We start from the raw sequence: 111961 nt of genomic DNA, 5'->3' as shown, positions 1-111961 counted from the left end.
TGCGCTCGTGCGGGCCATAGCTGATGTCGCGGGTGACCCTGGTGGCGGCGGCCATGCCCCGGCTCATCCCGGCCATCAGGCGGATGGTGCCCTGGATCATGTCCGGGTTCAGGTTGTTGCCCAGCGCTGCCAGCACTTCGCGGGTTTCGGGGGTCATTCGGCATTCTCCATCAGCAGGACCGGCTTGATCGCCGCACCCGAATGGGCATCGGCAAAGGCGCGGTCGATTTCGGCAAAGGGATAGAAGGTCAGCATCCGGTCGAACGGCAGGCGGCCCTGCTGCCAGTATTCGGCCAGCAAGGGCAGGAAGGTCTGCGGGTTGGCATCGCCGCCAAGGATGCCGCGCAATTGCTTGCCGCCCGCCAGCATGGGGAACATCGGCGCGTTGAACGGCCCCAGCGGGGCGGCGACGAAACCGGCGGTGCCGTTCATCGCCAGCACCTCCAATGCCAGGCTGTGCACGGCGGGCACGTTGGTGGTGTTGAAGGTGAAGTTGACGCCGCGCCCGGTCACGGCCCTGATTTTGGCCGCCAGGTCATCCTCGTCGCCCCGCAAGGTATCGGTCGCGCCGAATTCGCGGGCCAGTTCCAGCCGCTGTGGCGAAAGGTCCACCGCCACGATGCGCTTCGCACCCACCAGTTTTGCCGCCATCACGGCGGACAGGCCCACGCCGCCGGTGCCGAAAATGGCCACGGTATCGCCAAAGCCCACCTTCAGCGCCTCGATAATGCCGCCTGCCCCGGTGACAACGCCGCAGCCCAATGGCCCGAGCTTTTCCAGCGGTAGGCGCTTGTCCATCTTCACCGCCGTACGCACCGGCACGATCGCGTGGCTGGCAAAGCTGGACTGGCCGAAGAAGTGCGAATGCACCTTCTCGCCGCCGCAGGTGAGTGCGGTGCTCCTGTCCAGCCGCTGGCCGCCGAAGCACAGCGGCATGGCGAGGTCGCAATAGGTCGGCCTGCCCGCCAGGCACGATGGGCAGCGCCCGCACGAATTGCCCGACAGGATCACGTGGTCGCCCACGGCAAAAGTGGTCACGCCTTCGCCCAGCGCTTCCACCACGCCGGCGCCCTCGTGGCCCAGCACGATCGGCTGCGGGCTGTGGCGGCCGGGGTGTTCATGCAGGTCGGTATGGCAGATGCCGGTGGCGACCAGGCGGATGCGCATTTCGCCGGGGCGCGGGTCTTCCTGCTCCATTTCGACCAGTTCGGGCGCGGCTCCTCCCCGGCCGGAAAGCGCGGCGGTAATCTTCACTTCGCGCCTCCCAGATGGTGATCGTTGCGGATGTCGGCCACGGGGCCGGTCTGGGTCAGCAGACTCTTGCGCCTGAGGAAACGGCGCAGGCTTTCGGGCCCGATGCGCGGCGCGCCATAGCCCGACCAGCCGAAGCTGTCCGAGCCGAAGGTACGCAGCTTGGCAAACGTAAGGAAGGTATCCTGCATGAAGATGCCGCCTGCGTTCAGCCGCTTGCCGATGGCCTTTGCCTCCTCCGCCGTCCCGGCAATCACGCTGGCGGTGAGGCCGAAATGGGTATCGTTGGCGAGGCGGATCGCCTCCTCGGTATCGCGGTAGGCCATCACCGGAATGCATGGTCCGAACGTCTCGTCCTGCATGATCTCCATGCTGTGGTCCACGCCGGTCAGGATCGTGGGGCGCAGGTAAAGGCCGCCGTCGATTGCCTCCACCGTGCCGCCGCTGCGGATTACTGCGCCCTTGGCCACGGCATCGGCCAGATGGCGCTGCACGATCTCTGCCTGCGGGGCAAAGGTAAACGGCCCGATATGCCCGGCGCGCGGGTTGTCGTGGTTGAGGCGCACCTCGGCCGCCTTTGCCACCAGCAGTTCAACGAAATCGTCGTGCACGCTTTCGTGCACGTAGACCCGCTCCACCGAATAGCAGACCTGCCCCGTGGCATAGACCGCGCCCCGCAGCACCGCCGTGGCCGCCCGGTCGAGGTCGGCCGTTGCGGTAACGATGCAGGGATCCTTACCGCCCAGTTCCAGGTTGCAGGGGATCAGCCGCTCGGCACAGGCGACCGCCACCTTGCGCCCCGTGGGGACCGACCCGGTGAAGCAGATCGTATCGGCCTGGCCGATCACCCACTGGCCCACCTCGCCAGCGCCAGCCACATAGTCGAACACGGCGGCCAGTTCGGGCACGAGGGCCACGGTTTTGAACAAGGCCTCGATCACGCGCGGGGTGACCTCGCTGGGCTTCAGCAACACGGCAGAGCCGGCAAACAGCGCAGGGATGGCATCGAGCAGGGCCAGCATCAGCGGCGCGTTCCACGGGGAAATCACGCCCACCAGCGGATAGGCGACCACCTGGCTTTCCACCTCCACCGTGGGCATCGACGTGCTCATGGCCTTGAACTCGAGGTCGGCGAAGGCGCGCGGCGCATCCTCCAGCCAGCCGCCGATGTTGCCCATGGTGATAAAGCCCTGGAGATAGCTGGTGTGGCACCCGCCGGTGTCCACCGCGTCAGCCTCGCCGATGGCCATGGCCTGCGCCTTCACCGCGCCCAGCCAGCGGGCCATCACGGCGCAGCGCCCGCCAATACCCAGCGCTTCCCACGCGGGCTGGTTGGCCCTGAGGCGCGCGGCCCTGGCAGCAACGTCGGCCTCGCTTGCCACGGCAATGCGGTGATCGACCTTGCCCGTGCGCGGATTGCGCACATCGAGCATGGCGGCGGTTTCAGGCATCGATCTCTCCCATCGAATATGGCCGCTATCGGTAGCGGCTGGCGGATGGCTGGCAAGCGCGATTTGAGGGCAGGGGAAATGCGACGGGCCGTGCACCTGCACTTATCCTCAACCCGTCGCATTTGCGACCTTCTCGCGGATCGAAAAATCCCACGGTTCATTGGTTTGGTAGTCGTCTCCCCCCGAAGAACCGACGACACCAAGGAGAGTGTGATGAACAACGACCAGAACAGCAAGCAGGACCGCAATCGTCAGGGCCAGCAGGAGCAGCAGGACCAGAGCGGCCAGAACCAGCGCCGCGACGAGGGCCAGCAGGGCTATAGCCAGGGCCAGCAGGAACAGCAGCAGGACGACCCCAGCACCAGCGGCACGCGCGGCACCGGCATCCACGGCGGCCTTGGCAATGGCCAGGCTGGCGGTTCGGGTCAGCAGGAGCAGCAGAATAGCCGCCGCAGCGAGCAGGACGATGCCCGCGGCGGCCAGCGCCAGCCCGGCGAGGCCAACCGCGACGAAAGCCAGAACCGCTAGACGGGGCTGACTGGTTGCAGGAAGGGGCCGCGCGCGAGTGCGGCCCCTTTCGCTTGCCTAGAAGCCGTAGCGCAGGCCCACCCACAAGGTTTGCGGGGTGCCCAGATCGACCGATCCGGCCTGGTTGCGGGTGACGATCTCCTCGTCCAGCAGGTTCTCCACCCGCGCCTCTGCGGTCAGGCGGCTGAACAGCGGCATCGAGGCGAACAGGTCCACCGTGGTCGCCGCCTTAAGGAAATCGGTTTCCAGATCGTCCTCGAACTGGCGCGAGACGTGGCGCAGGCTGGCCCCCACCTGTGGCCCGCCGGTCAACCGGTAGGATACCGATGTGCTGGCCGAGAAGCGCGGGGTCTGCGCCGGGGTCAGCCCGGCAAGCGCCGCGCCCACGCCATTGTCACGCACCCGGGCCCGGGTGATCGCCAGGCTGGCATCGAGGCTGAACGGTCCCGAATTGATCGAGCCGGTTGCCTCCACGCCCCTGGCGTCGATGGCATCGACGTTGAAGCGCTTGCGCAGGTTGGTGCCCACGGTGACGTTGGCAATGGCATCGCGCACCCGGTTGTCGAACACGGTGATGCCCAGCCGCAGTTCGTCATTGGCGGTGATGTCGATGCCCGCCTCGTAGCCGCGCAGCCGTTCGGGGGTGAGGTCCTGGTTGGCCTGGGTGGTGACGGGGAACACCGCGAAGGGGCGGTACAGCTCGTTGAGGGTGGGCAGGCGAATGCCGGTATAGGCGGCCGCGCGCAGCGTTATCACCTCGCCCGCGCGGTACAGTGCGCCCGCCCGCCAGGTGGCTTCCCAGCCGCTGCGATCGGCAAACTGGTCGTTGCGGGTGATCGTGCCGGCGGCGTTGTTGGCGCGGTAATAGCCGTTGTTGATGGTGTAGCGATCGGCGCGCACGCCGCCGGTCAGCGTCAGGCGGCCCAGTTCCACGTCACCATCGGCAAACACGCCGGTGTTGGTGTTGGTGCCGCCGGCAAAGCGGTTCTCGGTCAGCGCCAGGGTGACGGCGTTGTAGGCATCCTCGAACAGGTTGCCGCGCCCGCGCCGCCAGTCGGCCCCCAGCCGCAGCGTCACGTCATCACCCAGCGGCGGGCGCACCTCGAACTTGGCGCCCTGCCCCTGCGCGGGGGTATCCTTCTGGTCCAGCGTGCGGGTGAACCGGGTGGAGGAGATGACCACGTTGGTGAAGTTGCGCCACTGGGCATAGGCCAGCGCATCCACCTGCCACGGCCCGCGGCTGACCACGCGGAGCGAGAGGTCCTGCCCCTCCATGGAATTGTCTGCCCCGGCAAAGCGCAGCGTGCGGTGATCCTCGAAAGCGAGGCCGCGCACCTGCACTTCCAGCCCGCCCAAGCGCTGGACAAGGCGTGCGCCGGTGGACCAGCTATCGTAACTGGCGCGGACCGATGCGGGCACGCGCTGGCTTTGCGGCGTGGTCCAGAAACCCTGGCCCCGCTCCCACCGGCCGGAGATGGTGGCAAAGCCGTTGCCGATCTCTGGCGAGAGGCTTGCGGAAAGCTGCGTTTCCTCGCGATCGTTGACCATGGCGCTGGCCTGCACCAGCCCCAGGGTGGCGGCATTGGCGCTCTCCAGCTCGATCGTGCCTGCCAGCGCGCCCGCGCCGAACGGGCCGGAGCCGCCGCCCCGCGTCACGCGGATCGCGCCCAGCCGCTCGGGTGCGATGGCGCTGTAGGGCACGTGGCCGAAGAACGGATCCACCATCGGCACCCCGTCCAGCAGCACCAGTGCGCGGCTGGCGGCATTGCCGCCCAGAGCCCGCAGCGTGGCCCCTTGCGCCGTGGGGTTGGAACTGCGGCTGTCCGACCGGCGGAACTGCTGGAAGCCCGCGACGTTGCCAAGCACTTCCTCCAGCCGCCCGGTGGTGCTGTTCTCGATCTGCTCGCGGTCGATCACCACGGTGGAATAGGCCGGGGTGCCGGCAGTGGTGCCAAGGCCGCTGCCCAGAACCACGATGGTGTCGGCGGCATCGTCTGCGGTGGCCTCGGTGCTTCCCTCGGGAAAGACGACCGGGTCCATGTAAAACCCGTCATTCTGCGCTATCGCAGGCACGGCAGACAGCAGGGCGGCGGAGGCCAGCAGAACGCTTTTCATGCAGGAAAACTCGCTGAAATTGATTTTGTCCGGCCGCGCCTTAGCTCCTCCGTCTTGCCGCGCCAAGCGCCGAGTGGCAGGAAGGGGACGAGAGGGAGAGTTCATGCGACATACCGCCTATTTTGCAGCCCTGCTGCTGACTGCCTGCGCCACTATCGCAGCCCCTGCCTCCGCGCAAACCCAAGGAGCTGAGCCAGTGACCGCAACGCCGCCGACCGTACCCACCGACCATGAAGCCCTGCTGGCCAGCGACGATCCGCAGCTGGCCGCCAACAAGCGGCTGGTCTACGACATGTATCGCATCGTGCTGCAGGCGGGCCTGGCGGGCCGCGCGGGCGAGTTCATCCGCGAGGACTATATCCAGCACAACCCGATGGCGGCGCAGGGGCTGGCGGGCGTGCAGGAATACATCCGCAACACCCGGCCCGAGCGCGACATTCTCGACCGGCTGGAACTGCCGATGATCAACATCATGGCGGAACGCAACTTCGTCACCATCGCCTTCGTGCGGCCGGAGACCGACAGCACCGGCGCGCGCTATTATTCCACCTGGTTCGACATGTTCCGCATCCAGGATGGCAAGATCGCCGAGCACTGGGACCCGATGCTGCGGACCGATACGCCGATCGACCCCAACGACAAGCGGATCGACAACTGAGATGGCCGCCGGGGGGAAACTGGCGCTGGGCTGTGCCCTGGCCGTGCTCGCCGCAAGCCATTTGGCCGCGCAGGCAGGCGGCGGCCAAGGCAGCGTGGGCCAGGGCAGCGTGGGGCAGGCGGTTGCGCCCCGGCCAGCCGCGAGTGCTCCCCCCGTCGAAGTGCTGGTGCCGGACTTCGAGCCCGTCACCGATGCCGAGATCCAGCAGCCCGATCCGGCCGACTGGCTGAGCTGGCGGCGCACGCTGGATAGCTGGGGCCATTCCCCGCTGGCGCAGATCAACCGCGAGAACGTGGGCACCTTGCGCATGGTGTGGGTGCGCCCGCTCAGCCCCGGGCACCAGGAAGGCACCCCGCTGGTGCATGACGGGATCATGTATTTCCCCGGCCCCAGTGATGTGATCGAGGCGATCGATGCCGCCAGCGGCCGGATGCTGTGGCAGTACCGCCGCCCGTTGCCCGAGGATATCGGCCAGTTCCTGCCGGTGTACGACACCACCCGCAACCTGGCGATCTATGGCCAGTTGATCATCGGCCAGGCGGCGGACAACTATCTCTACGCGCTCAATGCCCGCACCGGGCAACTGGTGTGGGAAACGCAGATCGACGACTATCGCAACGGGGCCAAGATCAGCTCCGGCCCGATCATCGCCGATGGCCTGGCGATCACCGGCCGGTCGTGCGAGCCGGAAGGCGGGGCGGAGGCCTGCGTGATCGTGGCCCACGATGCCACCACAGGCGCAGAGGTATGGCGCAGGCCGCTGATCGCGCAAGGCGACGATCCGAATGACGCATCATGGGGCGGCTTGCCGCTGGACCGCCGCCAGCAGGTGGGTGCGTGGATGATCGCCAGCTATGATCCGGAACTGAAGCTGATCTACATGGGCACCAGCGTTACCGCGCCCGCGCCCAAGATCAGCCTGGCCGGGCCTGACCATGATTACCTCTACCACAACTCCACCCTGGCGCTGGACGTGCGGACGGGGCGGATCGTGTGGCATTACCAGCACATGGTCGACCACTGGGACCTGGACCATACCTTCGCCCGCATCCTGGTGGACCAGGAAGTGGCCCCCGATCCCGCCGCCGTGGCGTGGATGGCCCCCGATATCGAGCCGGGGCGCACCTATCGCACGCTCACCGGCATTCCCGGCAAGCCCGGCATCGTCACCACGCTGGACCGCGAGACGGGCCGCTTCCTGTGGGCGCGGCCCACGGTGCACCAGACGGTGATCGAACGGATTGACGGGGCCACCGGCCGCGCGCACCTGAACCCGGCCAGCGTGCCGCACGACTACACCACTGCGCACGAGGTATGCCCCGGCCCTACCGGCGGGGCCAATTACATGACCGGCAGCTACAGCCCGGATACGCGCACGCTGTTCATGCCCTTGCTGAACCTGTGCGCGCAGATGACGGCGGTGGACCCGGCCAGCAATCCGGGCATTTACGGCATGAGCCAGCGCATCGCCATTGCCGAGCAGGCGCAGGGGATGCTGGGCAGCCTGTTCGCGGTGGATGCGGTAACCGGGCGCACCCGGTGGGAACTGCGCCAGCGGGCCGGGCTGCAAAGCCTGATCACCACCGGCGGCGGGCTGGTGTTCGCGGGTGACGCGGGGGGGCGCTTCATGGCGCTGGACCAGGAGACGGGGGCGGAACTGTGGGCGATGAACCTGGGCTCATCGGTCACCGGCTATCCGGCCACCTTTGCGGTGGGCGGGCGGCAGTATGTCGCGGTGTCCACCGGGCGCTGGCTGTCCGATGCCTTCACGCCAGAACTGACGCATGGCACGCAGAACACGCTGTTCGTCTTCGCCCTGCCCGAGGCGGGCATCGGCGCGACAGGTCCGCAGCGGGCCTTCCGCACGGCGGGCGGCGCCGGGTTTGATGATCCCGCGCTGGCGCAGAGCTTCTCGATCCAGGCAAGCGCCGGGGTGTTCACGCCGACGCAGGTAGAGGAAGGGCGCGCCGCCTATGCGCGCGCCTGTGCGGTGTGCCACGGGGCGGATTTCCAGGGCGGGCCGGGGGTGCCGACGCTGAAGGGCAGTGCCTTCGTGGCCAACTGGCGCGGCAAGTCCGTGGCGGACCTCTATACCTACACCCGCACCAGCATGCCGGTGGGGATGGGCAATTCGCTGCCGGCCGCGCAATACCTGGCGCTGGTGGCCCTGATGCTGAGTGAAAACGGGTATCCGGCGGGGCAGACCCCGCTTGATCCCGATGAGGCAATCCTGCGCTCGATCGGGATCGATTGAGGGACGTTTAGTCGATCATCGCCGCGACGATGCGGCGCAGGTCGGCCGCGCTGAGCGGCTGGGCGGGATGCGCGGCGGCACCGTGGGGTGCGGCAGGCAGCGCATGCCAGGGCGTGTTGCGCAGATACGCGCGGGATAGAATCTGGGTATGCATTGGGTAATCCTGAATAGTCGGGTGGCGTCTGGCGCCTGCCCGTTACGTGGTTATGACAAACGGGAAATGGCGCAGGCCTGATGGTCCGGTGGAACTTTACGGTCCGGGGGACTGGGGGGCCGCGAAATCCGTAGCAGCAGGCCCTCTCAAGCCGTGGCTGCTTTCGCGTGTTGAGAGGCCATATAGGCCAGGCATCTCGGAATTACAATGCTGCTTGGGTAAGAAATAAAATTACCCATCTCCCCTCCCGCTTAGGGGAGGGGCAAGGGGTGGGCCTGTCAGGAGGCAGCGCTTGCCCGCGCCCACCCCTAACCCCTCCCGCAAGCGGGAGGGGAAGGTTCCGGTTCAGGCAGGTGCGCCATCCAGCAGGATGGTTTTGGTCTCGACATAGCCCCACAGGCCCTCGTCGCCACCCTCGCGGCCGATGCCGGACTTCTTGAAGCCGCCGAACGGCGCGGTCCATTCCATGCGCATGCCGTTCTGCCCCACCACGCCTGTGCGGACCTTGCGGGCAATGTCGTAAGCCGCCTGGTGGTCGTTGGTGAACACGCTGCCGTTGAGGCCGAAGTCGCTCTCGTTGGCGATGCGGATCATATCCTCCTCGTCCTCGGCCGGGATCAGGCTGAGCACGGGGCCGAAGAGCTCCTCCTGCGCGATGCGGCTGGTGTTGTCGACGTTGGCGAACAGCGTGGGCTCGATGAAATAGCCCTTGTTGAGGTGCGCCGGACGTTGCCCGCCGGTGACGAGGTCGGCGGTCTTCCTGCCTTCCTCGATGTACATTTCCACCCGGTCGCGCTGGCGGCGCATGGCCAGGGGGCCAAGCTGGGTGGCGGGATCGTTGGGGTCGCCGATTTTGACCTGCTTCATCACGGCGGCGATCTTCTCGGCCAGCTCGTCATGGCGCGAGCGCGGGACGATGGCGCGGCTGAGCATGGCGCAGACCTGGCCGCTCATCACGGTGATGGTGTTGCCCAGGATCTGCGCGGCCACATCGGTGCTGAAATCGTCACGGATGATCGCCGCGCTCTTGCCGCCCAGTTCCAGCGTGCAGCGGGTCATGTTGGCGCCGCAGACGCTGGCGATGTGCATGCCGGCAGCGCTGGAGCCGGTGAAGGTGACCTTGTCGAGCCCCTTGTTGTGAACCAGGTGATCGGCCGCCTCCCGGTCGGACGGCACCAGGTTGACCGTGCCGGCCGGCAGTCCGGCAGCTTCGGCCGCCTCGGCGATGATATAGGCTTCCAGCGGCGTTTCGGGCGAAGGCTTCATGATCACGGTGCAGCCCGCGATCAGGGCATAGAACACCTTGTTGGCCATGATGGCGAAGGGGCCGTTCCACGGGGCGATGGCCGCCACCACGCCCACGGGTTCGCGCACCACGCACACGGTGTTGACCGCCATGCCGGGGCGGCGTTCTTCCCACTGGAAGCGCTCGCCCAGCGATGCGATGCCGCGCAGGCCCATCACCGCGCCGCCGTGCATCGGGCCACTGGCGCTGGCCAGGCCGCCGATCTGCGCTGTCCAGGCGGCAGCCAGCTCGGGCACGCGCTTGTCCAGCTCGTCACACAGCTGCATCAGCTTGGCCATGCGCTCCATGGGCGGAGTGGTGGGCCAGGGGCCATGGTCGAAGGCGGCGCGGGCGGCGGCCACGGCCTTGTCCATGTCCACCGTGTCGGCATGGGCCACGCGGGCGACCACTTCCTCGCTGACGGGGTTTTCCACCTCGATCACGGCGGTGCCGTGCGGGGCCACCCATTCGCCGCCGATGAACAGCTTGTCCGGGTGCTTGATGTTGACGCCTTCGGGGGTCATGACTCGTCTCTCCTCAGTAACTCGATAGAATGGTCAGGGCCTGGGTATCCAGCGGCAGGCCGCGGCGTTGCAGGTCCAGCTCGCGGGTGCGCAGCTTGCCCTGCAGGTCGATCAGGTAGGCATGGATCGCCCGCACCTGCTCGGGCGTCAACCGGTCATCCCATTTGGGCATACCGCGCGGGACCAGCAGGCCGCCCAGCACGATCTGCTCGAACCCGGCGTGAACGCCCGGCTGCATCCGCCGCAGGTCCGGCAGGGGGGCGCGCGGCTGGTTGGAATGGCACATGGTGCAGTTGGTGGTGAACAGCACGCCGCCCTCGGCAATCATCTGCGGCGTCACGCCGGGGGCCTGTGCGGGCGGGACGGGCGCAGGTTCCAGCGCGGGCAGGTCATCCGGCACGCGCACCGCGCCGCCGCCCAGCCTGAACACCAGCAGGCGGTTGGCGTTGCCCTTGCTGTAGGCGGCTGCATAGGGGGGCACGAAGCCCCAGCCACCGCCGCCCCAGCCGGTCTGCACGGCCACGTATTGCATGCCGTCCACCTCGTAGGTCATCGGGGCGGCCATGATGGTGGAGCCGGTATCCACGTGCCACAGCTCCTCGCCCGTCTCGGCATCGCGGGCGAACAGGCGGCCGGCCAGGTTGCCGTGGAAGATCACGCCAGTCTGCGTGGCCAGCACGCCTTGCCGGTCCTGCCAGCCCATGCTGTCGACCGACCATTTGGTCTCGCCGGTCATCGGGTCGATGGCGCGCAACTGGCTGGAATAGGGCTGGTCCTTCACCCACTGCCAGGCGGGATGCGCTTCCACCGCCGCACGCACCGGCGGGGGCAGGGTGGCGGCGGCGGCCTCAAGATCGGGTGTGAAGATGATCGCCGCGCCGGCGTTCATGAAATTCTTTTCATGCGGCACATTGTCGACCGGGCCGGGCAGGAACATCAGGTTGCCCATGTCCAGCACGTGCGCGAAATAGAGGTTGCGACCGGGATCGTAGGCCGCCGGATACCAGTTGCGCGCACCGGGCGATCCGGGGAACACGATCTGCGGCTTGCTGGTGTAGTCGGACACCTCCGGCGTCAGCACCGGACGCTGGGTCTCCAGGTTCCAGCCGCTGGCCCAGGTTGTTCGCACGATGGGGTTGGCGGCCAGCGCGCGGCCGGTTTCGCGGTCGATCACGAAGAAGAAGCCGTTCTTGGGCGTGTGCAGCACCACGGGGCGCTTTTCGCCACCGCCCACATCGATCTCGGCCAGCGTCATCGGCTGGGTGGCGGTCAGGTCCCAGTTGTCCTGCGGGGTTTCCTGGAAGTGCCACTTCATCTCGCCCGTGGCACGATCGAGCGCGACCACGGAGTTCAGGTAGAGGTTGTCACCCCCGCCGGGGCTGCGGATCGCCTGTGGATAGGGTCCGCCATTGCCCACGCCGATCAGCACCTGGTCGAAAACGGGATCGTAGTTGATCGCATCCCACACGGTGCCGCCGCCGCCGATATCCCAGCGGCTGTCCTCGCTCCAGGTGGACAGCGCCGCGTCCAGCGCCTCGCTCTCCTGCTCGCCCAGCGCGGGATCGCGCGGGACGGTCCAGAAACGCCAGGCTTCACTGCCATCGGCCAGGTTGTAGGCGGTGACATAGCCGCGCGTGTCGTATTCGCCGCCGGCATTGCCGATCACCACCACATCGCCCGCCACTTCGGGCGCGCCGGTAACGGTATAGCCCCGTTCCTTGTCGACGATGGTATCGGCCTGCCATTCGATCCCGCCGGTCTGCCGGTTGAGGGCGTAGAGCGTGCCGTCCAGCGCGGCGACCAGCACCTTGTCGCCCGATACGGCCAGGCCGCGGTTGGCCCAGTCGCAACAGGCGCTGCGGACCACCTGCATGTCCATCTCGGGCACGAAGGTCCACAGCTCCTCGCCGGTCACGGCGTTCAGGGCATAGACGCGGCCCAGGTTGCCGCTGGCATACATGATCCCGTCGATTACCACGGGGGTGCTTTCCTGCACCCGCGCGGTGCCCAGGTCATACTCCCAGGCCAGCCCCAGCTCGCCCACGTTGTCCTTGGTAATGCCGCCCAGGCGGCTGAAGTGGCTGCCCGCCCAGTCGCCGCCGGTGGTTTCCCAGTTGGCGCCCGCGCCGTATTGGCTGGTGTCGACCTGGGGCGGGGCATCCCCTTGCGAACAGGCCGCCATCAGCAGGGACGCGGCAAAAGCGAGGCGGCGGATCATAGCGGCCATTCGCCCTTGTGCTGGTCCATCACGCTGGACAGCGATCGCGGCTTGCGGCCGGTCACCCGCTCCACATCGTCCGACAGCACCGCGAAATAGCCCTCGCGGATCGACTGGCCGAACGTGACCATGCCCTCGCTCGCCCAGGGGATCGGGCCATCGGGCACCACGTCCGATGCCTTGCGCGCCACGCCCAGCGAATCGAAGTAGAGGTACATCTCCTCGTCGCTCACTTGTTGCAGCTCGATCGGCTTGCCCGCCTTCTCGGACACCATGGCCATGGCCTGCGGGATGGTCAGCAGTTCCGGCCCGGTCACGTCATAGGCGGTGTTCTCGTGCCCTTCGCCAGACAGGACCTCCACCGCCATGGCTACGCAGTCATCGCGGCTGACCATGGCCACCTGCCCGTGGCCGGCATTGTCCGGCTTGCTGCCCGCCAGCAGCGCGGGGATCGCCATCGCGGTGCTGACAGCTTCGGAATAGAGGCTGTTGCGCAGGAAGGTGAAGGGGATGCCGCTTTCGCGGATGATCTGCTCGGTGGCATAGTGATCGTGCTGTTCCACGCCCGGATGCTCGGCCAGGCCGCCGCCGACCACCGAAGTATAGACGATGTGCTTCACCCCGTTGGCCTTGGCCGCCTCCACCGCATTGCGGTGCTGCTCCACGCGGGTGCCCACGCGCAGGGTGGAGATCAGCAGCAATTTCTCGCCGCCCTTCATGGCTTCCATCAGGCCCGCCGGATCGTCGAAGTCCGCCGCGCGCACATCGGCCCCGCGCGCCTTCAGGTCAGCCAGCTTGTCGACATTGCGCGACAGGGCGATAACCTCTGCCCCCCGGTCCAGCAGCCCGCTGGCGGTGGCATGGCCGAAATGCCCGGACGCGCCGGATACGATGATCTTGCCCAAGAATCCTCTCCTCTTCTTGGCAGCAATACTAACGACTGTTACGGTTGTGGCAACAGCAAGAGGGAGAGTTTCGCGTGACCACATTGAGCATCGAAGACCGCCTGGGCCTGCAGGACCTGATCGCCGACTATAGCTGGGCGCTGGATACCGGCGACGCCGAGGGGCTGGTGGCCTGTTTCACCGAAGATTGCGAGATGCGCGAGGAGGTGTTCGAGGATCCGGACATCTGGCTGGGCCACGATGGCATTCGCGGCCTGATGGCGCATTATGCCAATGCCCCCGGCTTCCCCGGCCGCCAGCACCATGTGACGCAGGTGAAGTATTTCCCGCAGGATGACGGCACGGTGCGGATCAAGGCTTTCGCCTTCGTCACCGAATGCCACGGCGAGCCGCCGTACGAGCTGCGCTTCTGCGGCTATTACGATGACCACGCGGTCAAGGGCGCGGACGGCAAGTGGCGCTTCCGGACACGGGTAGTGCGCCTGTGGGACGGCGAAGTCCTCAAGCGCTTCCCCGGGCGCGGCGAATGGGTGGCGCGCAAGCGCCCGGACAGCCTGATCATCCGCCGCTGAGCGATCAGCCGCCCAGGGAGTTGTCCAGCCGGCCGCCCTGCGGCGGGCCGCCGTCGCCCGTCAGCAGGGCCTCGATGTCGGGCACGGGGCGGTCGGTCATTTCCTTGGGGTATTCGGCCAGCAGCAGCGCCTGCACCGCCTTGTGGTAGTGCTGGCGCAGCACGCCCAGCGTCTTTGGCGGGGCGACCACCACCAGCGCGGGGAAATCGTTCGACAGGGCACGGCGCTGCAGGTCTTCCGCCGCAGCCTTGGCCCAGCGGTCCTCGGCCTGCTGATGATAGTCGGTCTCGCCCATCGTGCCGCCGGGAAGGCCGGTGTTGCCGGGGGCGGGGGACTGGCCTGCCAGATCGGTCTTGCGCTCGTGATCGGAGGCGCTGCCCTGCTCGTCATGGTCCTCGATGCGCAGGTCGATGCGGGCCTCGTCGCCGTGGTTGCGCAGCAGCAGCATCTTCCTGCCATCGGCAACAAGAACAAGGGTTTGGTGGGGCAGTTTCATGGTTAACTCCTGCTCGAGTGGGATGCAGACCAAAGGGCCGACGGCGGGCATGGTTCCGCTCGGTTTATCGCATTGGCGGCGCTTGCTCCGGCCCGCGCCGCAGGGCATGACGCTTACACCACGGCTTCCGGGAGAGATATGATGCCGATCAAAACGATGCTTGGCGCCGCCTGCTCGCTGGCCGCGCTCGCCTTTGCCACGCCGGCGCTGGCTGGCCCGTGCGAGGACCTGGCGCGGATTCAACTGGATGGCGGGCGGGTGACCGCAGCCGAGGTTGTCAGCGCAGGCAGCTTCACCGCGCCGCGCGGCGCAGGTGCCCCTCCCGGCGTGGCGGCCAGCCCGTTCGGGGACGTGCCCGCCTTCTGCCGCGTGCAGATGACCCTGACCCCCACCAGTGACAGCGACATCAAGAGCGAGGTGTGGCTGCCGCTTGACGGCTGGAACGGCAAGTACGTGGGCGTGGGCAACGGCATCTGGGCGGGATCGCTCTCCTATGCCGAACTGGGCCGCAACGTGGCGCGCAACTATGCCACTGCTGCCACTGACACCGGCCACGTGGGCAACGGCCTCACCGCCGAATGGGCCGTGGGCCATCCCGAAAAGCTGGTCGATTTCGGCCATCGCGCGGTCCACGTGACCACCGTGGCGGCCAAAGCGGTGACTCGGGCGTTCTATGGCCGCGCGCCGTCGCTCAGCCTGTGGAACTCGTGCTCCACCGGTGGGCGGCAGGGGCTGATGGCGGCCTATCGCTATCCCGACGATTTCGACGCGATCAGCGCCATGGCCCCCGCCAACCCGATGACCGACCTGATGACACAGTCGATGTGGCAGGGCTGGCAGCCGCAGCGCTTTGGCGCACAGATCACCCCGCAGGTGCTGGGCGCGGTGCGGGCCGAGGTGCTGCGCCAGTGCGACGCGGTGGACGGGCTGGCCGATGGCCTGGTCGGCAACCCGCTGCGCTGCACGGTGGACATCACCCGCACCCCCGGCCTGACGCCCGAACAGGTGCAGGCCGTGGGCAACATCTATGGCGGCGTGCGCGACAATGCGGGGAACGTGCTGCTGCCCGGCTGGCCCTATGGCAGCGAGATGCAGCTCGCCATGCTGGTGATGGGGCAGGAACCGTTCCCTGTGGCGATGAGCTATTTCCGCGACCTGGCCTATGCCGGTCGCACCGACTGGAACTGGCGCACTACCGACTATGCCGAATACACCCGCGTGGGGCGCGAGTTTGGCGCGGATATCCTGAACGTGCCGCACGATGGCCTGGGCGCCTTCTTCGCGCGCGGCGGCAAGCTGCTGCTCAGCCACGGTTGGAGCGACGGGCTGATCCCCGCCACCAACACCATCGGCTTCCACTACAACCTGTTCAACGCGCTCCCCGCAGCGCAGCGCGATGCGCAGTTGCGGCTGTTCATGGCCCCGGGGATGGATCACTGTTCGGGCGGCGACGGGCCGAGCGAGTTCGACACGCTGGGCACCATCGATGCCTGGGCCACCACCGGGATTGCGCCGGAACGGCTGATCGCTACCCGGCCCACTATGGCCCCCGTGTTCCCCGGCCAGCCGCCCCAGCCGCCGCGCGCGCCGATGTCGCGCCCGCTGTGCGCCTGGCCGGCCGAGGCTGTCTATACCGGCAGCGGCGACCAGAACGTGGCCGCCAGCTTCACCTGCCGGGTACCGGGGCGGAGCTGACGACACCCGCCCCAGCCCCCTCCCGCAAACGGGAGGGGAGCGTGGGCGCAAAGCTGGCTGCAGAGCAGGCTGGGCGGCCCGGCCTTTAGCGGTTGGGGCGGATGCGCGGCTGGAGGGTCCAGGTTAGCACATCGCCATCCACCTCCAGCGCGGTGCGCTCGTAGCCCGCTTCCTCGGCCACGTCCTGCACCAGCACGGCATCGGCCTGGCGGCTGATACCGCGCACCAGCGCCGGGCGGTGGGCGAACACGCCTTGCGCGAAGCGGATGCGGTCCCCCTCCAGCGCCAGCGCCGCGCGGTTCCACGCCTGCGCCCCCTCGGCCTGCAGGCGGGCCTGCGGCAGGTCCGGGTCATAGAGCAGCACCGTGCCGTGGCCGTGCCGCCACTGCCACTGGGCCATGCTGGCGGCAGCGGGCGCGGCGGCAAGGCCGGCCAGCAGGCTGCCGCCCAACATCTTGCGACGGGTCAGCGTCATTGCACGGCCTCCGGATGCGGACCGGCGGCGAGGTATTCGGCAATGGCCTGCAACTGTTCGTCGCTCACCTCGCCGCGCGGGATCGCGGGCATGTTGCCGATGCCATTGCGGGCAGCCGAGACATAGAAGGCGGCGGGCAGGCCGGGCCGCAGTTCCAGCGGCTGGGGCCGTCCCACGCGCCCCAGCAGGCTGGTGCCCATGCCGTTGGCGCCGTGGCACATGATGCACATTTCCACGAACAGCGCCTCGCCGCCCGTGGCGTTGGGGCGCTTCGCCAGGGTGACGGGTTGCGGCGGTCCGGCGGGCCCTGCCACGGCAGTATCAGGCGGCGGGGCGGAGCCGCTTTGCGCCACGGCCACGCCGGCACAGCCGGCCAGCAGCACCGCACCTGCGGCAAGGATCAGCTTCTTGCTCATTGTCCGCCCTCCGTTCCCGAACCGGGCCTGGGCGCGTTGCCCCAGATGCCGCTCTTGCCCGGCGCGATGATGCCGTTGGGGTCCAGCGCCGCCTTCACCTTGTCGTTCAGCCGCCGCAGGGCATGGTTGTTGAAGTCATAGCTGTCGGCCACCAGGTCCATGTAATCCAGGTGCGTGCGGTATTCGCCATAGCCCTGCGCCTTGGCATCGGCCACCAGCTGGCGGAAGAAGGTGTCGATCCGCCCCATCATGGCGGGATCGTCCTTGTTGAACACCATCGCGTTGACGTTGGTCATGTGCCGTTCGCCAAAGGCAAAGCTGCCCTGGTAGTCCATCCCGTATTCCTGGTAGCGGGCATAGGTGCGGCGGAACTGGGCCAGCGCCAGGTCGCCGTCCTGCGGGATGATGGGCGAAAAGCCGATATGGCCGCCACGCCCGCCGTACCAGTTGATGTTGCTCATCGGGAAGGTCAGCGGGGTGCCGGTCCAGCCGGAATATTCCAGCGGCTGGCCGCGCTTCCATTCGGTGGGCTTGATCGACAGCGGCCCGGCATTGCCGATGGCGGTTTCCAGGATGCGATAGGCGGCGCGGTTCACGTCCTCGCGCCCGTACAGCCGCAGCGAAACGCCCCACCAGCCGATGTTGAAGCGGCGGCGGATGGCATCGATCACGCTGTCGGGCAGGGCGCCGGGCTGGTCGGTCCAGTCGGTCCGCCGGGTCAGCACCGATGCCGCGCGCATCCAGTTACCGATGGAGGGGCTCTGCGTCAGCACCCGCTCGCGCCGCAAGGGAGCGATGGTGTCGATCATCACCTTCAGGTCTTCGGGCCGGTCGAACTCCACGTCCATGCCCATCAGGCTTTCGGGCTCGGGCATCAGCCACATGCCCATCTTTGTCACGATGCCGAAGTTCGATTGCACGAACATCTGGTCCCACCCCGGGCCGAAGCCGAAGGGATAGGCCTGCCAGGTCGGCGCGCCGGAGAATGCGCCCATGCCGGTGCGCACCACGTCACCATCGGGCAGCACCACTTCCATGCCGCAGATGTTCTTGGTGTGCTCGCCATAGGGGGTATAGCCCACGCCGCGATCGAGCGCGTTGCCCAGCACGCTGCCCCACGAATTGCCGGGGGTGGACAGCCAGAACGGCAGCCGGTGGCGCTGAATGTAGTCATAGAGATCGTAGAAGCCTACGCCCGGCTCCAGGATCACCGTGCCCAGCTTCTCGTCGAACTCGATCTTCTTCATCCGGCTCATGTCGAGCACCACGCTGCCCGCCAGCACCGGCGCGTTGCCGCCATAGCCAAGGTTCTTGCCGCGGCTGATTGGGAACAGCGGCAGGCGGTACTGGTTGGCCACGCGGACCACGGCCTGCACCTCTTCCACGCTTTCCACCGCCACGGCCCCTGCCGGGTGGTGGGCGGCATCGTTCACCGCGAACTTGTCCTGATAGGTCAGCCGGTCCAGGTCTTCGAAGAACACCTTGCTGGCACCCAGCACGGCTTCCAGCGCGCGGCGCGCCTGGTCCATCTTCTGGGCGGTGAAGCCGGGGGGCAGGGGAATATCAGCCATCGTTGTTGGTCCTTACTGGCCAGAAGCCTGGTTGGCGGCCCATTGGGTGCGTGCCGGGGGCCTTGCCCCGCCATCAAGCCGCAGCACCTCGCCGTTGACCAGCGGAGTGCGGATCAGGAAATCGACGGCGGCGGCAAAGTCTTCGCCGGTGCCGGCGCGCTTGGGAAACTCCACGTCGCGCAGCAGCTCGGCCACGAAATCGGGCGGCAGCATGGCCACCAGGGGTGTGGCCATGAAGCCGGGGGCCACGCCGTTGACGCGGATGGCATAGCGCGACAGGTCGCGCGCCCAGACCAGTGTCAGCTCCTTCAGCGCAGCCTTGGCGGCGGTGTAGGCACCCATGCCTTCCTGTCCTTCGAAGCTGGCGATGGAGCAAGTGTTGATAATCACCCCGCGCTCGCCCTCAGGCCCCACGGGATCGTTGCCGATCATGCGGTGGGCTACCTCCGCCGCCACGGTGACCGCGCCCAGCAGGTTGATGCCGATGACCTTGCGGAAAGCGACCAGGTCGCCCGGCCCCTCGGGCGTGGCGATGGGGCCAAGCCCGCCGATCCCGGCATTGTTGACCAGGATGTGGATCGCGCCGCAGCGGTCGATCACCTGCTGCACCGCGCCCTTCACGCTTGCCGGGTCGGCCACGTCGCAAGGGATGAAATCGGCCCCGGCCACCGGCTCTCCCGCGACGTCCAGCGAGACGACGCGCGCGCCATCGGCCAGCAGCCGCGTGGCTGCCCCGGCCCCCAGGCCCGAATTGCCGCCGGTGACGACGGCCACAAGTCCGCGTGGATCCAAATTCCCTCTCCCCAGCCGCGTTCACTTGGTGCGATTCAAACTCGCGACTTTAACGGTCGTTACTTTTGCTGTAGCACCGGCCTAAGTCAAGCAAAGGGAGAGGGACTTGGCAAACCGGGATGAGCTTTACGCGCTGGCCGAGCGCTATCTGGCGGCCCTTGCCGCGCGTGACGCGGGCAGCCTGCCGTGGGCGGACGGGGCCTTCATCACCGAAAACAACGTGATTCTTGAGCGCGGTGACGGCTACTGGAACACGGTGACGGCTGTCCACCCCTACCGCCTGTTCATGGCCGAACCGGAAGCCGGGCAGGTGGCCGTGTTCACCGCCATCGAGGAGAGCGATGCGCTCAATCCCGCCTGCGTGCGGCTGGAAGTGTCCGGCGGACAGATCACCGGGGTGGAAACCGTTGTGGCGCGCAACAAGGACGAAGGCTTCCCCTTTGGCCCGCAGTATTACGTGGACAAGCCGGAGATGGCGCTGCCCGTGCAGCCCGCCCCGCGTAATGAGCTGGTCCGGATCGCCAACGGCTACTTCGAGACGATCGAGCGCAACGACGGCACCATCCGCACCCGCTTCCACCCCGATTGCAACCGGGTGGAAAACGGCGTGCAGACCACCAACAATGCCGATTTCCCGCTGCCCATCGCCCGGCTCGGCTGCGAACAGCAGTTCGCGCTGGGCTGGTATCGCTATGACGACGATCTGCGCGCCCGCCGCTTTCCGCTGGTGGACGTGGAACAGGGCATCGTGCTGGCCTATGGCTTCATCGACCACTCGGGCCGGCTGGGCGACTATCACCTGACCGACGGCACGCCCGCCCGCAGCCCGGTGCGGCGACCGCACTCCTATTACCTGGCGGAAGCGTTCAAGATCGTGGACGGCGCGATCCGCCAGGTGGAGGCCGATTTCCTGACCGTGCCCTATCGCATGCCCAGTCCTTGGGATATGCGATAGGTAAGGCCCGGGAGGGGAGACAAATACCAGTGAACATGCGCCACATCCTCGCCCTGGTCCTGCTGGGCGGCGTCTTCGTGATGGAAGGCTTCGACATTGCCGCGATGGGCATTGCCGTGCCCCGGCTGGAGGAGGCGCTGGGCCTGTCACCCGCCAGCTTCGGCTGGGTGTTCACCGGCATCCTGGTGGGCCTGGGCGTGGGCGGGGCGACCGTGGCCCCGCTGGGTGACCGCTTCGGCCGCCGCGCGCTGATCGTCACCGGGTGCCTGGCCACCGGCCTGTTCACGCTGGCGACCAGCACGGCGACGACCACCACCGGCTTCCTGCTGTGGCGCTTCCTCACCGGCTTTGCCCTGGGCGCCTGCCTGCCCAACGTGTCCGCCCTGTCGAGCGAAATCGCGCCCGACCGGCTGCGCGCTACCGTGATGGCAGTGGTCTCCGCCGGCATCCCGCTGGGCCTGTTCATCGCCGGCATGGTTGCCCCCGCGGTGATCGGGGCCTGGGGCTGGCACGGGCTGTTCTATGTGCCCGGCGTGTTCGCCGTGCTGCTGGCGTTGGTGCTGTGGCCGGTGCTGGACGGCGGCACCCCGGCCAGCGCGACACCGAAGGCCGAGCGCGAGGCCCAGCGCGCGGCGGGCGCGAAACTGCCGCAACTGATGCTGTTCGCGCGGCCCTGGCTGCTGCCCTTTGCGGTGTTCGCCACCATGCTGGGGCTGAACGCGCTCAACCTCTACCTGCTCAATTCATGGTTGCCCACGGTGCTGCCGCAGGCGGGCCTGACGCTGGACGATGCCGCGCGGGTGGCGGGTGTCGCCAACCTGGCGGGGCTGGTGATCGGCATTGCCGCCAGCTTTGTGCTCGACAACTGGAAGAAGGGCCCGGCGCTGATGCTGCTGTTCGGGGCGATGACCGCCAGCTTCCTGGCGATCGCCCTGACCGCGCCTGACCAGACGCGCTGGACCATGCTGCTGATGGTGGGCGTGGGCGGGGCCAACGCGGGCGGCATGGTGCTGCCGGGGCTGGCCGCGCACCTGTTCCCCGCGCGCCTGCTGTCCAGCGCGGTGGGCATGGGCGTGCTGGTGGCCCGCCTCGGGGCCTTTGCCGGCCCGCCGCTGGGTGCGGCCATGCTGGCAGGGCAGGTGCCCCCGGCTATCTTCCTGGGCGTGGCGGCGATTCCCGCTGCCGCCTGCGTGCTGGTAGCCCTGCTGGTGGGGCCTGCGCTGAAGGTGAAGGGCCGGGTGGAGGCGGAAGCGGCGGCGGCCGCCTAGGGCCGGAAGTCCAACCCGCCCACCCGCTCGGCAAACCGCCAGCCATCGGCAGTCAGCACGCAGCGGTCGGCAAAGGTGCCGATCAGCGGGCTGCTGGCATCCTGCACGGGGAGTTGCGTTTCCTGGCCGCCATCTTCCGCCGCATCGCCCATGTAGAGCACGATCACGCTTTTCGCCGTGGCGGTCTGTTCGTCCACCACGTCAACCAGCACGTTGGCGATGGCATGGCGCTGGGCGCGGGGTTTGCGGGCAAGGAAACTGGCGAGGATTGCCTGCCGCCCCACGATGGCCTCACCGCCGCTGGGACGGCGGAACACCGCGTCTTCGGTGTAGAGCGCGGCGCACTGCGTCCAGTCAGCCACATCGTTGGCCCAGGTGTACTGGTGGATCAGGCGGGTGACATCGGCCTCGATGGCGCGGCGCTGGTCTGGCGTAAGCATGGCGGCAGCGTTAGCCGCCCTGGCTTTCCGCGTCCATCATCGCCTGGATCATGCGGCGGCCTTCGACCGCGTTGGTATCGCTTTTCACCATCAGTTCGGGCGGCGGATCGCCATCGTAGAGGGCGATGATCTTCTCGATCTCCTCGCTGGCGAACACGTCCTCGTCGATCACCGGATCGAGCGCCACTTTCAGCGCGGCGGTATCGACCCCGGGCGCCACGGCCACGGCAAAATGGTACAGCGTGGTGCGCGGGGTGCACGGGGTGATGCAATGGTACACGCGGTTCCACATCAGCCGCTCCCCGCCCCTGGTGGGATGGCTGGCGGGTATGGCAATCTCGGTTGTCCCGGCATGGAAGCCCGGCAGATAGCTGTGCATCCCCATGGCCCGGTCGATGCGATCGTATCCGTCCATCGCCTGCCACATCGTGGCGGGCACCGGGGCATCCCTGATCCGGCGGATGGAGGACACGAAGCCCGGCCGCTTCACCAGTTCCTCGGGCGTGGAGGCATTCTCGCGCGTGCCGATGCTGCTGCCGTGGAGGAAGGCCAGGTGCGACAGGTCGAACAGGTTGTCGTTGAGGAGCTGGTAGCGGCAAGCTGCCTCGCGCCGGATCAGCGGTGTGCCGGTCAGCCCTTCGCCCTCCAGCCCGATTTCGGAAAGAGGGGGCAGCAGGGCAGGATCGGCCTTGTCCTCGTCCCCCACCCAGACCCACAGCCACAGGCCGTGTTCCAGTGCCGGATACCGGCGCACGCGGCAGGCGCGCGGGGCATGGTCCTGGCTGGGCACCTCGACACACTGGCCCGAGGCATCGAACACGAAGCCGTGATAGCCGCAGCGCACGGTGTCGCCTTCAAGCTGCGATTTCGCCAGCGGGAAGTGCCGGTGCGGGCAGCGGCCATCCAGCACCACCGCCTCGCCGCCTTGCGTGCGCCAGATCACCAGCGGGGTGTTGACGACCGTGCGCCCCAGCAGTTCGCGCCCCACATCCTGCCGGTTGGCCACCACGTACCAGCAGTTCTTCGGCGCAAAGCTGCCTTGCCTGAAGGGGTACATGGGCGGTCGGCCTAGTCCTCGATCTTCGTCGCTTCCAGGAAAGCGCTGCGACCGCCGGCATCGGTGGCTTCCAGCCGCCCGATCAGCCGCTCCACGATATCGGTCATCCCGTCCAGTTCGGTGGGGGACAGGCCATCGAACAGGTAATCGGCCACCTTGTCGCTCTGCGGGCGCATCAGTTCATACAGGCGGCGGCCCTCGTCGGTCAGGGTCAGCCACTTGCGGCGGCGGTTGCCCTCATCGCGCACCACGGCCACGCGCCCGTGGCGCTGCAGGGTGGCAACCGCGCGGCTGACGCTCATCACGTTCACGCCGGTGATCTCGGCCACCTCGTGGCTGGCGGTGCGGCCCAGGTCACCGATGGTCATCAGCAGGCGGAATTCGTTCAGGCTAATGCGATAGCGGTGCGCCAGGTGGGTACTGAACGGGGCCATCAGCCGGTTGGTCAGCTTCAGCAGGTCATGCAGCAGGGCTGCCCGCTGCGATCGCTTGCCCGCAATTTTCCCTGTCACTGCGTCCACCCCGTGCTCCCTTCCCCGGGTCATATTCATGCCCGATCTGCGGCCCAGTGCAAGCCATTCGCTGTTGGCCCTAACACTAACACCTGTTAGCATCGCGGGCGAGGAATCAAACGGGAGAATCCACTGGCCATGACTGCCTTTCCGCAGACCATCCACTTTATCGGCACCAACACCCCGCGGCGAATGGAGCTTTCGCTGCGCAACCTGCCGGTGGAAGGCCAGATCCCGGCGGATGTGGAAGGCGCCTTCTTCCGCGCCGTGCCGGACAACGCCCATGCGCCGATGTTCGACGATGACATTGCCCTCAACCACGATGGCATGATCGCCCGCTTCAATTTCGACAAGGGTGCAGTGGATTTCGACATCCGCTATGTCGAGACGGAGCGCTACCTGGCCGAGAAGCAGGCGCGCCGCGCGCTGTTCGGCCGCTATCGCAATCCGTTCACCGATGATCCCAGTGTCGAAGGCGTTGACCGCACCGTGGCCAATACCACGCCGGTGTGGCACGCCGGCCGCCTGTTCATGACCAAGGAGGATGGCCGCGGCTATGAGGTAAACCCGCACACGCTGGCCACAGTGGGCAAGTGGGATTACGAAGGAAAGCTGCGCAGTCAGACGTTTACCGCGCACCCAAGGGTCGATGCGCAGACCGGGGAGCTGTTCTTCTTCGGTTACGAGGCGGGCGGCCTGTGCGACCCCAACGTGGCCTATTGCATCGCCGACAAGGACGGCAACCTGGTGAAGGAGCAATGGTTCGAGCAGCCCTACCTTTCCACCATCCACGATTTCGTGATTACCGAGAAGTACGCCATCTTCCCGATCTTCCCCACGCTGGCCGATCTTGACCGGTTGAAGGCGGGCGGGGCGCACTGGGCGCACCACCAGGACAAGCCCAGCTACATCGGCATCATGCCGCGTTATGGCGACGTGTCCGAGATGAAGTGGATCGAAGGGCCGGTGGGCGTCTCCTGCTTCCACGAGGTCAACGCCTATGAAGATGGCGACCTGGTCCACATCGACCTGTGCCTGACCAATTCCAACGCCTTTGCCTTCATGCGCGAGGCGGGCGGGGTGCACATCGACCAGCGCGAGCTGCAGGGTGCGCTCACCCGCTGGACGCTGGACATGAGCAAGGCTGATCCGCAGATCGCGGAGCGCCCGCTGGGCCCTCCGGGTGACTTGTGCCGCCTGGCCGATGCCGACCAGGGCCGACCCTACAACCGCGCGTGGTATCTTTCCATGAACCCGCAGGCCAAGGGTCCGCCGATGCTGGGCGGCCCGGTGGGGGCCAACTTCAACGCCCTGCTGCGGATCGAGCCGGGCAACGGTCGCCTGACCATGATGGAAGTGCCCCCCGGCGCAGGCATCAGTGAACCGGCGCACATCCCCTCGGCCACCCCCGGCCACGGCGGTTGGCTGGTCATGGTGATCGACGTGCCCAACAGCCCCAATCCGGCGGACTATTCCAGCGAAGTGTGGGTGGTGGAGGCCGACGCGGTGGAAAACGGCCCGGTGGCCAGGGTGAAGACCGGCCTGCCCCTGCGAAGCCAGGTCCACGGCGCCTGGGTCAGCCGCGAACGGCTGGATGCCAGCGTCCACCACTGAGCGCGCTTGTCAGTGGGCGGGATACGGGACTAGTCTTGCCCCCAAGGGAGAGTGAGCGATGGGCAAGCGGGCAGTGATGGCCGCGCTGTGGCTGGCGCTGGCGGCAACGCCGGTGCTGGCGCAGGACGCGGGGGAACAGCAACCTGATTTCGAGGCGCAGCTGGCCTCGCGGTTCGCCCCGCCGCCCGCCGGCTGGCAGGTGCCGCGCACCGAGTGGGGCGATCCGGACCTGCGCGGCACCTGGCCGGTCGACTACCTGGGCCAGACCCCGCGCGAACGGCCCGTCCAGTTCGGCACCCGCGCCTTCCTGACCCCGGAGGAATATGCCGCCCAGTTCGAGGAAGCGCAGTTCCAGCTCGACCGCTATGACGAGGAAGTGGAACTCGGCGTCATGTCGATGGGCCACTGGGCCGAACGCGGCCACCCGCTGCGGCAGACTTCGATGGTGGTGGAACCCGCCAACGGCCGCTATCCGCCGCTGACCGCGCTGGGCCAGCAGCTCCGCGCCAATGAACGCACCAGCTGGAACACCGAGGTGTTCGACAGCCTTGACGATTTCGGCATCTTCGACCGCTGCCTGACGCGCGGGATGCCAAGCTCCATGCTGCCGGGTGCCTACAACGCCGGGATCGAGGTGTTCCAGAGCCCCGGCCTGGTGGCGATCAGCCTGGAGATGATCCACGAGACGCGGCTGGTGCACATCGGCGGCACCCCGCCGCCGCCTGCGGTGCAGTTTGACCTGGGCTATTCGGTAGGCCGCTGGGAGGGCGACACGCTGGTGATCGAGACCACCAACTTCCGCCCCGGCATGTCGATGGGGCCAGCCCCCAATTCCGACCGGCTGAAGGTGACCGAGCGGCTGACCCTGATGAACCCGGACCAGATCCGCTATGAAGCGCGGGTGGAAGACCCGCTGGTGATGGAAGGCCACTACAAGCTCGACATCCCGTGGCAGCGGCACCCGGATTATGGCATGTTCGAATATGCCTGCCATGAAGGGAACGTACAGGTGCGCGGCTATATTCTCTCCACTTCTCCGCGCTTTGCTGCGCAGCGCGAGGCGGCCTGGGCCGCGCGGGAAGCCGCCGCCGGGGGGAGCGCCAGCCAGTGACCGACACGGTGCCTGACGAACTGCCCGGGCCCTCGATCAAGTGGATCTACCACCTCAGCCGGATTATCTTCGGCGGCTGGTGGCTGTTCTCCGGCCTCATGCATTTCCTGTGGCCGCACTTGCAGCCGCTGGGGAACGAGCAGCCGGCGATCGACTTCACCCGCGCGCTGATGGTCAGCGGCCTGTTCGACTGGATCAAGGCGATCGAGGTGGTGCTGGGCCTGACCATGCTTGCCAACCGTGCCATGCCGCTGACCGTGCTGGCGCTCATCCCGATCAACGTGGTGATCGTGTACTGGAACTTCGTGCTGGATGAAGGGCTGGTGGAATGGACCTTCGGCGCCATGACCGTGCTGTTCAACGCGATCCTGGCCTGGCCCTTCCGTCGCTATTTCTGGCGGCTGTTCACCTGGCGTGCGCGGCCGGACTTCTCGCTGCAACCCGGCATCCAGGACTGAAGTCCGCACAGTGAAAGGGGCGGGGCGGCACGTGCCACCCCGCCCCTTTCGCTTGCGACGCCGGTTTGGGCCCGGTTCTTGTCGTTAAGCGGATTTCTTGGTCAGCGCGTTGGCCAGCAGTTCGGAGACATAGCCGAACACCGCGCCGATGACGACCGAGGCGACCATCGGCCCCAGCGCGGCCTGCGGCTCAAGGTTCGCCAGCAGGATCGGCCCGGCGATGGAGGCAAAGCCATAGACGCTGGCCGGAATGGTCGCCAGCAGCGGCACCTTGGCGGCAAGGCAGATCACGAAGGCGCCCAGGCCCACGGCTACCGGCGCGGCCATGATGCCCAGGCCCGCCAGCGGCCCGCCCGCCAGCATGACCGCCACCATGCCGACTATGCCGCCGAAGGTCATACCCACGATCGCGGTGGTCAGCCCCTTGGTGCCGGCGCCCGACTGGAAGAAACAGCCCCAGGCGACGAACGAGATCCACACCAGCCCCGGCAGCAGCGCCGCCAGCGGCCCGACATAGAGCCAGGTATCGAGCACGGCCAGCAGGCCAACGGAAACGGCAAGCGCCAGGTATGCGGACATCGGTTTCTCCCCCCCAGGGTTTTTCTGTTCTTGTGTGCGCCGCTCTTGGTGCGACGGGCAAAGTCAACGTAACCGAGGAGCGGGTGCGCGTAAATGGCGGATCGAGGCCATGTGGATAAGTGCGAAGGTGCGCGGTAAACTGTTGTTATGCTGATAAAAAGAGGATTCTACCCCTCCCTCAGGTAGGGGGTCGGGGGGCGGGTGAGAAGCTTCAAACGCCGCTTGCGTTGGCACACCCTCACCCAACCCTCTCCCTCAAGGGAGAGGGCTTTTGCGCAGAAAACACTTTCCTACAGCACCCGGAATAGTGCAGCCCGATTCGCGTCCGATGCGTCTGGCCAGAGCAGCGGATGGGCCGTCTCCTGATCGCTTGCGATGCAGGAGAAATGACCGGCGCGGGCGTCCCGGCTTTATGTCGAACGTTCGCACCAGGCATGGCCGCCACGCGAGTGCTGGCTCCCGTCGCATCATGACTAGCTGGGGGTTGGCCGCGGGCCGGCGGCAACAAATCTCGACGCGAATGCAGTAAGTTCTACCTACAACAAGCGTCGTCGAGTCCGGGCACAGAATGCGGCAACCCCGCGCCGGTCATTTGCTCCCCCGCCTCCCCCGGCAGCCCATCGGCTGGCCGGGCTACAGCCGCATCAACTAGACCAACGCGTAATACCGCAGGCAGTTGCCGTCCGCCTTGCGCTCACCCACGCCGATGAACACGTGCTTGGTCAGCCAGTCATGCTTGCCGATTGCGCATTCGAACGTGGGATTGCCGCGCAGGTAGTATTCCTCGTGCGGCACGGGCTGGCCGTTGTTGAATGCCCAGTCGCGGATGCGGGCCATCGTGTCGGGCTTGCGGCCCCACAGGAAGCCCTTGTTGTGCAGCAGGATCACGGTGCCGTCGTCCTCCTCCAGCAGGTAGCGGGCATCGAACACGGCCACGTCATCTGGTCGGAAATAGGCATAGTCGCCGCCCGAACCGGGGATGGCGCGGCCCTTCAGGTGCGGGCCTTCGAAGGTGCCGCTCTTTACCAGCACGGCGCTGCGCATCCCGCCGAAGGGGTGCGGGGCCATCGAATAGACCTCGGGGAACTGCAGGCGCACTTCCATCACGAATTCCATGCGCGGGTTGTCCAGCGTGGAGAACGGGCCGGCGAAGGGGGTGGTGTCGTTGAATTCGGTCATGGCTCAGCTCAACTCGATCAGGCCGCCATCGACCAGCAGGTCGGTGCCGGTAATGAAACTGGCATCGTCACTGGCGAGGAACAGGACGGCCTTCGCCACCTCGTCGCTCTCGCCCATGCGATGCATTGGGATATTGGCGATCATCATGTCCTTCAGCCGCGCCACATCGTCCGGGCCCATGCCGGGGTTGCGGTGGAGCAGCGGGGTATCGATCGGGCCGGGGCTGACCATGTTGAGGCGGATGCTGCGCGGCAGCAGCTCCTTGGCGAAGACCTTCATGGCCATGGCCAGGCCCGCCTTGGCGGCGGCATAGGTGCCATTGCCCTCCAGTGCCCCGTGCGCGCCGATGGAGCCGGTGACGACGATCGCCCCGCCTTCACCCATGGCCCGCACCGCCTTCTGCAGGGCGAAGACGCAGCCTTTCAGGTTGACGCCGTGGACATGGTCCCAATCACTCTCGGTAATGCCTTCCAGCGGGGCAAAGCCGCCCACGCCGGCGTTGATGAACAGCACGTCGATCCGCCCGTCCACCGCTTCCACGGCGCTGACCACCCGCTCGCTGCTGGCAATGTCGGCAATGTCGGCGGCATAGCCCACGCTGCCGGGGATGGAGGCCACGGCGGCATCGATGGTCTTCTGGTTGCGGCCGGTCAGGTGGACCTTGCCCCCTTCGGCAGCAAAGGCCTGCGCGGCGGCCAGGCCAATGCCCGAATTGCCGCCCAGCACCAGCACCACCTTATCGGTGAAACGCATGTTCTCTCCCTTCCTGTCAGAACGGTGAATTGGGGTTGGGCCCGCCTTCCACCACGTCCTGCATCACGTCCCAGTGTTCGGCGATTCTGCCGTCTTCCACCCGGAATATGTCGATCACCGCCCAGCCCAGGTCCCCCGGAAAGCGGCGCACGTGGTAGTGGACGGTCACGTGGTCGCCATCCACTAACATGCGCTTCACATCGTGCACGGCCTGCGGCGTTTCCGCGCGGATCATGTCGAGGAAGGCCTTCAGCGCATCGCGCCCGGGCGGTGCAAGCTGGCTGTGCTGCACGTAATCGGGCGAGACGTAGCGATCGACCGCGCCCGAATCCATCGGGTTCAGGACGTCGGCAAACAACCCGCGCACCAGCGCCAGGTTGGCCTCCTCCTGCGCCGTGCGGCTCATGCCGTTTCGGTTTCGCGCGCCGGCAGCTCGGCGGCAGGCAGCTTGCGCCCGCGCATGGCATCGGCGGCTTTCTCCGCCACCATGGTCACGGGAATGGCGGTGTTGCCGCCGGGCACGGTGGGCATCACGCTGGCGTCGACCACCCGCAGCCCTTCCACGCCGATCACGCGGCAGTCCTCGTCCACCACGCTGCGCTCGCCCATGCCCATCGCGCAAGTGCTGGTGGGGTGCATGCCCACATAGCAGGTGGCGCGGATCATGGCGTTCAGTTCCTCGTCGCTGTCGACCCCGGCAAAGGGCGGGCGCTCGGCCCCCACCAGGCTGCCCATCGGCTCGCTGCGGTAGATCCTGCGCGCGGTGCGGATGGCGCGGCGCATCTGCGCCAGGTCCGCTTCCTCGGCCATGATGTTGAGGGTAACGGCGGGCACATCGCGAGGGCTCGTGCTCTTCAGTTCCACCCAGCCGCGGCTCTCGGGGTGCAATTGCACGATGCCGGCCCAGAACACGTGGTCCTGTTCGGGCTTGATGCCGGGGAACCAGGTCTGTGCGTCGAACCGGATCGGGTTGACCATGATCTGCATGTCGGGCCGGTCCAGCCGGTCATCGGTGCGGATCACCACGTTGCAGCTGTTCAGCTGGCTGGCCATCGTGCCCTTGCCGGTCAGCGCCCAGCGGGCGGCGTTCCAGGCCAGGCGATCCCAGCGCAACTGGCGGATAAAGGTGACCCGCTCCTTCGCCTCGAACTCCAGGCTGGCGGTGGGGTGTTCCTGCAGGTTGCGGCCCACACCGGGGCTGTCATGCAGCACGGTGATGCCGTGGTCCTTCAGGTGCGCCGCCGGGCCGATGCCGGACAGCATCAGCAGGTGGGGCGAATTGTAGGTGCCGCCGCACAGGATCACTTCCTTGCGGGCGCGCAGCACGCGCGGGCCGGCGGGCGTGTCCAGTTCCACCCCCACGGCGCGCTTGCCCTCGAACACCACGCGGGTGACGAGCTGGTTCTGCCGCACGTCCAGGTTGCGGCGGCCCAGCGCCGGCTTGATATAGGCACTGGCCGAGCTGACGCGGTGGCCCTTGTCGTCCACGCTTTGCTCGCCCCGGGCAAAACCTTCGGGATTGGCACCGCCTAGGTCGTCGGTGGTGGCAAAGCCGGCGTTGGCGGCGCTGGCCATCATCTCTTCATGCAGCAGGTGGGGGCTGTCGATCGGGCCGATGCGCACCGGGCCGCCCTTGCCATGATAGGTGCTCTCGCCCCGCCAGCTATCCTCCAGCTTGCGAAAATAGGGCAGGCAATCGGCATAGGACCAGCCGCGAGCACCCATCTGCGCCCACTGGTCATAGTCCGCCGGGTGGCCGCGCATGGCGAACATGCCGTTGATGGAGCCCGACCCGCCCATCACCTTGCCGCGGGGCAGGGGAAGCTGGCGGCCGTTGAGGTTGGGCTCCGGCTCGGTCAGGTAGGGCCAGTTGAACTGCGGCTTGGTCATCGCGCGCAGGAAGCCCAGCGGCATCTGGATATAGGGATGCTCGTCCCCGCCGCCCGCTTCCAGCAGGGCCACGGTATGTTGCCCGTCCTCGCTCAGCCGCGCGGCCATCACGCAGCCTGCGGTGCCGCCGCCAACGACGATGTAATCGAATTCGCTCATACCATCCTCTGCCCCGCTCATCCTGAGCTTGTCGAAGGGTCCTTGCCACCATGCTAACGATCGTTAGGATTATCCGCAAGGGAGGGCCGCAGCAAATGACCCGCGAAGATTATGACCGCTATGTCGCCGCTTTCAACGCGCGCGATTACGATACCGTGTTCGATTTCTATGCCGACAATCCGCGCATGGCCTTCTTCGGGATCGAGATCACCACGCGCGAGCAGTTGAAGGCGTTCTATGGCTTCCTCCATTCCTACGTGACCGAGACGGTGACCGTGGAGCGCTTTGCCGGGTCTGACGAGCTGACGGCGGTGGAAGGGATCGTGCGGATCGAGGCCTTTGCCGACCTGACGCGCGAGGTGCTGGACGCCAACGGGATGGAGCAGTTCTTCCCCATCGCCAAAGGCCAGGTGCAACAGATGCGGCAGTACATCCACTATCACCTGGAGAACGGCAAGATCGCCAGCGTGGGCTGCGCGCTGGTGCCCTGACAGAACGTCCCGTTTTTTCATGCTTGCGCTAGTTTCGCATACATGAAAGATGGCCGAGACCATTTCAGAGGGGCGTATTTCCAGTGATCCATACCACCCACGTCGGCAGCCTTCCGCGCGGTCCCGAGCTGGTGCCGCTGCTGCTGGCCCGCGATAAGGGCGAGGCGTACGACGAGGCCGAGTTCGACCGCGTGGTGCAGGAAGCGGTGGACGAAGGCGTGCGCCGGCAGGTGGAGAACGGCGTCTCGATCATCTCCGATGGCGAACTGGGCAAGGTCGGCTATTCCACCTACATCATCGAGCGGCTCTCCGGCTTTGGCGGGCACACCCCGCGCAAGCCCGCGCAGGACCTGGCCGCCGTGCCGGACCTGGCAAAGAAGCTGGCCCACATCATGGGCGCGCAGGAATTCACCCGCGCCAGCGCCATCGGCAAGGTGGAACTGGTCAACCTGCAACCGCTGCATGACGATGTGCGCCGGTTCAAGCTGGCGCTGGAGCGGCACGGTGGCGGGGTGGATGCCTTCCTCAACACCGCTTCGCCCGGCCTGATCACCGCTTTCCAGCCCAACCAGTACTACCGCAGCCACGAGGCCTACCTGGCCGACCTCGTCACCGCCATGCGCCCCGAATACGAGGCGATTGCCGCGGCCGGGTTCGCCGTGCAGTTCGACTGCCCGGACCTGGCGATGAGCCGCCACACCGGCTACCAGGACATGACCGAGGACCAGTTCCTCGCCACCATCCGCGCCAACGTGGATGCGCTGAATGAAGCGACACAGGGCATCGCCCCCGAACAGATGCGGATGCACGTGTGCTGGGGCAATTACGAAGGCCCGCACGATTTCGACATTCCGCTGGAGAAGATCATCGACATCGTGCTCGCCGCCCGGCCCGCCACGATCCTGTTCGAGCACGCCAACCCGCGCCACGAACACGAATGGATCGTGTGGCGCGATGCGGCCGAGGCCGGCAAGCTGGATGGCAAGGTGCTGGCTCCCGGCTTCATCGACAGCTGCTCGAACTATCTGGAAACGCCCGAACTGATTGCCCAGCGGATCGAGCGGTTTGCCGCCATTGTCGGCAAGGGCCGGGTGATCGCCAGCAGCGACTGCGGCTTCGGCACCTTTGCCGGCTATGGCAAGATCGATCCCGCCGTGGCGTGGAAGAAGCTGGCCGCCCTGCGTGCCGGGGCCGACATCGCCGATGCGCGGATAGGGTAGCGGGATGAACGAGGGGGTCCAGCAGGCGCAGGGCGCGAACCAGTCCAGCCCAAGCCAGTCGAGCCAGGTCAAGTCGGCCACCCGCACGCTCGACATCATCGAGTATGTGGTGGCTTCGGGCCGGGCGCTGGTGGCGCAGGAGATTGCCACCGCGCTGGGCATCCCCGTCTCCAGCCTGTCCTACCTCCTTTCCACCCTGGTGGAGCGTGAATACCTGGTGCGTGACGGGCGGCGCTATTCCGCCGGGCCGGGCCTTGCCCGCCTGCAGGCCAGCGACCGCGGCTTCACCCTGGCCGACCGCGCCGCGCCGCTGGTGCGGACCTTGCGGGTGCAGTTAAACGAGACCACCAGCTTCTTCATCCGCGACGGGTGGGAAGTGGAAGCCATCGTCACCGAATCGAGCGAGCAGGCGCTGCGCTATTCGGTGCCGCAGGGCCGCCGCCTGCCGATGCATGCGCTCGCTTCGGGCAAGGCCCTGCTGGGCGCGCTGGATGATGCCGAGCTGGACCGCTATTTCCGCGAAAGCGAGCGCGGCAAGTTCACCCCCAGCACGGTGACCGACGAGAAGACCCTGCGCCGCCAGATCCGCGAGGCGCGCAAGACCGGCTATGCCATGACGGACGAGGAGTTCTCGCTGGGCATCGTGGGCATCGCCCGGCTGGTGCTGATGAACGGCGAGCCGGTCGGCTCGCTATCGGTGGCGGTGCCCAAGGTACGCTTCACAGATGACCTGCACGCCCGCGTGGCCGACCTGCTGGACCGCACGGCGGGCCTGCTGGAAGCCAGCTAGGGGCTAGAGCCCTTCGAGGAAATCCTCGCCGATTCGGGACGCCGGTTCCGGGGCCTCGGTTGCCGGAGCGGGCGGGCTGGCGGGTGCTTCGTCCGGTGCTTGCGTTGGTGCTTCCTCCGGGGGCGCGGGCCTGCGGCTGAGGTCAAGGAAAGGCACCTGCCGCCCCAGGATGATGCGCCCATCGGGCGTGGGCTGGGCCGCGCGCGGAGCGGATGGGGCCGGGGCCGGTTCGCCTGCCGCAGGGCGGCCACCGGTCGGCCCGGTGCCGGGCACCGGGCGGCGATAGATACGCGTGGCATCCCAGTTGCCCAGGGCTTCGCCCGCCCCGGCACGCACCAGGCGATAGGGGGCAAGCTGGGTGCCGACATAGGTCATGTCCACCTGGTCCGGCCCCACCAGCCGGAAGCGGAAGATATCGGGCACGGCCCCCGGACGCGGGTCGTCGAAGGCCAGTTCCACCAGTTCGAACACGGCATTGCCCCCCATGCTGGCGCTGGACTTCACGCCCCCGCGCATGTTGGCAAAGGCATTGCCGTTGGAATTGAAGCTGTCGGGCCGCTGCCAGCGCCCGCGCCATTCGCCGGTGGCGGTCTTCTCGATGGCGAAGCGGAAGATCGTGGTGCCGTCGATCCGCAGGTCCCAGTTGCCGGCAAGCTCCGCCGGGGGCGAGGCCACGGCGCTGGCTGCTTCGGCAGGAGCCGGGGTGGGGGTATCCTGCGCCAGGGCAGGGGCGGCCAGCAGGGTGGCGCCAAGAAGCAGGGGCAGGATGGCGCGCGGCATGGGCGGGGTATCTGCGCAAACCATTCTGAACGCAAGCCGAAGGCCCCCGGCAAGCGGCACGAAAAAGGGGTGACCGGTTGCCCGGCCACCCCTTCCTCTCTCCCCCGCGGGGTAACTGTGTGCCGCTTAGCGGTTGGCACCGACGCCGGTGGCGCGCCAGCTATCGGCATAGGCGGTGCGGGCCACGTTGCTGTACGGGACCGGGCTGATGACAGCCTTGATCTCGGTCTGCACGTGCGGCTCCACGGTCGGCTTGGTGGTGCCGCCGTTGGGTTCGCCCCACACCAGCTTCACTTCCTTGCCCATTTCCACTTCGGCCGGATCGATCATGGCCAGGGTCAGCATCTTGCCTTCGTTCGAGCTGTAGCCGACCCAGGTCGATACGCCGATCACCTTGCCGTCAGCATTCCGCACCTCGTCGAAGGGGTGCATGGCGTAAACGGCGCTGGGGAATTCGAAGTACTTGGCGCGGTCGCCCTCGGCGTACATCGAGGAGAGCACGCGCAGCATGTCCTCGTTGTCGAGCGCCAGGGTCACCTTCTGCTTGTGGGTTTCGCCGGCCATCTTTTCCAGGGCTTCGCGGCCCACGAAGTCATGGTCGAACTTGACGATGTGGCCATAGCCGATGTCCCACGGGGTCAGGTAGTAGCCCTCGATGCTGTCGGGCACGTAGCTGCCGCCGATCGAGCAGGTGCCGGCATAGCTGTCGGCCCCGGCCCAGGCGCGGAAGTCCTTCATCATCTGGCTGTCGCCGGTGAAGAAGGCGGGCAGCGGCGAGGGCAGCCAGCCCGATTCCAGGGTGTTGGACGAATAGGCGCGGCCACCCACCAGGGTCAGGCCGTCGTTCTTGCCGGCTTCCACCAGCGCGGCGTGGACCTTCTGGTAATCGGCCCAGGGGCCGAACAGCTCATAGCCCGGCTGGCCGGCCATGCCGTGGCGCAGCGCGATCACGTCGGCACCGTTGATGTCGATGTGGGCCATGTTGAAGAACTTCAGGTCCGGGGCATCGGTGCCCATGGCCTGCGACAGGATCTTCATCGCGTTCGGGCCCTGGAGCTGGAAGCGATAGTTCTTGCGCACGCCGTCAGTCCGCTTGGCGGTGCGCTCGTCGCGCTCCACGGTCACGTTCCACTTGCTGCCGTCGGGCTTGGGATACTGGGCGTGGAATTCCACCCACTCGATCGCGGGGGCGCGGCCGACTAGGCTGAACTCGTTCTCGGCCAGGTAGAACAGGATCACGTCACCGATCACGTAGCCGTCCGGGGTGACCGGCACGTACTGCTTGGCCTTGTTGACGGTGAAGTTCTTGAAGCTGTTGATGGCGGTGTATTCCAGCAGCTGGAAGGCTTCCGGACCACGCACGTACAGTTCCACCATGTGGTAGGACTGGTTGAACAGCACCGCGCTCTTGGCCCAGGCGCGCTGTTCGTTGCGCCAGTTGGAGTATTCAGCCGGAACGCCCGGATAGACATTGGGGCCGACCTGCTGGTTGCGCAGGAAATCGACGACGTCGGACTGGCTGTCCAGCTTCTGTTGCAGGGTGGTCATGGGTACTTCCTCTCCTTGAAAGGGGTTGGGGCAAGTGCGGTTGATGGGATCAGTCGGCAGGCCGGGCACGCCAGCGGGCGATGGCGGCGTTGACGGCCTGGGGGGCTTCAAGCTGGATCATGTGTCCGGCGCCGGGCACGATCACCAGTTCGGCATCGGGTATCAGCTCGGCGATGGCGCGGTGCTGGTCGGGGTTGGCCCAGGTGTCGAGCTCGCCCGTCATCACCAGTGTGGGGCAGGTGATCGTGGCCACCAGACCGGCCACTTCGGGCCGGCCCAGCAGCGCCCTGATCTGCGCGTCGAACATGGCCTGGCCCTGGGCAAGGCACATGGCTTCCATCGGCGGATAGATGGCCGGATCCTCGCGGTTGGCGGGGGCCACCATCGGCTTCAGCCAGTGATCGACCAGCGCCGCGAAACCCTGTTCATGGCCCACGGCCTGCAATGCGGCGCGGCTGGCGGGTTCGTTGGGGCCCACCGGATGTACGCCCGTGGAAACCAGCGCCAGGCGGCGCACCCGCTGCGGGGCCAGGCGATAGACTTCCAGCGCCACGCGCCCGCCCATCGAATGGCCGAAGAGGTCGAACCTGTCGGCCCCGGCGACATCGGCCCGGGCCAGCGCGATTCGCGCCATGTCGACCAGCGAATCGGCCATTCCATAGCCATCCACCGCCACCGCATCCGCAAACGCGGCCGTCTGCGGCGCATAAATGCGCGCATCGCAGATCAGGCCTGGCAGCAGCATCAGCATGGAAAGGGAGGGACTCTCGCCGTTGTTCGCTCTTGTGAAAATTTCGTCTATACGAATTGAGGGCCTTGCGCTAGGGGCTTTGTGAAGCCCGCGCATCGGCCTAAAGGCCGCAGCGGAAAGCCTGCCTCCACGGGCACCGGGCGAGAGGAGATTTGACGATGAGCTACGCCGCAATCCACCCCAACTGGGAACAGGCCCCGGCCAACATGGTCGATGGCTATTCGCTGGAGATGACCGCCAAGGAAATCGAGGGCCTGAAGGAAGCGGCGCACCTGATCCGCCCGGGCACCCAGGTGGCCGTCACCTTCCTGCCGGGTGAAGAACTGAGCCAGCGGATCGAAGCCGCCGTGCTGGTGCGCGAGCTGGGCTTCGAGCCGATCGTCCACCTCTCGGCCCGCCGCATCGAGTCGCAGGAACAGCTTGACTGGTACCTGGGCGAGATCACCACCAAGGCGCAGGTGAAGCGCGTCTTCATCATCGCCGGCGACCCGCCGGAGCCGGAAGGCCCCTATTCCGATTCGCTGCAAATCATCGAGACGGGCCTGCTCGAAAAGCACGGGATCGAGATCGTCGGCGTGGGCGGCCACCCGGAAGGCCACCCCAACAATACCCCCGCCGAACTGTGGGTGTGGATGGAAAAGAAGCTGGCCGCGATCCGCGCCCACGGCATGGTGCCGCTGGTCGTAACCCAGTTCGCCTTTGACGATGACGCCATCGTCCAGTGGCTGTCCGAAATGCGCGCCCGCGGCATCGACGTGCCGGTGCGCCTGGGCGTGCCCGGCCCGGCCGGTATCAAGCGCCTGCTGGGCTTTGCCAAGCGCTGCGGCGTGGGTGCTTCGGCCAGCGTGATGAAGAAGTACGGCATCTCGCTCACCAACCTCATCGGCAGCGCCGGCCCGGACAAGCTGGTCAACAGCCTGGACAAGAAGCTGGGTGCCGAACACGGCCGCGTGCGCCTGCACCTCTACCCGTTCGGCGCGCTGACTGCCTCGGCCGAGTGGATCAACGACTACGACAAGAAGCACTCGTAAGATGGCCCAGCTGATCGACGGCAAGGCGGTTGCCAACGCGCTTGACGAGAAGACCAAGGCGCAGGTGGACGAGATGATCGAGGCGGGCATGGTCCGCCCCGGTCTGACCGTGATCCTGGTGGGTGAGGACGGGGCCAGCCAGGTCTATGTCCGCCGCAAGATCAAGGCGTGCCAGAAGGTCGGCATCAGCAGCAGCGAACACCGCCTGCCGGCCGATACCAGCCAGGCCGACCTGCTGGCGCTGATCGAGAAGCTCAACAACGATCCCACGGTCCACGGCATCCTGTGCCAGGTACCGCTGCCCGCGCACATAGACACGCGGCTGGTGCTGCGCTCGATCAGCCCGGACAAGGACGTGGACGGGTTTCACCCTGTGAACGTCGGCCGCCTCAGCACCGGCACCGGCGGCATCGTTCCGTGCACCCCGCTGGGCGTGATGATCCTGCTGCAGAGCGTGATCGACGATTTCAAGGGCAAGGACGCAGTCGTCATTGGCAAGTCGAACATCGTCGGCAAGCCGGTGGCCAATCTGCTGCTGGATGCCGAATGCACGGTGACTGTGACCCACATCTACACGCAGGGCCTGCCGGACATCTGCCGCAAGGCCGATATCATCGTCGCCGCCGCCGGTGCGCCGCGGCTGGTCAAGGGTGACTGGGTGAAGCCCGGCGCCGTCATCATCGACGTGGGCATCACCCGCGTGCTGGACGAGGCGACCGGCAAGGAGCAGCTGCTGGGCGATGTCGATTTCGACAACTGCCAGCACGCCGGGGCGATCACTCCGGTGCCGGGCGGCGTGGGTCCGATGACCATCGCCTGCCTGATGGCCAACACCGTGCAGGCAGCCAAGGCGTTGCAGGCCAGGCCCGCTACGGCGGACGACCTTTACGAAGACGCACCCGACCGCAGCATGTTTGCCTGATTGGCCCACCCTCGACCCCTTCCGCAAGCGGGAGGGGAGAGGTGGCTATAGCCACCCGATCCGGCGGAAGCGCACGAACAGCCCCGCGCAAGCCAGCGCGATCGCCCCCAGCACCACGAAATAGCCATAGCGCCAGTCGGTCTCCGGCATGAATTCGAAGTTCATGCCATAAATGCCGGCAATCGCCGTGGGCACGGCCAGGATCGCCGCCCAGGCCGCGAGTTGCCGCGTGATCGCGCCCTGGCGGCTCTGTTCCAGCAGGCTGGCGACCTCCAGGATATTGGCCAGGCCGTCCAGGTTGACCCGCACCCGGCTGACCACGCGCCGGGCATGGTCGTAGACATCGCGGAAATAGGGGCGCGCGCGGGCATCGATGGCGGGCTGTTCCACCTCGGCCAGCTTGCGCGTCATTTCCTCCATCCGGCCCGCCGTGCCGTCAAGCTGACGCAGCACGCGGCGCAGGCGGAAGATGCGGCGGATGCGCGCCTGGTCGGGGAACTTTTCGACTGCGCCATCCTCCATCTGCCCCACCGTTTCCTCCAGCCGGTCGAGCAGCGGATCATAGCCTGCCACGATGAAATCGAGCAGCGCGTGGAGCACGAAGTCCGGCCCTTCCGCCAACCGGTCGGGCTGGGCTTCAAGCTGGGTGCGCAGGTCCACATGCGTCCGCGCGCTGCCCTGGCGCACGGTAATCAGGAACCGCTCGCCCACGAACATCGCGGTCTGCCCGAAGGCAACCGTATCGCCCGGGCCTTGCGCCGCCGTGCGGGCAACCACGAAGCTTTGCGCGGTATAGGCTTCGGCCTTGGGCGGGTGGCGCGCCATCAGCGCGTCCTCCACCGCCAGCGGGTGCAGGTGATAGCGCGCGGCCAGCTCGGCCATTTCCTCCACCGTGGGATCGACCAGGCCGATCCAGTCGAACTCGCCCCGCCCTGCCTCGTCGGCGCTGGCAAGGACATCGGCTTCGACCAGATGGCCCTGGCGGTAACGGCGTGCGGCGACGATGGTCATAGGCGAAGCTTGGTGACATGCGGCGCGGCTGCTGGCAACCTGCGGGCATGGGAGAACATACCGACACCATCATCATCGGCGCAGGGCTGTCCGGCCTGTCGATGGCAGCGCACATGGGCATGATCTGCCCCGGCCGGGATTACCTGATCCTGGAACGGCGGCACCAGATCGGCGGCACCTGGGACCTGTTCCGCTATCCCGGCGTGCGATCGGACAGCGACATGCACACGCTGGGCTTCGTGTTCGAGCCGTGGAAGCACGAGGATGCGATTGCCGACGGGCCGGCGATCCTGGAATACCTGAACCGCGTGGCCGACGAACGCGGCATCCGCCAGCGCATCCGGTTTGGCCAGGAGGTGACCAGCGCCGACTGGGACGAAGGCGCCGCGCTGTGGACGGTGACTACGTGCGATGGCGGCACTTACACCTGCAACTGGCTCTACTTCGCCAGCGGCTACTATGACTACGACAACCCGCACGATGCCGCGCTGCCATCGCTGGACGCTTTCGGCGGACAGGTAATCCACCCGCAGTTCTGGCCCGAAGGGTTCGACTGGACCGGCAAGCGCGTAGTGGTGGTGGGATCGGGGGCCACCGCAGTCACCATCGTGCCCGCGATGGCGGAGCAGGCCGCCCACGTCACCATGCTCCAGCGCACCCCCACGTGGATGGCGGCGGGGCCACGGCGCGACCGGTGGGGCAAGCTGTTCGAGCGCTGGCTGCCGGAAAAATGGGCCTACTGGCTCACCCGCCAGAAGAACATCGCCCTGCGCACCTACTTCTTCCGCCTGTCGCGAACCAATCCCGGCAAGCTGGCCGAGATGCTGCGCGGGATGCTGAAGGACCACCTGGGAGATCGCTACACCGCCGATTTCGAACCGCCCTACAACCCGTGGCAGCAGCGCCTCTGCCTGGTGCCCGATGGCGACCTGTTTGCCGCCGTCACCAGCGGCAAGGCGGACCTCGTCACCGATACCGTGGCGGGCTTCGATGCGGGTGGGGTGAAGCTGGGTTCGGGCGGCTACCTGCCGGCAGACGTGGTGATCACCGCCACCGGCCTCAGGCTGGTGCTGGCGGGCAAGGTGGCGATCAGCCTGGGCGGGGTGCCGGTCGATTTCACGCAGCACTTCTTCTATCGCGGGACCATGTTCTCGAACGTGCCCAACCTGTCGGTGGTGTTCGGCTACCTCAACGCCAGCTGGACCCTGCGGGCCGATTGCAACGCGCGCTATGCCGCCGAGGTGCAGGCGCACATGGACGCGGTGGGCGCGCGCATCGCCGTGCCGGTGCTGGCCCCCGAGGACGAGCCGCAAGCGGTGGAGCCGTGGGACTACACCAGCGGCTACCTGCAGCGCGCGCGCGGCATGATGCCCAAGACCGCCGCAACCCGCCCCTGGGCGCTGCTGCACGATTACCTGGCCGACAAGCGCGACTTCCGCACCCGTCCCGTGGCTGACGGGGTGCTGTGCTTTACCAACCCGGCTGCCGCGCAGGGGGACCAAAGTCCCGTGGCGCAGACTGTCGAATTGGCCTAACCGGCAGCCATGACCGCCCCCCGCATCTATCGCGCCGCCCTGCTTGTGATCGGGGACGAGATCCTCTCCGGCCGCACGCATGACAGGAATATCGCCCAGGTGGCCAGCTGGCTGCAGGTGCAGGGCATCCGCCTGACCGAGGTGCGCGTGGTGGCCGACGACATGGATGCCATCGTCGAGGCGGTGAACGCCCTGCGCACCCGCTATGACTACCTGTTCACCACCGGCGGCATCGGCCCCACGCACGATGACATCAGCGTGGATGCCGTGGCCGCCGCGCTGAGCGTGCCGGTGATCGTCCACCCGCAGGCGCGGGCGATCCTGGAGCACTATTACAAGGACAAGGACGGCGGCCTGACCGATGCCCGCCTGCGCATGGCCCGCACGCCCGAAGGCGCGGACCTGATCGAGAACCCCATGTCAGGCGCACCCGGCATCCGCCACGGCAACGTGTTCATGATGGCCGGCGTGCCCAGCATCACCGCGCAGATGCTGGCCAGCCTTACCGGCAAGCTGGAAGGCGGGCTGCCCGTGCTCAGCGAAACCGTGGGCGGGTGGATCAAGGAGAGCGAGGTGGCCGACCTGTTGCGCCAGACCGAGAAGGCGCACGAAAGCTGCCAGATCGGCAGCTACCCGTTCTTCCGCGAAGGTCGCACGGGGGCCAACTTCGTGGTCCGCTCCACCGACCGGGCGGAGCTGGAGGCCTGCATGGCGGCGCTGTGCGCCGGACTTGACGGGCTGGGGCTGGAATACACCCCCGGCGGCATCTAGCCCCGGGCAGTCTCGCCCGAAGCGGCCGCGCGCTCCTCGTCGCGGCGGGTGACCACATAGGCGTAGATCACCGCCACCAGCAGCACCAGGCCGCTGCCCCCGGCGATGAAGGTGTTGTTCACCAGCAGCGCCGCCATCAGCAAGGCGATAGCGGCCAGGAAGATGCCAAAGGTGGTTTTCGACACGCGTCTCTGCCTCCGGTTGCCCGATGGAGAGAATGTGTCGGATCGGGGTTAACATCCGGTTATGCCCGCCCTGCCTTCCGCCGCGCGCGCTGCCGGGCGGGGGCGGGCAGCTCCACCACCTGCGCCGCTTGCGCCTGCAGCCGGTTCCACACGTCCAGCGCGGCGATCTTGTAGCCTTCGGCCAGGGTGGGATAGTTGAAGCTGTTGTCCACGAAGTAGTCCACCGTGCCGGAGAGGTTGATCACCGCCTGGCCGATGTGGATCAGCTCGCTGGCCCCTTCGCCCACGATGTGCACGCCCAGCACGCGGCGGCTGCCCACCTCGCAGATCAGCTTCAGCACGCCATAGTCCATGCCCATGATATGCCCCCGGCTGGTTTCGCGGAAGCGCGCCACGCCGCATTCATAGGCGATCCCGGCCTCGCGCACCTTCTGCTCGGTCATACCGACCGAGCTGAGTTCGGGCACCGAGTAGACGCCGTAGGGGTTGCTGGCGCCTTCCCCCACCACCGGGGCGCCGAAGGCATGGCAGGCCGCCGCCCGCCCCTGCTCCATCGACACGCTGGCCAGGCACGGGAAGCCCACCACGTCACCTGCGGCATAAATGCCCGGCACGCTGGTCTGGAAGCTGGTGCGGTCCACCTCCAGATAGCCGCGCCGGTCCACCTCCAGCCCCACCGAGGCGAGGTCGAGCGATGCGGTCGCCCCGCAGCGCCCGCTGGTCAGCAACACCATCTCGGAGGATACCTGCCGCCCGTCCTCCAGCATGCACACCGGGTTGCCATTGGCGGCAAAGCGGATGCGATCGACCATGCCGCCCAGCCGCAGGGCCACGCCGTTGTCGCGCATCAGGTGGACCAGGTGAGCCACGATCTCGTCATCAATGAAGTCCAGCAGTTTCGGGCGCGGGTCGATCAGCGTCACCGGCACGTCCAGCGCGGCGAAGATGGTGGCATATTCCACCCCGATCACGCCGCCGCCCACCACGGTCAGGCTGCGCGGCAGGCGCGGTTTGGCGATGAAGCTGTCGGAGTCGAACACGTTCACATCATTGAACGGGATGTGCGGCGGGCGGAAGGGTGCGGTGCCCACCGCGATCAGCACCTTGTCCGCTGCCACCACCTGCTCGAAGCAGCGGCCGTCCTCCTCGCGCTCCACCACCACGCGGCCGGGGCCATCGAAGCGGCCACGCCCCACCATCACGTGCACGCCGTTGCGGGCGAACTGGTGTTCCAGCACGGCCACTTCGTGCTCGAAGGTGCGGCGCATCCGCATCTGCAGGTCGTCGCTGCACAGGTCGGCCTTGGCGCGATAGCTCCGGCCGTAGAAGCCCCGCTCGCGCCAGCCGCTGAGGTTGAGCGCGGTCTCGCGCAGTGTCTTGCTGGGGATCGTGCCGGTGTGGACCGAGACGCCGCCCACCTTGCTGCGATCGTCCACCACCAGCACGCTGCGGCCCAGCTTGGCCGCCTGGATCGCCGCCCGCCGCCCGGCAGGGCCGGAACCCAGAACCACGAAGTCATACTGTGCCATTTGCAACGCCTCCCTTTCACGGGAAGGACGGGTGCAGGCAGGCTACCATAAGCCTGCGTAGACTTGCGGAGGGGCGGGGCAGGGGTCACCGGACCGATCCACCTGGAACACGAAACACGGTTTTTGCCGGCTGTGACCTTAGCGCCCGACGCAGCTCGGCCCGCCCCTCGCGCGCGGCGCGGTCAATCTGCCTGAGGTGGGCCAGAACGGCGGAATTGTGCGCTTCCTGCACGCTGCCGCAATAGCGACCGCTGCGGATCACCACACGCCAGCGGGTGCCGATCATGGCTCGCCACGGCTCTGCCTGTGTGACCTTTCGCGGGCGTGCTGTTCCGGGTGGCGCGCGGCGTACGCCCGCCACCCGCAAGGCGGCATCCCAAGCAGCGATGAAGCTGTCAGCGCCGGGCTTGGCCCGCAGTCGATAAGCCGTCTCCCGCGCCATGCCGACAAAGGCGGCGGCTTTGGAAACCGATCCGGTCTGGGCCAGCATTCCGATAAACTCGGCCTGGCGGAGTGGCGTCCAGCCATCGGCGCGGGGGCGGGTAGGCACAGGCGTGAAGGGCGGCACGCGGGCGTAGGGCAAGGGTGCGGGGCGGGTCATGCCGATGGGTATGGACGGGGGATTGGGGTGTAGGAAAGGGCCTTGTCCGCGTGTCGGCGGCGGTTTCAGACCGCGTCGATCAGCGGCATCTGCTCCGCTTCGGTACCGTCGGCCCCAGCGTGATGGATGGTGACCAGTGTGCCGGGACCGGCATCAGCCATGGTGATCCTGGCCTGAAGCTGGCGGGCAATGGCTTCGACTATGCTGGTGCCAAGCCCGGCAACGGCCGCCGGCATGCTGACTTTCGGCATTCCCAGGCCGTCGTCCCGTACCTCCAGCGTCCACTTGGTCCCGTCCTGCGAATAGCGGACCACGATCGTTCCGCCCCGATCGACAGGATAGGCGTGCTTGAGCGAATTGATCACCAGTTCGGTCACGATCAGCCCCAGGCTGACGGACGTTGCCGAACTGACGCTGACGTCGGCAGCTTCTACCCGGATGGACAGGATGGAGTGATCGGCAATCATGGAAATGCCGATGCTCTGGCACAGCTGTTCCAGGTAGGGGCGCAGGTGGACATCCTGCGACCCGGACAGGGCAAGCTGCTTCTGGATCGAGGCGATCGACAGCACACGGTTCTGGGCCATTTGCAGGTGTGAGCGGGTCTCGTCATTGCTGACCCGGCGGGCCGATTGCATCAGCACCGAGGCAATGATCTGCAGGCTGTTGGCAACCCGGTGCTGCAGCTCCTGCATCAGCATCACGTTGTGCGCGATCAACTGCTCCTTTTCCTTGCGGAAAGCGAAGGCCTCGGTGGCGTCCACCACGGTCAGCAGCAGGAAGATGCTGGGCGAGCCCGGGTAATCCAGCCGGTGCGCCGAAAGCTGGAGATGCCGGTCTTGGCCGCGGGGATCGGGCAGCGTCAGCTCGTATTTTTCGATCTTCGCCCCGCCCCGGCCGGTGGCGTAAAGCAGGGATTTCAGCCGCTGGATGTCCCATTCGCCGTGTCCCATCTTCAGGATGGGCGTGCCCGGCAGCACCGCACAATCAAGCCCGAAGGCGCGGCAGAAGGAGATGCTGGCGGCGATGATCAGCAGGTTTTCGTCCAGCATGATCAGTGGCGTATCGGAATTCACCACCATCGCCTTGGCGAGGTTGCTGATCGGATCGCTCACCGGTGAGGGAGTGGTCATAGTTGCCCCTTTTCGGGCAGGCCGGCCATGCACGCGCTGCGCATGATCCAGGCTTTCCGGGCTTGGTGCTGTCTCGCGGTGAAGCGATTCGCCAGCAAGCCCTGCCAGTTGGCCTACCACAGGTTGCTACCAGGGGCCCAATTCCTTCGGTCAGCGGGTCCATAAGAAAAAGGCCGGCAGGGTCACCCCCGCCGGCCTCCTTGTCTCTAGTCCCGAAGGAAGGTGCGCTTAGGCGCCTTCCACCTCGGCCAGGTCCAGCTTCAGGCCCGGGCCCATCGAGGAGGTGAGGGTCACTTTCTTGACGTACTTGCCCTTGGCGCCCGAGGGCTTGGACTTCACCACGGCGCTGGTCAGCGCCTTGAAGTTGGCGGCCAGCGCCGCGTCGTCGAAGCTCAGCTTGCCGATGCCGGAGTGGATGATGCCCATCTTCTCCACGCGGAATTCCACCTGGCCGCTCTTGGCGTCCTTCACGGCCTGGGCCACGTTGGGGGTGACGGTGCCCAGCTTGGGGTTCGGCATCAGGCCCTTGGGGCCCAGCACCTTGCCCAGGCGACCGACCACGCCCATCATGTCCGGGCTGGCGATCACGCGGTCATAGTTGAGGTTGCCGTTCTGCATGTCTTCCAGCAGGTCTTCGGCGCCAACCTTGTCGGCCCCGGCGTCCAGCGCCTTCTGGGCGTTGTCGCCGCGGGCGAACACGGCCACGCGCACGTCCTTGCCGGTGCCGCTGGGCAGCGACACCATGCCGCGCACCATCTGGTCGGCGTGACGCGGATCGACGCCCAGGTTCATCGCGACCTCAACGGTTTCGTCGAACTTGGATGCGTACTGGCGCAGCGTAGCCAGGGCCTCGCTCACGGTGTACAGCTTCTCGCGGTCGAGGTTGGCGAGGGTCTTCTGCTTCTTGGTCTGCTTGGCCATGATCTCAGCCCTCCACCACGTCGAGGCCCATCGAACGGGCGGTGCCCTCGATGATCTTCATGGCCTGGTCGATATCGTTCGCGTTCAGGTTCGCCATCTTGGTTTCGGCGATCTCGCGCACCTGGGCGCGGGTCACCTTGCCGGCGACAACCTTGCTCGGCTCCTTCGAACCGCTCTTCAGGCCGGCGGCCTTCTTCAGCAGGTAGCTGGCGGGCGGGGTCTTGGTGATGAAGGTGAAGCTGCGGTCCGCATAAACGGTGATCTTCACCGGAATCGGCATGCCCTTTTCCATCTCGCTGGTGGCAGCGTTGAAGGCCTTGCAGAATTCCATGATGTTCACGCCGCGCTGGCCCAGGGCCGGGCCGATCGGCGGGGAGGGGGTTGCAGAGCCCGCGGGCACCTGCAGGTTGATGTAACCTTCGATCTTCTTGGCCATGGGGCCAACTCCTTTTTCTCAACGGGCCGGCTGCTTCCAGACAGGCCCCCGGTAAGCGGTGATGACGGGGCTCAACGCCCCTCCCGCAGGGATTCCCCGTGAAGGGAAGGCGCGCGCCTAGTCGAAAGGGGCGGCAAAGGCAAGCTTGCAAACGCGCCGCGCACGGGCATGGTAGCGCAAACATTGCGGCGAGGGGATGGGTGATGGGCAGGATTCTGGCTTGCTGGCTGGCCCTGGTCCTGCTGCTGGCCGGCCCTGCTGCCCCGGCGCAGGTGCCCCCACTCACGCCATTGCCGCGAATCGTCGATGGCCCGCAGCGGCCCATGCTGCTGGTGGACGGGCAGCCGTTCATTGCCCTGGCGGTGCAGGCGCACAACTCTTCCGGCTATCCCGCCGTGCTGCCGCAGGTCTGGCCGGTGGCGCGTCAGCTTGGCGCGAATACCGTGATGCTGCCGGTGGGCTGGGAACAGGTGGAGCCGGTGGAGGGGCGGTTCGACTTCGGCGCTGTCGATGCCATGCTGGCCGGCGCGCGCGAGAACGACCTGCGGCTGGTGCTGCTGTGGTACGGCACCTGGAAGAACACCGGGCTCAGCTATACCCCTGCATGGGTCAAGCGCGATGGCCTGCGCTTCCCCCGCATGCGCCATCCGGACGGGCGGGCGCACGAAACGCTCAGCCCGCACGGGGAGCAGACGCTGGCGGCCGATGCCCGCGCCTTTGCCGCGCTGATGCGGCATCTGCGGCAGGCCGATCCGCAACGCACCGTGATCATGGTGCAGGTGGAGAACGAGGCGGGTAGCTGGGGCCTGGCGCGCGACCATTCGGCTCACGCGCAGGCGCTGTTCGCCGACCTGATCCCGCAGGAGCTGGCGCGCGCCCTGGCCGTTCCGCGCCGCACGTGGGAGCAGGCTTTCGGCCCGCGCGCCGAGCAGTTTTTCATGTCCTGGCATGTCGCCCGCTATATCGAGCATGTCGCCCGCGCCGGGCAGGCCGAGCTGGACCTGCCGATGATCGCCAATGCCGCGCTGGGCAATGCCTTCACCGACGAGGGCGGTGAGGTGGGGCCATCGGGCGGGCCCAACTGGAACGTGCTGCCGGTGTGGCGCGCCGCCGCGCCCTCGCTCGGGGCCATCGGCCCGGACATCTACACCCGCGATGCCGCAGCCGTGGAACGCTTCCTGGACCGCTATGCCGCGCACGGCCCGCTGGTGGTGCCAGAGATCGGCAATGCGGCGGAATACGCGCGCTTCGCGTGGTCAGCCTTCGGGCGCGGGGCGCTGCTCTATGCGCCCTTCGGCATGGATGGCACTGCTTACGTCAACTACCCGCTGGGGGCCAAGGCGCTGGATGAGGGCGTGCTGGGCGCCTTCGCCGCCCCCTATCGCCTGCTGGGCAGTGCCATGAGTGGCTGGCCCCTGATCGCGGGGGAGCGCCCGCTGTGGGGCACGGCGCGGGGCAACGACGGCTCCGACCAGTCAACCACGATGGGCCGCTGGAGGCTGACCGCCGCCTATGGTCGCTGGGCCTTCGGCGAGGACGACTGGACCTGGATCCCGCGTGACCCGCACCCGCTGGCGGACGTGCCCACCGGCGGGCTGGTGGCCGCGCAACTGGATGCCGACACCTTCCTGGTCGGCGGCCAGAACGTGCGCCTGCGCCTGTCGCTGGCCAACCCCGCACCCGGAGAAAGCCCGCAGGTGATCGAGGCGCAGGAAGGCACCTTCATCGATGGCCAATGGGTGATGCGCCGCCGCTGGAACGGCGACCAGATCGATTACGGCTTCAGCTTCGGGCCGGAGCCGGTCTGGCTGCGGATCACGATGGACAGCTACCGCTGAGTGGCCGCTGCGCCCCAGCAGCGAGGCGGTAGCGCGAGATAAGGCGCCTTACTTGACCAGCTCGACCTCGTCGAAGCCCAGTTCCACCGGGGTGGCGCGGCCGAAGATGGACACGGCCACCTTCACGCGGCTCTTCTCGAAGTCCAGCTCTTCCACGGTGCCGTTGAAGCTGGCGAAGGGACCGGCGTTGACCTTGACGCTGTCGCCGATCTCGTAATCGATGTTGATTTCGCGCTTCGGGGCAGCCTGCGCCTCGGCCACGCCGCCGAAATAGCGCGCGGCTTCCTTCTCGGAAATCGGCTGCGGCTTGCTGCCGGACCCCAGGAAGCCGGTGACCTTGGGGGTGTTCTTGACCAGGTGATAGACATCGTCGGTCAGGTTCAGCTTGGCCAGCACGTAGCCGGGCATGAACTTGCGTTCCACCTGGACCTTCTTGCCACGCTTGATCTCGGTCACCGTCTCGGTGGGCACTTCCACCGCTTCCACGCCATCGGACAGGCCCAGGCGCTCGGCCTCCGAAAGGATCGAATCGCGTACCTTGTTCTCGAAGCCGGAGTAAGCGTGGATGATGTACCAGCGGGCCATGAGTGGTCTCTTTCCAGGAATTTGTCTGAAGCGTGTGGGATCAGGCGAGCGACAGCAGCCACTGCACCACGGCACCGAAAAGCGAATCGATGCCCAGGAAGAAGAACGACAGGATCAGCATCAGGATGAACACGAAGATGGCGGTGCGCACCGTCTCGTTCCAGCTTGGCCAGACGATCTTCTTGCCCTCGGCCTGCACCTGCTTGAGGAACTGGTTGGGGCTGGTGCGCGGGGTCTTGCCTTCTTCGGCCATGATCTGCTGCCTCTGTGTGCGGTATGCGCGAAAACTGTCGTTATGCCTTTCGCCATAGGACCATCGCCGCCCCGGTCGAAGGACCGGGAGGGGCTGTGATGTTTCCGATGTCGGAAAGACGGTCGGCTATTTAGGCCCGCTCTCCCGCCTTGGCAAGAGAGGGCAGGCATGGCCCGCCCTGTGCCCCCCTGCGCCATACCAGCCACACCAGCAGCGCGCTGGCCAGCGGCATCAGGTTCACATGCAGCGGCAGCGCCGCCGCGCGGGTGGCATAAGGCGCCAGGTAGAGGACCACCAGCAGCAGCTTCTCGTAGGGGAAGAAGCCGCGGGCCAGCCCCTGCTGCACCAGCCACAATAGCGGCAGGATCAGGAACGGCAGGTCGTAATTGAACAGGTAGGGGCTGGCGAGCGCCGTTGCCGCCAGCGCCAGCGCGCCCGTGGCCATGCCATCTTGTCCAAAATTGCGCCACGAGCGGGCCACCAGCCAGACCATGCCCAGCGCCACCAGGGCGTTGATCGCCAGCGCCGGATTGGCGGGCATCACCAGCCGCAACTGCCCATAGACAGTGGCCAGCCGCAGGTGGAAGGCATCGTCACCCACATCCATGATGTGCGCGCTGGCGGCCCAGCTTGTGGTATAGGCGAGCATGGTGGCCGGGCCGAACGCGGCCCAGCTTGCCAGCAGCAGCGCGGCCACGCTGGCCCCGGCGGCCAGGAAAGCTTTCCAGCGCCCGCCCGCCGCCAGCCAGAACGGCAGCAGCAGCGCCAAGTGCGGCTTGAAGACCAGCGCCCCGATCAGCGCGCCGCACAGGACCGGCCGGCGGTCCAGCGTGGCCACGGCCCCCACCAGCAACGCGCCGGTGAGAAGCCCGGTCTGCGCGTGCCCGGCGGCGATCAGCGCACCGGGGAAGGCCAGGACGATTGGCCACAGCCGGGGAAAGGCGCGAATCGCGGCCCAGGCCCACAAGGCATAGCCGACCGCCACCCAGGCAATCCACGCCAGCGGGAAGGGCAGCGCGCCGAAGGGCGCGGTGGCAAACAGGAAGGGCGGCGGATTGACGAAGGCGAAGAAGCCTTCCGCATCGATCCCGGCGGCAGGGCCGGTCTGCACCCGCTCCTGCACCGCCAGGTCATAGGCGGCGGCCGGATCGCCCGCCACGGTCACGTGTCCCGCGCCCCAGAAGGCCAGGAAATCGCTGCCCGTGGGGGTCATCGCCTTGATGTAGGAGTTGGCCAGCAGCGCCAGGCTGGCGATCCCCAGCAGCACCGCATAGCCACGCACGCGGCTGCGATCGAGCCAGCGGGCATCGCGGAGATGGGAGAGCAGGTCCATGCTCAGGCGATAGCGGAAGATGGTTAATGCGGGGTTTGGGACAAGGCAGGAAGCTGGACCCCGGATCAAGCCCGGGGTGAGGAAAAGGGGGGTGAGAGGGAAGCTCTCCTTTGAGCCACCAATGGCGCGCAGCGCCGCAAGGCCGAACGGCCGCCCGCAGCGGGGGCAGCTTGCTGCCCGCTTAGCGAGGACGAAGGGCCGGATGGCCCTTCGCAAAGACAAATCCAAGGAAATGGCAGGGGCGATAGGATTCGAACCTACGACCCTCGGTTTTGGAGACCGATGCTCTACCAGCTGAGCTACACCCCTGCAGGGAAGCGCGCCACTAAACCGCCTTTGGCCGGATGGCAAGCGCAGCGTGGGCGACGAGCGCAGCTGCCTGTGCTAATTGCCGCCCATGCACGCGCCCACGACACCCGCCAGCCAGCCTGAGCTGACCGTGGACCTGCTGCTGCTGGCCTATCGCAGCGGCATTTTTCCGATGTCCGATTCGCGCGATGACCAGGATGTGTTCTGGGTGGAACCGCGCCAGCGGGCGATCATCCCGCTGGATGGGTTCCACCTCAGCCGCAGCCTTGCCAGGGTGGTGAAGCAGGACCGCTTCCGCGTCACCTGCAACGCCGCCTTTGCCCGCGTGATCCGCGAATGCGCCGCGCCGCGTGCCGACCATCCCGATACCTGGATCAACCCGCTGATCGAGGACAGCTACAACGCGCTGCACCGCGCGGGCCATGCCCACTCGATCGAATGCTGGCTGGATGGCGAACTGGCGGGCGGACTCTACGGCGTCAGCTTCGAGCGGGTGTTCTGTGGCGAATCGATGTTCAGCCGGGCAGACAATGCCAGCAAGGTGGCGCTGGCCTGGCTGGTGGCGCTGATGCGCCATGCGGGCTACCGCCTGCTCGATTGCCAGTTCATCACCGATCACCTGGCCAGCCTGGGGGCGGTGACCGTGCCGCGCAAGCGCTATCTGCAACTGCTGGCCGATGCACGGGCGGATGGCTTCCAGGCCAGCCTGCCACAAGCGTGGGCTCAGTTCTCTGCGGGGGCTTCCTCTGCCGGAGCGGGCGCCGGCTCTTCCGCTGCCGGGGCCGCCGCGGCGGCAGGCGCCGCATTGGCCGCGCCTGTAGAGCGGGCCACGGGCGCGTCCTCGCCCGGGAAGCTCATCGCGCAGTCCTTGACCCATACGTCGTAGATCGGGTGTTCGACCACGTTGACGGCGGGCGCTTCCTTGTAGAGCCAGCCGGAGAACACGCGCAGCCATTGCGGATCGCCGCCGCCCTGGCCGCGCGTCAGCACGCTGACCTGCACGAAGGCGCCGGTCAGCGGCGGGTCTTCCCACGGGGCGGTGCGCTCGCAGGCGGCCAGGCGAATCACCACGTCACCGATGCGGCGGGCCTCGCCCGGCTTCATCTCGATGTCCTGGCTGATGTTGTTGCGCTTGTTGATCAGGCCGATCGTGGCCACGCGTTCAGCCATCGGCGTGCCGGGGCCATCGCCCTGCCCAGGGGCGGGCTGGCCGGGTGCGGCCAGTTCCTCGGGCACTTCAGTTTCCTGCGGGGCGGGGGCGGGGGCCTCACCCTGGCAGGCGGCCAGCAGCGCGCACGCCATTGCAGCCCCCACCCCGTACTTGGCCAAAGCGAGGCCGCGCAAGGTCACGCCTCGGGCGTCCACGCTTCGTAATCGCCGCCGGCGCGGGCGCGCTTGCCGCCGCGCTCCAGCGCACCCATCGGGCGATAGGCTGCGGGCGTGCCGGTGGCATTGGGAGTGAAATCCGCTTCCCAGATCTTGGGCGCGGGCAGGTGGCTTTCGGGCAGCTCGTCATACGAATGGTGCAACCAGCCGTGCCATTCGGCGGGCACGCGGCTGGCATCGTTCAGGCCTTCGTAGATCACCCAGCGCCGCTCGCGCTGGCCATCGCGCACCTTCTTGCTGCGATAGTACTTATTGCCCTGGGCATCGGTGCCGACGTGGGTGCCGTTGGCGGACGACCACAGCAGGGTGCCGATGGTGGCGCCGTCCCACCAGGTGAAGATCTTGCCGAGAATGCTCATGGCCGCGCCGTTACCCGTTTTTGCCCCTTCTGCGCAAGCGCGCAAGGCGGGGGTTTTCGCCTTACCATTCGACCAGTGCGCCCGGCCCTATGCCCAGTTGTGCCGCGCGGCCGCCGTTCAGCTCCAGCACGGCGGCGGCGGGGGCGGTGGAGGGGCGCGATTCCTCCGAATAGGGGACCGCGTTGGCGGCAATGTTGATCACCCTGTTGTCCGGCCCGATGAAGATGATGTCGAGCGGGATCACCGTGTTGCGCATCCAGAAGCTGGCCATGCGGACCTGGCTGAAGGGGAAGATCATCCCTTCGTCCGGCCCCATTTCGGTGCGGAACATCAGGCCGCGCTGCTGTTCGGCACCCGTGGCCGCCACTTCCACGCGGAAGGCATGGCGCTGGCCGGTGGTGGTGGTGACGGTGAGGGGAATTACGCGCAGGCCCGAAACGGGGTGGACCGAAGGCTCGGCGCTGGCCGTGGCGGTTGCCGCATCGGCCGACCCTTGCGTGGAGCAGGCCGCCAGCGCCAGCGCCACACCGGCCCCCAGAAGTTTCAGCCGGTTACCACGCGCCATCGTTGCCGTCTCCGTCAAGCGCCGCGGCCCATTCCTCGGCTGCGGCAATGCTGGGTGCATTGACCATTTCGCGCGCCATGTCGAGATCGTGGCCCGCGCGCAGCATGGCGGCGAGCTGCTTTTCGCGCACCTCGCGCTCGGGCGGAAGGGGGGCGAAGGGTCCGAAGCGGCGCTTGCGGGCCATTGTCAGCGCGGCGTGGCGGCGGGCGGCGTGGTCGGCGGTCACCTCGTCGCGCAGGGCCTGGTCCACCCCGGCCTCGGCCAGCGTCTGCTGCACCCGCCTGGCGCCATACCCGCGCCCCTGCAGGCCGCTGGCCTTCATCCGAGCGTAGGCGGCATCGTCGATATAGCCGGCCTCGACATAGCGGGCGACCAGGGCGGCGATGTCCGGCCGCTCCTCGCCTTCCGCCCAGCCGCGCTCGGCCAGCTTGCGCGCGAGGTAGCGTTCCAGCTTGCCGGCAGAGGTGGCGTAACGGGCGACGTAGGACAGCGCCAGGTCGCGCAATTGCACGGCATCGAGCGGGCGCCTGCCCCTCTTGCCTTGCTGACACTCTTGTCTATAGGCGCGCATTCCCATCATCGCCCTGGATCTGGTTGGCCATATTCGTGCCACACTTCCTATCAAATGGGAAAGATTGTCATCCGGCCAAATGTGCTATTGGCCACGTGTCGCACTGGGATAACGCCCGGACGGGGCGGATAAAGAGGGTAGCCACAGCGCCATGACCGAACTCGTGCCCACACCCAACGATTGCGCCCTGCCGCGCATCCGTGCCGAATTCGCGACCTTCAACGAAGCGATCGACTATGCCGCCCGGAGCGCCAAGGGCTTGAATTTTCATGACATGCGTGGCGAACTGGAACGGGTCTATCCGTTCAGCGAAATGCGCGCCGATGCCGTGCAGATGGCCTATCGCCTGATCGCGGCGGGCGCGAAGAAGGGTGATCGGGTGGCCCTGATCGCCGAGACCGGCCCCGATTTCGCCGCCCTGTTCTGCGCCTGCACCCTGGCCGGCATCTGGCCGGTGCCGCTGCCGCTGCCCACCACCTTCGGCGGCAAGGACAGCTATATCGACCAGCTTTCGGTGCAGCTTTCCAGCGCTGATCCGCTGATGCTGATCTATCCGCCGGAGATCGCCGAGATGGCCCAGGCCGCGGCCGACCGGCAGGGTTGCCAGGGCATTGCCTGGGACGAACTGGCCCGGCGCCCCGCGCCCGTAGTGGAGCTGCCCCAGGCCGATCCGGAAGACATCTGCTACCTGCAGTATTCCAGCGGCTCCACCCGCTTCCCGCAGGGCGTGGCGGTGACCCACCGGGCGCTGCTGCACAACCTCTATGGCCACGCCGCCAGCATGAACATCGGCGAGGGCGATCGCGGGATCAGCTGGCTGCCGTGGTATCACGACATGGGGCTGGTCGGCTGCTTCCTGTCGCTGATCGCCAACCAGGTCAGCGTCGACTATCTGAAGACCGAGCATTTCGCGCGCCGCCCGCTGGCCTGGCTGGACCTGATCAGCCGCAACAAGGGCAACACGCTCAGCTATTCGCCCACTTTCGGGTACGACATCTGCGCCCGCCGCATCTCCAGCCAGAGCAACGTGGCCGAACGGTTCGACCTTTCGCGCTGGCGGCTGGCGGGCAACGGGGCCGACATGATCCGGCCCGACGTGATGCAGAATTTCGTCAACGCCTTTGCCCCCGCCGGGTTCAAGGCCAGCGCCTTCACCCCCAGCTATGGCCTGGCCGAGGCGACGCTGGCGGTTACCGTGATGCCGCCCGGCGAAGGCATCCGGGTGGAACTGGTGGAGGAAGAGCGCCTGTCCGGCGGCCGCCGCGACCTGTCGCGCCCGGCGCGCTATCGCGCCATCGTCAACTGCGGCAAGCCGCTGCCGGACATGGACGTGGAGATCCGCGGCGAGAAGGGCGAGGTGAAGGGCGACCACCAGATCGGCAAGGTGTGGTGCCGCGGGCCCTCGGTCATGCACTCCTACTTCCGCAACCCGGAAGCGACCGACGAAGCCCTGGTGGATGGCTGGCTGGACACCGGCGACATGGGCTACATGGCCGATGGCTACCTGTTCATCGTCGGCCGGGCGAAGGATATGATCATCATCAACGGCAAGAACCACTGGCCCCAGGATATCGAATGGGCGGTGGAGCAGTTGCCCGGCTTCAACCACGGTGACATCGCCGCCTTCGCCATCGAGATGGAGAACGGCGAGGAAGCCCCCGCCGTGCTGGTCCACTGCCGCGTGTCCGATCCGGAAGAACGGGTGAAGCTGCGCGACGAGATCCGCGACAAGGTGCGCGCCATCACCGGCATGAACTGCGTGGTGGAACTGGTGCCCCCGCGCACCCTGCCGCGCACGTCATCGGGCAAGCTCAGCCGCGCCAAGGCGCGCAAGATGTACCTGGAAGGCGAGATCGAGCCGTACGACCTGGCAGCCTGAGGGGCGGGCTCGTCAGGCTGGCGGGCCGGCTTGCACCGGCGCAAACAGGAGCACCCCCAGCAGCGCCACCAGCGCCAGCAGGCCCACGCCCCACACCAGTGTGCGCACCTTGGGCACGCCGGTCCAGTACAGCGGCAGGTAAAACACCCGCGCCGCCAGCCAGGCAATCGAGGCCACTTCGCTGAGCGCGTTGGCCTTGCCGGTCAGCGCGATGCCCAGCAGGGCCACGATGGCCACGGGAAAGGTCTCGGCAAAGTTGTCGCGCGCGCGTTCCAGCCGGCCTGCAATCGGGTTCAGCGGGGGCAGGTCCTCGTCCCGCGCGCCCATGTTCCAGTCCTTGCCGTACTGTTTGGTCTTGTAATGCACGGCCAGCATGATGTGGGCCAGCAGCAGAACGGCACCCAGCGCCAGCACGGTCAGTTCTGTGGTCATGGTGCTTTCCTCCCGATGAGGGGCAGACTACACCAGACGGACCGCAGGGCGAACGCTTGAAATGCGTGTCTTGCCTGCCTAATACAGTTCCGGAAGCAATTGATGGGTGAGCAGGGCCGATGGCAAGCACGAACGAGACAACCACCGCGACCGAGCTGAAGCTGACGCCGCCCGATCCCGTGCCGGTCGTGGCGGCGGACAAGGCCAGCGGCCTCGTGCCCGTGTCCGAGGACAAGCGCAGCAGGCTGGACGACAAGGTTGACGGCTTTGTCGATGAACTGATCGCGCTCGATGCCAAGTCACCCGATTTCGGCAAGAAGGTGGACCAGATCACCAACATGGGCCGCAAGGAGATCATGGCGGCAGCCGGCATGTCCAACCGCTTCCTGGACCGGCCGGTGCGGGCGATGGACAAGGATTCCGGCGTGGGCGCGGACCTGGCCGAATTGCGCCGCACCGTGGAAGAACTGGACCCCGGCCGTGCCGGCAAGATGAGCGGGCGCAAGCTGTTTGGCGTGATCCCCTTCGGCAACAAGCTGAAGACCTATTTCGACAGCTATGCCAGCGCGCAGAGCCACATCCAGGCGATCCTGTCGCGCCTCGCCAGCGGCAAGGACGAGCTGCTGATGGACAACGCCGCGATCGACGTGGAGCGGCAGAAGCTGTGGGATGCGATGGGCAACCTGGAGCAGATGATCCACATCGCCCGTACGCTGGACGAGCGGCTGGAGGAAAAGGCCGCCGACCTTGACGCGACCGATCCGGACAAGGCCCGTGCCATCCGCGAGACCGCGCTGTTCTATGTCCGCCAGCGCACGCAGGACCTGCTGACGCAGATGGCGGTATCCGTGCAGGGCTACCTGGCGCTGGACCTGGTGAAGAAGAACAACGTGGAACTGGTGAAGGGCGTGGACCGGGCCAGCACCACCACCGTGGGCGCGCTGCGCACCGCCGTGACCGTGGCCCAGGCGATGACCAACCAGAAGCTGGTGCTGGGCCAGATCACCGCGCTCAACACCACCACCGCCAACATCATCGATTCCACCGGCGAACTGCTGCGCCAGAACACCGCGCAGATCCACGAGCAGGCGGCATCGAGCACGATCCCGCTGGAGACGCTGCAACGCGCCTTCCAGAACATCTATGACACGATGGACGAGGTGGACAGCTTCAAGCTGCGCGCGCTGGAATCGATGAAGCAGACGGTCACCGTGCTGACCAGCGAGGTCGAGAAGTCCAAGGGCTACATCGCCCGCGCCGAAGGCCAGGCCCAGGCGGCCAAGGCGGCGGACGTGCCCAGCCTGCTGAGCCTCGATGCCTGACGACCTGACCCGCCACAGCGAGCGCCTGCTGAACGAAGGACGCGCCGTGCTGCGGGATAACCAGCAGGGCGGGCGCCACCGCCGGGTCGGTGGCGGCAGGCCGATCGGGGAAGGCAGCCGCAAGCTGCGGCGCGGCACAATGCTGAAGCGTGCCAAGCTGATCGCGGGATCGGTGCTGGGTATCATGGTGGCCGCTTTCGTGGCCGGCATCGTGCTGGACGGCATCGGCTTCGTGGGCGTGATGGTGACCGTGATGGCGATGGTCGCCGCCGCAGTGATCTTCGGCCAGTGGCCCAAGGCGCGCGTGCCGGATCGCGCCACGCTGACGCAGACGCAGGACGCGCGCCAACTGGTGGCCCGGACCGAGCTGTGGCTGGAACACCAGCGCGCCGCCCTGCCGCCGCCGGCCGTGCGGCTGGTGGAAGGCATCGGCACCCAACTCGACGCGCTGGGCCAGCAACTGGCCCATGTCGATCCCGCCCATCCGGCAGCGGGAGAGACCCGCAAGCTGGTGGGCGAGATCCTGCCCGAGATGATCGATGCCTATAAGCGCATTCCCGCCAACCTGAGGGCCGAGCAGAGAGGCGGCTCCAGCCCCGATGCCCAGCTTGTCGATGGCCTGGGCAAGATCAGCCGCGAGATCGACCAGGTGACGCGGCAACTGGCCGAAGGCTCGCTGGATGACCTGGCGATCCGCACCCGCTATCTCGATTACAGGTACGGTGATGCGGAAGGCGTGGCCCTGCCGTCACCCTCGCTGGACGCACCCAGACTGCAACAGCCCTCACTCGCGGAGACCAAGTAATGCAAGTTGCCATCCCCCACAGCCTGGGCCGCGAGGAAGTGCGCCGCCGCCTGCGGGGCTCGGAGAACCGGATCGAGGATGCCATTCCCGGCGGGATGGCCAAGATCGAGACGAGCTGGGTGGATGACGACACCCTGAACCTGAAGATCAACGCGATGGGTCAGGTGCTGGCCGGCCGCATCGCCATCGAGGATGCCCAGGTGCTGTTCGACGTGGACCTGCCGATGGCGCTGGGCTTCATCAAGCCGATGGTGGAAGGCGCGATCCGCCAGGCCGGCACCAAGCTGCTGGCCCCGCCGCCGGCCTGAAACCTAGAGCTTGCGGTCCAGCTCCAGCAGTTCGCTGGGGATGCGCAGCGCATCGGTGGCATGGCGCGTTTCGCGCAGGAACAGCACCAGCGCGTTCATCAGGAAGCCGATCGCCAGGATGAAGGTGCCGGCGGCTACTGCTTGCACATTCACGCCCACGAACTCCTCCACGAACAGCAGCACCACGGTGCTGCCGATGCACAGGCCCGCCAGCACCAGCAGCAGCAGGGAACGGCTGATCAGGTGGATGCGCTTGTCGATGATGCGGATCTCGCGCACCACGGCATCGTGCTCCGGCCCTTGCGTTTCGCCGTGCAGCTTCTGCAGCGTGCGGCTGCGATCGACCACGCGGCCCAGCCGGCTGGACAGGGTGTTGATGATGTTGCCGATGGCCACCAGCACGAAGACCGGGGCCAGCGCCAGCTGGATGGTCTGCGCGATCATGCCCGGAACCTGATTCATTGATTGGCAGCCCCCGGCAGCTTGCCCACCAGTTGCGCGCCGGCCATCGTGGTCACCAGCACTTCGCCATTGTCCACGATCACCGCCACGCCCTCAAGACCGATCACCGAGACGCGCGGCCCATCGGTCTGCACCAGCACCTCGCGGCAGTCGACCAGGTCGACCGTGCCTGACACGCGGTTGCCTGCCTCGTCGGCCGGCAGGGCGTCGCGCAGCGCGTGCCAGTTGCCGATGTCGCTCCAGCCCATGCTGACCGGCACCATGGCGGCGCGCTCGGTCTTCTCCATCACCGCGTAATCGACCGAATCGCCCTTGAACGAACCGAAGGCTGCAGCGTCGGGATAGAAGGCCGCGCCCTCGCTGTGGCCCTTTTCCACCGCCTCGCGCACGGCGGCGGCGATATCGGGACGGGTCTTCTCCAGTTCGGCCATGAAGGCACCCACGCCGAAGGCGAAGATGCCGCCGTTCCAGCTGAAGCCGCCATCGGCCAGGAAGCCGATCGCGGTCTCCAAGTTCGGCTTTTCCACGAAGCGATCCACCCGGAACCCGCCCGGCAGGTCTGCCCCGCGCTTGATGTAGCCGAAGCCGGTTTCGGGCGCGGTGGGGGTGATGCCGAAGCTGACCATCCAGCCATCCTGCGCCAGCGACGCTGCGGCTTTTGCCGCCGCGCAGAAAGCGGGCGCATCGGCGATGTGGTGGTCGCTGGGGCACACCAGCATCACCGCGTCCGCTGGCAGGCGGCAGGCGGCCAGGGCGATGGCGGCAGCGGTGTTCTGGGCCATCGGCTCCACGATCACCTGCAGGTCCGCGTTGCCGGACCCTTGCGCCAGCACGTGGTCGAGATGGGCCGCGCCGGTTACCACAGTGGGCGGGGCGAACTGCGCGGGATCGGCGCAGCGGTCCAGCGTGGCTTCGAACAGCGTGCGATCCCCCACCAGCGGCAGGAAGGGCTTTGGCATGGCCTTGCGGCTGCGGGGCCACAGGCGCGTGCCGCTGCCGCCGCACAGGATGACCGGATGGATGGTGCTCATGGGCTGGTTTACTCCCGCATTCCGCGAGAGCGTTCAACCCGTTGCCGACAATTTAGTTTCGGGGGCCGGACCACCCGCTCCCGCTCCGCACCCGGTCGCCATAGCCTGATGGGATCACTGGTGGCCGGGTGCGGAGGCAGGGTGGGTGGTCTGAACGCTAATCGCGCCGCCGGAAGTCCACCCGATAGCCATACCGCGCCTCCACCGCGCGGCCATCGGCGGTGGTGGCGGGGTTGAAGCGGATCTTGTCCATCACCAGCGGACAGACCCGCGCGGCGGTCTCCTCGTCCACCTGGTTGCTGACCACGGTGCAATCGCGGGCGCGCCCGTCCACGCCCACGGTGAAGTTGACGATCACGCTCTTGCCGAAGCGCGCTTCGCGCCCGCCGGGTGGCACGGGGAAGTCGCGCGCCTCGTTCAACTCGCCGCTGCGGACCGATGGGCCTGCGGCAATGCCGCCGCCGCGCCCCTGGCCGCCGTTGCCGCTGCCGGTGCCATCGCCCGGGCCGCTGGCGCCGGTGCCGTCCCCCTCGTCGCGCGCGCCGGACTGGCTCTGGCTGCCGGTGGAGGCCGCGCGCGGCACGGGGCTGGGGCTGGGCAGCGGGTTGCTTGGCGCGGCCACCGGCTTGGCCACGGCATCGCGCCCCGGATCGCCCGCCGCCCCGGCATCAGGTTCGGGCTCCGGCGCGGGCGGTTCCTCCTCATAGGTGCTGACGATCACGGTCAACTGGCTCTGCGCGCGGCTGACCACGCTGGCGGTGAAGTCCGGCGCCAGCAGGTGCGCCAGCGCCACGCCCAGCGCCAGGTGGCCGACGACGATGGCAGCGATAAGGGCCAGGCGCGGGCGGCGGCGCGGCTGATAGCCGGTGCTGGCTGGCATCGTTTCGCGCATCAGGCGGCGTCCCTCTTGCGTCCGCTTATCGCGCAAGCAGGCAAGCTAGGCAATTGTAACGGCAAATGTCATCTTCCCCACGGTGGCTGTCGTGCCATAACGCACGAGGGCGAGGTAAGGCTCAGCATGCGAAACTGGGGCAGACAGGCATGAAGCTGCTGTACATCGAGGACAACGCCGAGGCGGCGGCCGACGTTACCGCCATGCTGGCGCGGCAGGGCACGCAGGTGGTGTGGGAAATGCGCGGGGCCGATGGCCTGCGCCGGGCGGCGTTGGAGCCGTTCGATGCCATCATCCTCGATCGCATGCTGCCCGATATCGACGGGCTGGAAATCGTCCAGCGGCTGCGCTCCAGCGGGGTCGATGCCCCGGTGCTGATGCTCTCGGCGCTGGGCCGGGCCAGCAACCGGGTGGAAGGGCTGGAAGCCGGTGTGGATGATTACCTGGCCAAGCCCTACGAGCCGGAAGAACTGACCGCCCGCCTGAAGGCCCTGGTGCGCCGCGCCGAAGGGCGCACCCATTCGGCGATCATCATCTATGGCCAGTTCGAATGCCACGTGAAAGCGCGCACCGCCTTCCGCCGCAACGTGCACATTGCGCTCAGCCCCAAGGAGTTCGAGCTGTTCCGCTATTTCATGGAGAACGCGGGCGAGACGGTAACCCGAGACATGCTGCTGCGTGACGTGTGGAAGATGAACTTCGATCCCCAGACCAATGTGGTGGACGTCAACATCGGCCGCCTGCGCCGCAAGCTGGAAAGCGGCTTCGATACCCCCGCGCTGGAGACGATCTGGGGCACCGGCTATCGCCTGACGCGGGGCGACTGAGCGCGTGGTCGCGGGCACCAGCCTGACTCTGCCCCCGCCGCCCGGCACGCACCGCCGGTCGATCTTTGCCGCCCTGGTCAACCGCGCGCTGCTGTTCACCCTGCTGGCGCTGGCGCTGCTGTTCGGCGTGACCATGTGGGAAAGCTGGCAGGCGGTGGAGCGCTCGCTGGCGACCACAGTGGATACCGACATCGCGGGCCTTGCCGATATCTATGCCAGCGGGGGCGAGGAGGAACTGCTCGCCCGGCTGGATGACCGGTCGCTGCTGGTCGGGCTGGATGGCCGCCAGGCGCGCTATATCGCCGCGCGCAGCGATGGCACGGCGCTGGCCGGCAACATCAAGGAATGGCCGGGGCTGGATGCGGCCACGTCCGAACAGGGCTTCGTCAAGCTGGCTGATGGCGCGCCCGCCTATGCCCGCGCCACGCGGCTGGCGCCAGACCTGAACCTGCTGGTGGCCCGCACCTACGAGCGCGATTGGCACGCGCTGGTGCGGCTGATGGCGATGTTCGGTGCCGGAGCGGCGGGCGTTGTGCTGGCCAGCTGGGCACTGGGGCGGCGCGCGGCGGGCACCCTGCGCCGCCGCATCGGCACGATCAGCAAGGCCTTCCGGGCCGCCGAGGAGGGTGGCGAGGTGGAGCTGCCCGACAGCGAATTCGACGACGAGATCGGCGAACTGGCCCAGCTCAGCACCCGCTCCATCGCCCGTTCGGCCACGCTGGCCAATACCCACCGCCACATGTCGGACCACATCGCGCACGAGATCCGTACCCCGCTGACCCACCTCGACGCGCGCCTGGTCAACGCCATGCGCACCCTGCCCGAGGGCTGCGACCCGGGTGTGCTGGAGCAGTGCCGCAGCGATATCCGCAGCGTGGTGACCATGCTCGATTCGCTGCTCGACATCGCCAGCAGCGAGGCGCGGGTGGGTGACATCACCGGGCTGGCGGACGTGGACCTGTCCGCCCTCGCGAGCAACCTGGTGGACCTGTACGAAGGCAGCGCCGAGGAAGAAGGCATTGCGCTGCGCCATTTCATCGAGCCCGGCGTGCACCTGCTGGGCGAGCCGATGCAGCTGACCCGGCTCATCTCCAACCTGCTGGACAACGCGCTGAAATATGTGCCGCGCGGCGGGCAGGTGACGCTGACGGTGCGCCACGGCCCGGTGATCGAGGTGCGCGACGATGGCCCGGGCATCGAGCCGGCGCTGCGCCCGCTGGTGTTCGAGCGGTTCCGCACCGGCCAGGCCACGGTGGGCAAGAACAGCCACGGCCTCGGCCTGGCCCTTGCCCGCGCCATTGCCTTGCGGCACGGTATGACCATCGGCCTGGTCGCCAGCGCCAAGGGGGCGCACTTCGTGATCAAGCCGCATGCCATGTGGGGTAGCGAATGAGTTCTGGAGTGGGGAACTGGCAGGCACGGACGGGGGGGGCGGCCCTGGCGCTGGCCCTGCTGGCAGGCTGCAATACCGCATCCAGCCAACCGCTCTCCACGCCGCCGCTGGCGCTTGCTCCTGCGTCCGATCCTGCCACCGATGCCGCCATGTTGCTCGCAGCCGCCGAAGCGGCCCACTCTGCCGAGGCCCGCGCGCCGCTGCTGGCGCGGCTGGATGCCCTGGGTGTCCATCCTGCGGAAGATGCCGGCGCAGACGATCCGCTGACCGGCTGGCGCAACCAGGCCAAGGCGGCTGACGGCACCCCCTGGCGCGGCCGCGCGCTCGGTCCCGCCTATCGCCGCGCCGTGGTGCGGCCGGGGGAAAGCCTGGTGATCCAGCAGATCTTCCTGGCCGGCCAGCGGGCCCAGATCGCCGCGCATATGGCGGGCAATGCTTCCGGCGGGCAGGTGGCGCTGGCCATCAGCAACCCGCGCGAGGAGCCGGTATGCACCCGCCAGCTTGCCCCGCGCGCCAGTTGCGACTGGCTGCCGATCTTTACCGAGCGGTTTGCCATTGCCCTGCGCAACACCGGCAGCCGCGATGCCAGCGTCTACCTGGTCGTCCGCTGATCCCCTGTTCCAACGCTGAAGGCCGGCCCCGCCTGTTCTGGCGGGACCGGCCTTCGCGTGACGGGTGTGCGGGGAGCGGTCGGAGGAGAGGACCGCCCCGCACACTCCCCCTGACCGGTCAGTTCACCCGCTGCGCGGCCACCCAGGCTTCGAGCTGGGCCAGCTGCTCCGGCGAGTAGGTGACCCCCATCGGACCCGCCTGCTCGATGCCGGGGGCCGTTGCCACCTGGGGTGCGGTGTCGCCGGCGGCTTCCGCGCCCCAGCGGTCCCACTCGGGCGTGGCAGCCAGGCCCAGCGTGGTGGCGGGGGCGGAACCCGCGTTGCCGGACCCTGCGGCAAAGGCCGCCGCGCCCGAGATGTATAGCTGGTTCATGCCGGCGGGCCGGTCGGTCAGAGCGTAGGCCACGCCGAAATGGCTCGCCCCGGAGCCGTACAGGAAACCGTCGACTGATGCCGAGCAGTTGTTGGTGCAGCTCGCGGCGTTCACCCCGGTGACAGTCACCTGGCTTTTGATCTGGTTCTCGGAGAATAGCGAAAGCCCACCCGCTGAGGGATCGGCGAACCCTCCTGATGTCCGCAGGTTCCAGCCGTAGACGCCCATCGTGACGTTGAAATCGATCCCCACCTTGCGGGTGGCGAAATCGACACCGATGGTCCCCGAGAACTCGCCGGGGGCCAGCGCTCCTTCGCCGTCGGTTGGCTTGGTGGCACCGATCATTTCATAGCGTACCACGCCGCTGGCCGGCAGGTTGGTGGCAGGCGTGCCGCTGATGATGTGCGTGCCCTGGTTGGCCGTCAGGTTGCCGTTCTGGGTGGAACCGCTGGTCCACCGCGCCCAGCCCATCGCCCCGGCCACGCTGCCCGCCTCTGCCGCCGGTGCCATGTTTGCCGTGCGGCCCCAGGGGGAGCCGTTGGAGATGGTGTAGGAATCGATGATCCCGTTGGCATCGTAATTGGTGGGGCGGCTGTAGATGTCCTGGAACTGGGCATAGTTGGCCGTCACCGAGTGCTGGTTGGTCTGCGCCCCGGTGATGATCGCGGGCGTGCCGCCGCCTGCGCTCCGGGTAAAGCCCGCAACGCCGATCAGCTCGTTGTTCGAATTGCCCAGCTGGAAGATGTACTGCAAGGCAAGGTCTTCGCCGCCGTCGCCCGACAGGAAGCCGGTCCAGATCGGTCGGCAGCCGGTGCCGCACGTTCCGCCGGTCACGTTGCCGAACGCGCCGATGGCGTTGAAGCTGCCGTTGGTCAGCGTCAGTTCGGAGGTGGCCAGATCGGTCAGCCCGCCGGTGGTCTTCCCGATATAGGTATTCGAATTGTAGGTGACCTCCAGTTCGATGCCGACCTTGGTGGTGGTGCCGAACAGCACCGCCGCACCGCCGCTGACCAGCGTGCCGGGGGCAGCCGTGCCATACTCGTGCGTTGGCCGGGTGCCGCCAACCAGGTCGTAATCGACCCGGCCCGTGGTCGGCAGGTTGGTGGCCGGGGTGCCGGTGATCGCATGATAGCCCTGGTTGGCGCTGAGCGAGATGTCGGTCGACGAACCGGCGTTGCGCGTTGCATCGACCACGCCGTTGGTCCAGCGGGTCCACGCGAGCGAACCGCCGGTAATCCCCCCGCTATCGGCCTGGCTGGCCGTGCCGATCCGGTCCGATCCGCCGAACCCCCCGGTGCGGAAGAAGCCCACGATTTCGCCGCTGGCGTTCAGCTCATAGCCGGTTGAACCGTCGGTCACCGGAGTCAGGGCCTCAAGGTTGAAAGGATGCTGCCCCAGGTCGTTGCTGGAATTCAGGCGTGCTTCGGACGTGAACAGGCCGGTGGTGACCTGCGTGGGAGCAGGGGTGCCGCCGCCGCCCGCCACGGCCGCAAACGCTGCCGTGCCGTCGATGAAGGTCTGCGGGTTGCTGTTGTTGCGGATGGCGTAGGCGAGGCCCATGTGGCTGGCGTTGTCGCCCGCCAGGAAGCCATCCACGAAGGCGCTGCAATTGGGTGTGCAGAAGCTGGACGTGGTGGTGACGGTCAGCGAATTGAACGGACTGTCGAAGGTGTTGTTCGCCGCGATGGTGATGCCGCTGCTGGACGGCGTGGCCACCCCACCCGCCGTGGCGACGTTGTAGCTCTGCCCGCCGATGGCGACATCGAGGTTCAGTCCCAGTCGCGGCGTGGCGCCGAAGGCAACCGCAGCCGATCCGGTCAGCGTGCCCGCCGTGGTCCGCTCGTCCTGGAAGGTGGGCGCGGTGGAACCGACCAGTTCGTAGTTCACCGTGCCGCTGGCCGGGCGGGTGGTGGCCGGGGTGCCGCTGATCATGTGGTACGAGCCATTGGCCCCGATCGCGCCCGGCGCATCGCCGTAATAGGTGCCGGTGGGCGTGCCGCTGTTCCAGCGCGACCAGTACAGCGTGGTCCCGGCATTGCCGGATTGCGTCACGCTGGCCGTGCCCAGCGCCATCTGTTCGTCAGCGCTGACAATGAAGCCGACCGGTGCCCCGGTGGCATCGTCATACCGCACCTGGACGTTGGCATAGCTGTCGGTGCCGATCAGCTTGTTGGCATAGGCCAGCGCCTGGTTGCTGCGCAGCGTGGTGGCGGCGGCCCCGCCGGTCAGCGTGCCGTTGCCGAAGATCGCCGCACCGATCAACGCCTTGGCGCTGCCCTGGTCGTTGCGGGCAACGTAGGTGAGGCCGATCGTGTCCTCGTCACCGCCGAACTGGCCAAAGGCTTGGAAGTAGCAGGTGTTCACATCGGTGCAGTTGGTGCCGCTCACCCCGTCCACCCGCAGCTGGAAGCTCTTGTTGGGGAACAGCGCAAAGTCGGTGGTCGACTGCGCGGCATTGGCCAGGCCGCCGGTGGTGGCATAGCGGAAGGTCTGGTTGGCCCCGCCATTGGCCCCCGGCATTGTCAGCGTGGCGTCGAAGGCCAGCTTGGGCGATGCGCCCAGCAGGATCGCCATGTCGGCCGTGATGCCGCCTGGCGCCACTGATCCGTCGACAATCGTCGGCCGGGTGGCAGCCAGCAGTTCATAGTCGATTCGCCCCTGTGCGGGCAGGGCGAAGGTATCCGCCACCGGCCGCGCCAGCATGTAATGGAAGCCCTGGTTGGCGTTGAGCGTGAAGGGGTTGGCCCCGGTGTTGGTGCCCGAATGCCAGCGGCCGATCAGCACATCGGCATTGCCCGAAATATCGCTGATCGTGGTGCTGCCGCTGGTCCGCGTGGTGCCGCCGGTGCGGGTGTAGGAGGTAAGGCCGCCGCTGGCGTTGAGCGCGAAGGCCGTGGCATCGAAGCCGCTTTCCGATCCCGGACTGGTCCCGCTGAGCGAGGTCACGAAGTTGATCCGCGCCACCGACGGGTTGAACCCGCCCGCGTAGGCCAGCGTCACCGGCGGGGTGATCGTGCCCGGATTGCCGCCCGTGCCGCCGCCGCTGTTGGCGGGCAGGCCGGCAAACTGGTCCGGATTGCCGCCCCCCTGCAGGAAGGCGAGGTAATCGAGCACGAAGTCAAGTTCGTCCGCCGTCAGTTGCGCCGACAGGATGCCCGCGCCGTTCAGCGCCTCGATATAGGCCCGCGCCTGTTCGGCCGTCAGCGCGGTGTAGGCGCTGGGCAGGCCGCCATTGAGCAGGAAGGCATAGTACAGCTCCAGCGCCGCCAGGTAATCGGCATAGACCGGCAGGCCGCCAAAGTTGGCCGGGTTTCCGCCGCCTGCCACAAAGGCATAATACTGGGCGAAGAAGGCGTTGAGCCCGCTGTAGGCGGCAAAGCCTCCCGCCGCGTTCAGCGCCGCCAGGTAGCTCTGGATCTGCTGCGCGGTCAGCGCGGTGTAGTTCTGCGGCAACCCGCCGCCCGCCAGGAAGGCGTAATAGGCGTTCAGCGCGCTCACATAGTCGGCATAGAGCGGCAGGCCGCTGAACCCGTTGGGCGCACCGCCGGTGCCAAGGTAGGCAAAGTAGGCGGTATAGAAATCGGCCAGGTTGCCCAGTTGCAGGGTGAAGCCGCCCGCATTGGACAGGGCCGCCAGATAATCGCGCACCTGCTGCGGCGTCAGCGCGGTATAGTCGCCCGGCAGGCCGCCGTTGTCGAGGAAGGTGAAGTACGCCTGCAGCGCCGAGACATAGCCCTGATATAGCGGCAGGCCGCTGAACCGGTCCGGCGCGCCGCCGGTTTCCAGATAGGCGAAATAGGCCGACAGCAGCCCGGCGTTGCCGCCCAGCAGGGCGGACAGCTGGCCCGAGCGTTCCAGCGCGTCGAGGTAGATCGCCAGCACGCTCTGGTCCAGCGCCCCATAGCCGCCGGGCAGGCCGCCGCCCGCCAGATAGGCGGCATAGGCGTTCAGTGCATCGGCAAAGGCCGGCAGGTTCAGCGTGGGCAGGCCCGTGAACAGGTCCGGGTTGCCGCCGCCGGCCAGGAAGGCAGCGTAATCGGTGTAGAAGTCCGCCAGCCCGGCCAGGAAGGCACTGGTCGCCCCCTGGGCCCGCAGCGCGGCGACATAGGCGGCGATCTGCTCCTGCGTCAGCGCGGTGTAGCCGCTGGGCAGCCCGCCCCCTGCCAGGAAGGCGTAATAGGCGTTGAGCGCCTGCGCATAGCCAGCGAAAATATTGGCGTTGAGGCCGGCAAACCCGTCGATCGCGCCGCCGCCGTTCAGATAGGCGAGGTAGTCGGCGAAGAACCCGGCATTCGCCCCCAGGAAGGGCTCCAGCGCCCCAGCATTCGCCAGTACTTCCAGATAGCTGCGCAGCGCCGCCACATCGCCGGTATAAGCGCTGGGCAGGCCGCCCGCCTGAAGGTAGGCGTAGAAGGTGCCGAGCTGTCCGGCATAGCCCGCGAACACGTTGGCATTGAGCAGGGCAAACCCGTCCACCGCGCCGCCCTGGCGCAGGTAGTCCAGATAGGCGGCATAGAACTGCGCCTGGTCGCCCAGCAACCGGTCAAGCTGGCCCGACGCGCTCAGCAGTTCCAGGTAGCTGCGCAGTTGCGCCGGGGTCAGGCTGGTCGAGGTGCTGGGCAGGTTGCCCGCGGCCAGGTAACCGAAATAGCTCTGCAGCGCGGCGGCATAAGTGGCGGCAAAGGCGAAGCTGCCGTTGGCGCGATAGGCCGCCAGCAGCTCCTGGTCGGCAGGCGCAAGCTGGGTCACCAGGCCGCTCTCGGCCAGGAAGGCGACATAGGCGTCGATCGTCTGCGTGGAAGCACCGGCAAAGGCCGCCGGATCGCCGCCGCCGCGCACGAAGGCGAAATAGGCCTCGATCAGGTCGGTATAGGTCGCGGTGAACAGGTTGGCGTTGCCGCCGCCCCGGATGAAGGCGAGGTAGGCTTCGGCCAGCGTGCGGTCCTGCGCGGAAAGCTGGCCCAGCGCGCCGCGACCGCTCTGGAAGGCCAGGAACGCGTTGATGTCCGCCTGCGAGGCGGCACTGAACTGGCTGGGTACGCCCCCGGCGCGGATCAGGCCCAGGTATTGGGTCAGGAACCCGGCATAGGCGGTCAGGAACGTCTGCCCGCCGCCGCCGCCCGCAAGGTAGCCCAGATAGGCGCGAATGATGTCGGCCTGCGCCTGCGGGAAAGGGCTGCCGCCATTGGCCCCCGCCAGATCGACCGCGCGGGCCACCAGCAGGGCCAGGTCGCCCGTGGGATAGGTGTCGAGCGAAGGATTGGCACCGGCCGCCTCCACCCGCCGCGCCGCGCCGATGATGTCGGACGATGCACCCGCCGCCGCCAGGGCATCACCCAGCGACACCGGCAGGCCGTTCTGCGCCGCCGCCACGGGGCCGCCTTCGCGCATGGCGAAGACCTGCGGCTCCTCCGCGTCAGCCGGCGGGGCGGCTGTCGCCTCGCGCGCGATCACCTGGCGGAACGCGCCGTTGCCAGCGCTGGCCCACATCTCGCCCGCCTCGAACACCCGCGCCGCGCCGGTGCCGCGTGTGAGGCTGATCTCGCCGGTCAGCACGTGGCCGTTGCTTTCGCCTTCCTCGTCGGCGGTGAACACGGCGGCGTTGCCGGCCCCGGTCACGCGACCTTCCACACCCTGCGGCATGCGCACCACGGTGGTGGCGCTGCCTGCGCCGGCCACGGTCACGCTGCCCGAATAGAGCTCGATAGTGCCATCAGGACTGAGGCGGAAGTCGGCCTCCTCGACGAAGGACACCGTTGCCCCGCTGTCCAGGCGCACCTGCAGCACGCCGCCGCCGGTGGCGATCCGCTCGCCCGGCTCCACGCGGGTGCGGCCGGTGTTGGAGAACAGCACCTCGTTGGCCTGGGCTGGCATGGCGGACAGCGCGATGGCCGATGCCGACAGCAGCAGGGCGGCGGTGCGGATGGTGGTCTTGGTGGTCATGGCAAAAGTCTCCGGGTCGCGTCGGAAAGACATCAGAATTCGAGCCGCACGCCCGCCGAAACGGTGAAGCGGTCGTAATCGTAGAGCGCGATGTTGCTCCAGTTGCGGGTGTAGGTGGCGCGCGGCTGGAAGAAGAGCGCGTCGGTCAGCCGCACCTTCAGCCCCACTTGCGCATCCAGCCGCTCGTCCGCCCGCTCCACCAGGAACAGGGCATCGGCCGCGTCATAGCGCCTGAGGTCGAACGCCAGGCCGCCCTGCACCGCCACTTGCGGGCTCAAGGCCCATTCCCCGCCCAGCGAGGCATTGGCGAACAGGTTGGAATAGGCATCGCCGGCGGCCTGCGTGGTTTCCTCCTTGCCAGCCTGCACCGTGGCCGAGATGTCGCGGGTGACGAAGCCCACGGCCACGGCAAACCGGTCCGCATCGAGCAGCGGCTGGCCATCGAAATCGAGGCGATTGTATTGCGCCGACAGGGTCAGCGCGCGCCCGCCATCCAGCACGCGCGTATACTGCGCCACCGCGCCATAACTGTTGCGATAGCCGGCATCGTCCAGCCAGAAGCGCTGCGCCTGGGCCGAAAGGGACAGCACGTCGCGATTGGCGAAGCTGTGGGCATAGCCCGCCGTGCCCGTGAGGCTGGCGGTATCGAAGGCGCTGGTATCGAAGTTGTCGCGCCACGATCCCAGCACGCTGCCGAACACCCGGTCCTGCCGCGAGATGGCGGAGACGCCGGACAGGCCGCCGGTCAGCTCGTAGAACTCGTCCTCCTGCGCCCGCGCGCCGGGGCCCAGCGTGCCCGGGCCGAGGAAGGAGAACAGCGGGATCGTCACCTGCGTGAGGTCGGTGGCGGCATTGATGTTGCTGTCATGCCCGGCGCGCGCATCGAGATAGCCGGATAGGTCGCTGCCGCCGCCGGCGATCTGCCGGTCGAACTGGCGCACGAAGCCGGTGAACCGCTGGCGCACCGGATCGGGCAGGCTGGGATCGTCGACCACGGTGGCGAACTGTGCGCGCGCGGTGTCGATATCGCCCGCCAGGGCATAGGCGCGGGCCAGCTCGGCACGGGCCTGGGCGTTGGCGGGCTGCACCGCCAGCACCCGCTGCAAGGCGATGATCGCCTCGCCATAATGCCCGGCATCCAGCGCAGCGATGCCAAGCTGGTAATCGAACTGCGGATCGCCCGCCCGCGCCGCTTCCTGCGGGGCCAGCGCCCGGTATGCCGCCTCAGCCTCCGCCACGGAAGCCTGTTGGGCCATGGCGGGAACGCCCGGCACCAGCGCCATGCCACAGGCCAGCGCCAGCAGCAGGTGTTTCACACGCGTCATTGTCTGCAATCCCCCAAGTCGATCGGTCAGAGCGACTGGAAGACTAGGGGAAGCGCGTCAGGGAAACCCCTGACAATAGGTGTTTTCAGGGTGACAATCGCGGTTAGGTTCCTGTCATCAGGATGACAGGAACGCCTGAAATGCCAGGCGAAAACGTGGTGAGCCCGACAGGATTCGAACCTGTGACCCGCTGATTAAAAGTCAGCTGCTCTACCTACTGAGCTACGGGCCCACGCGCTTGGGATGCGGTCACCTAGGCAGGGGGCGGCGGCGGGTCAAGCGGGCATGGAGGTGGGCGAGGGTCAGGCCGGTCAGCGGGTCGCGCCAGTGGGGGGCGATGGCGGCGGCGGGGCGCAGCACGAAGTCGCGTTGGCGGAACAGCGGGTGCGGCACTTTCAAGTCGGGGTCGGCCACCAGGCCACCGCTCCACAGCACGATGTCGAGGTCAATCACGCGGGACCGCCAGCGCTGGCCGCGGCGCTTGCGGCCAAGCTGGGCCTCGAGCCATTGCAGCGCGGTCAGCAACTCGTGCGGGTCGAGCGCACTGTCCAGTACCAGCGTGGCATTGGCATAGCGGCGCAAGGAAGGGCCGATCGGCGCGCTGGCGATGATCGGACTGCGGGCGAGCACCCGGCCCAGCGTTTCGTCGATCAGGCCGGCGGCGGCCGCCACCACCTCGCGCGGGCTGCCAAGGTGCGGGTGGCACTGGTTGGACCCCAGCGCCAGCAGGTAAAGCGATGTGCTCAGATATCCTCCGCGATGCGGGTGTAGAGCTGCGGGCGGCGATCGCGGAAGAAGCCCCAGCTTGCGCGGTGCTTGCGGGCGGCATCCAGGTCCAGCGTGGCCACCAGCACGCCGGTTTCCTCCGCCCCGTACTGGGCGATGTAATCGCCCCACTCATCGCAGATGAAGCTGTGGCCATAGAAGCGGTTGCCGGCTTCCTGGCTGCCTTCGTGGCCGATGCGGTTGGCGGCGACCACCGGCATGCAGTTGGACACGGCATGGCCGATCATCGCGCGGCGCCACATGCGGCTGGTGTCCAGGTCGGCATCTTTGGGTTCGCTGCCGATGGCGGTGGGATAGAGCAGCACCTGCGCGCCCTTCAGCGCCAGGCAGCGGGCGGTTTCGGGATACCACTGGTCCCAGCAGATCCCCAGGCCCACGCGCGCGGTGCCGGTCTCGGTGGGCACGTCCCACACCTTGAAGCCATCGTTGCCGGGGCGGAAATAGAACTTCTCCTCGTAACCCGGCCCGTCAGGAATGTGGCTCTTGCGATAGGTGCCCTGGATTTCGCCCGTGGCATCGATCCAGGCCATCGTGTTGTAATAGTGGTGCCCGTCGCGCTCGAAGAAGCTGGTGGGGATGGCCACCTTCAACTTCGCGGCCAGCTTCTGCATCGCGATGACCGAGGGATGTTCCAGCGTGGGGCGGGCGAGGGCGAAGAACTCGTCCTTCTCCTCGCGGCAGAAATAGGGGCCGGAGAACAGCTCGGGCGGCAGCACCACCTGCGCGCCCTTGCCGGCGGCCTCCTCCACCAGCGCGGAGACGGCGGCGATGTTGGCGGCCTCGTCCTCGGAGCCGAGGGCGAGTTGCAGGGCGGCGACGGTCAGTTTGGTCATGGGCGGCATGTAGCCATGCCGCCGCGTGTCCTCAAGGCCGCTTGCGGAACAGCAGGGTCATCCGGTCGGATTCGCCGATGGCATCCAGTTCGGCGCGGCGGGCGGTGTTCTCCGCCGGGGTGCCGCGATAGCCGGGAGGCAGGGTCCACACGCCCTGCGGCCAGTCAGCCGGATCGCGCGGGTTGGCGTTGATCTCGCTGCGGGCCACCAGTTCGAAGCCATAGGCCTCGAACAGGGCGATCACGTCCTGCTCGCGCTGGTAGCCGTTGTCACCCAGGGTATAGCTGGCGGGGGCATCGGGGCGGGCGCGGTGCTGCTCCACGCCCAGCAGCCCATCGGGCTTCAGCAGGGTGCGGGCAGCCACGACCACGTCGTGAAACCAGTTGGCGCGGCGCATGTTGTGGATCTCGCGCAGGATCAGCACCCGGTCGGCAGTACCGGCAAGCTCCTGCGGAATGGTGGGGGCATTGGCCCCGATCACCCGCGCGCCGCCCTGCGGCACCCATTCGCGGGCCTGCGGGGGAAGGGTTTCGGCATAGTTGGCCAGCGCCTGGATATAGGCCGAATCCCCCTGCCGCACCGGCGGATTGAGGCCGATGTAGGTTCCCTCAGCCCCAAGATAAGGCACCAGCACGCGGGTAAACCAGCCGCCGGCGGGCCAGAAATCGACCACCGTCATGCCCGGCTGGACATCGAAGAAGCGCAGCATTTCGGCCGGGTGGCGGTGGACATCGCGCGCCCGGTCGGCATCGCGGTGCGGGCTGGCCAGCACCTGCTCCATCGCCGGATCGGCGGACTGGGCCATGGCGGGCAGCGAGAAGGCAAGAGCGGCGGCGGCAAGCGATGCGATGAGGCGCACGAAAACTCTCCCCTGAATGGATCCGAGCGCAACCTAAAGGCACCCGAACCGATGACAAGCGGGTCTTTCGTCCCCATTTGTCGCAGCAAAGGAGACATGACGATGGCAACGGCAATCCTGGCTGGCGGCTGCTTCTGGTGCACCGAGGCGGTATTCAACGACGTGGTGGGCGTGACCGCCGTGGAAAGTGGCTATATCGGCGGCCACAAGCCCGATCCCACCTACAAGGAGGTGTGCAGCGGCAGCACCGGCCATGCCGAGGCGGTGAAGGTGACCTTCGACCCGGCCGTGGTCAGCCGGGAGGAGGTGCTCGACATGTTCATGGGCACGCACGATCCCAGCCAGCTCAACCGCCAGGGCAATGACGTGGGCACGCAGTACCGCAGCGCGATCTTCCTGGAGGACGAGAGCGAGCGGGCCGGGGCGGAAGAGGCGATTGCCCGGTGGAATGCGGGCCATCCCGGCGCGAAGGCAGTGACCACGATCGAAGGCCCGGCGACCTGGTATCCGGCGGAGGACTATCACCAGGAATACTGGCAGGGCGAAGGCCAGCGCAACCCCTATTGCCTGGCGGTGATCCCGCCCAAGCTGATGAAGCTCAGGAAGAGCTTTGCCGGGAAGGTGAAGGGCTGAACTCGCCTCGCGCAAACCGCTGCCGCGCCTGGCGCATCAGCCAGGTGCGCAAGGGGCGGTCGTATATCCGGTCGACCAGCAGGGCCAGCGGGATCAGCGCCAGGGCCACCAGCAGGGTGGGCCCATCGGCCTTGTCGGTCACGAAGATGACCGGCACGTGGATGCAGTAAAGCGGGTAGGACAGGTCACCCAGCGCGCGGGCCACTTTCGGAAAGGGCGCCTCCCAGCGGATCGCCGCCCAGGTGAGCGCGGGCAACAGCACGAGAATCGCCCCGATGTCCCACCAGCGGCGCTGGGCCGGATCGACCAGCAGCACCGCCAGCAGGATCGCCGGGATCGCCAGTGCGCCCCAGTGAACCTTGCGGGGCGACTTGCGGCACTGCCAGGCGGCGAACAGCAGCAGGCCGGCCAGGAAGCCGAACAGGGCGCGCAGGGCCCCGCCAGCGATGAAGGGCCAGAAGGCCCCTTGCTCGGCCACGCCCTTCGCCAGCGTCAGTGGTTCTGCCGCTACCACCCAGGCGAGGGCAACGGCGCTGGCTGCGGCGGCAAGGGCAATCCAGCGCCAGCCCAGCCGCACCAGCACGCCGGCAAACAGCAGGTTGACGAGGAACTCCGCCAGCAGTGACCAGAATGGCGGATTGCCGGGAAACAGCGCCCGGTTCCACGTCTCCGGCACCAGCGCCAGGATGCGCGGGCCGGCATTGAGCAGCCACATGGCCAAGAGGCCACCCACCAGCAGCATCGGATACAGCCGGGCCACACGCAGGGCGGTGAAGCGGACAAGGCCCAGCTCCCCGCTCGCCAGCCGGTGGTGATAATTGAGGCCGATCACGAAGCCGGACAGGATGAAGAAGAAGTCCACCGCCAGGTGCCCGCCCGGCATATAGCCATGATCGACATGATACAGCACCACGGCAATGGCCGCGAGCCCGCGCAGGCCGTCGAGCAGGGCGAAGCGGGCGGGCGGCAGCGGAGCGGTCACGGGGCGGGCGTTAGCAGGCGGGGGGTTCCAAGTCTATTTTGGCGGATTGGCCGCCGTGGTCAGTTCCGCATTGGCCTGGACGACACTTCCACAAGGTTCAGGGTGGGTGCCTGATCGACGCAGATTCGCCGGACACACAGGTCGGTCACGATTGCCCGCAAGTAGACCCTTTGGCCGGCCAGCCGAGCCAGATCAGACCCCGGCCCAGAGTTTCCGGAAATGCCCAGGCCACTCCCGTTCCCGCTGATCCAGCAGCCAAAAGCGCCACAGCGCAACAGTCCGTGCAGCAACACGGTAGCTCCGTTCATGTGATAGCCGTCGATCCGGTCGATGCGGGTGGGCACGAAGCGTTGGTAGGGATCGTCAATCAAGGCCCAGTTCTGACCGTCCCTGGCCAAAACTCCGTGCCACAATTCCTCTTGCCAGCGCTTCTCCTCGCCGTCCTGCAACCAGTGGCATTCAACCCCGGACGGCTCCTCCACAAACCCTTCGCACGAGATGTCATCGACGGCCGTCGGGTCGATCTCCACCCCCGCATGGCGCGAGAGGGCAGCGGCCACCTGGTCCTCGTCGGGCCACCATTCCTGTTCATCCCGCCGCACGTGCAGGCGGATACCCGCGACTTCTTCGTAGAAGAAAGTCTCCTGCCGATGGACCCAGTGGCGCCCGCTCCTCTGTTCCCACTAGCAGCTAAAGGAGTTGGCCAGGTCACTCCGCTCATTGTCACCAATGCACGACAGTGCGCTAATGGCGCGCGCGTTGACCGCTGTGCCATCAACCAGGGTCACTTCGCGGGCCACTTCGGCTGAGTTGGGCGGCGACCCGAGCAGACCGTCCTCCTGAGCGATCGTAGCCTGACTGATGGCCAGGAGCGCCGAACCAAGCGCTGCAGTTAGCCGGCGCAATCGATGCACAGCGCGGCTTCCGGGCGGGCGGCCAGGCGGCCGGCAGCGATTTCCGCGCCGCATTTCGTGCATTCGCCATAGGCGCCATTGGCAATCCGCTCCAGCGCGCGGGTGACGCTGGCGATCTCGCGGGCGACCAGTTCGGCCTGGCCTTCCAGCGTGGCGTCGTCCTCCTGCTGCACGGCGCGTTCGCCGCTGTCGGCATCGGCAGGCTCATCCAGATCGGTTTCGATGTGGGCGAGACGGGCAGTGAGTTCGGCCAGCATCTCCTCGAGGCGGGCCTTGGCGGCAACGGTATCGGTCATGCAGCGTCTCCCGGAACCCAGCAGCCGTGGAAGCACATCGGCTGGCCAAAGGGCAGTTTGATGGTGGCAAGGGCAGGGCGGCTGACATCGTTACCGTCAAGGATCAGCAGGTCCATGCGCTTCTCTGCCATGCGGTCCACCGCGACAAGGATGTAGCCGTCACCCTCCGGCGAATCGGGGGTGCGGGGCACGAACACCGGCTCCTGGCTGACCCCGCCTTCCAGCGGGTGGACCCTGATCTCGCCGGTCTCCCAGTCGATCTGGCCCACGCTCATGACCGGGAAGTCCCGCAGCGCGAAATAGCCCACACGGTACCTCTGCATGGCATAGCGGTCGTCGATCTTGGGCATGTCGCCGAAGGCACCGTTAAGCGGAGCGAGCGTCACCGCCTCGGCATCGGGCTTGCTGAGGTCGAAGGTGATGCGGGTGATCTGCGTCATCGTCTGCGGCAGGGTGGGCTGGTTGCCGTGCTTGTCCTTGAAGAAGGAGAAGCAGTTGCCGGGTGAACAGGGCACGTCGATGATGACCTTGTCGCCTTCGGAATAGGCGTTCATCACGTGGCCCATCACCAGGCCGGGGATGTCGAACCAGCGCATGTCCTTGGCCGGATCGCCATTGCGCGGCATGATGCCCCACTTGCTGGGCAGGTCCGGGTCATACTCATAGTAATCGCCGCCGGCGCGCAGGCGGTCTTCGTCGGCCAGCAGTGGCATGATCGGCAGCACGATGTGGTCGCGGGTGATGCCCCAGTCATGGCTGAGGCCGGGGTAGGGCGTGTGGAACCATTGTTCGCGCACCAGCAGGCCGTGCTTGTCAAATACGTGCAGGCTGGCGTCGGTGGTCGGCTCGCCACCGGCAAACACGCCGTAGGACCACCACTCGCCGGTAACCGGATCGATCTTGGGGTGCGCGGTCAGCGCCGTACTGCGCAGGTGGCCGAAGTCGCCCACCTCCAGCGTTTCCAGCGTCTCCGGGTCCAGGCGATAGGGGCGGCTGTCCTCGCGCAAGGCGTACAGCTCGCCGTGGTGGGCAAAGGCATAGGTGTTGCCGGTGTTGTCGCGCTGCGGCAGGTTAGAGACGCTCTCGTCATCGGTATAGCGGTTGCGGTACTTGCCATAGAGGCGGCGGCGGGCGGCCAGTTCCGCCTTGAACCGCTCGGTCTTCACATAGCGGCTGCGGTAGGACACGTGCCCGTCCTCGAACCGGAACATGCTGAACATGCCATCGCCGTTGAGGATGATGTCATCCTCCAGCGTGGGGAAGGCCCGGTCCCCCCCGGTGCGGTAATAGGCGCCGTTCCGCAGCGCTTCGGGGATTTCGCCCTCCACCTCGCATTCGAACACGTCGGCCTCGAAGCGCATGGGGTTGCGCTTCATCAGCCCGAAGCTGTGGTAGGGGTGGAACGGCTCCGGCATGTCTCTCTCCCGCGGGTCACTGGCCCGTTTGACACCGTCAATTGAAGAGCCAATACCGGACAAGATCAAGCAGCTAATTGACGGGAGACAAGATGGGCGAGGTATGCTGGCCGCAAGGCGTGCCGCAGGTGATGCCGGCGCAGGACCGTGGCGAGATCGAGGAGCTCTATGCCCGCTATGCCTGGGGCATCGACCTGGCGGACGAGGAACTGGCCATCAGCACCTTTGCGCGAGAGGCAGAGTTCGACCACCTGTGGCAGGGCAAGGTCCGTGGCCACGAGGCGATCCGCGAGAACCTGCGCAAGCTGTGGTATGACCGGCAGCACTGGTGGTATGGCCGCCACCACCTGATGAACCACTTCATCATGGACCCGCACCCGGAAGGCGCCCGCGTCCGCTGCTTCTTCCAGATCATCCAGTGGAATGCGGACTATCGCACCAACTTCGTCTTCGGCATCGGCACGCGCGATGACCGGCTGATCAGGGAGGATGACCGCTGGAAGTTCTGGCGCCTGACGGTCAACGCCTGGACCGATGTCGACCAGGTGCCGTGGAAGGGGAACCGCACCCTGCCGCAGCGCCCGCCCTATACCATGCCGCCGGTGGACACGCGGCCGTTCGACGAGCAGGGGCGCGATCCGTTCTGAAGCGCGCTTGCTTACGCCAGCCCGCGATAGCGGAAGTCGCGGAACACGGCTTGGCCGCTGCCCGCCGCGAACAGGGCGGGGCGCAGGCTCTGCAGGTCGTCGATCACGTTGGCGTTATAGCCCGACACTTCGGAGCGCACGCCGTGACGGGTCCAGTCCTGCCCGTCCAGGCTGTAGTAGAAGGTCACGATCTGCCGGTCGTTGACGATCCGCAGGTGCATGGTCCGCGCCGCCGGGGCGGGTTCGCGCCAGTGGCTGGGCTTGCCACCGCGATAGCTGATCATGCGGTCCCCGGTGATGCCCATGCCCAGGAACAGCCGGTCGTTGAAGAATAGCAGCAGGCCGGCTTCCCCTTCGCCTTCCAGCGTCACTTCCACGGTGATCTCGAATGCGCGGTCGCCCACGGTCTGGGTCAGGGGCGAGGAGGTCTCTGGGCCGCGGCCCTTGCCCTTCAGCACCAGTTGCCCATCGCCCACCTGCACCCGCGCCGCTTCGTTTGCGCCCGGGCCATAGAACGACCACTTCGGGGCAAGCTGCGGCTGGTCGAACGCGTCCGACCGGGCAAAACCGTGCGGCCCACCGCTGCGGCCTGATGGCATCGGCAGGGGCGCCGACAGGTCACCGCCCAGCGCGCGGGGCCAGCCGTCCGCCGTCCACTCGAACGGTTCCAGCAGGGTCTGCCGCCCCAGCGTGCGATAGCCGTTCTCGTACCCGTGATAGACGAAATACCAGTCACCCGCCGGCCCCTCCACCGCCGTGGCATGGCCGCGCGACCACCAGGCCTCGGCGGCATCGCTGGTCCGCACGATCGGGTTGTGCGGGCAGTTTTCCCACGGCCCGTTGACCGATCGCGAGCGGGCGGTAATCACCATGTGCCCGGTGGGCGGTCCGGCCGTGCCGCCCACGGCGGTGACGATGTAGAACCAGCCATCGCGCCGCAGCAGCTTGGGCCCCTCCAGCGCATAGGCTTCGGTTACCCAGTCCTCGGGATAGCGCCAGCCATCATACACCTGCTCCACCGGGCCGGCGGCGCGCAGGCCGTCGTCGGTCAGCAGTACGCGGGCAATGCCGGACAGGAACAGGTAGCGCTTGCCGTCCTCGCCCACCACGTGGCCGGGATCGATATAGCCCTCGATACCCATGTCCACCGGCTCGCTCCACGGGCCGCGAATGTCATCGGCGTGGATCACGTAGATGGCGTTGCGCCGCCCGCGCAGGGCTACCGACCACGGCGCGGGGATGAACGGGATGTAGATGTAATACCGGTCCTGATGCTTCACCAGTTCGGGCGCAAAGACCACGGCAATCGGGGCGGGCAGGGCCGGGCCGATCATGGTCCAGTTCACCAGGTCGCGCGAATGCCACAGGATCAGGCCGGGGGCCGAATCGAACGACGAATGGGTCATGTAATAGTCGTCGCCATCCTTCAGGATGGTGGGATCGGGGTAGTCACCCGGCAGCACGGGGTTGCGGTAGCGGCCATCGCCCAGATCGGCCTTGCGCTGGCCTTCGATGCCGTGGGCCCAGCCCGGTTCAGCCGGCGGAGCAGCGCCGCATTGCCTGTGCTCTGCGGCCTGGGGATCGGCCGCCGCAGCAGCAACGGGCAGGCCCAGCGCTCCGGCCAGGGCAAGCTTGATTGCATCGCGGCGATTTTCCATGAACCTGTCCTGATACCGAGGGGATTACTCCGTGTATTGTAGGCATGATTCCAATTCAAGGGACTTGCTCACCCCCCGCCGCTGTCACCGCTCTCCGTAGCCGCCAGCCGGTAACCCACCGCCGGTTCGTTCAGGATCAGCACCGGCGTGGCCGGATCAACTTCCAGCTTCTGCCGCAAGGCCCGCACGGCCACGCGCAGGTAGTCGACATGCTCTTCGTGCGCCGGGCCCCAGACGGCGCGCAGCAGGTGGCGGTGGGTCAGCACGCGGCCCCGGTGGCGGGCCAGTTCGGCCAGCACGGCGAACTCCTTGGGCGTCAGGTGTACTGGCTCGCCGGCGCGGGTCACCGTATGGCGGAACAGGTCAATTGCCAGCGGGCCGCACACAATCGGCTCCTGGTCGGACCCGGGGCTGAGATCCACCAGGTTGTCGACATAATGCTGCAACCTGGCCGCTTCGGCTGCCACCGCGCTGGCGGCATCCCTGTCCGCCGGATTGCGTCGCAGCGCGCGTGCGCCCGCCTGGATCGCCAGCAGGCGCGGCTTCACGTCCTCGCCGATCGAAGCGAGCAGCACGGCGCGCATCCGGTCCCGCTCGCGCCCGGCGATGGCGGCGCTTGCCTCGGCCTCCAGTCGCGCGCGTTCCAGCGCCAGGGCGGCTTGGTCCAGCAGGTTGCCCAGCAGCTCGCGCTGGCTTTCGGCTATCGGCGGCTTGCCGTCCGGGCGTGCCAGGCCAAGCGCGGCGTGGATGCGGCCCTGCCCGATCACGGGATGGAACTGCCAGTCCGCCTGGCTCACCCGCTGCAGCCCGCGCCCGGCGGGCTGGCCTTGGGCCAGCGTGGCGGCCAGGGCCGCGCGGTCGTTGGCTGCCAGTGCCAGGCCGGGCGGCAGGGCGGCAAGGACTTCGGGCTCGTCTGCACTGGCGGCGAACACCACGTTGCAGGCGAACAGCCGGGCAAGGTCTGTCACCACCACCCTCGCCACGGCTTCGCGATCGGTACACGGCAGCAGCCGACGGGCGAGGCCGGCAATGGTGGCGTTGCGCGCGGCATTGGCGGCGGCAAGGCTTGCCTGCGTCCGCATGGCGCTGGTCAACTGGCTAGTCACCACGGCTACCAGGAACAGCGCTGCCACCGTCACCAGGTCGCCCGGACTGGCGATGCGCAGCGTGTGATAGGGCTGGGTGAAGAAGAAATTGAACGCCAGCGTGGCCACCAGCGCCAGCAGCAGCGATGGCCACAGACCGGCATAGCGGGCCGTCACCAGCACCGGGGGCAGGTACAGCAGCACCACCGCGGCCGATCCCCAGCCGGGCGCGATCAGCAGACCGGCCAGCGTGGCCAGCAGGGTCAGCAGCAGCCCCAGCGCCAGTCCTGCGGCGCGCAAGAGGGTGGACGGGGCCTGAACCAGGGCGGGTTGCGGATAGGATTCCATATGGGGCAAGGAATGGGCGCGAACGCGGCATTCGTCGAGATGGCGCGCACCTGGCGGCTGCCAATCCACATGGAAACTTAATGCGCTTCGGGCCCACATCGCGGGGCATGGAAACGCCCATCTCCGCGCCGCCTGCGGCCAACCCCGCCCATCAACCCCCCGCCGATCAAACCCGGACCCATCCCCCGAAAGACAGCCTGCCGGTGCTGATGCTGGGGGCCATCGGCGTGGTCTATGGCGATATCGGCACCTCGCCGCTCTATGCGCTGAAGGAGAGCTTCGTAGGGCCGCATCCGCTGGCGGTGGACCGGCTGCATGTGTTCGGCGTGCTGAGCCTGATCTTCTGGTCGCTGATGCTGATCGTCACCGTGAAATACGTCTTCGTGGCCATGCGCGCGGACAACAAGGGCGAAGGCGGATCGTTCGCCCTGCTGGCACTGATTGCGCGGCATGTGGAAGGCCGCGCGCTGACTGCGGGACTGGTCACGCTGGGGGTGCTGGCGGCGTCGCTGTTCTATGGCGATGCCATGCTGACCCCGGCCATTTCGGTGCTGTCCGCAGTGGAGGGGCTTACCATCGTCAACCCCGCGCTGGACTCGCTGGTGCTGCCGATCGCGATGGTCATCCTGATCGCGCTGTTCCTGATCCAGAGCCGCGGGACGGCCAAGGTGGGGGCGCTGTTCGGGCCGATCGTGCTGGTCTACTTTGCGACCCTCGCCACGCTGGGCGTGGTCAACATCGCCGCCCGGCCGGAAATCCTGGGCGTGCTGAACCCGCTGTGGGCGGGGCGCTTCTTCATGCATGATCCGCACCTCGCCTTCCTGGCGATGGGATCGGTGTTTCTGGCGGTGACGGGCGCGGAAACGCTGTATGCCGACATGGGCCACTTCGGCCGCCGCGCGGTGGCCTTTTCCTGGCTGGGCCTGGCCTATCCGTGCCTGATGCTTAACTACATGGGCCAGGGCGCGCTGCTGCTGGCCGATCCGGCGGCGGCGGAAAACCCGTTCTACCTGATGGCCCCCGAATGGGCGCGCCTGCCACTGGTGTTCCTCGCCACGGCGGCCACGATCATCGCCAGCCAGGCGGTGATTTCGGGCGCCTTCTCGGTCACCCACCAGGCGGTGCAACTGGGCTTCCTGCCGCGCCTGAAGACCCTGCAGACCAGCGAGAAGGCAGCCGGGCAGATCTATATCCCGGCGATCAACTGGGCCCTGCTGGTGATGGTGCTGGTGCTGGTGCTGGGCTTCGGGGAATCGACCCGGCTGGCCAGCGCCTATGGCATCTCGGTGATCGGCACGATGATCATCACCACGCTGATGCTGGCGTTCCTGGTGTTCAAGGTGTGGCGCTGGAACAGGCTGCTGGCGGGTGCCACGATCGCGCTGTTCCTGGCTGTGGACGGCACCTACTTCGCCTCCAACATCGCCAAGATCCCCGATGGCGGCTGGTTCCCGCTGCTGGTGGCGGGCGTGCTGTTCACCGTGCTGACCACCTGGGCCACCGGGCGGCGGATCATGCGCGAGCGGATGGAGGAGGGAGAGCTGACGCTGGCGCAGTTCATTGCCGCCACCGCCGGCTCGGTACACCGGGTGCGCAACACGGCGGTGTACCTGTCCGCCTCGGCCGCAGGGGTGCCATCGGCGCTGCTGCACAACCTCAAGCACAACCAGGTGCTGCATCAGCGGGTGCTGGTGGTGACGGTGAAGGTGGAGGATGTGCCGCAGGCAGACCCCGCCGGGCGCGCCGAGGTGAGCGACGCGGGCCACGGCTTCTACCGCGTGATCCTGCGCTATGGCTTCATGGAGGAAGTGGACGTGCCGCGCGAACTGGCGGCCCTTGCCACCATCGGCGTGCCGTTCGATCCGATGGCGACCAGCTATTTCCTCGGCCGCCAGAAGCTGATCCCCTCGGCCGACCACCCCGGCATGGCCCGCTGGCGCGAGGGGCTGTTCGCCTGGATGTCGAAGAGCTCGGAAAGCGCGATGGAATCGTTCAAGCTGCCCACCAACCGGGTGGTGGAACTGGGCAGCCAGTTGCAGATCTGACGGCCCCATTCGTTTCCATCGCAAACCGCTTGCACGCGCCTGCGCCTTCGCTAGTCTTGCCCCACACGGCCGGGCGCAAGACCCGGCGGGGGGAGAGAAAAGCCTTATGAAACCAGTGACGGCCCTGTGCGGCCCCTTGCCCGTCGTGGCCCTGGCACTGGCGGCCATTGCGGCCCCGCCGGCCACCGCGCACCATTCGTTCGCCATGTTCGACAACACCCGTTCGATCACGCTCCACGGCAGCGTGACCGAGTTCAAGTGGCAGAACCCGCACGCCTACCTGGAAATCGATGACGACAGCGGCACCCATTTCACGCTGGAGATGACCAGCCCCAACATGATGAGCCGCGGCGGCTGGACATCGCGCACCATCCGCACGGGCGATATCGTCACCGCCTATGTTGCCCCCTTGCGGGACGGGCGCAACGGCGGGCTGCTGCTGGAGGTGGTCCTGCCCAGTGGCCGCCACATGCTGCCCGGCGTGCCCAATGCCAATCGCTATCATCGCAGCGACCGGGCGGGGGGCCAGTGATGGGCCTGCGCCGCTCCCTGTTGTTGGCTGCGCTGCTGGCGGGCACCGCCGCACCCGCCCTGGCGCAATCGCACCCCGATTTCACCGGCACCTACGAGCGCTATCCGCTGCCCGGCGAAACGCCCGATCCGCGCTATGCCCCCAACCGCCCGGGCGAGCCGCCGCTGAAGCCCGAATACCTGGCGGACTATCGCCAGTTCCAGGCCGTGCTGGCCTCCCGCGCAGAGGAATCGCAGCCGGCGGGCGAGAACTACATCCGCTGCATCCCCGACGGCATGCCGGCGATGATGATGGGCATGTTCCCGATGGAGGTGTTCCAGCGCGACGAGCAGATCAACATCACCCAGGAAGCCTTCAACCAGACCCGCCGCATCTACATGAACCAGGACCTGCCCAACTGGGACGAGGTCAATCCCGGCTTCTATGGCACGTCGGTGGGCCACTGGGAGGGCGACACGCTGGTGATCCGCACCACCGGCATCAAGGAAAGCGTGGAGTTCCAGTGGACCCCGCATTCCGAGGCGATGGTGATCACCGAGCGCATCCGCCTGCTTGCGCCCGACATCCTGCACAACGAGATCACCGTGGAGGACGAGTATTTCGAGCGGCCGTGGACCTATTCCTACAGCTATCGCCGGATGCCCGGCTACAAGCTGCAGGAATATGTCTGCGAGGATAACCGCGACTATGTGGACGAGAACGGCAACCACACCATGCGGCTGCCGGGGGAGGAATAAGGCCAACCCACCGATCCGCTCGCTCGGGACGAATGGGGTGAGGGCTGCGGCCTAGCGCCCGTTCTGGCCCAGACCCTTCTGGCCCGGAATCTTGGCCAGCTTGCGGACCTTCTTGTCCGCCTTCTTCGCCTTCTTCTTCCCCTTGCCGGCCTTCTTTGCCAGCAGGGCCTCGGCCAGGCGGCGCACGCTGGTGATGCGGGGGCGGGTTATCCGCCGGTCAAGGATGGCGCGGGCCAGGTCCTGCGCGGTCATCTCTGCCTGATCGGGCAGCGGCGGCGGCGCGGCGGGTTCTTGTGGCTGCTCGTCGGTCATGGCCCCGGTCTGTCTCCCTTTTCCCCGCCAAGTGCCCCGCCCGGCGGAGCGCGGGCAAGCACCGGCAGGGCGTGGTCACAAGGTGGACAGAATCAGCCCGCGATACCGCCTTGTGCCTCGCCCACCACCAGATGCGCCTCGCAACCCAGCCAGCGGGCCAGGGCGTTGAGTTCCGACACCACCTGGTCAGAGGCGAGCGGGGCGCGTTCCGGCTCCAGCCACAGGACCAGCCGGTCCTCGTGCCGCGACAGGCGGCTGGTCAGCAGCGAGGCGCGGGTGCCCGCACCGATCCGGCGGCACAGGCGCAGCGCCAGCCCCCAGCCGGCGGCGACGCGCAAATCGGCCTCGCTGGCCAGGCCCAGCAGCCGCAGCGGCGGTTCGGGCCGTCCGGCGGCCCCGTGGAGGGCAGCGGCGATCAGCGCCCGCCCGCGATGGTCCACGCCGATCCAGCGCTTGTCCAGCGCCCAGTCGTCCGAGTGGCGCAGGCGCATGTTGGGCTCCAGATGGACCTGTGCCTTGGCCAGCAGGGTGGCCGCCAGCCGCAGGGTCTCGCTGCCCTTGCCCACGCTCTGCGCGACGGCGCTGGTCCAGCCGGCCATCATCGTCGCGGCATTCAGGCTGGCCCCACGCGGCGCGGTGAAGCGCGAGACGGCGGCGATCAGCGGGTCCTGCGCCCGCTCCGCCGGGTCGAGCCGGTCGAACAGCAGTCCTTCGCGCAGGCCCCAGCTCGATATGACCAGGGCCGATGGCTTCAGCTTCTGGATCATCACCCGCAGCATGGCAGCCGCATCGGGCAGGCCGGCGGCGCGGCTGGAGGGGATGCCTTCCACGGCCGAAAGCTCTTCCGGGTTGGACTGGGCCAGCCGCTTGCACAGCTTGGCGGCGCGCGCCGGGTCGAGCGTGAAGGCGTGCGGGTCGGTCAGCGGATAGCGGGTGCGGTGCATGGCCAGCGTGGCCAGCGCGCGCCAGGTGCCGCCGACCAGGTACAGCGGGCCGCCCACTTCGGCTGCCCAGCGCGCCTGGTCCAGCGCGGCAGCCACGCCCTTGCGCAGCGCCTCGTCACCCTTGGCCCGCATGGGAGCCAGGCGCAGCGTGCCCAGCGGCAGGCTGACGCCCTGGCCGCATTCACCGCCGGCCAGCTCCACCAGTTCCAGGCTGCCGCCGCCCAGGTCTGCCACCAGCCCTTGCGCCTTGGGAAACGCGCCGATCACGCCAAGGGCGGCATAGCGTGCCTCTTCCTCCCCGCTCAGCAGGCGGGGTTCCAGACCCAGCGCGCGCACCCGGTCAAGGAACTTGGGCCCGTTGCTGGCATCGCGCACGGCGGCGGTGGCCACGCACTGCACGTCGGCCACTTCCAGGTCCTTCAGGATCACGGCGAACCGGGCCAGGCCCCCCAGCGCCAGATCCATCGCCTTGTCGGGCATTTTTCCGCTGCCCATCAGGTCGCGACCAAGGCGGGCGGTGACCTTCTCGTTCAGGTAGACAGCGGGCGCGCGGCGCGAGCCGGTGTAGACCACCAGGCGCACCGTGTTGCTGCCGATGTCGATCACCGCGCGATCGGGGCGGTACTCCCCGCCGTTGGTGCGGCGGGTGCCGGAACTGGTGGTCACGCAGCACCCTTCCGCAGGGCAAGGCGCGGCACGCGGCTGTCCTTCAGCGCGCCGCCACGGCCGGAAAGCGAGGGATTCGTCATGAAATAGGCGTGGCAGTTGAACGGCTCGCCGTCATCCTCCACGCGCTGGTATTCCCCGGTTTCGCCGTCGAGCAGCCACGACTGCTCGGTATCCAGCAGGTTGGCCAGCAGCACCTGTTCCAGCACCTGGTCATGCACCGTGGGGTTGGTCATGGGCACCAGCACCTCCACCCGGCGGTTGAGGTTGCGGCTCATGGCATCGGCGCTGGAGATATAGACCGTGGCCCCGTCGCCCGGCAGCGGCGAGCCGTTGCCGAAGGCCCAGATGCGGCTGTGTTCCAGGAAGCGGCCGATGATCGACTTGACGGAGATGTTGTCCGACAGGCCGGGCACGCCGGGGCGCAGGCAGCAGATGCCGCGCACCACCAGCACCACGCGCACGCCGGCCTGGCTGGCTTCGTACAGCCGGTCGATCATGCCCTTTTCGGTAAGGGAATTGAACTTGGCCCATATGGCGGCCGGCTCGCCGGCCCGGGCATTGGCGATCTCGTTGTCGATCGCAGCATAGAGCCGTTCGCGTAGGTTCAGCGGGCTGATGGCGATCCGCTCGGTCTGGGCAGGCTCGACATAGCCGGTGATGAAGTTGAACAGGCGCACCGCATCACGCCCGAAGGCGGGATCGGCGGTGAAATAGCTGAGGTCGGTATAAACCTTGCTGGTCACCGGGTGGTAATTGCCGGTGCCGAAGTGGCAATAGGTGCGGTAGCCGCCATCCTCGGCGCGCACCACCATGCTCATCTTGGCGTGGGTCTTCCAGTCAATGAAGCCATAGATCACCTGCACGCCGGACCGTTCCAGCTCGCCCGCCCAGTGCAGGTTCTGCTCCTCGTCGAAGCGGGCCTTCAGCTCCACCACGGCGGTGACCGACTTGCCGCGCTCCGCCGCCGCGCACAGGGCGTTGATCACGGGTGACTGGTTGCCTGCGCGATAGAGCGTCTGCTTGATGCTGACGACGGCCGGATCGGCCGCCGCCTGGCGAATGAAATCGACCACCACCTCGAAGCTTTCGTAGGGGTGGTGGACCACGATGTCCTTCTCGCGGATGGCGGCAAAGCAGTCGCCATCGTGCTCCAGCACGCGTTCCGGATAGCGCGGGGTATAGGGCTTGAACTTCAGGTCCGGCCGGTCTTCCGCCACCACGGTGGCCAGGCCCGAGATACCGATCATTCCCAGCGTCTTGGTGATGAAGGCCTGGTCCAGTCCCAGCTTCTCGCGCAGCAGGTCCTCGCTCTCGGCGTCGAAGCTTTCGTCCAGCTCCAGCGTGATCACCTGGCCCCGGCGGCGGCGCTGGATGGCGCTGCGGAAGAAGCGCACCAGGTCCTCGGCCTCTTCCTCCACTTCGATATCGCTGTCGCGCAGGATGCGGAACACGCCGTCACCACGGATGGAGAAGCCGGGGAAGATCAGCGGGGCAAAGCGCTGCACCAGCCGCTCGATGGCGACATGGGTCACGATGCCGGTGCCGGTATGCTCGGCCGGAACGCGGATGAAGCGCGGCAGGGCGGCGGGGATCAGCACCATCTCCACCAGGCGGCTGCCGTCCTCGTTGCGCTCGAGGCTGAACAGCACGCCGATGCCGCCGTTGGCCACGAAGGGGAAGGGGTGGGCCGGATCGATCGCCTGCGGGGTGATGACCGGGATGATCTGGTCGATAAACTGCTGCTGCAGCCAGCTTTCCGCCACCTTGTCATCCAGGTCGCCGCCGCGGATCGACAGGCCTTTCTCTTCCAGCAGCGGGCGCAGCTCGGTCAGCGCGGCCTGCTGGCCCAGCTCCAGTTCACGCAGCTTCAGGGCAATCGCGGCCAGTTGCTGGGCGGGGGTCTTGCCGTCGATCGACAGGGTGCCGGTGCCGGTGCGGACCTGGCCGATCAGGCCGGCCATGCGGATCATGGCGAATTCGTCGAAGTTGCTGCCGCTGATCGAGAGGAAGCGCAGCCGTTCCAGCAGCGGATAGGCCGGGTTGCGCGCCTCGGCCAGTACCCGCTGGTTGAAGGCCAGCCACGATTGCTCGCGGTTGAAATAGCGCTCTTCCGGGCTTTCCGGCGGGGCTGCGGCAGCCGTGCTGACCGGTGTCTCTTCAGGGGCGCTGGCGTCGCTCATCGCGGCCCTGCCTACAGCAAGTCGGCGGCGCGGGCGATGGCGGTGATGCCGCGCTTGCCATCCTGCCGGCCAAGCTGGACGATCACGTCGATCACCCCGGCGGCATAGGCAATGGTATCGCTGCGCGTGAGGCCGATGCCAGTCTGCATCACCATCAGGCTCAACTGCTCCAGCGCCCCGCGCAGGGAATTGGCGTGAATGGTGGAGAAGCTGCCGGGGTGGCCGGTGTTGATCGCCCGCAGGAAGGATACGCTTTCCGCGCCGCGCAGTTCGCCCAGCACGATGCGATCGGGGCGCAGGCGCAGGGCGGCCTGCAACAGTTCATTGGCGGACACCTTGGCCTCGCCCAGCTCGCCCTTCACCGCCACCAGGCCCACGCCGTTGGCACCGGGCAGCTTCAGTTCGGGCGTATCCTCCACCAGCACCACGCGCTCCTCGCGCGGGATTTCGCCCAGCATGGCGTTGAGGAAGGTGGTCTTGCCGGTGCTGGTGCCGCCTGAAATCAGGATGGTCTTGCGGGCGCGGATCGCGGCGCGGAGGAACTGGATCGGCTGCTGCACGGGGTCGGGCAGCACCTCTTCGGCGTGCCCGTCAAGCGGGCCGGTGTCATAGGCATCAAGCGGCAGGTCCAGCCGGCGGTGGCGGCGAATGGCCAGGGCCCAGTGCTTGCGAGTGGCGGGCGGGCCGCAGAACTGCACGCGCGCGCCATCGGGCAGGGTGGCCCCCAGCAGCGGGTGTTCGCGGTTGATGCCCTGGTGGCTGACGCGGGCCACCTGTTCGGCCAGCCGCTGCACCAGCCGGTCATCCACTTCGGGGGCGCTGACGCGCTGCATGCCGGGATGGGCGGCATCCTCCACCCAGATCTCGCCCGGCCGGTTGACCAGGATCTCGGTCACGGTGTCGCGGTCAAGCCACTGGCGGAACGGGGCCAGGTAGGCGTCGAGGTAGACCGAGCCGCTGGGCGCGACAGGTTGGGCGGCGGTCATGCCGGTATCCGGGGCGGGTTCATCACCCAGGCGGTGTATCTCGGCCGGCATAACGGATCGTTACCTGACGGTTACAGGCGCGGGGCCTGGCTGAAATCCAGGTCGCGCGCGGTAAACACGCGGATCGGCTCACCCATGCGCACGCGCACCGTGGGCGGGCGCTGGCCATCCTGTTGCAGGGCTGTGCTGGCGGCGGTTTGCCCGCCACCCAGGATCACGCTGGCCCCGCCGCTGGCAATGGTCGTCAGCCCGCCGATCACCGAGAGCAGCATGGCCGAACCGAAGCGCGAGAAGAAGTGGCTGTCCACCCGTCCTTCCAGCCCGGCGGTGCCATCGAAGCTGGTGGCCGGGCTGGCCAGGTTGACCGATACGCCATCGGGCCGGATCACGCGGGTCCAGATAACATATGCGCGGCGCTGGCCGGCCTGCAGCCCGCTCTGGTACTGGCCGACCAGGCGGCTGCTCCGCGGCACCAGGATGCGGCTGCCATCGAAGCTGCGCACATCCTGGCTGACGACGGCGCGGACATAGCCGGGCACGTCGGTGTTGATGGCGGTTTCCAGGATCGCCGGGATCATCGTGCCCTGGGCCACGGTGGTGGCGGGGTTGATGTCGGCCCGCGCGGTGGCGGGTCCGCCCCCCACGCCCCCGATGCGCGAGGCAAAATCGCCCGCGGTGCCTGCGCCCGGCACCTGGCCGCCGGTCTCGGCCGCAGTGGCCACGGCAGCGGCCATGCCGGTAACCACGGGGGCATTGCTCCCGTCATAGACCACGGTGGGCGAATTGTAGGGGTTCACATAGGGCTGCGGGGCCCCTTGCGGGTTGTAGCCATCGACCATCATCGGCGCCGCCTGGCCGGGCACGGGCTGGGCTTCCATCCCCGGCTGCACCGCGCCGGCATTGGCAGATGGCAGGGTGGCGATATCGGGCAGCGGCTGGACTACGGCGGCCTGCGCGGGAGCTGCGGCACCCGGCGCTACGCCCTGCGCGGCATCCTGCGGCCCCTCCTTGCCGGCGTTGAGGCCCCACAGGGTGGCCGCGCCGATAATCATCACGAAGCCAATCCCGGCAGCCAGGCCCAGCGCGTCGGAGTGGCCCTTGCGGTTGGCCACGGCGGGATAGCTGGTGCGGCTGGCGAGGTCGATGATCTCGGTCGTCGCATCCTCGCGCGGATCGCGGTCGCGGGCGGCGGAACTGTTCTTTTCCGGCAGGCGCATGGCAAGCTTCATGGCATCAGGTCCTTATCACGCACCGGTCCGGTCGGCGGTGGCCGGCCCGTTGTACACGAGCCGGGCCATGTCCTCGCCCGACCGCAGGATGATCTGTGCGGGCACGGCGTCGATCACGATCACCCCGCCGCGCGTGGCATAGTTCACCGGGCCTTCCACCCCGTCCTCGTTGACCACCAGGATCGCCGGCATCGGCTCCCCCTCGGGCCAGGCAAGGAAGGTCGCCTCGCCGTTGTCATAGACCGTTTCCGGCAGCAGGGCAGGCGCGCCCGATGTGCCCCAGGCAAAATTCAGCGTGGCCGGGTCAAGCACGGCCAGGTCGTCGCTGGCCGCCGCCATCTCGTCCGGATTGGCGCTCTCGCCGGTGCCGCCTTGCGCCAGCTGTGCGGCGGCGGCGGCTTCAGCGGCCTCGTCCTCCGGATAGGAGAACGACAGGACATAGAGCGGGTTGCGCACATTGGGCCCCGCCACCAGGTCGAACAGGTAGACGCGCTTGCTGGTCACCACGGTCATATTGGTGCTGGCGCGCGGGTTCAGCGGCTTCACGAACAGGATGTCGGCGCTGCGGTTGGGCGTGACCTGCCAGGCCTGCGAATCGCCGATGGCGACGTTCTCGATCCGCTCGTCGGACCGGAAGCGGATGGTGGCCTGCACGTTCACCCGGCCTTCCACCCGCACCACGCGGTCGGCGGAATATTCGCGGGTGACGAGGCGGGCATCGCTCTGCGCCATGGCCGGGGTGGCCGCCGTGGCGAGGAGGGCCGCTGCAAGAATGGCGCGGAACATCAGAACTTCTCCGTGGATCGAACCGGCGCGGACTTGAAGCGGCTGCCGATGCCGCGCACGCGCGAAGGGGTGGCGCTGTCCGCCTGAGCGGAAGCTGAAGCGGAGCCGGGGCCGGCTACCACGCGCGTCTCGCGCACGGTTCCGCCGGCTTGGGGCCCGCTGTCATTGGCAGGCACGGGCATGGCGCTGGCCACGCGGATCTCGCGCCCGGGAGCAGGAGAGGTGGCAGCGGCCAGCGCCGCACCGGGCACCGCAGCGGAGGCAGCCGATGCGGCAGGCGCGGGGGCATAGGCGGGGCGCGCCGAGCGATCGTCCGCCCGATCTTCCTTGCCGGCGCTCATGCCGAACACGCTCCAGCCGCGCACCATCGTGCTGGTCACCTTCATCACCATGGCCATCAGCGCCAGGTGCACCGCGCCGATCATGAAGAAGGCCATCGCCGGGCGCACGTCGATCTGGCCGGGCGTGGCCATCAGCGAGGCAAGCACGGGGGTGGCCAGTTCCAGCATCAGCGATCCGGCCAGCACGGTGAACAGCGGGGCCAGGGCCACCATCACCACCGCCTTAAGCCAGCCGGTGAACAGGCCGCGCGTGGGCCGGAACAGCGCCATCACGATGAACACCGGCCCCAGTGACAGGAGCACGGCCAGGGCAATCTTGGTGGTGGCCAGCACGCCCACCGTGCCCAGCAGCAGCATGGTCGCCCCGCTCCACAACAGGCCGGGGGGCGAGAAGATGGAGGTCGTCTCCGCCGCACCTTCGCCGCCCGATGCCTCCATCAGCGAGAACATCACCACGTCCAGCTTGTCGGCAAAGATCGTGGTGGCAGAGCCCTGCGTGCCCATCATGGCGCTGGCGATCTGGTCCGGCGCGCCCACGGTCAGGTTCCAGAACACGGCCTGGAATGCGATCCAGCTGGTCGCCATCGTCACCACGGTGATCAGGGTGAACACGCGCGGCACCAGGCTGCCAAGGCCGATGCGCAGCCGCCCGGTCAGGAAGCCATAGCCGATCAGGATCACGAACAGCGACAGCAGGATCTGCAACGGCACCACAAAGGCACCTTCCGGCCCGAAGATACGGCTGAAGGCGGCTTGCGACATCTCGCCGGCGGCACAGTCGATGGCGCGCAGGCTCGCGCCGATGCCCGCGCCAACGCCTTCCAGCGCCGCCTGGCACTGGCTGACGCCGCTGGCAGCGGGAACCGGAGCGGGCGCGGCCGCGATCACTGGGCGGCTTCCCAGGCCTGGTCGTCGGCCAGGTCGTCCTCGCCGGCAGCGGCCGGCGTGCCGGGCCAGCGCTTGCCGGTGAGGGCAGGGAACCACTGGGCGGGCTCGTCACCCACCGCTTCGCGCAGCAGATCCAGCCGGCGCACGGTGCTTTCGCGGCCCGAGAGGATGGTGAGCACCTCGGGCGCATTGCCCAGGTCCAGCCGGACAACCACGGATGCATCGGGCTGGCGCACCAGGAAGCAGCGGCTGTGCGCGGGCAGGGTGCGGATCAGCGCCAGTTCATGCTCGGTCAGGCCGAAGCCGTCGCAATAGTCCTCCGCCCGGGCGCGGGCATTGGGCATGAAGATCATGGTGGCGGTCTGCTCCACCAGGGCGGTGGAAATGCGGCTTTCCAGCGCGTCGCGGGCGGACTGGGTGGCAAAGCCGACCAGCGCGTTGCGCTTGCGCAGTGTCTTCAGCCAGTCCCGGATGCGCGCGGCGAACACCTCGTCGTCCAGCGCCTTCCAGCCCTCGTCGATCAGGATCATTGTCGGGTGTCCGTCCAGCCGCTCGTCGATGCGGTGGAACAGGTACATCATCACTGGCGTGCGCAGGCGGGGGTTTTCCAGCAGCGCGGTCATGTCGAAGCCCAGCACTCGGGCCGACAGGTCCAGCTCGTCGGTGGCATTGTCGAACAGCCAGGCGTGTTCGCCGCCGTCCATCCAGGCGCTCAGGCGATCGGCCAGGTCTCCCGGCTGCGGGCGGCGGGTGCCGCTCAACAGTTCGCGGAAGTGGCGCAGGCGGCGCAGTTCGGGCGCATTGGCATAGGCGGCATCCACCGCTCCGGCGATGGTCGCCTCCTCCTCCGGCCCTTCGGCCTTCAGCAGCACGCCCAGCCAGTCACGCAGGAAGGCGCGGTTGGTGGGGGTATCGGGCAGGGCCATGGGGTTGAAGCCGGAAGGCTGGCCGCTCTGCACCCGGTCATACCGCCCGCCGATGCCGCGGATGAACAGCTCCGCGCCGCGGTCCTTGTCGAACAGGACGGTGCGCGGCGAGAACTTCTGCGCCTGCGCGGCCAGGAAGTTCATCACCACGGTCTTGCCGCTGCCCGACGGGCCGATCACGGTGAAGTTGCCCAGGTCCCCGTGGTGAAAGTTGAAGAAGAACGGGGTGGAACTGGTGGTCTGCAGCAGGGCGACCGCCTGGCCCCAGTGGTTGCCATCAGCCTGGCCCAGGGCAAACCCGTGCAAGCTGCCGAAGCTGGCCATGTTGGCGGTGGAAATCAGGCTGCGACGGACCAGGTAGCCTTCGTTGCCGGGGAACTGGCCCCAGAAGGCGGGCTCCAGGTTGGTATCCTCGCGCACGGCGATGGCGCCGATATCGGCCAGGGCGGCGGCCACGCGGGCGGCGGCCTCGTCCAGCTTGTCCAGCGTGGCTTCGCGCACCAGGACCGAGAGGTGATGATCGCCAAAGGCCACGCTGCCGGCACCCAGTTCGTCGCGGGCAGAGAGCATGTCGGCCCGCTCGGCGGCGGCGTCCTCGTCAACCGAACGCAGGCGGCGCAGGGCCAGGTCGATCTTCTCGCGCGCGGTCTGCCGTTCCTGCGGGGCGAAGCTTTCGCTCACCACCATTTCGTGCGGCTGGCGCAGCAGGGCATCGAGCAGGCCCGGGCTGGTCGCGTCAGGGTAATCCTTCAGGCTGATGATCGCCGCGCAATCGGCCCCGCTGGCCCCGCGCAGTTCCATCGCATCGATGCCGAAGCTGGCCCGGCGATAGGGCAGCATCTGGCCGATGTCGGTGCTGTCATCCGGGCGGCGCACCGGGCGCATTTCGCCATTGTAGAGCGCGCTCAGCAGCTCCAGCAGCTCGTTGTTCACCGCGCCGCTGGGGCCGGTGTAGTCGCCCAGCGGCTGCGCGCCGTAATCGCCCAGGCTGGCGGCCAGCGCCTGCAGCGCGGCGCGCAAGGATCGCAGTTCGCGGTGGTCGATTTCCTCCGCCTCGGTGGGCTTGCCACGGACCATCCTGGACAGCCGCTCGCCCCAGCCTGCCTTGCCGCGCGCCGGGCGGCGCACCAGGGTGACGAACTGGTCATTGACGAACAGCGATCCGGTGGACAGCCGCTGCCGCCAGCGGGCATCGATGTGCGCGGCCAGCGGATCGTCGAAGCTGGCTTCCAGCTCCACGCTCACCCGCCGGCGGATGACATGGTGGTAGAGCACGAAGCGGCCATCGAGGTTCGATCGCAGCATCACCTCGCGGGTGGCGGCGTGGGCATTGAGGGCCTGGGTGTCCTCGGTCTCGAACAGCAGGCCGGGCACTTGCAGGGCGGCCATCAGGCTGCCGTCGCGCAGCAGCACCACATCGCTGTCGACCAGCGTGGCATAGGGCAGGCGGTCACCCGCCTTCGCCTCCTTGTCGTTCCACGCCGCTGCTCCAAGCCATTTGGCCATAGCTAATTCCCTTGCCGCCGGTCAGGCGGTGTAACTGTTGCAGCCCCAGCGCTTGTAATTGCGCACCCGGGGGCACTTGCTGACCTTGGTGAGCCAGAGGTCGAAAATGCGCGGTTCGCGCAGGCAGGCGAAATAGCCGATGGCGTGCATCACGAACGGCACCGGCAGGATCCACAGGCTCTTGAAGATCAGGAACACCTCGGTCGTCACCAGCGCGTTGATCACGAAATAGTTGAGCGTGACCCCGGCAAACATCTGCGGCCGTGTCAGTGCCCGGTGCACGCGGTGGCGGACAAGCTGCATGGGCGTCAGCCCGCCGCGCCCTGGATGCCGGCCACGATGGTCCCGGCGCCGAAGATGATGAAGATGCCGATGATCACGGTGGCGCCGAAGCGCCAGTTCATCCGGCCGGTCAGCATGCCGAAGCCCACCGCGGCCACGGCCATCACCGCCACGGCGGTGGCCACGTTGCCCAGCATCGTGCCCTGGATCCACAGCAGCGCGTTCTCGATCGGGCCGCTTCCGGCAGTCGTCTGGGCGCGCGCCGCAGCGGGAGCGAGAAGGGCAACAATCGCGGCAATTCGAGCAACAAGACGCATGATTACTGGGCACTCCGGGTATTGCTGGCCACACTGTGGCTGGACAGGCGGCCGATGATGGCCGCCACATAGTTCTGGGTTTCGCGGATGCGCGGGATGCCGCCGGCGCGCTGTACCCGGCCGGGGCCGGCGTTGTAGGCGGCCAGGGCGTTTTCCAGATTGCCGTCAAAACGGTCAAGCTGTTCGCGCAGGTAACGGGCCCCGCCTTCCAGGTTGGCGGCGGGATCGTCCGGGTTCACGCCCAGCTCCCGCGCGGTGCCGGGCATCAGTTGCGCCAGGCCACGCGCGCCCACGGGGCTGCGGGCATTCTCACGCCAGCGGCTCTCCTGCCAGACCACCGCCTCGATCAGCGCAGGCGAAAGGTCATACTTGGCAGACAGGTGCGCCACCAGCGGCTGGTAGCGGGCGGGAACAATGCTGGCATGGCGGGCGGTATCGGCCAGCGCCACTTCGGGCACCAGGCCGGCCTCGGCGGGAACTTCTGCCAGGTCACCGGCGGGGGCGGAAACCTGCTCCACCATCATGTTCGGGCCGGACAGCCACTGCGCCGCGCCATCGTCCGCGATCACCAGCACGTCGGCCCGCGCAGGCGTGGCCAATGCCACGGCTGGCAGCACGGCAATAACAAGAAGGCGTTGCGGCAGAATCACTAGGGTCCCGATCGTCCAATCCCTGCGCCAATGCTTACAACAAATGACAGCGGCGTGACAGCGCGCAGCAAAAAGGGCCCGGCGTGCAGGGTAACACGCCCGACCCTTTTTGTGTCACGGCCTGTCGCCAGGCTGAACGAGGTGGGTGGTTTGCCCGTCAGTTCAGCGCCACAGCCCGGTCGCGCAACTGGCGCAGCGCGGTCTGCGCGGCGCGGCGCGAATCCACCCACGAGCCATCGGCCAGTTCGAGCTGGTAGCGCACCTGGCTGGCGGCGGCGGCGCGGAACATGGCCTCCGCCCGGTCGAGCTGCTGCAGTTCGGCATAGGCGCTGCCCAAGTTGATCAGCAGGGCCGGATCGTCCGGGTTCTCCGCGCGCAGGGCCTCCAACCGCTCCACCGCAGCCTGCGCCTCGCCAGCGGCCAGCGTGTCATAGGCCACGTCGCGCTGCTCGATCGCATCGGATACGACCACGGCAGGGTTGTCGACCTGGCCGGCGGCCATGGCGGCGAAGAGAAGAAGGGTCATCATAGCGTGCGTCTCCCGCGACAAACTTGGTTATGCCAGCAGTGATGCGCCGCGCCGAGGCTGCCTGCAACAAAACTGCAAAACTGTCATAAAACCGCAACAAACAGAGTTTGCGCCCGATTGCCTGCACCGCTCCCGCCGAGTCTGCGTGGCCGTTGCCGCATAACTGTCACACGGACCGCAAACTGTCACATCGCGGTCCTAGCTGGCGATTCGCGCACCTTAAACCGGCGCTTCATCGATCATGCTTTTCTTGCAGGGGATCCCTCGCTGTGACCAATATTTCCCGTTCGCTCGTACTCGGCTGCTCGTTGCTGGCGCTGGCCGCCTGCGGTCCCGAAGATCTCGGCTCGCCGGGCACCAACGGTGACATCAACGTCGGCGACATCACCGTCAACCCGGCCCCCACCGCCACGCCGACCCCGGCTGGCACCGTGGTTCCCGCCGCCAGCTGCCCCAACCTGGGCACCGCCGATGGCCTGGTGAACAGCGGTACCACCCCCGCCGCCGTGGGTTCGTACCGCGTCTGCACCCTGCCCAGCACCTTCACCGCCAGCGCCACGCTGCCCTATGTCGCGGGCGTGGTTTATGAAATGAGCGGCCGCGTGAACGTGGGCCGCGACGATGGCCCCACCGCTGACGCCACCGACGGCATTACCGGCAACCCCGTTACCCTCAGCATCGAACCGGGCGTGATCGTCTACGGCAAGTCCGGCGTCAGCGGCGGTTCGTACCTGGTGGTCAACCGCGGCAGCAAGCTGAACGCGGTGGGCACCGCCACCCGCCCGATCATCTTCACCGGCCAGGCCGACGTGAGCGGCAGCGTGACCGACACCACCAGCGCCCTGTGGGGCGGCATCGTGCTGCTGGGCCGCGCCCCGATGGCGGATTGCGCCGCCGGCGGCGTGAACCCGGCTGACCGCACCACCTGCTTCATGCGCGTGGAAGGCATTGCCGACAACGTGCCGGTTTTCGGCGGCAACACCGCCAACGACAACTCGGGCACGCTGAAGTACATGCAGATCCGCTATTCGGGCTTCACCCTGGAACTGGGTGCCGAGCTGCAGTCGCTCACCCTGGGCGGCGTCGGCAGCGGCACCACGCTAGAATACATCCAGACCTTCAACAGCTCGGATGACGGCTTCGAGGTGTTCGGCGGCACGCCGCGCGCCAAGTACCTGGTCTCCGTGGGCGCCGAGGACGACTCGTTCGACGTCGACAGCGGCGCGCAGTTCGACCTGCAGTTCGCCGTGGCCGTACAGCGCGACGGTGTGGGTGACCGCGTGCTGGAAAGCGATTCGCCGCCGGACGAAAAGGGCCCCGGCACCACCCCGCTCAACGCCCTGCCGCGGACCCTGAGCCGCATCAGCAACTTCGTGTTCTGGGGCACCAGCACCGGCAACGCGATCGGCGTGCGCGGCACCAGCGACCTCTATCTGGCCAACGGCGTGATCTACAAGCCGACCACCGGCCAGTTCTGCCTGAACGACAACGGCAACTCGGATGGCGGCCGTCGTTCGGACATCCGCTTCTACTCGCTGCTGCTTGACTGCACGACCAACGCGGCCACCGCCGCTGCGATCGCCGCGGGCAACACCACCGCCAACGTGTTCACCACCAACACGCTCAGCGGCAAGTACCTGAACGGTACGAAGGAGACCAACTTCAACCCGGTCTACACCGGATTCACGCCGGGCTTCTTCGCCGCCACCACCTACATCGGCGGCGTGCCGGTCCCCTCGGGCACCGACCTGGCCTGGACCCGTGGCTGGACCTGCGACAGCCCCACCGTGTCGTTCAACAGCGGCATCTCGTGCAAGGGCCTGCCGGTCTACAACTGATCCGGACCTTGATGGGGGAAGTGGCGGCTATTGGCCCGCCGCTTCCCCCCTTTCACCAGGTGCCGGTGGCACCGGGTCGTTTTACCGAATTTCTGACATAGGGGTCTTTCAGACATGACCACTGGCAAGCACTTGGCGGGGCTGCTGCTGCTCTCCACCGCGCTGTCATTCCCCACGCTGGTGCGCGCGCAGGACGATGCCGCCGCCGATGTGCCGCAGGACGGCCTTCCTGTTGCCGAGGATGCCGCAGAGGACGACGTCGACATCTCGATCCCGGGCGGTGACACGATCATCGTCACCGGGCGGGTCAACCGCGATCCCACGCGCAATTCCAGCCAGGTGATCAGCGTCCTGTCCGCCGAGCAGATCGAGCGCACGGGCGACGGTGACATTGCCGGCGCGCTCAGCCGTGTCACCGGCCTGTCGGTGGTCGGCAGCGGGCGCGTGTTCGTGCGCGGCCTGGGTGACCGCTATTCGCTGGCCATGCTCAACGGCCTGCCGCTACCCAGCCCCGAACCGCTGAGCCGCGTGGTGCCGCTGGACATCTTCCCCACCAACGTGATCGCCTCCAGCCTGGTGCAGAAGACCTATTCGCCAAACTTCCCGGGTGAGTTCGGCGGCGGCGTGATCAACCTGACGACCCGCGCCGTGCCGGAAGAAAGCTTCCTGTCGATCAGCGGCAGCGTCAGCGGCGAGACCGAGACCACGTTCCAGAACGGCTATGACTATTATGGCAGCGGTTCGGACTGGACCGGCTTCGACGGCGGCGCGCGCACCTTGCAGCCGCTGCTGCGCAACTACCTCGAAACCTCGATCCTCACCGGCGAATCGATCGGCTCGCTGCCGCAGAGCCGGATCGAGGAGATCGCCTATTCGCTAACCCCGCGCAATTTCACCACGCTGCAGGTGTTCGACAAGCTGAGGCCCAACTTCTCGGGCGGAATCACGGCGGGCACGGCATTCGATATCGGCGACGACCAGCGCCTGGGCCTGGTGGTCACCGGCAACCTGTCGAACGGCTACCGCAACCGCACGATCCTGCGCCAGTCGGCGGGTGCCAACGAAACGACCTACAGCCGCAACGGCGTGGACCGGCGCACCGACAACAACATCCTGGCCAACGCGCTGTTCAGCGCCGGGCTGGAGATGGGTGACCACGTGATCCGCTGGACCAACCTGTTCATCCGCGACACCGTGAAGCAGTCGCAGCTGGGTGCCTTCACCATTGCCGACCTGGATCCGGCCGAGTTCCTTGAACAGAACACCGCCTGGTACTCGCGCCAGTTGATGGATACCCAGATGGTGGGTGAATTCGACTTCGGCGTGGTCGACGTGGACCTGCGAGGCGGCTTTGCCCGCACCGAGCGCAAGGCTCCCCACAACCTCAGCTACACCTATGTCCGCACCAACGATGCGACGACCTACGGCGATGTCTACCGGGTCGACCTGACCGGTTCGGGCCAGCAGGCGCTGCAACGCACCGGCCTTATCGCCAGCTTCTCGGAGCTGAGCGAGGAACTGTGGTTCGGCGGGATCGACGTGTCGTACGAACTGGCCGACACGATCCAGACCACTGTGGGCTATGCCTACAGCGACACCGACCGCTACTCCACCCGCCGCGCCTTCCAGCCGCGCGCCAGCGTGGACCTGGACTTCCTGGGCCTGGGCCAGCCGCTCGACCCGGCGGTGACCCCGGCGCTGCTGCAGATCCTGGAGGCTGCGGGTACCCGCACGACCAGCCAGCTGCTGAACGCGGCGGTCTACAACATGTTCAACGTCAACCTGCAGGAATTCGGCGCCACCACGCCGGCTTTCGGGGCCGAGCTGACCATCCACGGGGCCTATGGCCAGTTGCAATGGTCGCCTTCCAGCACCTTCACGGTGCAGGGCGGCGTGCGCTACGAAACGGCGGACCAGTCATCCACCCCGATCGGCGCGGCCAGCAACCCCGCGCTGGGCCGGACCCTGTCGAACGACTACTTCCTGCCCGCCGCCACGGTGACCTGGGAGCCGGTGCCCGACCTGCAACTGCGCTTCAGCGGCAGCCAGACCATCGCCCGCCCGCAGTTCCGCGAGCTGGTGGCCCAGGTCTACTTCGACCCGGAAACCAACCGCGGTTACGAAGGTAACCCGGCGCTGGTGGACAGCGAGCTGCTCAACCTGGAAGCGCGCGCCGAATACTACCTCGGCCGCCAGAGCCGGGTGTCGGTGGCCGGCTTCTACAAGAAGATCGACAACCCGATCGAGGCCTTCCTGAACGGCACCGGCAACATCAGCTATGCCAACGCGCCCACCGCCGAACTCTACGGCGGCGAACTGGACGCGCAGTACACGGTGGACCTGCTGGGCCTGGGCGATGCCTTTGCCAGCAAGCAACTGCTGCTGCTGGCCAACTATACCTATACCCAGTCCTCGGTGAGCGCGGGTGACGAGCCGATCGCGGTGTTCGACGGCACCAACGTGGTGCCCAACTTCCGCGCCAGCCAGATCTTCGATGACGGCTCGCCGCTGGTCGGCCAGTCGGACCACCTGGTGAACCTGCAGGTCAGTTTCGAGGATACCGACCAGCTCCAGCAGCTGACCGTGCTGACATCCTATGCCAGCACCCGCACGGTGTTCCGCAGCCAGGGCGGCCTGCCCGACGTGATCGAGAAGCCGGGCATCAACCTGGATGTGGTCGCCCGCCAGGGGATCACCATCGGCGGGGTGGAAATGGAACTGAAGCTGGAAGGCCGCAACCTGCTGGGCACGCGGCACCAGGAATACCAGATCAACAGCGCCGGCCTGCGGATCGACAGCAACACCTATGACGTGGGGCAGAGCTTCTCGGCCGGGCTGTCGATCACCTTCTGACCCTTTCCCGCGCCACCGGTCCCTGTTGGCGGCGCGGGATTACTCCCACTGGCCTTCCGTCCCCCGTCCGGGGCGGAAGGCCGTTTTTCCTATAGCCGCGAGGCGCGGGTTTCCTGCGTGGTGATGAATTCCAGCAGTGCGGGCTGGCCGGCCTCGGTCGCGGCAATGCCGCGGCGGATGGCGGCGGCAATGTCGCTCGCCTCCGTCACCCGTTCGCCATAGCCACCCAGCGCCTTGGCAAATTCGGCATAGTTGCCGGAAATGTCGGTGGCGCGGAACTTCTCGGTGGCCACCGGCATCACCGGCAGTTCGATCGCCATGGCCGAGTTGTTGAGCAGGATCGACAGGATCGGCAGCCGCTCGCGCGCGGCGGTCTCGAAGTCCATGCCGGTAAAGCCAATCGCCGCATCGCCCCATACGTTGATGCACAGCTTGTCCGGGCAGGCATACTTGGCCCCCATTGCGAGCCCCAGGCCATAGCCGAGCTGGGTGGTCTTGCCCCAGCCCAGGTAGCTCAGCGGCGTGGTGCTCTTCCAGTAGGGGGTGAGCTGGTCGCGCGGGCTGCCGGCATCGTGGGTGATGATGACGTTGTCGATATCCACCGTGCGCTGCAGTTCCCACAGCACGCGGTAGGGACTGAGCGGTGCGCCCTCGTTTTCCAGCAGCGGCAGCCATTCGGCCAGCCACTCGGCCTCCACCTGCTTGATCTCCGCCGCCACCGGAGCGGGATCGCGCGGGGTGGTGATGCGCTTGCGGCAGGCTTCGATGAGGGCAGCAAGGGTCAGTTGCGCGTCACCCGCCAGCGCCATCTCGCACTCCACCCCGCGGTTGAAATCCGCCGGATCGAGCGTGGAATGGATCACCGGCACGTGGGGGGACAGCTTCACCCCGAAAGCGGTCTCGGCCAGGCTGGCGCCGATGGCGAACACGCAATCGGCATTATCGAGGAAGTGCCGCAACTGGCCGGGAATGGCCGCCCCGCCGGAGCCGAGCGACAGCGGGTGTCGTTCGTTGAAGGCGCTCTTGCCTTCCAGGCTGGTGGAAACGGGCGTGGCCAGCAGTTCGGCCAGTTCCTGCAATTCGGCCCAGGCCCCGGCCCAGTGGATGCCCTGGCCGGCGTGGATCACCAGCCGCTTCGTATTTACCAGCCGTTCGGCCACGGCTTCCACCGCTGCCGGATCAGGGCCAACGCGGGTGGAGACGACGGGGGTATAGGCCACCTCGTCCGCCGGATAGTCCAGCGCCAGCACGTCCCACGGCATTTCCACCAGCGCGGGTCGCAGGCGGCCGTTGCGCAGCGCGGTGAAGGCGCGGCGCATCACGGCGGGGGTATCTTCCGGGCGCAGGATCGGCTCGCAGCTCTTGGTCACGTCGCGCATCGAGACGGTGGCGTTGTAGTTGCCGGGCACGTGGGCCAGGTGGCGGGCATAGCCCATCGGCAGCACCAGCACCGGCACGCTTTCGGAGTACGCCTGGGCCACCGCGCCATAGGCGTTTTCGGTGCCGGGGCCGTGCTGCATGGCGAACACGCCCATGCGCTTGCCGCGTGACAGGCGGGACAGGGCATCGGCCATGTGCAGGCCGGTGCGTTCCTGGCGCACGATGATAGTGCGGATGCCGCGCGCGGCTGCCGTTTCCAGCACCGCATTGCGCGGATAGCCGAAGATGACCTCAATCCCCTCGCGGACCAGCACGTCCGCAATCGCTTCGCTTGTCTTCATGGGCCCCTGCCTAGGTCGTAGGAGCGAGCGGCGCAACGCTGTTTGCCGTTCGCAAAATCGGTCGCAGAAAAGGTGAGGCCCGCAGCGTGGTTGGGGACGCTGCGGGCCTCAGAAGGTGGACGATCCGTCAGAAGCGGCGCTTCACGGATACCGCCCAGGTGCGCGGTTCGGCGGGGGTGGCCTGCACCCCGTTGGTGGACCCCCGGTTGTCGAAGAAGTCGGTCCAGTAGAGCTTGTCGGTCAGGTTGCGCACTTCCAGCGCCAGCTCCCAGTCGCGATCCTCGGTGGCATAGGTCACGCGGGTGTTGACCAGCGTGTAGCCGGGCACCTGGCCGAAGATGTCCTCACCCCCGGTGGCCGCATCGACGTTGTTCGAATTGCGGTTGAACGAATCGATGTGGCTCACGTCGATCCGCGGGGTCAGCGTGCCGCTGCTGCCCAGGTCCGCCTCGTAGCTGGCCGAGAAGCTGTACTGCCAGGGGCTGATGTATTGGCCCCTGTCTTCCAGGCCGATGCCGGAATTGGCGGCGGCGGCGCTGATGCTGGTGTACTTGAAGGTCAGGTAGGCCAGCGAGGCATCGAACTGCAGGCCCTCGATGGGATTCCACGACAGCTCGCTTTCGAAGCCCTTGATCGTGGCGTTGCCGGCGTTCAGCGGCAGCGCGCAGGGGGCGGCGGGGGCCCCGGTCAGCGGGCAGTTGGACACGTTGACCAGGATGTCCTGGTACTTGTTGATGAAGGCCGAGTTGTTGAACCGCAGGGTGCGGTCGAACAGGTCGGTCTTGAAGCCGATCTCGTAGGCTTCCAGCGTTTCGGGATCGTGCGGCAGGGCCTGCTGCGGGAAGAACGGCCGCGGGTTGATGCCGCCGCCGCGGAAGCCGGTGGACCACTGGGCATAGGCCATGATCTCGTCCGAGAAGCGGTATTGCGCGCCCAAGCGATAGTCCACCCGGTCACCCGAGAAGGTGCCGACCAGCCCGTTGAGCGGGGCCAGCGCCGGGGGCACCGCACCGCCGGTGTTGGACCCCGGCACGCCGAAACGGCCGTACTCGAAGCTCTTCTTCTGGTCCGAATAGCGGATGCCCGCCAGCACCGTCAGGTCTTCAACCGGATAGATTTCCAGGTTGGCAAAGGCAGCCGTGTTGGTGGCGGGGATGATGTCCTCTTCCAGGAAGTAGAGCGTGGTGAGGGTGATGCGCGCATCGTAGCGGCTCTTCTTCTTGAAGTAGAACCCGCCCACGGTGAGGTTGGCCAGATCACCCAGCGCGGCCGACAGGCGCACTTCCTGGCTGACCTGCCAGTTGAACACCTGGTTGGCCTGCAGCGAGGGGTTGAAGGGCGAGCCGTCGCCCGTGCCGTAGATCCCGTCGAACTCGCGGTATGCGCTGATCGAGGTCAGGCGCAGGTCCGGCGTCAGGTCGGCCTGCACGGTGGCTGAAATACCCCAGGTGTTGAGCGCACTCTTCAGCGGCGCCTGCCAGGCGGCCGAGCCATCGCGCGGGGCGGTGTCGGTGTAGTTCTCGTAGTTGATGTAGGGGCTGTTGCTGAAGGTATCCTGCGCGAAGTTGCCGAACGGAGAATAGGATACGAAGGGCGAACCGGTGGGGCCGCCGTAGATATTGCCGTTCAGCACATAGGCTGCCGCCGCCGGGGTGGCGACGCCGGTGAGCATCTGGCCCGGCGCAGCGGCGCGGCCGACATAGAGCAGGGTGGACGGGGCCACCTCGCTGCCGTCGCGCGTCACGTCGCCCGCCACGTCCACCGTGATATCGTCGCTGGCCAGCCAGCGCAGCGCCAGGCGGCCGGCCAGGTATTCCTTGCCGCCTTCGGTGCCCAGCTTGCAATCGTTGCCGGTGACCGTGCTGGGCACGGTGCTGGTGGGGTGAGTGCAGCGATAGTCGTAACGGGTGACATAGCCATCGCGCGACACGCCGGCGCCGGTGACGCGGGCAAACAGCCGGTCATCCACCAGGGTGAAATCGGCCGCGCCGCGCACTTCCAGGCGGTTGAAGCTGCCATAGGTGGCCGACAGGTAGCCTTCGCCCGAGCCATCGGGCTTGCGCGAATAGAGCTTGATCGCGCCGCCGATGGAGTTCTGCCCGGCCAGCGTGCCCTGCGGCCCGCGCAGGATTTCCACCCGGTCCAGGTCCACCAGGTTCAGCAGCGAACCGTGCATCGTGGGCAGGTACACATCGTCGATATACAGGCCCACGCCCGGCTCCAGCGCGAAGTTGGTATCGCGCTGGCCGACGCCGCGGATATAGGCCGAGACGGCGGGGCCGAAGCTGGCCGCGCTCTGCCGCAGGGTCACGTTGGGGGCATTGTTGCCGATATCGGCCAGGTTGGTCTGGCCGCGCTGCTCCATCATCTCGCCGGTGACGGCGGTGATGGCGATCGGCACGTCCTGCAGCCGCTGCGAACGGAACTGCGCGGTGACCACGATCTCGTCCGAATTGTCGCTGGCAGCGGCATCCGCCGAATCCTGCGCCATGGCCGGTGCGGCGCTGCCCAGCACGGCGGCAAGCGCCAGTGCAGACGCGTGGAAACGATAGGCGGCGGGCTTCAACATGACCATCTCCCTTGATTGGCAAGCTGCCCCTGGTTTTGGGGGGTGGGGCACTTGCAGAAGTCAATAAGAAGTCTGTGTTGACTAATCAACCTTGGCAGTAAACCATCGGGTCGATAGTGTTTTACCTGTTGCCGGAAGAGCGCACCCGCCTCTCTATGGCAAGCGAAATAAGTTGATCGCTCAACAAAAAACGCCATGCTGCGATGGTGCTGCCGGGGAGAGGGCCATGGGCGAACACGCCGCCATGCTGGAACGCTATATCGCCGCCTTCAACGCCGGGGACACCGCCGGCTATGCCGCGTGCTATGCGCCGGACGTGGTGCTGGTGAACGGCGCGGGGCAGGAACTGGCGGGGCCGGAGGCGATCACGCGGTTCTATGCCGGCTTGCGTGGCCAGGTGGCGCGCGAGCTGGTGGTGGAAGGGGTGGTGGAGGGCGAAAACTGCATCGCCGCCGCGCTGCGATCCACCTTCGAGGCGCTGGCAGACGGGGTCACCGTGGGCAGCGTGGTGCTGGACCGGGGCGACCGCTTCCACCTGCGCTCGATGGCCCTGTACGAAATCGAACGCGGGCTGTTCAAACGCATCAACGCCACCTCGCTGGAACGCACCGTGGTTCGCCGGGGAGAAGGCTGATGGCGGCGGACTATGCGGTGGAAGGGCAGCCCGGAAGGCGCGCCGGGCGCACCCGGCTGGTGCTGGTGCTGCTGGCCGCATCGATCCTCAACTTTGCCGACCGGTCGGTGTTCTCGGTTCTGGCCCAGACCATCAAGGTGGACCTGCGGCTGAGCGATCTGGAACTGGGCCTGTTGCAGGGCCTGATGTTCGCCCTGCTCTATGCCATTGCCGGCCTGCCTATCGGTATGCTGGCGGAACGCATGCGCCGCACGCGGCTGATCGCCGGGGCGCTGGTGTTGTGGTCGCTGGCCACGGCGGCCACGGGGCTGGCCACCGGCTTCATGCAACTGGCCGCGGCCCGGCTGGGGCTGGGGCTGGGGCTGGCCGGTTTCACTCCGGCGGCGGCATCGCTGGTGGCCGACGTGTCGGTGCGCACGCGCCGCGCTTCGACCATGGCCGTGGTGCAACTGGGCAGTCCGGCGGGGGCCTTTTTCGGCTCCACCATCGCCGGGTTGGTGGCCGCCGCCTATGACTGGCGCACCGCCTTCCTGGCCTTTGCCGTGCCCGGTTTCGTGGTGGCTGCCCTGCTGCTGTGGCTGACGCCGGAGCCCGAGCGGGGCCAGCAGGACGCTGGCGCAGCCAGCCAGTCAACGGCGCCATCGCTGGGTGAGTTCTTCCGCACCGTGGCGGGCCAGCCCACCCTGATGTGGGTCATTGCGGGAGGGGCCATCGCCGGGTTCGGGATGACTTCGGTGTCCAACTTCCTGGCCGTGTTCCTGGCACGCAGCTATGGCCTGGCCGTGGGCGAGGCGGGTGCGCTGTTCGGCACCGTCTCCGGCGTGGGGCTTGCCACCGGGCTTCTGCTGGGCAGTTTCGGCACCGACAGGCTGGCCGGCAAGGATCCGCGCTGGCCGGCCTGGGGCGCGGCCATCGGCCTGTCACTGGCCCCGCCGATCTACTGGTTCGCCTTCTCGGTTCCGCCCCTGCCGGTGGCCATCGCCACCCTGCTGGTGGGCGGGGCCATGCTGCTGGTGTTCTACGGCCCGACGTCCGGCATGATCCAGAACCTGCTGCCCGCGCGGATGCGGGCCACCGGCATTGCGCTGTATACCCTGCTGTTCACCCTGATCGGATCGGGGCTGGGGCCGGTGTTCGTGGGCGGCCTGAGCGATGCCATGGCTACCCGAGCCTATGCCGGGGCGTTCCCCGTCGATTGCCCCAAGGGGCTGGCGGTGGAGGGAGCCGCGCCGGACATCGTGGCCGCCTGCGCTGCCGCCTCGGCGCAAGGGCTGCAAATGGCGCTGGCCGTGGCGGTGAGCATGCTGTTTGTTTCCGCCGCCTGCTTCCTGATGGCCGCGCGCGGCCTCAAGCCGCAGGCGGAATGACCGGCACGCGCAGTTCGCTGTCGTACGTCCCGCCCATCCGCAGCACGTGGGTGCCGGCGTTGCGCGTCTCTTGGTGTTCGGCAAAGGGCAGCGGCGGGCCGGGTTCGCGCGGATAGATATCGTGTCCCGCAACTACCAGCCGCAGCGTTTCGCCGGCGCGGAACAGGGTGGAGCTGGGCCACAGCTCGATCTCCACCGGCACGCACTCGCCCGGTTGCAGCCGGTCCTCGCGCTCGTGGCTGTGCCACGGCCGGTCGGGGCGCGACTTTGCCGGGTCCAGCGCGCGGTGGCTGGCACGCAGCCAGCCCAGCGCCACCGGGCCATTCTCGTAGAAGGCATAGAAGGTCATGCCCACTGGCTGGCCCGCGGCATCCAGCTTCTGCAGGGCCACAAACAGGTCCATGTCGTCCGCGCCCTCGGCCTCCACCCACAGCTTCAGGGCCACGTGGCCGGTGATCTCGGTATCCTCGGCAAAGGTATGGTCGAAGGTCGCCTGCCCCTCGCGGGCGTGATAGCGCACCTCGCCCGCCACCCCCGTCCCCAGCGTCCCATCGGCCCCCAGCGGCAGGCTGGTGAGCACCGCGCGGGCGGGGGGAAAGGCGCTTTCCGCCCGCTCGCTGGCCACGCCATGCGCCTCGCGCACCTCGATCCGCACCGGCGGCCAGGCAGAAATTGCGGTCGGCTTGTCGAACAGGAAATGTTCGAAGAAGGCCGCCTGCCGCACGCGGCTGGCAGGATGGTAATAGTTGGCCCACTTCTTCTGCCCGTGGACATCGAGCCACTTCTGGCGGCTGCCCATGCGCCGCCAGGCCTCGATCGTGCCGCGCAGGTGCAGGCCCTGGTCGGCCCAGCCGGCCACGACATAGGCAGGCTGGGTGATTGCTTCCAGGTCCACTTCCTTGCTGTGCCAGAACCCGTCCATCAGCGGGTGGGCTTTCGCGTTCTCCCAGGTATCCTCGGTGCGGTTCAGCGAGAAACGGATATTGTCCGACGCGCGCGGCAGGAAGCCCGTCTCCAGGATGCCGCCGTGATAGGCGAACTCGCGATACCAGTCCGAGAAGGCTTCCCACGGGTTGAGCGCAGCCAGCGCCGGCGGCTTCAGCGGGGCGACGAGATACTGGATGCAGGCGAGGTAGGACACGCCGGTCATCCCCACGCGCCCGTTGCTCCACGGGCGGGCAGCCAGCCACTCGATGGTGTCGGCGCAGTCATCGGCTTCCTGCGCGCCGTTGTGGTGGAAATCGCCTTCGGACAGCCAGGCCCCGCGCGGATCGACCACGGCCACGCCCACGCCCAGTCTGGCCCAGAACAGCGGATCGGGCGCCTCGAACGCGGTCAGGTCGCTCAGCCATTCCGGGTTTACGCCAGACCTGGGCCAGAACACGTTGTTGGACAGGGCGTGCTTGCCATAGGGGCCCCAGGCCAGCAGCAGCGGCACCCCGTAGGTGGCCCCTTCGGGCCGGTAGATATCGCCGTAGATCTGCGTGCCGTCACGCAGCGGGATCACGCAATTGCGCTCGATCGTCAGGCCGCGGTCGGTCCACGTGGCATAGTCGGTGCCCGGCAGCGGGGGCTTGTGGGTGGCGCTGTAGGGATCGACGCCGGGGCGGGTGATAGGCCGATCCGACACCATGTCAGCGGACCACGAAATAATGGATACGGTTGGCCCCCGGGATCTTCTCGGCCACGCCCACGAAGACGTGGCGGCTCATCCAGTCATGCGGGCCCTCGGGCACGTCGAACTTGGGCGTCACGCGCATGTAGTAGGCATCGTGGTCCACCGCCTCGTTGCGGCTCATCATGGCGGCGATTTCCGGGCTCTTCGCCCAGCGGTAGCCGCGGTTCTCCATGAAGATCACTGCGCCGTCGTCCGCTTCCAGCAGGTAGCGGGCATCGAAATCGATCACCCCGTTGGGGCGGGTCAGCGGAAAGTCGCCGCCCGACATGGGCACCACCCGGCCGTTCAATAGCGGGCCTTCCACCACGCCTTCCGCCGCATAGATCGCCGCCCGCATGTCGCCGCGCGCCGGGGGCTTCACCCAATAGGGCTTGCTGAGCGTGATCGAGATAGTGAAGGCGAATTCCAGCGCGGGCTGGAAGGGGTGCGGACTGGTCATCCCCGCAAGCAAGGCCATTCGTGTTGATAAGTCAACTTGAATTTGACCTTGTCCGGCTTGCTTTCTAAAGCAGGGGCCGAGGATATGGCGCTTCCACCCACCTGGACCCTGTTTGGCGAACATCACCTGCCGCACCGGCTGCAACTGCTGGCGCGGATGATCGACCGCGAATCCGCCCGCCACCTGTCGGAATCGGCGGGGCTGACGCTGGCCGAGTGGCGGGTGCTGGTCTATGTCGGCACCAAGGCGCGGGCCAGCGCGGCGGATATCTGCACCGCCTTCGATATCGACCGGGCCGAGGTGAGCCGCGCCGTTGCCCGCCTCTCGTCTGCCGGACTGCTGCTGCGCGAGCAGGATGACGACAACCGCAAGCGCCTGCTGCTGGAACTGACCGAGGAAGGGCTGGCGCTCTATCGCCGCACGCGCGACGCGCGGGTGGACTATTTCCGCGCCATCCTGGCCGACTTGCAACCGAAGGAGCGTGAGCTGCTGGATGACCTGCTGCTGCGGGTGGCCAGCAAGGTGGACCTGCTGCGCCAGGGCTGACGGCCCTGCACCTAGTCCAGGTCGAGCACGTAGCCCTTGCCGTGGACGGTGCGCAGCAGCTTGCCCGCACCGGCCTCGCGCAGGCCGGTCCGCAGGCGCTTTACCCATACGTCCACCGTGCGCAGGTAGTCCGGGTCACCCGCCTTGCCCAGCGCCTCGACCAGTTCGGCCCGGGTCAGGATGCGGTTGGGGTTCTGCGCCATGAACCG

105 protein-coding genes, 2 tRNA genes and 1 pseudogene (2 of these 108 only partly in view) are annotated in these 111961 nt (G+C 67.5%); 36 read left to right on the top strand and 72 right to left on the bottom strand.

Going from position 1 to position 111961, the window contains the following annotated elements:
* The 3 genes in view from GRI99_RS00790 to GRI99_RS00780 are tightly spaced (each overlapping or abutting the next) and all read right to left on the bottom strand, a layout consistent with a single transcriptional unit that may run on beyond the window.
* A protein-coding gene (locus GRI99_RS00790) for an alpha/beta hydrolase (protein ID WP_160770116.1) crosses the window boundary here: on the bottom strand, positions 1-157 show its start. Its footprint begins 707 nt before the window's first position; the window shows 157 of its 864 coding nt (coding positions 1-157); its start codon is at positions 155-157; its stop codon lies beyond the left edge, outside the window.
* A complete protein-coding gene (locus GRI99_RS00785) occupies positions 154-1254 on the bottom strand; it encodes a zinc-binding dehydrogenase (RefSeq protein ID WP_160770115.1) in 1101 nt (366 codons plus the stop codon). Before GRI99_RS00785 ends, GRI99_RS00790 begins: the two co-directional genes overlap by 4 nt.
* Positions 1251-2702, bottom strand: a complete 1452-nt coding sequence (locus GRI99_RS00780) for an aldehyde dehydrogenase family protein (RefSeq protein WP_160770114.1) — start codon at positions 2700-2702, stop codon at positions 1251-1253. Before GRI99_RS00780 ends, GRI99_RS00785 begins: the two co-directional genes overlap by 4 nt.
* A gap of 213 nt (positions 2703-2915) precedes the next feature.
* Here GRI99_RS00780 and GRI99_RS00775 point away from each other — a divergent pair, with 213 nt between their 5' ends.
* Positions 2916-3230, top strand: a complete 315-nt coding sequence (locus GRI99_RS00775) for a hypothetical protein (RefSeq protein ID WP_160770113.1) — start codon at positions 2916-2918, stop codon at positions 3228-3230.
* Between the two features lie 57 nt (positions 3231-3287).
* On the opposite strand, the gene GRI99_RS00770 is transcribed toward GRI99_RS00775, so the two are convergent.
* A complete protein-coding gene (locus GRI99_RS00770) occupies positions 3288-5345 on the bottom strand; it encodes a TonB-dependent receptor (protein ID WP_160770112.1) in 2058 nt (685 codons plus the stop codon).
* A 196-nt stretch (positions 5346-5541) separates the two neighbouring features.
* Here GRI99_RS00770 and GRI99_RS00765 point away from each other — a divergent pair, with 196 nt between their 5' ends.
* The gene (locus GRI99_RS00765) at positions 5542-6003 is read left to right on the top strand and encodes a nuclear transport factor 2 family protein (RefSeq protein WP_337192821.1); all 462 of its coding nucleotides are present in this window, start codon (positions 5542-5544) and stop codon (positions 6001-6003) included.
* A 1-nt stretch (position 6004) separates the two neighbouring features.
* Positions 6005-8257 carry an outer membrane protein assembly factor BamB family protein gene (locus GRI99_RS00760; protein ID WP_160770110.1) on the top strand — a complete coding sequence of 751 codons (2253 nt, stop codon included), beginning with the start codon at positions 6005-6007 and terminating at the stop codon, positions 8255-8257.
* Between the two features lie 7 nt (positions 8258-8264).
* On the opposite strand, the gene GRI99_RS00755 is transcribed toward GRI99_RS00760, so the two are convergent.
* The 4 genes from GRI99_RS00755 to GRI99_RS00740 all read right to left on the bottom strand — a co-directional run bounded on the left by GRI99_RS00755 (position 8265) and on the right by GRI99_RS00740 (position 13343).
* Positions 8265-8411 (bottom strand): hypothetical protein, encoded by a 147-nt coding sequence (locus GRI99_RS00755; protein WP_160770109.1) that lies wholly within the window; start codon positions 8409-8411, stop codon positions 8265-8267.
* 345 nt (positions 8412-8756) lie between these two features.
* Positions 8757-10220, bottom strand: a complete 1464-nt coding sequence (locus GRI99_RS00750; protein WP_160770108.1) for an aldehyde dehydrogenase — start codon at positions 10218-10220, stop codon at positions 8757-8759.
* A gap of 13 nt (positions 10221-10233) precedes the next feature.
* On the bottom strand, positions 10234-12447 hold the full coding sequence (locus GRI99_RS00745) for a PQQ-dependent dehydrogenase, methanol/ethanol family (RefSeq protein WP_237438053.1): 2214 nt from the start codon (positions 12445-12447) through the stop codon (positions 10234-10236).
* Complete coding sequence (locus GRI99_RS00740) at positions 12435-13343, bottom strand: SDR family oxidoreductase (RefSeq protein ID WP_160770107.1); 909 nt, start codon at positions 13341-13343, stop codon at positions 12435-12437. Before GRI99_RS00740 ends, GRI99_RS00745 begins: the two co-directional genes overlap by 13 nt.
* Positions 13344-13417: 74 nt before the next feature.
* Between GRI99_RS00740 and GRI99_RS00735 the strand changes: the two genes are divergently transcribed.
* Positions 13418-13915, top strand: a complete 498-nt coding sequence (locus tag GRI99_RS00735) for a nuclear transport factor 2 family protein (protein ID WP_160770106.1) — start codon at positions 13418-13420, stop codon at positions 13913-13915.
* 4 nt (positions 13916-13919) lie between these two features.
* Here GRI99_RS00735 and GRI99_RS00730 read toward each other — a convergent pair whose 3' ends face one another.
* Positions 13920-14411, bottom strand: a complete 492-nt coding sequence (locus GRI99_RS00730) for a host attachment family protein (protein ID WP_160770105.1) — start codon at positions 14409-14411, stop codon at positions 13920-13922.
* Positions 14412-14552: 141 nt separating this feature from the next.
* Between GRI99_RS00730 and GRI99_RS00725 the strand changes: the two genes are divergently transcribed.
* Complete coding sequence (locus GRI99_RS00725; RefSeq protein ID WP_160770104.1) at positions 14553-16106, top strand: tannase/feruloyl esterase family alpha/beta hydrolase; 1554 nt, start codon at positions 14553-14555, stop codon at positions 16104-16106.
* An 85-nt stretch (positions 16107-16191) separates the two neighbouring features.
* Here GRI99_RS00725 and GRI99_RS00720 read toward each other — a convergent pair whose 3' ends face one another.
* The 4 genes from GRI99_RS00720 to GRI99_RS00705 are packed head-to-tail and all read right to left on the bottom strand — an operon-like array spanning position 16192 to position 19360.
* Positions 16192-16581, bottom strand: a complete 390-nt coding sequence (locus tag GRI99_RS00720; protein ID WP_160770103.1) for a hypothetical protein — start codon at positions 16579-16581, stop codon at positions 16192-16194.
* On the bottom strand, positions 16578-16997 hold the full coding sequence (locus GRI99_RS00715; protein ID WP_160770102.1) for a c-type cytochrome: 420 nt from the start codon (positions 16995-16997) through the stop codon (positions 16578-16580). The genes GRI99_RS00720 and GRI99_RS00715 overlap by 4 nt, the downstream gene beginning before the upstream one ends.
* Positions 16994-18568 carry an FAD-binding oxidoreductase gene (locus GRI99_RS00710; protein WP_237438052.1) on the bottom strand — a complete coding sequence of 525 codons (1575 nt, stop codon included), beginning with the start codon at positions 18566-18568 and terminating at the stop codon, positions 16994-16996. Before GRI99_RS00710 ends, GRI99_RS00715 begins: the two co-directional genes overlap by 4 nt.
* A gap of 12 nt (positions 18569-18580) precedes the next feature.
* The gene (locus GRI99_RS00705) at positions 18581-19360 is read right to left on the bottom strand and encodes an SDR family NAD(P)-dependent oxidoreductase (protein ID WP_160770101.1); all 780 of its coding nucleotides are present in this window, start codon (positions 19358-19360) and stop codon (positions 18581-18583) included.
* A 106-nt stretch (positions 19361-19466) separates the two neighbouring features.
* On the opposite strand from GRI99_RS00705, the gene GRI99_RS00700 reads away from it, so the two are divergent.
* A complete protein-coding gene (locus GRI99_RS00700) occupies positions 19467-20315 on the top strand; it encodes a DUF8021 domain-containing protein (protein ID WP_160770100.1) in 849 nt (282 codons plus the stop codon).
* Between the two features lie 35 nt (positions 20316-20350).
* Positions 20351-21583: an MFS transporter gene (locus GRI99_RS00695; RefSeq protein WP_237438110.1), complete on the top strand. Its 1233-nt coding sequence runs from the start codon at positions 20351-20353 to the stop codon at positions 21581-21583.
* Here the strand turns inward: GRI99_RS00695 and GRI99_RS00690 are convergent.
* The 3 genes from GRI99_RS00690 to GRI99_RS00680 are packed head-to-tail and all read right to left on the bottom strand — an operon-like array spanning position 21580 to position 23625.
* Positions 21580-22023, bottom strand: coding sequence for a nuclear transport factor 2 family protein (locus tag GRI99_RS00690; RefSeq protein WP_160770098.1), 444 nt, complete (start codon positions 22021-22023; stop codon positions 21580-21582). The genes GRI99_RS00695 and GRI99_RS00690 overlap by 4 nt on opposite strands.
* Positions 22024-22033: 10 nt before the next feature.
* A complete protein-coding gene (locus GRI99_RS00685; RefSeq protein ID WP_160770097.1) occupies positions 22034-23080 on the bottom strand; it encodes a Rieske 2Fe-2S domain-containing protein in 1047 nt (348 codons plus the stop codon).
* A gap of 11 nt (positions 23081-23091) precedes the next feature.
* Positions 23092-23625 (bottom strand): MarR family winged helix-turn-helix transcriptional regulator, encoded by a 534-nt coding sequence (locus GRI99_RS00680; RefSeq protein WP_237438051.1) that lies wholly within the window; start codon positions 23623-23625, stop codon positions 23092-23094.
* Between the two features lie 105 nt (positions 23626-23730).
* On the opposite strand from GRI99_RS00680, the gene nov2 reads away from it, so the two are divergent.
* From nov2 to GRI99_RS00665, 3 genes are read left to right on the top strand one after another with little or no spacing between them, the layout of a single operon-like run.
* Positions 23731-25206 (top strand): lignostilbene-alpha,beta-dioxygenase NOV2, encoded by a 1476-nt coding sequence (gene nov2 / locus GRI99_RS00675; protein ID WP_160770095.1) that lies wholly within the window; start codon positions 23731-23733, stop codon positions 25204-25206.
* A 58-nt stretch (positions 25207-25264) separates the two neighbouring features.
* Positions 25265-26317, top strand: a complete 1053-nt coding sequence (locus tag GRI99_RS00670; protein ID WP_160770094.1) for a hypothetical protein — start codon at positions 25265-25267, stop codon at positions 26315-26317.
* Positions 26314-26775: a hypothetical protein gene (locus tag GRI99_RS00665; RefSeq protein ID WP_202392879.1), complete on the top strand. Its 462-nt coding sequence runs from the start codon at positions 26314-26316 to the stop codon at positions 26773-26775. Before GRI99_RS00670 ends, GRI99_RS00665 begins: the two co-directional genes overlap by 4 nt.
* Before the next feature lie 84 nt (positions 26776-26859).
* Here the strand turns inward: GRI99_RS00665 and GRI99_RS00660 are convergent, their stop codons facing one another.
* The 5 genes from GRI99_RS00660 to GRI99_RS00640 all read right to left on the bottom strand — a co-directional run bounded on the left by GRI99_RS00660 (position 26860) and on the right by GRI99_RS00640 (position 31356).
* Entirely contained in the window at positions 26860-27354 is a 495-nt protein-coding gene (locus GRI99_RS00660) for a DUF1097 domain-containing protein (RefSeq protein WP_160770093.1), read from the bottom strand.
* 648 nt (positions 27355-28002) lie between these two features.
* On the bottom strand, positions 28003-28533 hold the full coding sequence (locus GRI99_RS00655; protein WP_160770092.1) for a DUF3237 domain-containing protein: 531 nt from the start codon (positions 28531-28533) through the stop codon (positions 28003-28005).
* A 3-nt stretch (positions 28534-28536) separates the two neighbouring features.
* On the bottom strand, positions 28537-29286 hold the full coding sequence (locus GRI99_RS00650; protein WP_160770091.1) for an SDR family oxidoreductase: 750 nt from the start codon (positions 29284-29286) through the stop codon (positions 28537-28539).
* A 16-nt stretch (positions 29287-29302) separates the two neighbouring features.
* Positions 29303-29692: a nuclear transport factor 2 family protein gene (locus GRI99_RS00645; RefSeq protein ID WP_160770090.1), complete on the bottom strand. Its 390-nt coding sequence runs from the start codon at positions 29690-29692 to the stop codon at positions 29303-29305.
* A complete protein-coding gene (locus tag GRI99_RS00640) occupies positions 29689-31356 on the bottom strand; it encodes a GMC family oxidoreductase (protein ID WP_160770089.1) in 1668 nt (555 codons plus the stop codon). Before GRI99_RS00640 ends, GRI99_RS00645 begins: the two co-directional genes overlap by 4 nt.
* A gap of 74 nt (positions 31357-31430) precedes the next feature.
* On the opposite strand from GRI99_RS00640, the gene GRI99_RS00635 reads away from it, so the two are divergent.
* The 3 genes from GRI99_RS00635 (at position 31431) to GRI99_RS00625 (ending at position 33836) form a co-directional block, all read left to right on the top strand.
* Complete coding sequence (locus tag GRI99_RS00635) at positions 31431-31826, top strand: nuclear transport factor 2 family protein (protein WP_160770088.1); 396 nt, start codon at positions 31431-31433, stop codon at positions 31824-31826.
* Positions 31827-31909: 83 nt separating this feature from the next.
* Positions 31910-33046 carry a uroporphyrinogen decarboxylase/cobalamine-independent methonine synthase family protein gene (locus GRI99_RS00630; protein ID WP_160770087.1) on the top strand — a complete coding sequence of 379 codons (1137 nt, stop codon included), beginning with the start codon at positions 31910-31912 and terminating at the stop codon, positions 33044-33046.
* A gap of 4 nt (positions 33047-33050) precedes the next feature.
* On the top strand, positions 33051-33836 hold the full coding sequence (locus GRI99_RS00625; protein ID WP_160770086.1) for an IclR family transcriptional regulator: 786 nt from the start codon (positions 33051-33053) through the stop codon (positions 33834-33836).
* Between the two features lie 3 nt (positions 33837-33839).
* Here GRI99_RS00625 and GRI99_RS00620 read toward each other — a convergent pair whose 3' ends face one another.
* From GRI99_RS00620 to GRI99_RS00610, 3 genes are all read right to left on the bottom strand, one after another.
* On the bottom strand, positions 33840-34616 hold the full coding sequence (locus tag GRI99_RS00620) for a hypothetical protein (RefSeq protein WP_160770085.1): 777 nt from the start codon (positions 34614-34616) through the stop codon (positions 33840-33842).
* Positions 34617-34742: 126 nt separating this feature from the next.
* Complete coding sequence (gene desA / locus GRI99_RS00615) at positions 34743-36164, bottom strand: syringate O-demethylase (protein WP_160770084.1); 1422 nt, start codon at positions 36162-36164, stop codon at positions 34743-34745.
* 49 nt (positions 36165-36213) lie between these two features.
* A complete protein-coding gene (locus tag GRI99_RS00610) occupies positions 36214-36915 on the bottom strand; it encodes an alpha/beta fold hydrolase (RefSeq protein WP_237438050.1) in 702 nt (233 codons plus the stop codon).
* Between the two features lie 158 nt (positions 36916-37073).
* On the opposite strand from GRI99_RS00610, the gene GRI99_RS00605 reads away from it, so the two are divergent.
* Together GRI99_RS00605 and folD are read left to right on the top strand one after the other, a co-directional pair.
* Positions 37074-37946, top strand: a complete 873-nt coding sequence (locus tag GRI99_RS00605; protein ID WP_160770082.1) for a methylenetetrahydrofolate reductase — start codon at positions 37074-37076, stop codon at positions 37944-37946.
* 1 nt (position 37947) lies between these two features.
* Positions 37948-38868, top strand: a complete 921-nt coding sequence (folD, locus tag GRI99_RS00600; RefSeq protein WP_160770081.1) for a bifunctional methylenetetrahydrofolate dehydrogenase/methenyltetrahydrofolate cyclohydrolase FolD — start codon at positions 37948-37950, stop codon at positions 38866-38868.
* 45 nt (positions 38869-38913) lie between these two features.
* Here folD and GRI99_RS00595 read toward each other — a convergent pair whose 3' ends face one another.
* Positions 38914-39879: a magnesium and cobalt transport protein CorA gene (locus GRI99_RS00595; RefSeq protein WP_160770080.1), complete on the bottom strand. Its 966-nt coding sequence runs from the start codon at positions 39877-39879 to the stop codon at positions 38914-38916.
* Between the two features lie 47 nt (positions 39880-39926).
* Here GRI99_RS00595 and GRI99_RS00590 point away from each other — a divergent pair, with 47 nt between their 5' ends.
* Both GRI99_RS00590 and GRI99_RS00585 read left to right on the top strand, forming a co-directional pair.
* On the top strand, positions 39927-41414 hold the full coding sequence (locus tag GRI99_RS00590; RefSeq protein WP_160770079.1) for a flavin-containing monooxygenase: 1488 nt from the start codon (positions 39927-39929) through the stop codon (positions 41412-41414).
* 9 nt (positions 41415-41423) lie between these two features.
* Positions 41424-42185, top strand: a complete 762-nt coding sequence (locus GRI99_RS00585) for a competence/damage-inducible protein A (protein WP_160770078.1) — start codon at positions 41424-41426, stop codon at positions 42183-42185.
* Here GRI99_RS00585 and GRI99_RS00580 read toward each other — a convergent pair.
* The 6 genes from GRI99_RS00580 to rplK form a co-directional block, all read right to left on the bottom strand.
* Positions 42182-42370 (bottom strand): hypothetical protein, encoded by a 189-nt coding sequence (locus GRI99_RS00580; RefSeq protein ID WP_160770077.1) that lies wholly within the window; start codon positions 42368-42370, stop codon positions 42182-42184. The genes GRI99_RS00585 and GRI99_RS00580 overlap by 4 nt on opposite strands.
* A gap of 59 nt (positions 42371-42429) precedes the next feature.
* Entirely contained in the window at positions 42430-43899 is a 1470-nt protein-coding gene (gene sthA, locus GRI99_RS00575; protein WP_160770076.1) for a Si-specific NAD(P)(+) transhydrogenase, read from the bottom strand.
* A gap of 85 nt (positions 43900-43984) precedes the next feature.
* The gene (locus tag GRI99_RS00570; RefSeq protein ID WP_160770075.1) at positions 43985-44500 is read right to left on the bottom strand and encodes a hypothetical protein; all 516 of its coding nucleotides are present in this window, start codon (positions 44498-44500) and stop codon (positions 43985-43987) included.
* 65 nt (positions 44501-44565) lie between these two features.
* The gene (locus GRI99_RS00565) at positions 44566-45633 is read right to left on the bottom strand and encodes a sensor histidine kinase (protein ID WP_160770074.1); all 1068 of its coding nucleotides are present in this window, start codon (positions 45631-45633) and stop codon (positions 44566-44568) included.
* Positions 45634-45861: 228 nt separating this feature from the next.
* Positions 45862-46554: a 50S ribosomal protein L1 gene (gene rplA, locus GRI99_RS00560; protein WP_160770073.1), complete on the bottom strand. Its 693-nt coding sequence runs from the start codon at positions 46552-46554 to the stop codon at positions 45862-45864.
* Between the two features lie 4 nt (positions 46555-46558).
* Positions 46559-46990 carry a 50S ribosomal protein L11 gene (gene rplK / locus GRI99_RS00555; RefSeq protein ID WP_160770072.1) on the bottom strand — a complete coding sequence of 144 codons (432 nt, stop codon included), beginning with the start codon at positions 46988-46990 and terminating at the stop codon, positions 46559-46561.
* 203 nt (positions 46991-47193) lie between these two features.
* Here rplK and GRI99_RS00550 point away from each other — a divergent pair, with 203 nt between their 5' ends.
* Complete coding sequence (locus GRI99_RS00550) at positions 47194-48828, top strand: DUF5597 domain-containing protein (protein WP_160770071.1); 1635 nt, start codon at positions 47194-47196, stop codon at positions 48826-48828.
* A gap of 48 nt (positions 48829-48876) precedes the next feature.
* On the opposite strand, the gene nusG is transcribed toward GRI99_RS00550, so the two are convergent.
* The 4 genes from nusG to GRI99_RS00530 all read right to left on the bottom strand — a co-directional run bounded on the left by nusG (position 48877) and on the right by GRI99_RS00530 (position 51308).
* Entirely contained in the window at positions 48877-49413 is a 537-nt protein-coding gene (gene nusG / locus GRI99_RS00545; RefSeq protein ID WP_160770070.1) for a transcription termination/antitermination protein NusG, read from the bottom strand.
* A 40-nt stretch (positions 49414-49453) separates the two neighbouring features.
* Entirely contained in the window at positions 49454-49666 is a 213-nt protein-coding gene (gene secE, locus GRI99_RS00540; protein ID WP_160770069.1) for a preprotein translocase subunit SecE, read from the bottom strand.
* Between the two features lie 130 nt (positions 49667-49796).
* Positions 49797-50999, bottom strand: a complete 1203-nt coding sequence (locus GRI99_RS00535) for a glycosyltransferase family 87 protein (protein WP_160770068.1) — start codon at positions 50997-50999, stop codon at positions 49797-49799.
* Positions 51000-51232: 233 nt separating this feature from the next.
* Positions 51233-51308: transfer RNA gene (locus tag GRI99_RS00530), tRNA-Trp, on the bottom strand.
* 88 nt (positions 51309-51396) lie between these two features.
* Here GRI99_RS00530 and aat point away from each other — a divergent pair.
* Complete coding sequence (gene aat, locus GRI99_RS00525; protein ID WP_160770067.1) at positions 51397-52194, top strand: leucyl/phenylalanyl-tRNA--protein transferase; 798 nt, start codon at positions 51397-51399, stop codon at positions 52192-52194.
* 35 nt (positions 52195-52229) lie between these two features.
* Here the strand turns inward: aat and GRI99_RS18935 are convergent.
* The 4 genes and pseudogenes from GRI99_RS18935 to GRI99_RS00505 all read right to left on the bottom strand — a co-directional run.
* A pseudogene (locus GRI99_RS18935) lies at positions 52230-52412 on the bottom strand (DUF2155 domain-containing protein); the annotation flags it as partial.
* 242 nt (positions 52413-52654) lie between these two features.
* Entirely contained in the window at positions 52655-53053 is a 399-nt protein-coding gene (locus GRI99_RS00515) for an NADH:ubiquinone oxidoreductase subunit NDUFA12 (RefSeq protein ID WP_160770066.1), read from the bottom strand.
* Positions 53054-53114: 61 nt separating this feature from the next.
* Complete coding sequence (locus GRI99_RS00510) at positions 53115-53618, bottom strand: DUF192 domain-containing protein (protein WP_160770065.1); 504 nt, start codon at positions 53616-53618, stop codon at positions 53115-53117.
* Positions 53605-54129, bottom strand: coding sequence for a regulatory protein RecX (locus GRI99_RS00505; RefSeq protein WP_337192820.1), 525 nt, complete (start codon positions 54127-54129; stop codon positions 53605-53607). Before GRI99_RS00505 ends, GRI99_RS00510 begins: the two co-directional genes overlap by 14 nt.
* Positions 54130-54340: 211 nt before the next feature.
* Here GRI99_RS00505 and GRI99_RS00500 point away from each other — a divergent pair, with 211 nt between their 5' ends.
* The gene (locus GRI99_RS00500) at positions 54341-56068 is read left to right on the top strand and encodes a fatty acyl-AMP ligase (protein WP_160770063.1); all 1728 of its coding nucleotides are present in this window, start codon (positions 54341-54343) and stop codon (positions 56066-56068) included.
* A gap of 12 nt (positions 56069-56080) precedes the next feature.
* Here GRI99_RS00500 and GRI99_RS00495 read toward each other — a convergent pair whose 3' ends face one another.
* Positions 56081-56500 carry an MAPEG family protein gene (locus GRI99_RS00495; protein ID WP_160770062.1) on the bottom strand — a complete coding sequence of 140 codons (420 nt, stop codon included), beginning with the start codon at positions 56498-56500 and terminating at the stop codon, positions 56081-56083.
* Positions 56501-56619: 119 nt separating this feature from the next.
* On the opposite strand from GRI99_RS00495, the gene GRI99_RS00490 reads away from it, so the two are divergent.
* From GRI99_RS00490 to GRI99_RS00480, 3 genes are read left to right on the top strand one after another with little or no spacing between them, the layout of a single operon-like run.
* Positions 56620-57822, top strand: a complete 1203-nt coding sequence (locus tag GRI99_RS00490; protein ID WP_160770061.1) for a toxic anion resistance protein — start codon at positions 56620-56622, stop codon at positions 57820-57822.
* Positions 57815-58627 (top strand): hypothetical protein, encoded by an 813-nt coding sequence (locus tag GRI99_RS00485; protein WP_202392878.1) that lies wholly within the window; start codon positions 57815-57817, stop codon positions 58625-58627. The genes GRI99_RS00490 and GRI99_RS00485 overlap by 8 nt, the downstream gene beginning before the upstream one ends.
* Positions 58627-58935, top strand: coding sequence for a polyhydroxyalkanoic acid system family protein (locus tag GRI99_RS00480; RefSeq protein WP_160770060.1), 309 nt, complete (start codon positions 58627-58629; stop codon positions 58933-58935). Before GRI99_RS00485 ends, GRI99_RS00480 begins: the two co-directional genes overlap by 1 nt.
* Before the next feature lie 3 nt (positions 58936-58938).
* Here the strand turns inward: GRI99_RS00480 and GRI99_RS00475 are convergent, their stop codons facing one another.
* From GRI99_RS00475 to GRI99_RS00465, 3 genes are all read right to left on the bottom strand, one after another.
* Positions 58939-59397 carry a DUF2721 domain-containing protein gene (locus GRI99_RS00475; RefSeq protein WP_237438049.1) on the bottom strand — a complete coding sequence of 153 codons (459 nt, stop codon included), beginning with the start codon at positions 59395-59397 and terminating at the stop codon, positions 58939-58941.
* The gene (locus GRI99_RS00470) at positions 59394-60428 is read right to left on the bottom strand and encodes a mannose-1-phosphate guanylyltransferase (RefSeq protein WP_160770059.1); all 1035 of its coding nucleotides are present in this window, start codon (positions 60426-60428) and stop codon (positions 59394-59396) included. The genes GRI99_RS00475 and GRI99_RS00470 overlap by 4 nt, the downstream gene beginning before the upstream one ends.
* A gap of 157 nt (positions 60429-60585) precedes the next feature.
* Positions 60586-61320, bottom strand: a complete 735-nt coding sequence (locus GRI99_RS00465; RefSeq protein WP_160770058.1) for an energy transducer TonB — start codon at positions 61318-61320, stop codon at positions 60586-60588.
* 149 nt (positions 61321-61469) lie between these two features.
* Here GRI99_RS00465 and GRI99_RS00460 point away from each other — a divergent pair, with 149 nt between their 5' ends.
* From GRI99_RS00460 to GRI99_RS00450, 3 genes are read left to right on the top strand one after another with little or no spacing between them, the layout of a single operon-like run.
* Positions 61470-62147, top strand: coding sequence for a response regulator transcription factor (locus GRI99_RS00460; RefSeq protein ID WP_202392877.1), 678 nt, complete (start codon positions 61470-61472; stop codon positions 62145-62147).
* 4 nt (positions 62148-62151) lie between these two features.
* Positions 62152-63540: an ATP-binding protein gene (locus tag GRI99_RS18930; RefSeq protein WP_160770057.1), complete on the top strand. Its 1389-nt coding sequence runs from the start codon at positions 62152-62154 to the stop codon at positions 63538-63540.
* Positions 63537-64151, top strand: coding sequence for a hypothetical protein (locus GRI99_RS00450; protein WP_160770056.1), 615 nt, complete (start codon positions 63537-63539; stop codon positions 64149-64151). Before GRI99_RS18930 ends, GRI99_RS00450 begins: the two co-directional genes overlap by 4 nt.
* 118 nt (positions 64152-64269) lie before the next feature.
* Here the strand turns inward: GRI99_RS00450 and GRI99_RS00445 are convergent, their stop codons facing one another.
* The 6 genes from GRI99_RS00445 to GRI99_RS00420 all read right to left on the bottom strand — a co-directional run bounded on the left by GRI99_RS00445 (position 64270) and on the right by GRI99_RS00420 (position 74270).
* Complete coding sequence (locus GRI99_RS00445) at positions 64270-70467, bottom strand: hypothetical protein (protein WP_160770055.1); 6198 nt, start codon at positions 70465-70467, stop codon at positions 64270-64272.
* A gap of 32 nt (positions 70468-70499) precedes the next feature.
* A complete protein-coding gene (locus GRI99_RS00440; protein ID WP_160770054.1) occupies positions 70500-71792 on the bottom strand; it encodes a tetratricopeptide repeat protein in 1293 nt (430 codons plus the stop codon).
* 156 nt (positions 71793-71948) lie between these two features.
* Positions 71949-72024: transfer RNA gene (locus GRI99_RS00435), tRNA-Lys, on the bottom strand.
* 17 nt (positions 72025-72041) lie between these two features.
* The gene (gene folK / locus GRI99_RS00430; protein ID WP_337192819.1) at positions 72042-72464 is read right to left on the bottom strand and encodes a 2-amino-4-hydroxy-6-hydroxymethyldihydropteridine diphosphokinase; all 423 of its coding nucleotides are present in this window, start codon (positions 72462-72464) and stop codon (positions 72042-72044) included.
* 71 nt (positions 72465-72535) lie between these two features.
* Complete coding sequence (gene aguB / locus GRI99_RS00425; protein WP_160770053.1) at positions 72536-73411, bottom strand: N-carbamoylputrescine amidase; 876 nt, start codon at positions 73409-73411, stop codon at positions 72536-72538.
* 31 nt (positions 73412-73442) lie between these two features.
* Positions 73443-74270: a class I SAM-dependent methyltransferase gene (locus GRI99_RS00420; RefSeq protein ID WP_337192818.1), complete on the bottom strand. Its 828-nt coding sequence runs from the start codon at positions 74268-74270 to the stop codon at positions 73443-73445.
* 102 nt (positions 74271-74372) lie between these two features.
* Between GRI99_RS00420 and msrA the strand changes: the two genes are divergently transcribed.
* A complete protein-coding gene (gene msrA, locus GRI99_RS00415; protein WP_160770052.1) occupies positions 74373-74903 on the top strand; it encodes a peptide-methionine (S)-S-oxide reductase MsrA in 531 nt (176 codons plus the stop codon).
* Here the strand turns inward: msrA and GRI99_RS00410 are convergent.
* The 4 genes from GRI99_RS00410 to GRI99_RS00395 form a co-directional block, all read right to left on the bottom strand.
* Positions 74869-75885 carry an acyltransferase family protein gene (locus GRI99_RS00410; protein WP_160770051.1) on the bottom strand — a complete coding sequence of 339 codons (1017 nt, stop codon included), beginning with the start codon at positions 75883-75885 and terminating at the stop codon, positions 74869-74871. The two genes, msrA and GRI99_RS00410, sit on opposite strands and share 35 nt — an antisense overlap.
* A 59-nt stretch (positions 75886-75944) precedes the next feature.
* Positions 75945-76487 (bottom strand): hypothetical protein, encoded by a 543-nt coding sequence (locus GRI99_RS00405; protein WP_160770050.1) that lies wholly within the window; start codon positions 76485-76487, stop codon positions 75945-75947.
* Positions 76488-76777: 290 nt separating this feature from the next.
* Entirely contained in the window at positions 76778-77095 is a 318-nt protein-coding gene (locus GRI99_RS00400; protein ID WP_160770049.1) for a TraR/DksA family transcriptional regulator, read from the bottom strand.
* Entirely contained in the window at positions 77092-78510 is a 1419-nt protein-coding gene (locus GRI99_RS00395) for a carotenoid oxygenase family protein (protein WP_160770048.1), read from the bottom strand. The genes GRI99_RS00400 and GRI99_RS00395 overlap by 4 nt, the downstream gene beginning before the upstream one ends.
* Positions 78511-78587: 77 nt before the next feature.
* Between GRI99_RS00395 and GRI99_RS00390 the strand changes: the two genes are divergently transcribed.
* Positions 78588-79157 (top strand): nuclear transport factor 2 family protein, encoded by a 570-nt coding sequence (locus tag GRI99_RS00390; protein WP_160770047.1) that lies wholly within the window; start codon positions 78588-78590, stop codon positions 79155-79157.
* An 11-nt stretch (positions 79158-79168) separates the two neighbouring features.
* On the opposite strand, the gene GRI99_RS00385 is transcribed toward GRI99_RS00390, so the two are convergent.
* Together GRI99_RS00385 and GRI99_RS00380 are read right to left on the bottom strand one after the other, a co-directional pair.
* Entirely contained in the window at positions 79169-80815 is a 1647-nt protein-coding gene (locus GRI99_RS00385; RefSeq protein WP_160770046.1) for a family 43 glycosylhydrolase, read from the bottom strand.
* 68 nt (positions 80816-80883) lie between these two features.
* On the bottom strand, positions 80884-82248 hold the full coding sequence (locus GRI99_RS00380; RefSeq protein WP_160770045.1) for a DUF4118 domain-containing protein: 1365 nt from the start codon (positions 82246-82248) through the stop codon (positions 80884-80886).
* A 107-nt stretch (positions 82249-82355) separates the two neighbouring features.
* Here GRI99_RS00380 and GRI99_RS00375 point away from each other — a divergent pair, with 107 nt between their 5' ends.
* The 3 genes from GRI99_RS00375 to GRI99_RS00365 all read left to right on the top strand — a co-directional run bounded on the left by GRI99_RS00375 (position 82356) and on the right by GRI99_RS00365 (position 85562).
* A complete protein-coding gene (locus GRI99_RS00375; RefSeq protein WP_160770044.1) occupies positions 82356-84293 on the top strand; it encodes a potassium transporter Kup in 1938 nt (645 codons plus the stop codon).
* A gap of 106 nt (positions 84294-84399) precedes the next feature.
* Entirely contained in the window at positions 84400-84825 is a 426-nt protein-coding gene (locus GRI99_RS00370) for a DUF6152 family protein (protein ID WP_160770043.1), read from the top strand.
* Complete coding sequence (locus GRI99_RS00365; protein ID WP_160770042.1) at positions 84825-85562, top strand: hypothetical protein; 738 nt, start codon at positions 84825-84827, stop codon at positions 85560-85562. Before GRI99_RS00370 ends, GRI99_RS00365 begins: the two co-directional genes overlap by 1 nt.
* 51 nt (positions 85563-85613) lie before the next feature.
* Here GRI99_RS00365 and GRI99_RS00360 read toward each other — a convergent pair whose 3' ends face one another.
* From GRI99_RS00360 to GRI99_RS00305, 12 genes are all read right to left on the bottom strand, one after another.
* Positions 85614-85874, bottom strand: coding sequence for a hypothetical protein (locus GRI99_RS00360; RefSeq protein WP_160770041.1), 261 nt, complete (start codon positions 85872-85874; stop codon positions 85614-85616).
* Between the two features lie 92 nt (positions 85875-85966).
* Positions 85967-87484, bottom strand: coding sequence for a Ppx/GppA phosphatase family protein (locus GRI99_RS00355; RefSeq protein WP_160770040.1), 1518 nt, complete (start codon positions 87482-87484; stop codon positions 85967-85969).
* Positions 87481-89667 (bottom strand): RNA degradosome polyphosphate kinase, encoded by a 2187-nt coding sequence (locus GRI99_RS00350; RefSeq protein WP_160770039.1) that lies wholly within the window; start codon positions 89665-89667, stop codon positions 87481-87483. Before GRI99_RS00350 ends, GRI99_RS00355 begins: the two co-directional genes overlap by 4 nt.
* Before the next feature lie 11 nt (positions 89668-89678).
* Positions 89679-90653, bottom strand: a complete 975-nt coding sequence (gene virB11 / locus GRI99_RS00345) for a P-type DNA transfer ATPase VirB11 (protein WP_237438103.1) — start codon at positions 90651-90653, stop codon at positions 89679-89681.
* Positions 90654-90724: 71 nt separating this feature from the next.
* The gene (locus GRI99_RS00340; protein WP_237438048.1) at positions 90725-91882 is read right to left on the bottom strand and encodes a TrbI/VirB10 family protein; all 1158 of its coding nucleotides are present in this window, start codon (positions 91880-91882) and stop codon (positions 90725-90727) included.
* A 15-nt stretch (positions 91883-91897) separates the two neighbouring features.
* On the bottom strand, positions 91898-92668 hold the full coding sequence (locus tag GRI99_RS00335; RefSeq protein ID WP_160770037.1) for a TrbG/VirB9 family P-type conjugative transfer protein: 771 nt from the start codon (positions 92666-92668) through the stop codon (positions 91898-91900).
* Positions 92668-93897, bottom strand: a complete 1230-nt coding sequence (locus tag GRI99_RS00330) for a TrbL/VirB6 family protein (RefSeq protein WP_337192817.1) — start codon at positions 93895-93897, stop codon at positions 92668-92670. Before GRI99_RS00330 ends, GRI99_RS00335 begins: the two co-directional genes overlap by 1 nt.
* Positions 93894-96329: a VirB4 family type IV secretion/conjugal transfer ATPase gene (locus GRI99_RS00325; RefSeq protein WP_160770036.1), complete on the bottom strand. Its 2436-nt coding sequence runs from the start codon at positions 96327-96329 to the stop codon at positions 93894-93896. Before GRI99_RS00325 ends, GRI99_RS00330 begins: the two co-directional genes overlap by 4 nt.
* Positions 96330-96350: 21 nt before the next feature.
* Positions 96351-96632 carry a VirB3 family type IV secretion system protein gene (locus GRI99_RS00320; protein WP_160770035.1) on the bottom strand — a complete coding sequence of 94 codons (282 nt, stop codon included), beginning with the start codon at positions 96630-96632 and terminating at the stop codon, positions 96351-96353.
* 5 nt (positions 96633-96637) lie between these two features.
* On the bottom strand, positions 96638-96928 hold the full coding sequence (locus GRI99_RS00315) for a TrbC/VirB2 family protein (RefSeq protein ID WP_160770034.1): 291 nt from the start codon (positions 96926-96928) through the stop codon (positions 96638-96640).
* A gap of 2 nt (positions 96929-96930) precedes the next feature.
* On the bottom strand, positions 96931-97542 hold the full coding sequence (locus GRI99_RS00310; protein WP_237438101.1) for a lytic transglycosylase domain-containing protein: 612 nt from the start codon (positions 97540-97542) through the stop codon (positions 96931-96933).
* A 193-nt stretch (positions 97543-97735) separates the two neighbouring features.
* Complete coding sequence (locus GRI99_RS00305) at positions 97736-98104, bottom strand: tetratricopeptide repeat protein (protein ID WP_237438047.1); 369 nt, start codon at positions 98102-98104, stop codon at positions 97736-97738.
* A gap of 272 nt (positions 98105-98376) precedes the next feature.
* On the opposite strand from GRI99_RS00305, the gene GRI99_RS00300 reads away from it, so the two are divergent.
* Both GRI99_RS00300 and GRI99_RS00295 read left to right on the top strand, forming a co-directional pair.
* Entirely contained in the window at positions 98377-99945 is a 1569-nt protein-coding gene (locus tag GRI99_RS00300; RefSeq protein ID WP_160770032.1) for a beta-helix domain-containing protein, read from the top strand.
* Positions 99946-100059: 114 nt separating this feature from the next.
* Positions 100060-102798: a TonB-dependent receptor domain-containing protein gene (locus GRI99_RS00295; protein WP_160770031.1), complete on the top strand. Its 2739-nt coding sequence runs from the start codon at positions 100060-100062 to the stop codon at positions 102796-102798.
* 89 nt (positions 102799-102887) lie between these two features.
* On the opposite strand, the gene GRI99_RS00290 is transcribed toward GRI99_RS00295, so the two are convergent.
* Both GRI99_RS00290 and GRI99_RS00285 read right to left on the bottom strand, forming a co-directional pair.
* Positions 102888-104555 (bottom strand): thiamine pyrophosphate-requiring protein, encoded by a 1668-nt coding sequence (locus tag GRI99_RS00290; protein WP_272917370.1) that lies wholly within the window; start codon positions 104553-104555, stop codon positions 102888-102890.
* 91 nt (positions 104556-104646) lie between these two features.
* Entirely contained in the window at positions 104647-107088 is a 2442-nt protein-coding gene (locus GRI99_RS00285) for a TonB-dependent receptor (RefSeq protein ID WP_160770029.1), read from the bottom strand.
* 226 nt (positions 107089-107314) lie between these two features.
* Here GRI99_RS00285 and GRI99_RS00280 point away from each other — a divergent pair, with 226 nt between their 5' ends.
* Both GRI99_RS00280 and GRI99_RS00275 read left to right on the top strand, forming a co-directional pair.
* On the top strand, positions 107315-107722 hold the full coding sequence (locus GRI99_RS00280; protein WP_160770028.1) for an SgcJ/EcaC family oxidoreductase: 408 nt from the start codon (positions 107315-107317) through the stop codon (positions 107720-107722).
* The gene (locus GRI99_RS00275) at positions 107722-109089 is read left to right on the top strand and encodes a spinster family MFS transporter (RefSeq protein WP_160770027.1); all 1368 of its coding nucleotides are present in this window, start codon (positions 107722-107724) and stop codon (positions 109087-109089) included. The genes GRI99_RS00280 and GRI99_RS00275 overlap by 1 nt, the downstream gene beginning before the upstream one ends.
* Here GRI99_RS00275 and GRI99_RS00270 read toward each other — a convergent pair.
* Positions 109070-110719, bottom strand: a complete 1650-nt coding sequence (locus GRI99_RS00270) for a CocE/NonD family hydrolase (RefSeq protein WP_160770026.1) — start codon at positions 110717-110719, stop codon at positions 109070-109072. The genes GRI99_RS00275 and GRI99_RS00270 overlap by 20 nt on opposite strands.
* A gap of 4 nt (positions 110720-110723) precedes the next feature.
* Positions 110724-111206, bottom strand: a complete 483-nt coding sequence (locus GRI99_RS00265; RefSeq protein WP_160770025.1) for a DUF3237 family protein — start codon at positions 111204-111206, stop codon at positions 110724-110726.
* 84 nt (positions 111207-111290) lie between these two features.
* Here GRI99_RS00265 and GRI99_RS00260 point away from each other — a divergent pair, with 84 nt between their 5' ends.
* Positions 111291-111752: a MarR family winged helix-turn-helix transcriptional regulator gene (locus tag GRI99_RS00260; RefSeq protein ID WP_160770024.1), complete on the top strand. Its 462-nt coding sequence runs from the start codon at positions 111291-111293 to the stop codon at positions 111750-111752.
* A gap of 11 nt (positions 111753-111763) precedes the next feature.
* Here GRI99_RS00260 and GRI99_RS00255 read toward each other — a convergent pair whose 3' ends face one another.
* Positions 111764-111961: the 3' end of a response regulator transcription factor gene (locus GRI99_RS00255; protein WP_160770023.1), read on the bottom strand. 477 nt of this gene lie beyond the right edge of the window; the window shows 198 of its 675 coding nt (coding positions 478-675); the start codon falls outside the window, past its right edge; it ends in the stop codon at positions 111764-111766.

The sequence above is a fragment of the Alteraurantiacibacter buctensis genome, from assembly GCF_009827655.1.
GTDB lineage: Bacteria > Pseudomonadota > Alphaproteobacteria > Sphingomonadales > Sphingomonadaceae > Alteraurantiacibacter > Alteraurantiacibacter buctensis.
This window is presented reverse-complemented; position numbering and strand designations above follow the sequence as displayed.

Excerpts from the sequence above, each read along its gene's own strand:
- GRI99_RS00780 (WP_160770114.1), bottom strand. The coding sequence starts at position 2,702 with ATGCCTGAAACCGCCGCCATGCTCGATGTGCGCAATCCGCGCACGGGC.
- GRI99_RS00775 (WP_160770113.1), top strand. The coding sequence starts at position 2,916 with ATGAACAACGACCAGAACAGCAAGCAGGACCGCAATCGTCAGGGCCAG.
- GRI99_RS00770 (WP_160770112.1), bottom strand. The coding sequence starts at position 5,345 with ATGAAAAGCGTTCTGCTGGCCTCCGCCGCCCTGCTGTCTGCCGTGCCT.
- GRI99_RS00760 (WP_160770110.1), top strand. The coding sequence starts at position 6,005 with ATGGCCGCCGGGGGGAAACTGGCGCTGGGCTGTGCCCTGGCCGTGCTC.
- GRI99_RS00755 (WP_160770109.1), bottom strand. The coding sequence starts at position 8,411 with ATGCATACCCAGATTCTATCCCGCGCGTATCTGCGCAACACGCCCTGG.
- GRI99_RS00750 (WP_160770108.1), bottom strand. The coding sequence starts at position 10,220 with ATGACCCCCGAAGGCGTCAACATCAAGCACCCGGACAAGCTGTTCATC.
- GRI99_RS00745 (WP_237438053.1), bottom strand. The coding sequence starts at position 12,447 with ATGGCCGCTATGATCCGCCGCCTCGCTTTTGCCGCGTCCCTGCTGATG.
- GRI99_RS00730 (WP_160770105.1), bottom strand. The coding sequence starts at position 14,411 with ATGAAACTGCCCCACCAAACCCTTGTTCTTGTTGCCGATGGCAGGAAG.
- GRI99_RS00725 (WP_160770104.1), top strand. The coding sequence starts at position 14,553 with ATGCCGATCAAAACGATGCTTGGCGCCGCCTGCTCGCTGGCCGCGCTC.
- GRI99_RS00720 (WP_160770103.1), bottom strand. The coding sequence starts at position 16,581 with ATGACGCTGACCCGTCGCAAGATGTTGGGCGGCAGCCTGCTGGCCGGC.
- GRI99_RS00715 (WP_160770102.1), bottom strand. The coding sequence starts at position 16,997 with ATGAGCAAGAAGCTGATCCTTGCCGCAGGTGCGGTGCTGCTGGCCGGC.
- GRI99_RS00710 (WP_237438052.1), bottom strand. The coding sequence starts at position 18,568 with ATGGCTGATATTCCCCTGCCCCCCGGCTTCACCGCCCAGAAGATGGAC.
- GRI99_RS00695 (WP_237438110.1), top strand. The coding sequence starts at position 20,351 with ATGCGCCACATCCTCGCCCTGGTCCTGCTGGGCGGCGTCTTCGTGATG.
- GRI99_RS00690 (WP_160770098.1), bottom strand. The coding sequence starts at position 22,023 with ATGCTTACGCCAGACCAGCGCCGCGCCATCGAGGCCGATGTCACCCGC.
- GRI99_RS00685 (WP_160770097.1), bottom strand. The coding sequence starts at position 23,080 with ATGTACCCCTTCAGGCAAGGCAGCTTTGCGCCGAAGAACTGCTGGTAC.
- GRI99_RS00680 (WP_237438051.1), bottom strand. The coding sequence starts at position 23,625 with ATGACCCGGGGAAGGGAGCACGGGGTGGACGCAGTGACAGGGAAAATT.
- nov2 (WP_160770095.1), top strand. The coding sequence starts at position 23,731 with ATGACTGCCTTTCCGCAGACCATCCACTTTATCGGCACCAACACCCCG.
- GRI99_RS00670 (WP_160770094.1), top strand. The coding sequence starts at position 25,265 with ATGGGCAAGCGGGCAGTGATGGCCGCGCTGTGGCTGGCGCTGGCGGCA.
- GRI99_RS00660 (WP_160770093.1), bottom strand. The coding sequence starts at position 27,354 with ATGTCCGCATACCTGGCGCTTGCCGTTTCCGTTGGCCTGCTGGCCGTG.
- GRI99_RS00655 (WP_160770092.1), bottom strand. The coding sequence starts at position 28,533 with ATGACCGAATTCAACGACACCACCCCCTTCGCCGGCCCGTTCTCCACG.
- GRI99_RS00650 (WP_160770091.1), bottom strand. The coding sequence starts at position 29,286 with ATGCGTTTCACCGATAAGGTGGTGCTGGTGCTGGGCGGCAATTCGGGC.
- GRI99_RS00645 (WP_160770090.1), bottom strand. The coding sequence starts at position 29,692 with ATGAGCCGCACGGCGCAGGAGGAGGCCAACCTGGCGCTGGTGCGCGGG.
- GRI99_RS00640 (WP_160770089.1), bottom strand. The coding sequence starts at position 31,356 with ATGAGCGGGGCAGAGGATGGTATGAGCGAATTCGATTACATCGTCGTT.
- GRI99_RS00635 (WP_160770088.1), top strand. The coding sequence starts at position 31,431 with ATGACCCGCGAAGATTATGACCGCTATGTCGCCGCTTTCAACGCGCGC.
- GRI99_RS00625 (WP_160770086.1), top strand. The coding sequence starts at position 33,051 with ATGAACGAGGGGGTCCAGCAGGCGCAGGGCGCGAACCAGTCCAGCCCA.
- GRI99_RS00620 (WP_160770085.1), bottom strand. The coding sequence starts at position 34,616 with ATGCCGCGCGCCATCCTGCCCCTGCTTCTTGGCGCCACCCTGCTGGCC.
- desA (WP_160770084.1), bottom strand. The coding sequence starts at position 36,164 with ATGACCACCCTGCAACAGAAGCTGGACAGCCAGTCCGACGTCGTCGAT.
- GRI99_RS00610 (WP_237438050.1), bottom strand. The coding sequence starts at position 36,915 with ATGCTGATGCTGCTGCCAGGCCTGATCTGCGATGCGCGCATTTATGCG.
- GRI99_RS00605 (WP_160770082.1), top strand. The coding sequence starts at position 37,074 with ATGAGCTACGCCGCAATCCACCCCAACTGGGAACAGGCCCCGGCCAAC.
- folD (WP_160770081.1), top strand. The coding sequence starts at position 37,948 with ATGGCCCAGCTGATCGACGGCAAGGCGGTTGCCAACGCGCTTGACGAG.
- GRI99_RS00595 (WP_160770080.1), bottom strand. The coding sequence starts at position 39,879 with ATGACCATCGTCGCCGCACGCCGTTACCGCCAGGGCCATCTGGTCGAA.
- GRI99_RS00590 (WP_160770079.1), top strand. The coding sequence starts at position 39,927 with ATGGGAGAACATACCGACACCATCATCATCGGCGCAGGGCTGTCCGGC.
- GRI99_RS00585 (WP_160770078.1), top strand. The coding sequence starts at position 41,424 with ATGACCGCCCCCCGCATCTATCGCGCCGCCCTGCTTGTGATCGGGGAC.
- sthA (WP_160770076.1), bottom strand. The coding sequence starts at position 43,899 with ATGGCACAGTATGACTTCGTGGTTCTGGGTTCCGGCCCTGCCGGGCGG.
- GRI99_RS00570 (WP_160770075.1), bottom strand. The coding sequence starts at position 44,500 with ATGACCCGCCCCGCACCCTTGCCCTACGCCCGCGTGCCGCCCTTCACG.
- GRI99_RS00565 (WP_160770074.1), bottom strand. The coding sequence starts at position 45,633 with ATGACCACTCCCTCACCGGTGAGCGATCCGATCAGCAACCTCGCCAAG.
- rplA (WP_160770073.1), bottom strand. The coding sequence starts at position 46,554 with ATGGCCAAGCAGACCAAGAAGCAGAAGACCCTCGCCAACCTCGACCGC.
- rplK (WP_160770072.1), bottom strand. The coding sequence starts at position 46,990 with ATGGCCAAGAAGATCGAAGGTTACATCAACCTGCAGGTGCCCGCGGGC.
- GRI99_RS00550 (WP_160770071.1), top strand. The coding sequence starts at position 47,194 with ATGGGCAGGATTCTGGCTTGCTGGCTGGCCCTGGTCCTGCTGCTGGCC.
- nusG (WP_160770070.1), bottom strand. The coding sequence starts at position 49,413 with ATGGCCCGCTGGTACATCATCCACGCTTACTCCGGCTTCGAGAACAAG.
- secE (WP_160770069.1), bottom strand. The coding sequence starts at position 49,666 with ATGGCCGAAGAAGGCAAGACCCCGCGCACCAGCCCCAACCAGTTCCTC.
- GRI99_RS00535 (WP_160770068.1), bottom strand. The coding sequence starts at position 50,999 with ATGGACCTGCTCTCCCATCTCCGCGATGCCCGCTGGCTCGATCGCAGC.
- aat (WP_160770067.1), top strand. The coding sequence starts at position 51,397 with ATGCACGCGCCCACGACACCCGCCAGCCAGCCTGAGCTGACCGTGGAC.
- GRI99_RS00515 (WP_160770066.1), bottom strand. The coding sequence starts at position 53,053 with ATGAGCATTCTCGGCAAGATCTTCACCTGGTGGGACGGCGCCACCATC.
- GRI99_RS00510 (WP_160770065.1), bottom strand. The coding sequence starts at position 53,618 with ATGGCGCGTGGTAACCGGCTGAAACTTCTGGGGGCCGGTGTGGCGCTG.
- GRI99_RS00500 (WP_160770063.1), top strand. The coding sequence starts at position 54,341 with ATGACCGAACTCGTGCCCACACCCAACGATTGCGCCCTGCCGCGCATC.
- GRI99_RS00495 (WP_160770062.1), bottom strand. The coding sequence starts at position 56,500 with ATGACCACAGAACTGACCGTGCTGGCGCTGGGTGCCGTTCTGCTGCTG.
- GRI99_RS00490 (WP_160770061.1), top strand. The coding sequence starts at position 56,620 with ATGGCAAGCACGAACGAGACAACCACCGCGACCGAGCTGAAGCTGACG.
- GRI99_RS00485 (WP_202392878.1), top strand. The coding sequence starts at position 57,815 with ATGCCTGACGACCTGACCCGCCACAGCGAGCGCCTGCTGAACGAAGGA.
- GRI99_RS00480 (WP_160770060.1), top strand. The coding sequence starts at position 58,627 with ATGCAAGTTGCCATCCCCCACAGCCTGGGCCGCGAGGAAGTGCGCCGC.
- GRI99_RS00475 (WP_237438049.1), bottom strand. The coding sequence starts at position 59,397 with ATGAATCAGGTTCCGGGCATGATCGCGCAGACCATCCAGCTGGCGCTG.
- GRI99_RS00470 (WP_160770059.1), bottom strand. The coding sequence starts at position 60,428 with ATGAGCACCATCCATCCGGTCATCCTGTGCGGCGGCAGCGGCACGCGC.
- GRI99_RS00465 (WP_160770058.1), bottom strand. The coding sequence starts at position 61,320 with ATGCGCGAAACGATGCCAGCCAGCACCGGCTATCAGCCGCGCCGCCGC.
- GRI99_RS00460 (WP_202392877.1), top strand. The coding sequence starts at position 61,470 with ATGAAGCTGCTGTACATCGAGGACAACGCCGAGGCGGCGGCCGACGTT.
- GRI99_RS00450 (WP_160770056.1), top strand. The coding sequence starts at position 63,537 with ATGAGTTCTGGAGTGGGGAACTGGCAGGCACGGACGGGGGGGGCGGCC.
- GRI99_RS00445 (WP_160770055.1), bottom strand. The coding sequence starts at position 70,467 with ATGACCACCAAGACCACCATCCGCACCGCCGCCCTGCTGCTGTCGGCA.
- GRI99_RS00440 (WP_160770054.1), bottom strand. The coding sequence starts at position 71,792 with ATGACGCGTGTGAAACACCTGCTGCTGGCGCTGGCCTGTGGCATGGCG.
- aguB (WP_160770053.1), bottom strand. The coding sequence starts at position 73,411 with ATGACCAAACTGACCGTCGCCGCCCTGCAACTCGCCCTCGGCTCCGAG.
- msrA (WP_160770052.1), top strand. The coding sequence starts at position 74,373 with ATGGCAACGGCAATCCTGGCTGGCGGCTGCTTCTGGTGCACCGAGGCG.
- GRI99_RS00400 (WP_160770049.1), bottom strand. The coding sequence starts at position 77,095 with ATGACCGATACCGTTGCCGCCAAGGCCCGCCTCGAGGAGATGCTGGCC.
- GRI99_RS00395 (WP_160770048.1), bottom strand. The coding sequence starts at position 78,510 with ATGCCGGAGCCGTTCCACCCCTACCACAGCTTCGGGCTGATGAAGCGC.
- GRI99_RS00385 (WP_160770046.1), bottom strand. The coding sequence starts at position 80,815 with ATGGAAAATCGCCGCGATGCAATCAAGCTTGCCCTGGCCGGAGCGCTG.
- GRI99_RS00380 (WP_160770045.1), bottom strand. The coding sequence starts at position 82,248 with ATGGAATCCTATCCGCAACCCGCCCTGGTTCAGGCCCCGTCCACCCTC.
- GRI99_RS00375 (WP_160770044.1), top strand. The coding sequence starts at position 82,356 with ATGGAAACGCCCATCTCCGCGCCGCCTGCGGCCAACCCCGCCCATCAA.
- GRI99_RS00370 (WP_160770043.1), top strand. The coding sequence starts at position 84,400 with ATGAAACCAGTGACGGCCCTGTGCGGCCCCTTGCCCGTCGTGGCCCTG.
- GRI99_RS00365 (WP_160770042.1), top strand. The coding sequence starts at position 84,825 with ATGGGCCTGCGCCGCTCCCTGTTGTTGGCTGCGCTGCTGGCGGGCACC.
- GRI99_RS00360 (WP_160770041.1), bottom strand. The coding sequence starts at position 85,874 with ATGACCGACGAGCAGCCACAAGAACCCGCCGCGCCGCCGCCGCTGCCC.
- GRI99_RS00350 (WP_160770039.1), bottom strand. The coding sequence starts at position 89,667 with ATGAGCGACGCCAGCGCCCCTGAAGAGACACCGGTCAGCACGGCTGCC.
- virB11 (WP_237438103.1), bottom strand. The coding sequence starts at position 90,653 with ATGACCGCCGCCCAACCTGTCGCGCCCAGCGGCTCGGTCTACCTCGAC.
- GRI99_RS00340 (WP_237438048.1), bottom strand. The coding sequence starts at position 91,882 with ATGAAGCTTGCCATGCGCCTGCCGGAAAAGAACAGTTCCGCCGCCCGC.
- GRI99_RS00335 (WP_160770037.1), bottom strand. The coding sequence starts at position 92,668 with ATGTTCCGCGCCATTCTTGCAGCGGCCCTCCTCGCCACGGCGGCCACC.
- GRI99_RS00325 (WP_160770036.1), bottom strand. The coding sequence starts at position 96,329 with ATGGCCAAATGGCTTGGAGCAGCGGCGTGGAACGACAAGGAGGCGAAG.
- GRI99_RS00320 (WP_160770035.1), bottom strand. The coding sequence starts at position 96,632 with ATGCAGCTTGTCCGCCACCGCGTGCACCGGGCACTGACACGGCCGCAG.
- GRI99_RS00315 (WP_160770034.1), bottom strand. The coding sequence starts at position 96,928 with ATGCGTCTTGTTGCTCGAATTGCCGCGATTGTTGCCCTTCTCGCTCCC.
- GRI99_RS00305 (WP_237438047.1), bottom strand. The coding sequence starts at position 98,104 with ATGACCCTTCTTCTCTTCGCCGCCATGGCCGCCGGCCAGGTCGACAAC.
- GRI99_RS00295 (WP_160770031.1), top strand. The coding sequence starts at position 100,060 with ATGACCACTGGCAAGCACTTGGCGGGGCTGCTGCTGCTCTCCACCGCG.
- GRI99_RS00285 (WP_160770029.1), bottom strand. The coding sequence starts at position 107,088 with ATGTTGAAGCCCGCCGCCTATCGTTTCCACGCGTCTGCACTGGCGCTT.
- GRI99_RS00280 (WP_160770028.1), top strand. The coding sequence starts at position 107,315 with ATGGGCGAACACGCCGCCATGCTGGAACGCTATATCGCCGCCTTCAAC.
- GRI99_RS00275 (WP_160770027.1), top strand. The coding sequence starts at position 107,722 with ATGGCGGCGGACTATGCGGTGGAAGGGCAGCCCGGAAGGCGCGCCGGG.
- GRI99_RS00265 (WP_160770025.1), bottom strand. The coding sequence starts at position 111,206 with ATGACCAGTCCGCACCCCTTCCAGCCCGCGCTGGAATTCGCCTTCACT.
- GRI99_RS00260 (WP_160770024.1), top strand. The coding sequence starts at position 111,291 with ATGGCGCTTCCACCCACCTGGACCCTGTTTGGCGAACATCACCTGCCG.